This window comes from Pseudomonas sp. GNP012 (assembly GCF_054343835.1).
This window is the reverse complement of record NZ_JBTGUU010000001.1, coordinates 4,537,501-4,650,139: the sequence shown is the minus strand read 5'-3', so window position 1 is coordinate 4,650,139 and position 112,639 is coordinate 4,537,501. Positions and strand designations below refer to the sequence as shown.

105 protein-coding genes and 4 tRNA genes (1 of these 109 cut by a window edge) are annotated in these 112,639 nt (G+C 59.5%); 58 read left to right on the top strand and 51 right to left on the bottom strand.

The genetic code is table 11. The annotated features are described in order from the left end of the window. The first annotated feature begins 38 nt into the window (after window positions 1–38). The gene (locus tag ACXX83_RS21005; RefSeq protein WP_015096924.1) at window positions 39–467 is read left to right on the top strand and encodes a hypothetical protein; all 429 of its coding nucleotides are present in this window, start codon (window positions 39–41) and stop codon (window positions 465–467) included. Then, window positions 464–934: a DUF2442 domain-containing protein gene (locus ACXX83_RS21000; protein ID WP_458549487.1), complete on the top strand. Its 471-nt coding sequence runs from the start codon at window positions 464–466 to the stop codon at window positions 932–934. The genes ACXX83_RS21005 and ACXX83_RS21000 overlap by 4 nt, the downstream gene beginning before the upstream one ends. 54 nt (window positions 935–988) lie before the next feature. Here the strand turns inward: ACXX83_RS21000 and trmA are convergent, their stop codons facing one another. Continuing rightward, a complete protein-coding gene (trmA, locus tag ACXX83_RS20995; protein WP_458549486.1) occupies window positions 989–2,068 on the bottom strand; it encodes a tRNA (uridine(54)-C5)-methyltransferase TrmA in 1,080 nt (359 codons plus the stop codon). After that, complete coding sequence (locus ACXX83_RS20990) at window positions 2,065–3,360, bottom strand: NCS2 family permease (RefSeq protein ID WP_007975781.1); 1,296 nt, start codon at window positions 3,358–3,360, stop codon at window positions 2,065–2,067. Before ACXX83_RS20990 ends, trmA begins: the two co-directional genes overlap by 4 nt. A 223-nt stretch (window positions 3,361–3,583) precedes the next feature. Here ACXX83_RS20990 and ACXX83_RS20985 point away from each other — a divergent pair, with 223 nt between their 5' ends. Further along, entirely contained in the window at window positions 3,584–4,030 is a 447-nt protein-coding gene (locus ACXX83_RS20985) for a DUF4879 domain-containing protein (protein WP_458549485.1), read from the top strand. Window positions 4,031–4,098: 68 nt separating this feature from the next. After that, window positions 4,099–4,650 carry a DJ-1 family glyoxalase III gene (locus ACXX83_RS20980; protein ID WP_007975779.1) on the top strand — a complete coding sequence of 184 codons (552 nt, stop codon included), beginning with the start codon at window positions 4,099–4,101 and terminating at the stop codon, window positions 4,648–4,650. Between the two features lie 5 nt (window positions 4,651–4,655). On the opposite strand, the gene ACXX83_RS20975 is transcribed toward ACXX83_RS20980, so the two are convergent. After that, window positions 4,656–5,906, bottom strand: coding sequence for an MFS transporter (locus ACXX83_RS20975; protein WP_007975778.1), 1,251 nt, complete (start codon window positions 5,904–5,906; stop codon window positions 4,656–4,658). Window positions 5,907–6,390: 484 nt separating this feature from the next. Between ACXX83_RS20975 and ACXX83_RS20970 the strand changes: the two genes are divergently transcribed. From ACXX83_RS20970 to ACXX83_RS20960, 3 genes are all read left to right on the top strand, one after another. After that, window positions 6,391–7,827, top strand: a complete 1,437-nt coding sequence (locus ACXX83_RS20970) for a cytochrome ubiquinol oxidase subunit I (RefSeq protein ID WP_458549484.1) — start codon at window positions 6,391–6,393, stop codon at window positions 7,825–7,827. A gap of 3 nt (window positions 7,828–7,830) precedes the next feature. Further along, window positions 7,831–8,838 (top strand): cytochrome d ubiquinol oxidase subunit II, encoded by a 1,008-nt coding sequence (cydB, locus tag ACXX83_RS20965; protein ID WP_217836421.1) that lies wholly within the window; start codon window positions 7,831–7,833, stop codon window positions 8,836–8,838. An 86-nt stretch (window positions 8,839–8,924) separates the two neighbouring features. Beyond that, complete coding sequence (locus ACXX83_RS20960; protein WP_095942044.1) at window positions 8,925–9,092, top strand: DUF2474 domain-containing protein; 168 nt, start codon at window positions 8,925–8,927, stop codon at window positions 9,090–9,092. A 64-nt stretch (window positions 9,093–9,156) separates the two neighbouring features. On the opposite strand, the gene ACXX83_RS20955 is transcribed toward ACXX83_RS20960, so the two are convergent. Both ACXX83_RS20955 and ACXX83_RS20950 read right to left on the bottom strand, forming a co-directional pair. After that, a complete protein-coding gene (locus ACXX83_RS20955; RefSeq protein ID WP_458549483.1) occupies window positions 9,157–10,281 on the bottom strand; it encodes a methyltransferase in 1,125 nt (374 codons plus the stop codon). A gap of 175 nt (window positions 10,282–10,456) precedes the next feature. Then, window positions 10,457–11,170 carry a helix-turn-helix transcriptional regulator gene (locus ACXX83_RS20950; protein WP_126052827.1) on the bottom strand — a complete coding sequence of 238 codons (714 nt, stop codon included), beginning with the start codon at window positions 11,168–11,170 and terminating at the stop codon, window positions 10,457–10,459. Window positions 11,171–11,476: 306 nt separating this feature from the next. Between ACXX83_RS20950 and ACXX83_RS20945 the strand changes: the two genes are divergently transcribed. Then, window positions 11,477–12,253 carry a ferredoxin--NADP reductase gene (locus ACXX83_RS20945; protein WP_095965667.1) on the top strand — a complete coding sequence of 259 codons (777 nt, stop codon included), beginning with the start codon at window positions 11,477–11,479 and terminating at the stop codon, window positions 12,251–12,253. 41 nt (window positions 12,254–12,294) lie between these two features. Here ACXX83_RS20945 and mscL read toward each other — a convergent pair whose 3' ends face one another. Further along, window positions 12,295–12,708: a large-conductance mechanosensitive channel protein MscL gene (mscL, locus tag ACXX83_RS20940; RefSeq protein ID WP_458549482.1), complete on the bottom strand. Its 414-nt coding sequence runs from the start codon at window positions 12,706–12,708 to the stop codon at window positions 12,295–12,297. A 605-nt stretch (window positions 12,709–13,313) separates the two neighbouring features. On the opposite strand from mscL, the gene radA reads away from it, so the two are divergent. Next, window positions 13,314–14,681 carry a DNA repair protein RadA gene (gene radA, locus ACXX83_RS20935; RefSeq protein WP_007981045.1) on the top strand — a complete coding sequence of 456 codons (1,368 nt, stop codon included), beginning with the start codon at window positions 13,314–13,316 and terminating at the stop codon, window positions 14,679–14,681. A 103-nt stretch (window positions 14,682–14,784) separates the two neighbouring features. On the opposite strand, the gene ACXX83_RS20930 is transcribed toward radA, so the two are convergent. Beyond that, complete coding sequence (locus ACXX83_RS20930; protein ID WP_458549481.1) at window positions 14,785–15,153, bottom strand: PilZ domain-containing protein; 369 nt, start codon at window positions 15,151–15,153, stop codon at window positions 14,785–14,787. Window positions 15,154–15,313: 160 nt separating this feature from the next. On the opposite strand from ACXX83_RS20930, the gene ACXX83_RS20925 reads away from it, so the two are divergent. From ACXX83_RS20925 to yjiA, 3 genes are all read left to right on the top strand, one after another. After that, complete coding sequence (locus tag ACXX83_RS20925; RefSeq protein ID WP_458549480.1) at window positions 15,314–17,380, top strand: carbon starvation CstA family protein; 2,067 nt, start codon at window positions 15,314–15,316, stop codon at window positions 17,378–17,380. A gap of 15 nt (window positions 17,381–17,395) precedes the next feature. Continuing rightward, window positions 17,396–17,593 (top strand): YbdD/YjiX family protein, encoded by a 198-nt coding sequence (locus ACXX83_RS20920; protein WP_007895266.1) that lies wholly within the window; start codon window positions 17,396–17,398, stop codon window positions 17,591–17,593. A gap of 162 nt (window positions 17,594–17,755) precedes the next feature. Then, a complete protein-coding gene (gene yjiA / locus ACXX83_RS20915; protein WP_458549479.1) occupies window positions 17,756–18,727 on the top strand; it encodes a GTPase in 972 nt (323 codons plus the stop codon). A gap of 123 nt (window positions 18,728–18,850) precedes the next feature. On the opposite strand, the gene ACXX83_RS20910 is transcribed toward yjiA, so the two are convergent. The 5 genes from ACXX83_RS20910 to ACXX83_RS20890 all read right to left on the bottom strand — a co-directional run bounded on the left by ACXX83_RS20910 (window position 18,851) and on the right by ACXX83_RS20890 (window position 27,196). Further along, on the bottom strand, window positions 18,851–19,531 hold the full coding sequence (locus ACXX83_RS20910) for a GntR family transcriptional regulator (RefSeq protein WP_458549478.1): 681 nt from the start codon (window positions 19,529–19,531) through the stop codon (window positions 18,851–18,853). 25 nt (window positions 19,532–19,556) lie between these two features. After that, entirely contained in the window at window positions 19,557–20,261 is a 705-nt protein-coding gene (locus tag ACXX83_RS20905) for a FadR/GntR family transcriptional regulator (RefSeq protein WP_041475084.1), read from the bottom strand. Window positions 20,262–20,309: 48 nt separating this feature from the next. Then, window positions 20,310–21,623, bottom strand: coding sequence for a C4-dicarboxylate transporter DctA (locus ACXX83_RS20900; RefSeq protein ID WP_015096905.1), 1,314 nt, complete (start codon window positions 21,621–21,623; stop codon window positions 20,310–20,312). Between the two features lie 246 nt (window positions 21,624–21,869). Beyond that, complete coding sequence (glyA, locus tag ACXX83_RS20895) at window positions 21,870–23,123, bottom strand: serine hydroxymethyltransferase (RefSeq protein WP_007970889.1); 1,254 nt, start codon at window positions 23,121–23,123, stop codon at window positions 21,870–21,872. 224 nt (window positions 23,124–23,347) lie between these two features. Then, window positions 23,348–27,196 carry a sensor domain-containing protein gene (locus ACXX83_RS20890; protein WP_458549477.1) on the bottom strand — a complete coding sequence of 1,283 codons (3,849 nt, stop codon included), beginning with the start codon at window positions 27,194–27,196 and terminating at the stop codon, window positions 23,348–23,350. Window positions 27,197–27,752: 556 nt separating this feature from the next. On the opposite strand from ACXX83_RS20890, the gene ettA reads away from it, so the two are divergent. Beyond that, window positions 27,753–29,417, top strand: a complete 1,665-nt coding sequence (gene ettA / locus ACXX83_RS20885) for an energy-dependent translational throttle protein EttA (protein WP_007970893.1) — start codon at window positions 27,753–27,755, stop codon at window positions 29,415–29,417. 374 nt (window positions 29,418–29,791) lie between these two features. Beyond that, window positions 29,792–31,129, top strand: coding sequence for an NADP-specific glutamate dehydrogenase (gene gdhA / locus ACXX83_RS20880; protein ID WP_458549476.1), 1,338 nt, complete (start codon window positions 29,792–29,794; stop codon window positions 31,127–31,129). On the opposite strand, the gene ACXX83_RS20875 is transcribed toward gdhA, so the two are convergent. The 3 genes from ACXX83_RS20875 to ACXX83_RS20865 form a co-directional block, all read right to left on the bottom strand. After that, window positions 31,126–31,620 (bottom strand): GreA/GreB family elongation factor, encoded by a 495-nt coding sequence (locus ACXX83_RS20875; protein ID WP_007970897.1) that lies wholly within the window; start codon window positions 31,618–31,620, stop codon window positions 31,126–31,128. The genes gdhA and ACXX83_RS20875 overlap by 4 nt on opposite strands. Before the next feature lie 270 nt (window positions 31,621–31,890). Then, window positions 31,891–33,744 (bottom strand): Lnb N-terminal periplasmic domain-containing protein, encoded by a 1,854-nt coding sequence (locus ACXX83_RS20870; RefSeq protein WP_458549475.1) that lies wholly within the window; start codon window positions 33,742–33,744, stop codon window positions 31,891–31,893. 161 nt (window positions 33,745–33,905) lie between these two features. Beyond that, window positions 33,906–34,394 carry a DUF3015 domain-containing protein gene (locus tag ACXX83_RS20865; protein ID WP_217836410.1) on the bottom strand — a complete coding sequence of 163 codons (489 nt, stop codon included), beginning with the start codon at window positions 34,392–34,394 and terminating at the stop codon, window positions 33,906–33,908. Between the two features lie 280 nt (window positions 34,395–34,674). Between ACXX83_RS20865 and ACXX83_RS20860 the strand changes: the two genes are divergently transcribed. Next, window positions 34,675–37,113: a Lon protease family protein gene (locus ACXX83_RS20860; protein ID WP_008052054.1), complete on the top strand. Its 2,439-nt coding sequence runs from the start codon at window positions 34,675–34,677 to the stop codon at window positions 37,111–37,113. A 322-nt stretch (window positions 37,114–37,435) separates the two neighbouring features. Next, window positions 37,436–37,777, top strand: a complete 342-nt coding sequence (locus tag ACXX83_RS20855; RefSeq protein WP_007970902.1) for a PA4575 family protein — start codon at window positions 37,436–37,438, stop codon at window positions 37,775–37,777. 6 nt (window positions 37,778–37,783) lie between these two features. On the opposite strand, the gene ACXX83_RS20850 is transcribed toward ACXX83_RS20855, so the two are convergent. Continuing rightward, entirely contained in the window at window positions 37,784–39,613 is a 1,830-nt protein-coding gene (locus ACXX83_RS20850) for a hypothetical protein (RefSeq protein WP_458549474.1), read from the bottom strand. Window positions 39,614–39,783: 170 nt separating this feature from the next. Here ACXX83_RS20850 and ACXX83_RS20845 point away from each other — a divergent pair, with 170 nt between their 5' ends. The 3 genes from ACXX83_RS20845 (at window position 39,784) to bamJ (ending at window position 41,504) form a co-directional block, all read left to right on the top strand. After that, the gene (locus ACXX83_RS20845; protein WP_007970904.1) at window positions 39,784–40,272 is read left to right on the top strand and encodes a TIGR00645 family protein; all 489 of its coding nucleotides are present in this window, start codon (window positions 39,784–39,786) and stop codon (window positions 40,270–40,272) included. Window positions 40,273–40,475: 203 nt separating this feature from the next. Continuing rightward, window positions 40,476–40,766: a DUF6482 family protein gene (locus tag ACXX83_RS20840; protein WP_217836407.1), complete on the top strand. Its 291-nt coding sequence runs from the start codon at window positions 40,476–40,478 to the stop codon at window positions 40,764–40,766. A gap of 120 nt (window positions 40,767–40,886) precedes the next feature. Beyond that, on the top strand, window positions 40,887–41,504 hold the full coding sequence (gene bamJ, locus ACXX83_RS20835; RefSeq protein ID WP_458549473.1) for a BamJ family beta-barrel-assembly machinery protein: 618 nt from the start codon (window positions 40,887–40,889) through the stop codon (window positions 41,502–41,504). 127 nt (window positions 41,505–41,631) lie between these two features. Here the strand turns inward: bamJ and ACXX83_RS20830 are convergent, their stop codons facing one another. The 3 genes from ACXX83_RS20830 to ACXX83_RS20820 all read right to left on the bottom strand — a co-directional run bounded on the left by ACXX83_RS20830 (window position 41,632) and on the right by ACXX83_RS20820 (window position 43,607). Beyond that, window positions 41,632–41,889 carry a PA4570 family protein gene (locus ACXX83_RS20830; protein WP_217836406.1) on the bottom strand — a complete coding sequence of 86 codons (258 nt, stop codon included), beginning with the start codon at window positions 41,887–41,889 and terminating at the stop codon, window positions 41,632–41,634. Window positions 41,890–42,093: 204 nt separating this feature from the next. After that, window positions 42,094–42,435, bottom strand: coding sequence for a zinc ribbon domain-containing protein YjdM (locus ACXX83_RS20825; RefSeq protein ID WP_007970912.1), 342 nt, complete (start codon window positions 42,433–42,435; stop codon window positions 42,094–42,096). A gap of 203 nt (window positions 42,436–42,638) precedes the next feature. Continuing rightward, window positions 42,639–43,607: a polyprenyl synthetase family protein gene (locus tag ACXX83_RS20820; protein ID WP_007970914.1), complete on the bottom strand. Its 969-nt coding sequence runs from the start codon at window positions 43,605–43,607 to the stop codon at window positions 42,639–42,641. A 240-nt stretch (window positions 43,608–43,847) separates the two neighbouring features. Here ACXX83_RS20820 and rplU point away from each other — a divergent pair, with 240 nt between their 5' ends. The 5 genes from rplU to ACXX83_RS20795 all read left to right on the top strand — a co-directional run bounded on the left by rplU (window position 43,848) and on the right by ACXX83_RS20795 (window position 47,603). Then, window positions 43,848–44,162 (top strand): 50S ribosomal protein L21, encoded by a 315-nt coding sequence (gene rplU / locus ACXX83_RS20815; protein ID WP_003176051.1) that lies wholly within the window; start codon window positions 43,848–43,850, stop codon window positions 44,160–44,162. Window positions 44,163–44,197: 35 nt separating this feature from the next. Beyond that, complete coding sequence (gene rpmA, locus ACXX83_RS20810; RefSeq protein WP_003281574.1) at window positions 44,198–44,455, top strand: 50S ribosomal protein L27; 258 nt, start codon at window positions 44,198–44,200, stop codon at window positions 44,453–44,455. 195 nt (window positions 44,456–44,650) lie between these two features. Continuing rightward, window positions 44,651–45,874, top strand: coding sequence for an Obg family GTPase CgtA (gene cgtA, locus ACXX83_RS20805; protein WP_007970919.1), 1,224 nt, complete (start codon window positions 44,651–44,653; stop codon window positions 45,872–45,874). A gap of 133 nt (window positions 45,875–46,007) precedes the next feature. Beyond that, complete coding sequence (gene proB, locus ACXX83_RS20800; RefSeq protein ID WP_458550219.1) at window positions 46,008–47,126, top strand: glutamate 5-kinase; 1,119 nt, start codon at window positions 46,008–46,010, stop codon at window positions 47,124–47,126. Between the two features lie 12 nt (window positions 47,127–47,138). Further along, window positions 47,139–47,603 (top strand): CreA family protein, encoded by a 465-nt coding sequence (locus ACXX83_RS20795; RefSeq protein ID WP_008022496.1) that lies wholly within the window; start codon window positions 47,139–47,141, stop codon window positions 47,601–47,603. A gap of 181 nt (window positions 47,604–47,784) precedes the next feature. On the opposite strand, the gene rpsT is transcribed toward ACXX83_RS20795, so the two are convergent. Further along, entirely contained in the window at window positions 47,785–48,063 is a 279-nt protein-coding gene (gene rpsT / locus ACXX83_RS20790) for a 30S ribosomal protein S20 (RefSeq protein ID WP_007970922.1), read from the bottom strand. Window positions 48,064–48,315: 252 nt separating this feature from the next. Between rpsT and murJ the strand changes: the two genes are divergently transcribed. The 6 genes from murJ (at window position 48,316) to ispH (ending at window position 55,819) form a co-directional block, all read left to right on the top strand. Beyond that, window positions 48,316–49,854 (top strand): murein biosynthesis integral membrane protein MurJ, encoded by a 1,539-nt coding sequence (gene murJ / locus ACXX83_RS20785; RefSeq protein WP_217836405.1) that lies wholly within the window; start codon window positions 48,316–48,318, stop codon window positions 49,852–49,854. A gap of 129 nt (window positions 49,855–49,983) precedes the next feature. Then, window positions 49,984–50,922: a bifunctional riboflavin kinase/FAD synthetase gene (gene ribF, locus ACXX83_RS20780; protein WP_007970925.1), complete on the top strand. Its 939-nt coding sequence runs from the start codon at window positions 49,984–49,986 to the stop codon at window positions 50,920–50,922. Between the two features lie 13 nt (window positions 50,923–50,935). Next, on the top strand, window positions 50,936–53,767 hold the full coding sequence (gene ileS, locus ACXX83_RS20775; RefSeq protein WP_458549472.1) for an isoleucine--tRNA ligase: 2,832 nt from the start codon (window positions 50,936–50,938) through the stop codon (window positions 53,765–53,767). Continuing rightward, window positions 53,760–54,272 carry a signal peptidase II gene (lspA, locus tag ACXX83_RS20770; protein ID WP_015096890.1) on the top strand — a complete coding sequence of 171 codons (513 nt, stop codon included), beginning with the start codon at window positions 53,760–53,762 and terminating at the stop codon, window positions 54,270–54,272. The genes ileS and lspA overlap by 8 nt, the downstream gene beginning before the upstream one ends. A 7-nt stretch (window positions 54,273–54,279) precedes the next feature. Beyond that, complete coding sequence (gene fkpB / locus ACXX83_RS20765) at window positions 54,280–54,717, top strand: FKBP-type peptidyl-prolyl cis-trans isomerase (RefSeq protein ID WP_172435717.1); 438 nt, start codon at window positions 54,280–54,282, stop codon at window positions 54,715–54,717. Between the two features lie 154 nt (window positions 54,718–54,871). Beyond that, on the top strand, window positions 54,872–55,819 hold the full coding sequence (ispH, locus tag ACXX83_RS20760; RefSeq protein WP_217836403.1) for a 4-hydroxy-3-methylbut-2-enyl diphosphate reductase: 948 nt from the start codon (window positions 54,872–54,874) through the stop codon (window positions 55,817–55,819). On the opposite strand, the gene ACXX83_RS20755 is transcribed toward ispH, so the two are convergent. Then, complete coding sequence (locus tag ACXX83_RS20755) at window positions 55,788–56,327, bottom strand: GspH/FimT family pseudopilin (RefSeq protein WP_458549471.1); 540 nt, start codon at window positions 56,325–56,327, stop codon at window positions 55,788–55,790. The genes ispH and ACXX83_RS20755 overlap by 32 nt on opposite strands. A 124-nt stretch (window positions 56,328–56,451) precedes the next feature. Between ACXX83_RS20755 and ACXX83_RS20750 the strand changes: the two genes are divergently transcribed. The 7 genes from ACXX83_RS20750 to thiO are packed head-to-tail and all read left to right on the top strand — an operon-like array spanning window position 56,452 to window position 60,538. Further along, entirely contained in the window at window positions 56,452–56,925 is a 474-nt protein-coding gene (locus ACXX83_RS20750) for a GspH/FimT family pseudopilin (protein WP_458549470.1), read from the top strand. Next, window positions 56,922–57,371, top strand: coding sequence for a type IV pilus modification protein PilV (pilV, locus tag ACXX83_RS20745; RefSeq protein ID WP_458549469.1), 450 nt, complete (start codon window positions 56,922–56,924; stop codon window positions 57,369–57,371). The genes ACXX83_RS20750 and pilV overlap by 4 nt, the downstream gene beginning before the upstream one ends. Continuing rightward, complete coding sequence (locus ACXX83_RS20740) at window positions 57,368–58,075, top strand: PilW family protein (RefSeq protein WP_458549468.1); 708 nt, start codon at window positions 57,368–57,370, stop codon at window positions 58,073–58,075. The genes pilV and ACXX83_RS20740 overlap by 4 nt, the downstream gene beginning before the upstream one ends. Window positions 58,076–58,085: 10 nt before the next feature. Continuing rightward, entirely contained in the window at window positions 58,086–58,565 is a 480-nt protein-coding gene (locus ACXX83_RS20735; protein WP_458549467.1) for a pilus assembly PilX family protein, read from the top strand. Between the two features lie 58 nt (window positions 58,566–58,623). Then, entirely contained in the window at window positions 58,624–58,965 is a 342-nt protein-coding gene (locus tag ACXX83_RS20730; protein WP_458549466.1) for a hypothetical protein, read from the top strand. A 14-nt stretch (window positions 58,966–58,979) separates the two neighbouring features. Then, window positions 58,980–59,381, top strand: coding sequence for a type IV pilin protein (locus tag ACXX83_RS20725; RefSeq protein WP_458549465.1), 402 nt, complete (start codon window positions 58,980–58,982; stop codon window positions 59,379–59,381). Between the two features lie 56 nt (window positions 59,382–59,437). Further along, on the top strand, window positions 59,438–60,538 hold the full coding sequence (gene thiO / locus ACXX83_RS20720; RefSeq protein WP_458549464.1) for a glycine oxidase ThiO: 1,101 nt from the start codon (window positions 59,438–59,440) through the stop codon (window positions 60,536–60,538). 92 nt (window positions 60,539–60,630) lie between these two features. On the opposite strand, the gene ACXX83_RS20715 is transcribed toward thiO, so the two are convergent. From ACXX83_RS20715 to ACXX83_RS20705, 3 genes are all read right to left on the bottom strand, one after another. Next, window positions 60,631–61,968 carry a sigma-54-dependent transcriptional regulator gene (locus ACXX83_RS20715; RefSeq protein ID WP_458549463.1) on the bottom strand — a complete coding sequence of 446 codons (1,338 nt, stop codon included), beginning with the start codon at window positions 61,966–61,968 and terminating at the stop codon, window positions 60,631–60,633. 344 nt (window positions 61,969–62,312) lie between these two features. Further along, window positions 62,313–62,546, bottom strand: coding sequence for a PP0621 family protein (locus tag ACXX83_RS20710; RefSeq protein ID WP_126047608.1), 234 nt, complete (start codon window positions 62,544–62,546; stop codon window positions 62,313–62,315). A gap of 124 nt (window positions 62,547–62,670) precedes the next feature. Continuing rightward, window positions 62,671–63,693 carry an outer membrane protein assembly factor BamD gene (locus ACXX83_RS20705; RefSeq protein WP_458549462.1) on the bottom strand — a complete coding sequence of 341 codons (1,023 nt, stop codon included), beginning with the start codon at window positions 63,691–63,693 and terminating at the stop codon, window positions 62,671–62,673. Window positions 63,694–63,844: 151 nt separating this feature from the next. Here ACXX83_RS20705 and rluD point away from each other — a divergent pair, with 151 nt between their 5' ends. The 7 genes from rluD (at window position 63,845) to ACXX83_RS20670 (ending at window position 69,042) form a co-directional block, all read left to right on the top strand. Continuing rightward, window positions 63,845–64,807, top strand: a complete 963-nt coding sequence (rluD, locus tag ACXX83_RS20700; protein WP_007990414.1) for a 23S rRNA pseudouridine(1911/1915/1917) synthase RluD — start codon at window positions 63,845–63,847, stop codon at window positions 64,805–64,807. Beyond that, complete coding sequence (gene pgeF / locus ACXX83_RS20695; RefSeq protein ID WP_126047606.1) at window positions 64,804–65,529, top strand: peptidoglycan editing factor PgeF; 726 nt, start codon at window positions 64,804–64,806, stop codon at window positions 65,527–65,529. Before rluD ends, pgeF begins: the two co-directional genes overlap by 4 nt. A gap of 130 nt (window positions 65,530–65,659) precedes the next feature. Continuing rightward, window positions 65,660–68,224, top strand: a complete 2,565-nt coding sequence (clpB, locus tag ACXX83_RS20690; RefSeq protein ID WP_217836393.1) for an ATP-dependent chaperone ClpB — start codon at window positions 65,660–65,662, stop codon at window positions 68,222–68,224. A gap of 403 nt (window positions 68,225–68,627) precedes the next feature. Further along, window positions 68,628–68,703, top strand: a tRNA-Asn gene (locus tag ACXX83_RS20685). A gap of 9 nt (window positions 68,704–68,712) precedes the next feature. Then, window positions 68,713–68,789, top strand: a tRNA-Pro gene (locus ACXX83_RS20680). Between the two features lie 5 nt (window positions 68,790–68,794). Then, window positions 68,795–68,870 (top strand) — tRNA-Lys (locus ACXX83_RS20675). Window positions 68,871–68,965: 95 nt separating this feature from the next. Then, a tRNA-Pro gene (locus ACXX83_RS20670) sits at window positions 68,966–69,042 on the top strand. A gap of 173 nt (window positions 69,043–69,215) precedes the next feature. On the opposite strand, the gene ACXX83_RS20665 is transcribed toward ACXX83_RS20670, so the two are convergent. From ACXX83_RS20665 to ACXX83_RS20650, 4 genes are read right to left on the bottom strand one after another with little or no spacing between them, the layout of a single operon-like run. Further along, a complete protein-coding gene (locus ACXX83_RS20665; protein ID WP_007970529.1) occupies window positions 69,216–70,514 on the bottom strand; it encodes an NAD(P)/FAD-dependent oxidoreductase in 1,299 nt (432 codons plus the stop codon). Window positions 70,515–70,574: 60 nt separating this feature from the next. After that, the gene (locus tag ACXX83_RS20660; RefSeq protein WP_458549461.1) at window positions 70,575–70,748 is read right to left on the bottom strand and encodes a DUF3094 domain-containing protein; all 174 of its coding nucleotides are present in this window, start codon (window positions 70,746–70,748) and stop codon (window positions 70,575–70,577) included. 53 nt (window positions 70,749–70,801) lie between these two features. After that, on the bottom strand, window positions 70,802–71,329 hold the full coding sequence (locus ACXX83_RS20655; protein WP_458549460.1) for an MOSC domain-containing protein: 528 nt from the start codon (window positions 71,327–71,329) through the stop codon (window positions 70,802–70,804). Next, the gene (locus ACXX83_RS20650) at window positions 71,326–71,952 is read right to left on the bottom strand and encodes a DUF1780 domain-containing protein (RefSeq protein WP_007970534.1); all 627 of its coding nucleotides are present in this window, start codon (window positions 71,950–71,952) and stop codon (window positions 71,326–71,328) included. Before ACXX83_RS20650 ends, ACXX83_RS20655 begins: the two co-directional genes overlap by 4 nt. 129 nt (window positions 71,953–72,081) lie before the next feature. On the opposite strand from ACXX83_RS20650, the gene ACXX83_RS20645 reads away from it, so the two are divergent. Together ACXX83_RS20645 and ACXX83_RS20640 are read left to right on the top strand one after the other, a co-directional pair. After that, entirely contained in the window at window positions 72,082–72,549 is a 468-nt protein-coding gene (locus tag ACXX83_RS20645) for an FAD/FMN-containing dehydrogenase (protein ID WP_458549459.1), read from the top strand. After that, complete coding sequence (locus tag ACXX83_RS20640; RefSeq protein WP_217836390.1) at window positions 72,546–73,235, top strand: energy-coupling factor ABC transporter permease; 690 nt, start codon at window positions 72,546–72,548, stop codon at window positions 73,233–73,235. The genes ACXX83_RS20645 and ACXX83_RS20640 overlap by 4 nt, the downstream gene beginning before the upstream one ends. Window positions 73,236–73,253: 18 nt before the next feature. Here ACXX83_RS20640 and yacG read toward each other — a convergent pair whose 3' ends face one another. The 4 genes from yacG to ACXX83_RS20620 are packed head-to-tail and all read right to left on the bottom strand — an operon-like array spanning window position 73,254 to window position 76,162. Beyond that, window positions 73,254–73,454: a DNA gyrase inhibitor YacG gene (yacG, locus tag ACXX83_RS20635; protein WP_007970539.1), complete on the bottom strand. Its 201-nt coding sequence runs from the start codon at window positions 73,452–73,454 to the stop codon at window positions 73,254–73,256. Beyond that, window positions 73,451–74,074 (bottom strand): dephospho-CoA kinase, encoded by a 624-nt coding sequence (coaE, locus tag ACXX83_RS20630; protein WP_015096873.1) that lies wholly within the window; start codon window positions 74,072–74,074, stop codon window positions 73,451–73,453. The genes yacG and coaE overlap by 4 nt, the downstream gene beginning before the upstream one ends. Next, window positions 74,071–74,943 carry a prepilin peptidase gene (locus ACXX83_RS20625; protein WP_458549458.1) on the bottom strand — a complete coding sequence of 291 codons (873 nt, stop codon included), beginning with the start codon at window positions 74,941–74,943 and terminating at the stop codon, window positions 74,071–74,073. Before ACXX83_RS20625 ends, coaE begins: the two co-directional genes overlap by 4 nt. Before the next feature lies 1 nt (window position 74,944). After that, the gene (locus ACXX83_RS20620; RefSeq protein WP_217836387.1) at window positions 74,945–76,162 is read right to left on the bottom strand and encodes a type II secretion system F family protein; all 1,218 of its coding nucleotides are present in this window, start codon (window positions 76,160–76,162) and stop codon (window positions 74,945–74,947) included. 227 nt (window positions 76,163–76,389) lie between these two features. Between ACXX83_RS20620 and ACXX83_RS20615 the strand changes: the two genes are divergently transcribed. After that, a complete protein-coding gene (locus tag ACXX83_RS20615) occupies window positions 76,390–76,812 on the top strand; it encodes a pilin (protein WP_407802406.1) in 423 nt (140 codons plus the stop codon). Between the two features lie 302 nt (window positions 76,813–77,114). After that, entirely contained in the window at window positions 77,115–77,471 is a 357-nt protein-coding gene (locus ACXX83_RS20610; RefSeq protein WP_056728649.1) for a BON domain-containing protein, read from the top strand. A 215-nt stretch (window positions 77,472–77,686) separates the two neighbouring features. On the opposite strand, the gene ACXX83_RS20605 is transcribed toward ACXX83_RS20610, so the two are convergent. From ACXX83_RS20605 to dksA, 15 genes are all read right to left on the bottom strand, one after another. Then, window positions 77,687–80,644 (bottom strand): DUF748 domain-containing protein, encoded by a 2,958-nt coding sequence (locus ACXX83_RS20605; RefSeq protein ID WP_458549457.1) that lies wholly within the window; start codon window positions 80,642–80,644, stop codon window positions 77,687–77,689. A 93-nt stretch (window positions 80,645–80,737) separates the two neighbouring features. Beyond that, on the bottom strand, window positions 80,738–81,754 hold the full coding sequence (locus tag ACXX83_RS20600) for a class I SAM-dependent rRNA methyltransferase (protein ID WP_458549456.1): 1,017 nt from the start codon (window positions 81,752–81,754) through the stop codon (window positions 80,738–80,740). A 171-nt stretch (window positions 81,755–81,925) separates the two neighbouring features. Continuing rightward, window positions 81,926–82,795 carry an oxygenase MpaB family protein gene (locus ACXX83_RS20595; RefSeq protein WP_458549455.1) on the bottom strand — a complete coding sequence of 290 codons (870 nt, stop codon included), beginning with the start codon at window positions 82,793–82,795 and terminating at the stop codon, window positions 81,926–81,928. A gap of 108 nt (window positions 82,796–82,903) precedes the next feature. Beyond that, window positions 82,904–84,841 (bottom strand): acetate--CoA ligase, encoded by a 1,938-nt coding sequence (gene acs, locus ACXX83_RS20590; protein WP_458549454.1) that lies wholly within the window; start codon window positions 84,839–84,841, stop codon window positions 82,904–82,906. A 193-nt stretch (window positions 84,842–85,034) separates the two neighbouring features. After that, a complete protein-coding gene (pgi, locus tag ACXX83_RS20585) occupies window positions 85,035–86,699 on the bottom strand; it encodes a glucose-6-phosphate isomerase (RefSeq protein ID WP_015096864.1) in 1,665 nt (554 codons plus the stop codon). Window positions 86,700–86,923: 224 nt separating this feature from the next. Then, window positions 86,924–87,304: an aspartate 1-decarboxylase gene (panD, locus tag ACXX83_RS20580; RefSeq protein WP_003228271.1), complete on the bottom strand. Its 381-nt coding sequence runs from the start codon at window positions 87,302–87,304 to the stop codon at window positions 86,924–86,926. Window positions 87,305–87,488: 184 nt separating this feature from the next. Continuing rightward, window positions 87,489–88,349 (bottom strand): pantoate--beta-alanine ligase, encoded by an 861-nt coding sequence (gene panC, locus ACXX83_RS20575; RefSeq protein ID WP_458373907.1) that lies wholly within the window; start codon window positions 88,347–88,349, stop codon window positions 87,489–87,491. Beyond that, entirely contained in the window at window positions 88,346–89,146 is an 801-nt protein-coding gene (gene panB / locus ACXX83_RS20570) for a 3-methyl-2-oxobutanoate hydroxymethyltransferase (protein WP_015096862.1), read from the bottom strand. Before panB ends, panC begins: the two co-directional genes overlap by 4 nt. A gap of 387 nt (window positions 89,147–89,533) precedes the next feature. After that, entirely contained in the window at window positions 89,534–90,019 is a 486-nt protein-coding gene (folK, locus tag ACXX83_RS20565; protein WP_458549453.1) for a 2-amino-4-hydroxy-6-hydroxymethyldihydropteridine diphosphokinase, read from the bottom strand. Window positions 90,020–90,022: 3 nt separating this feature from the next. Then, window positions 90,023–91,423, bottom strand: a complete 1,401-nt coding sequence (locus ACXX83_RS20560; RefSeq protein ID WP_173862160.1) for a polynucleotide adenylyltransferase PcnB — start codon at window positions 91,421–91,423, stop codon at window positions 90,023–90,025. Window positions 91,424–92,135: 712 nt separating this feature from the next. After that, window positions 92,136–93,575 (bottom strand): sigma-54-dependent transcriptional regulator, encoded by a 1,440-nt coding sequence (locus tag ACXX83_RS20555; RefSeq protein WP_095965619.1) that lies wholly within the window; start codon window positions 93,573–93,575, stop codon window positions 92,136–92,138. Window positions 93,576–93,597: 22 nt separating this feature from the next. After that, a complete protein-coding gene (locus ACXX83_RS20550; RefSeq protein WP_217836379.1) occupies window positions 93,598–96,552 on the bottom strand; it encodes a sensor histidine kinase in 2,955 nt (984 codons plus the stop codon). Continuing rightward, complete coding sequence (locus tag ACXX83_RS20545; RefSeq protein WP_003176118.1) at window positions 96,536–96,712, bottom strand: hypothetical protein; 177 nt, start codon at window positions 96,710–96,712, stop codon at window positions 96,536–96,538. Before ACXX83_RS20545 ends, ACXX83_RS20550 begins: the two co-directional genes overlap by 17 nt. A 78-nt stretch (window positions 96,713–96,790) precedes the next feature. Further along, entirely contained in the window at window positions 96,791–97,687 is an 897-nt protein-coding gene (gluQRS, locus tag ACXX83_RS20540) for a tRNA glutamyl-Q(34) synthetase GluQRS (protein WP_458549452.1), read from the bottom strand. Between the two features lie 203 nt (window positions 97,688–97,890). Continuing rightward, entirely contained in the window at window positions 97,891–98,331 is a 441-nt protein-coding gene (dksA, locus tag ACXX83_RS20535; RefSeq protein ID WP_007995322.1) for an RNA polymerase-binding protein DksA, read from the bottom strand. Window positions 98,332–98,665: 334 nt separating this feature from the next. Between dksA and ACXX83_RS20530 the strand changes: the two genes are divergently transcribed. After that, complete coding sequence (locus tag ACXX83_RS20530; RefSeq protein ID WP_458549451.1) at window positions 98,666–99,838, top strand: pyridoxal phosphate-dependent aminotransferase; 1,173 nt, start codon at window positions 98,666–98,668, stop codon at window positions 99,836–99,838. Further along, window positions 99,838–100,551 carry a DNA/RNA nuclease SfsA gene (gene sfsA, locus ACXX83_RS20525; protein ID WP_458549450.1) on the top strand — a complete coding sequence of 238 codons (714 nt, stop codon included), beginning with the start codon at window positions 99,838–99,840 and terminating at the stop codon, window positions 100,549–100,551. Before ACXX83_RS20530 ends, sfsA begins: the two co-directional genes overlap by 1 nt. Here the strand turns inward: sfsA and ACXX83_RS20520 are convergent. From ACXX83_RS20520 to ACXX83_RS20505, 4 genes are all read right to left on the bottom strand, one after another. Then, window positions 100,548–100,865 carry a Rieske (2Fe-2S) protein gene (locus tag ACXX83_RS20520; RefSeq protein WP_015096854.1) on the bottom strand — a complete coding sequence of 106 codons (318 nt, stop codon included), beginning with the start codon at window positions 100,863–100,865 and terminating at the stop codon, window positions 100,548–100,550. The genes sfsA and ACXX83_RS20520 overlap by 4 nt on opposite strands. 455 nt (window positions 100,866–101,320) lie before the next feature. Next, a complete protein-coding gene (locus ACXX83_RS20515) occupies window positions 101,321–101,593 on the bottom strand; it encodes a TfoX/Sxy family protein (RefSeq protein ID WP_007971093.1) in 273 nt (90 codons plus the stop codon). Window positions 101,594–101,839: 246 nt separating this feature from the next. Further along, window positions 101,840–102,184, bottom strand: a complete 345-nt coding sequence (locus ACXX83_RS20510; protein WP_217836375.1) for a pentapeptide repeat-containing protein — start codon at window positions 102,182–102,184, stop codon at window positions 101,840–101,842. A 90-nt stretch (window positions 102,185–102,274) separates the two neighbouring features. Beyond that, entirely contained in the window at window positions 102,275–103,831 is a 1,557-nt protein-coding gene (locus tag ACXX83_RS20505) for a bifunctional aminoglycoside phosphotransferase/ATP-binding protein (protein ID WP_458549449.1), read from the bottom strand. Window positions 103,832–103,946: 115 nt separating this feature from the next. Between ACXX83_RS20505 and mrcB the strand changes: the two genes are divergently transcribed. The 8 genes from mrcB to msrP all read left to right on the top strand — a co-directional run. Continuing rightward, window positions 103,947–106,265: a penicillin-binding protein 1B gene (mrcB, locus tag ACXX83_RS20500; protein ID WP_458549448.1), complete on the top strand. Its 2,319-nt coding sequence runs from the start codon at window positions 103,947–103,949 to the stop codon at window positions 106,263–106,265. 16 nt (window positions 106,266–106,281) lie between these two features. After that, on the top strand, window positions 106,282–107,019 hold the full coding sequence (locus ACXX83_RS20495) for a tetratricopeptide repeat protein (protein WP_458549447.1): 738 nt from the start codon (window positions 106,282–106,284) through the stop codon (window positions 107,017–107,019). Beyond that, window positions 107,019–107,354, top strand: a complete 336-nt coding sequence (locus ACXX83_RS20490) for a YqcC family protein (RefSeq protein WP_126047562.1) — start codon at window positions 107,019–107,021, stop codon at window positions 107,352–107,354. Before ACXX83_RS20495 ends, ACXX83_RS20490 begins: the two co-directional genes overlap by 1 nt. A gap of 483 nt (window positions 107,355–107,837) precedes the next feature. Beyond that, complete coding sequence (locus ACXX83_RS20485; RefSeq protein WP_015096847.1) at window positions 107,838–109,562, top strand: acetolactate synthase 3 large subunit; 1,725 nt, start codon at window positions 107,838–107,840, stop codon at window positions 109,560–109,562. A gap of 2 nt (window positions 109,563–109,564) precedes the next feature. After that, window positions 109,565–110,056 carry an acetolactate synthase small subunit gene (gene ilvN, locus ACXX83_RS20480; RefSeq protein WP_003176102.1) on the top strand — a complete coding sequence of 164 codons (492 nt, stop codon included), beginning with the start codon at window positions 109,565–109,567 and terminating at the stop codon, window positions 110,054–110,056. Window positions 110,057–110,101: 45 nt separating this feature from the next. Then, window positions 110,102–111,118, top strand: coding sequence for a ketol-acid reductoisomerase (ilvC, locus tag ACXX83_RS20475; RefSeq protein WP_003228216.1), 1,017 nt, complete (start codon window positions 110,102–110,104; stop codon window positions 111,116–111,118). A 144-nt stretch (window positions 111,119–111,262) separates the two neighbouring features. Next, window positions 111,263–112,117 carry a CDP-diacylglycerol--serine O-phosphatidyltransferase gene (gene pssA, locus ACXX83_RS20470; protein WP_217836371.1) on the top strand — a complete coding sequence of 285 codons (855 nt, stop codon included), beginning with the start codon at window positions 111,263–111,265 and terminating at the stop codon, window positions 112,115–112,117. Window positions 112,118–112,175: 58 nt separating this feature from the next. Further along, on the top strand, window positions 112,176–112,639 hold the 5' end (the start) of the coding sequence (gene msrP / locus ACXX83_RS20465) for a protein-methionine-sulfoxide reductase catalytic subunit MsrP (protein ID WP_458549446.1). 550 nt of this gene lie beyond the right edge of the window; the window shows 464 of its 1,014 coding nt (coding positions 1–464); its start codon is at window positions 112,176–112,178; its stop codon lies beyond the right edge, outside the window.

Here is a 112,639-nt window from a genome sequence, read left to right as displayed (position 1 = left end):
CGGATCCTCGGATTCAAAAACCTAACGGATGGGTTAGCATGAAGGTATGCAGTTTCAAAGGGCTGTCGGTAGTGATCATGTTGCGAGACGAGCATTGTCCGCCTCATGCGCATGTGGAAGCGGGTACGTGGAGTGCGAGATTCAGATTCAGCTTTTGGCATAACGGTGTCGAGCTCTGGGATGTCGTTCCTCTTTCGCGTCGGCCGCCATTGGCGGTGCTTGAGGGTTTGCGCCAATCGCTCAAGCAACCTGCCCATTTGCGACGCGCCCGCGGCATCTGGTGGCGAAAACTACAAACGGCCTGTCTTGATAATCAACTATGGGACTGGCAAAGCAACGAAGTCGTTGTGGTGAAAAGGGTTGTCAGCACGACCAATATGATTGGATCGGCTTGCTACGTACCTGAATCGAACAAGACATTGCTGTCCCTGATCGGTGCACAGGAAAGTGTGGAGATCGAGTTATGAAAACGATAAAAGCCAAGGTTCTGGCCGATAATCCCGTAACGGAAAGTAGCCTGGACAAAGCCATTGAACGGGGCGAACTACGTAGAAAAAATAGCCTGCAAGCGACAGCGGTTACCTACCTGGCTCCCTGTCTGGCCCCTTGTCTGGCCCCCTGTCTGGCAGTAGTCTTCGAAGACGGCAGCGGCGTATTGTTGCCCGTGGCCAATTATCCGGAGTTCGATGGTTTTGAAGTCGAGGACTACGCCAGCCTGACTGTCGGCTATGCGGGGACTGCACTGTGCCATGAAGGCAAGGACGTGCATGTGTCTATCGCCGGGATGATTTCTGCGAGCAAGCCGTTGATGGCCATGGCGGCCTCGGTCGTCGCTTCGCGCAATGGTCGCCAGAGCAGCGCCGCAAAGTCTGAAGCCGCGCGGGCCAACGGCAGGAAAGGCGGGCGCCCGCGCAAGGTCGATGTTGTCGTGTAAGTGCCCACAAAAAAGCCGTCGTGAAGACGGCTTTTTTGTGCCTGGCAGATGCCATCAACGCCGGGTCAGCATCACCCCGGACTCCATGTGATGGGTCCACGGGAACTGGTCGAACATCGCACACCGGCTGATGCGGTGGGTGTCGTGCAGTTGGGCGATGTTGGCTGCCAGAGTCTCCGGATTGCAGGAGATGTACAGGATGTTGTCGAAGCGCCGGGTCAGCTCGCAGGTGTCCGGGTCCATGCCGGCGCGGGGCGGGTCGACGAACACGCTGCCGAACTCGTAGCTCTTGAGGTCAATGCCGTGCAGGCGGCGGAACGGACGCACTTCGTTCAGGGCTTCGGTCAGCTCTTCGGCGGACAAGCGCACCAGGGTGACGTTATCCACAGCGTTTTCGCTGAGATTGCTCAGCGCCGCGTTGACCGAGGTCTTGCTGATTTCGGTGGCGAGCACTTTGCGTACGTGGGTGGCGAGGGGCAGGGTGAAGTTGCCGTTGCCGCAATACAGCTCCAGCAAATCATCGGAGCGATCCCCGAGCGCATCGTACGCCCAGTTGAGCATCTTCTGGTTCACCGTACCGTTGGGCTGGGTGAACGCGCCTTCCGGCTGGCGGTAGCTGAAGGTGCGGCCGCCGACGTCCAGTTGCTCGACCACGTAATCGTGACCAATGACTTCGCGTTTGCCCTTGGAGCGGCCGATGATGCTGACGTTCAGATCCGTCGCCAGTTTCGAAGCCGCCGCATGCCAGTGCTCGTCCAGCGGACGGTGATAGCACAGGGTGATCATTGCGTCGCCGGCCAGCGTGGTCAGGAACTCCACCTGGAACAGCTTGTGACTCAGGGCCGCACTGGCTTGCCACGCGGCCTTGAGCTGCGGCATCAACTGGTTGATGCGCAGGCTGGCAATCGGGAACTCTTCGATCAGGATGGGCGTGCGTTTGTCTTCCTGGGAAAACATCGCGTAATGCCGCTCGCCGGCCTCACGCCACAGGCGGAACTCGGCGCGCAGGCGGAAGTTTTTCAGCGGCGAATCGAAAACGGCCGGCTCGGGTGCATCGAACGGGGCCAGCAGGTCTCGCAAACGCGTGACCTTCTCTTCGAGTTGAACGGCATAGGCCTGGGAATCAAAAGTCATGCGTTGAACCAACCCAGCTTGATCACGAACAGAATCGACAGGATCACCAGCGCCGGGTTCAGCTCACGGCCACGACCGGACATCAGCTTGATGGCGGTCCAGGAAATGAAACCGAAGGCGATGCCATTGGCGATGGAGTAAGTGAACGGCATTGCCAGCGCGGTGATCACCACAGGCGCGGCGACGGTAATGTCGTCCCAGTCTATTTCGGCCAGGCCGGATGTCATCAGCACGGCGACGAACAGCAGGGCCGGTGCAGTGGCGAAGGCTGGAACACTGGCGGCCAGTGGCGAGAAGAACAGCGCCAGCAGGAACAGGATCGCGACGACGACGGCGGTCAGGCCGGTGCGGCCACCGGCACTCACGCCAGCGGCGGATTCGATGTAGCTGGTGGTGGTCGAGGTGCCCAGCAGGGAACCGGCCATGGCTGCGGTGCTGTCGGCGATCAGCGCGCGGCCCATTTTCGGCATGTGGCCGTCCTTGCCCATCAGGCCTGCACGCTTGGCAACGCCGATCAGGGTGCCGGAGTTGTCGAACAGGTCGACGAACAGGAAGGCGAAGATCACGCTGACCAGACCGATGTCCAGTGCGCCCTTGATGTCCAGTTGCAGGAAGGTCGGGGCCAGCGACGGCGGCATCGACATCACGCCGCCGAACGGGGTGAAGCCCATCACGATCGAAACGATGGTTACCACCAGAATGCCGATCAGCACCGCACCGCGTACGGCAAGGGCCTCAAGTGCGACGATCAGGGCAAAACCGAGGGTGGCGAGGATCGGAGCCGGTTGTTTCAGGTCGCCGAGGCCGACCATGGTCGCCTGGTTGCTGACCACGATGCCGGCGTTGTGCAGGGCGATCAGCGCCAGGAACAGGCCGATACCCGCAGCAATGGCCGAACGCAGTGGCAACGGGATGCTGTTGATGATCCATTCACGGATGCGGAAGATCGACAGCAGGAAGAAACACACTGCCGAGATGAATACCGCGCCGAGCGCCACTTGCCAGGTATGGCCCATGTGCAGGACTACGGTGTAGGTAAAGAAGGCGTTCAGGCCCATGCCCGGCGCGAGGGCGATCGGGTAGTTGGCGATCAGGCCCATGGTCGTCGAGCCGATGGCAGCTGCCAGACAGGTGGCGACAAACACCGCGCCCTTGTCCATGCCGGTCTCGCCGAGGATGCTCGGGTTGACGAACAGAATGTAGGCCATGGCCAAAAAGGTCGTGACGCCCGCCAGAATCTCGGTCCGCACGTTGGTGTTGTGTGCCTTGAGTTGAAACAGCCTTTCCAGCATGTCTGCTCCCCGTGGCGCGCCGGGCGCCGTGAATGTATCGACCTCAACAGCAAAGCACAGGCAGCAGAACGCGCCTGGAAATTACTGTGGGCCGGAAAAAGCCGCGCATCATACCAGTAGCTTGGGAATATGGCTGCTTATGGCGGTGATCGTCGTCGATGTTTTGCGACAAAGCCAAGTGCGCCATACTGCGCGCTGGTTTTTCGGGGGTGGAAAGGACTGCATGAAAAGGCGTCTGGTTAGCGTGTTCGGCGTATTGGTGGCGTTGCTTCTCGGGGCGCAAACGGCCACGGCGGCATCGGCCCCGCCATTGAGTCAATTGAAAGTGCTCAAAGTCGCGTCGCCGTCCTGTGGCGTTGAAAATATCGACGAAGGGCAAACCCGGACGCGCTGCGATCACAATGGCCCGAACATCACGGTGTACGTGCTGGAAGTGGGTTACGGGCGTGAGGCCCATGTCGCCCTGGACGGTTTTGAAGTGAATGGCACCCGCACACCGGTCTGCGCGTTCAAGAACGGCAACCTGACCAGTTGCACCCCCGGGGAAAAAACCGTCGGCTATTTGTATGCACTCGATCTGGCGGGTAAGCAGGAAGGCACATTGACCTTCAGCAATACCTCGATCAATGCGCCCGGCAATACGATGTCGACGCAGCTTTACATCCAGTAGCCACATGTCTCGAACAAGGCGCGGGAAAGCTGACTACGCTTAAAAGATCATTCCGTGGACAGTACCTGATGACCTTTAGAGCCTTGATTGCCCTCGCCGAGGGTACCGATGACCTGCAGACCGTGACCCTGATCGACGTACTGCGCCGCGCCAAAATAGAAGTGGTGGTGGCCAGTATCGAAGGGCGACGCATGCTCACTTGCGCACGCGGCACTCGGCTGACGTCCGATGCCATGCTGGTGGACTTGCTGGCGCAGCCTTTCGACCTGATTGCCTTGCCGGGGGGCGCCGTGGGGGCGCAGCACCTGGCAGCCCACCAACCCCTGCAACAATTGATCAAGGACCAGGCGGCAGCAGGCCGCCTGTTCGCCGGCATCGCCGAAGCGCCCGCCGTGGCGCTGCAAGCCTTTGGCGTTTTGCGTCAACGGCGCATGACCTGCCTGCCATCGGCCAGCCATCAACTGTTGGGCTGTAACTTCGTCGATCAACCGGTAGTGGTCGATGGCAATTGCATCACCGCCCAGGGCTCGGCTGGCGCATTGGCATTTGCCCTGGCGCTGGTGGAACAACTCTGTGGAAAAGCCACGCGTGCGGCGGTGGCGGGGGAGTTGTTGGTGTAGCCCGCTTAGACTTTCGCCTCTTGCTTCTCTTCATCTTTAGCCACGTGCATGCGATCGCGGCTGGCCAGGGTCGGGAACAGTTTGACCCACACCCCGGTCACCACCAGCGTGCCGATCCCGCCCATGACCACGGCTGGCACGGTGCCGAACCAGTGGGCAGTCAGGCCCGATTCGAATTCGCCCAACTGGTTCGAGGCACCAATGAACAGACCGTTCACAGCGCTGACCCGGCCGCGCATTTCGTCCGGGGTTTCCAGTTGAACGAACGATGCGCGGATCACCATGCTGATCATGTCTGCCGCGCCCAACACCACCAACACCGCCAGGGAAAACCAGAACGAGGTCGACAGGCCGAAGGCGATGGTGGCCACGCCGAAGATGCCCACGGCGGTGAACATCACCCGCCCGACATTGCGCTCCACGGCAAAGCGCGCCAGGAACAGCGACATCAGCAGCGCACCCACTGCCGGTGCCGAGCGCAACAGGCCTAGTCCCCACGGGCCGGTCAGCAGAATGTCCTTGGCGAACACCGGCAGCAGTGCCGTGGCCCCCCCCAATAGCACCGCGAACAGATCGAGGGAGATCGCCCCGAGAATGTCCGGACGACTGCGGATGAAGCGGATGCCCGCGAGCAGTGAATCCAGCGTGGCCTTGCCCTTGTTCAGCGGCGTCTGCCGGGCCGGCAGGTTGAGCATCAGCGAACAGGCGATGACATACAGCAGCACCGTGGGGCCATACACCCAGACACTGCCGAAGGCGTAGAGCAAACCGCCGAGGGCCGGGGCGACGATGGTGGCTGATTGCTGGGCCGATTGTGCGGCGGCCACGGCCCGGGGAAACAGCGCGCTGGGTACGATGCTTGGCAGCAGGGCCTGGGTGGTCGGCATTTCAAAGGAACGCGCGGCACCGAGCAGGAAGGCCAGGATGAAGATCATTTCCCGAGTGACATGGTCGGTCGCGCTGCCAATGGCCAGCGACAGGGCGATCAATGCCTGCAAGGACTGGCAGATCGCCGCGACCTTGCGCCGGTCATAGCGGTCGGCGACGTGCCCTGTGTGCAGCATGAACAGCACGCGCGGGGCGAACTCGACCAGGCCGACCAGCCCCAGGTCGAGCACATTGCCGGTCAATTGATACAGGTTCCAGCCGATGGCCACGGTGAGCATCTGGAAGCCGCTGGCGGTAAAGATCCGGGCCAGCCAGAACGCAAGAAAAGGGCGATGGTGACGTAACAGCAAGGGCTCTTGGCTGGGCATCTGCGGGGAAATCTGGGGAGAGGGGAACAGCGAGATTATCACCAACCTGTAACAAGAAGTTGCCATGACTAAAAAATTAGTTAGCCAGACATCGATTTTCCTGTGGGAGCGGCGGTGCGACGATTCGACTTGCTCGCGAAGGGGGCATCAGCTTCAACATCAATGTTGACTGACACTCAGCCTTCGCGAGCAAGCCCGCTCCCACAGGAAATGTATTTCAACTCGTGACCAAGGCCATGAGGCAACTTGTCACGCGGCAATAGACCACGCGGTTCATCCCCGAAATTGGGACTACTCTTTCAACGTTGATTGATCCAGATCAAAACCCGCAAAAGGAATTGATCCGGCGGCCGCAAGGCCAGATTCCCTGCGTTGTGATGCGTGCAAAAAAAAGAACAAACAGAGATTCGCCACACTCCATATCCGTGGGGCCGTGGGTGCAGGCTTCCAGCCAGCAGCCGTACTACCTGACAGAGGAAGACTTATGTTCGGTTTAGAGGCACTTGATCTCGCCCGAATTCAGTTCGCGTTCACCATCTCGTTCCACATCCTGTTTCCGGCCATCACCATCGGCCTGGCGAGTTACCTGGCGGTACTCGAAGGCCTGTGGTTGAAAACCCATAACGACACCTACCGTGACCTCTACCATTTCTGGTCGAAGATCTTTGCCGTCAACTTCGGCATGGGCGTGGTTTCCGGCCTGGTCATGGCCTATCAGTTCGGTACCAACTGGAGCCGCTTCTCGGACTTCGCCGGATCGGTTACCGGGCCGTTGCTGACCTATGAAGTGCTCACGGCGTTCTTCCTCGAGGCGGGGTTCCTGGGGGTCATGCTGTTTGGCTGGAACAAGGTCGGGCGTGGCCTGCACTTCTTCGCCACCGTGATGGTGGCCATCGGTACGCTGATCTCGACCTTCTGGATTCTCGCGTCCAACAGTTGGATGCAGACCCCGCAGGGTTTCGAGATCGTCAACGGGCAGGTCATACCCACCGACTGGCTGGCAGTGATCTTCAACCCGTCGTTCCCCTATCGCCTGATGCACATGGCCACTGCGGCGTTCGTAGCCACGGCCTTCTTCGTGGGGGCCTCTGCGGCCTGGCATTTGCTGCGCGGCAAGGACAACCCGGCGATCCGTAAAATGCTCTCGATGGCCATGTGGATGGCATTGATCGTTGCGCCGATCCAGGCGGTCATCGGCGACTTCCACGGCCTCAATACACTTGAGCATCAGCCGGCGAAAATCGCCGCGATCGAGGGGCACTGGGAAAACAAGGGTAACGAGGCGACTCCGCTGATCCTGTTCGGCTGGCCGGACATGAAGGAGGAAAAAACCAGGTTCGCCGTCGAGATCCCGTACCTGGGCAGCCTGATCCTCACGCACTCCCTGGACAAACAGGTGCCGGCGCTCAAGGAGTTCCCGCCTGAAGACCGGCCAAATTCGACCATTGTGTTCTGGTCGTTCCGGATCATGGTGGGCCTGGGTTTGCTGATGATCCTCACCGGTTTGTGGAGCTTGTGGCTGCGCAAGCGTGACACCCTCTACACCTCGCGGCCGTTCCTGTACCTGGCGTTGTGGATGGGGCCGTCAGGCCTGATCGCGATCCTCGCCGGCTGGTTCACCACCGAAATCGGCCGCCAGCCGTGGGTGGTCTACGGCCTGATGCGCACGGCGGATGCATCGTCCAACCATAGCGTCATGCAGATGAGCATTACCCTGATCCTGTTCGTCGTGGTGTATTTCGCCCTGTTTGGCGCCGGACTTGGCTACATGATGCGCCTGGTGCGCAAGGGGCCGAAGATCGACGAAGGCAAGGAAACCAACGATGGAGGCCCCGGCCAGAAACGCACTCCGGCCCGTCCGCTGTCCGCAGCCGACGACGATCACACCGATGCCGGCCACAGCCTGACCAAGGAGATTTGAATCATGGGTATTGATCTTCCGCTGATCTGGGCCGTGATCATCATCTTCGGCATCATGATGTACGTGGTCATGGACGGTTTCGACCTGGGCATCGGCATTCTCTTCCCGTTCATTCCGGGCAAGACCGATCGCGATGTGATGATGAACACCGTCGCCCCGGTCTGGGACGGCAACGAGACCTGGCTGGTGTTGGGCGGCGCGGCATTGTTCGGCGCGTTTCCGCTGGCCTATTCGGTGGTGCTCTCGGCGTTGTACCTGCCGCTGATCCTGATGTTGATCGGGCTGATCTTCCGCGGTGTGGCCTTCGAGTTCCGCTTCAAGGCCAAGGACGACAAGCGCCACCTGTGGGACAAGGCGTTCATCGGTGGCTCGGTCACCGCGACGTTCTTCCAAGGCGTTGCGCTCGGTGCGTTCATCGATGGGCTGCCGGTGGTCAACCGGCAGTTCGCCGGTGGTTCACTGGACTGGCTGACACCGTTCACGATGTTCTGTGGCGCGGCACTGGTGGTGGCCTATGCGCTGCTCGGTTGCACCTGGCTGATCATGAAGACCGAAGGCAAGTTGCAGGAGCAGATGCATGACCTGGCACGGCCATTGGCCTTCGTCCTGCTGGCGGTGATCGGCATCGTCAGCATCTGGACCCCGTTGGCCCACCCGGAAATTGCCGCACGCTGGTTCACCATGCCGAATCTGTTCTGGTTCATGCCGGTGCCGATTCTGGTGCTGGTGACGATGTACGGCCTGATCCGCGCCGTGGCCCGCAACGCGCATTACACGCCATTCCTGTTGACCCTGGTGCTGATCTTCCTCGGTTACAGCGGGTTGGGCATCAGCCTGTGGCCGAACATCATCCCGCCGTCAATCTCGATCTGGGACGCCGCCGCGCCGCCGCAAAGTCAGGGTTTCATGCTGGTGGGTACGCTGTTCATCATCCCGTTCATCCTGGGCTACACCTTCTGGAGCTACTACGTGTTCCGCGGCAAGGTCACCCATGAAGACGGGTATCACTAGTGTGCTGCACAACGAACCTGTGGGAGCGAGCTTGCTCGCGATGGCGTCTTCAAAGGCGCCAACCCTCTCTACTGGAGAATTGAGTCATGTCCGGCAAACACACCCTGCACGACATCGAAGAAGCCGAAAAAAAACCGCTGTGGCAGCGGCTTGGCTGGTTGGCCCTGATCTGGGTCGGCAGCGTGGGCGCCTTGTTCATCGTCGCCAGCCTGATGCGTCTGTTCATGAACGCAGCCGGCCTGACGACGCACTGACATCTCTCCCGCAGCCTCAAGGCGCGGATTTATAACCCTCCGAGCGGAGGGTTTTTTTTGCCTGTTACTTGCGCGCCTTGAGAATCACGAATTTCGGATTGGCCGCCACTTGCTCGACGCCACGGAACAATCGCGCCAGCTTGCTGTGGTAACCCAGGTGACGATTGCCGACGATGTACAGCGCGCCGCCCACAACCAGCGCTTCGCGCGCTTGCTGGAACATCCGCCAGGCCAGGAAGTCGCCCACGACCTGTTGCTGGTGAAACGGCGGATTGCACAGCACCACGTCAAGCGATTGCGCTTCCTGGCCGGCCAGTCCATCGCCGGCACGCACGATCACTTCCCGCTCACCCAACGCTGCGCGCCAGTTTTCGGCAGCCGATTGCACGGCCATGAACGATTCGTCCACCAGCGTGTAGTGGGCCTCGGGGTTTTGCAGGGCGCTGGCGATGGCCAGGACGCCGTTGCCGCAGCCGAGATCGGCAACCCGCGCCGAGCCAAGGTTTTTCGGCAGGTGTGGCAAAAACGCCCGGGTGCCAATGTCCAGGCCTTCGCGGCAAAACACATTGGCGTGGTTGAGCAGTTCGATAGCCGGTTCGTCGAGTCTGTAGCGTGTCGGGTAAGGCGACTCAACCGAGGGTTTGTCTTGCGCCGTGGCAATCAACAACCGCGCCTTCTTCACCGCCAGCGAAGCTTGTACGGGGCCGATGTAACGCTCCAGCAAATCGCCCGCTGCCCGAGGCAGGTGCTTGATCATGGCCGCGGCGACCACTTGGGCGCCGGGTGCCAGTTGGCCTTGCAGGCGGATCAGTTGCTCTTCCAGCAATGCCAGGGTTTTCGGTACGCGGATCAGCACGCAGTTGAATGGCCCGACGGGGGGCTCGCTGGCGGGGACGCTCGGTACCGCATCAAACGCCAGGCCGTTGCGCACCAGGTTCTTTTCAAGACCCTGCAAGGCCAGGAATGAATCACCGCTACTGACTACCCGCACCTTGCCCGCCAGGCTGGCCGCCAAGGCGCCGAAACTGTCGTTGAGCACCAATACCCGGGTATCGGCCGTCGGTTGCTGTTCGGCCAGATGGTTAAGCAGGTATTCATCAGCCGCATCGAAAGCTTGCAACGGTTCGTTCTGCTGTTCAGGCTGGCGGATCAGGTCGAGGCTGGCGAAGGGTGTTTCGAGCAAAGGCATGGGGCGGGGCTCTGGGTAATCAACGGATGTCCCGCTGCCCTCAGGCGTTGGTGCGGGCGGAGCCGTCCGAGTGTACTGCGTCGTGAAGGTTTACACGCCATCACTCAGGAGGGACCGCAAATGGTACGTTTTTTTTGTCTGGATTACCCGCAGGTTTTCCCGCAGTCGGGCGTTTTCAGATGACTTTGGCCCGGACCGCGGCCATGACTGCCGCCATCTTGTTGTTGACGCCGAGCTTTTCGATAGCCCTGTGCACATGAAAGTTGACCGTGCGTTCACTCAAATTGAGGATCCTGGCAATTTCATAAGCCGTCTTGCCATCGGCCGACAGTTTCAATACTTCGATTTCCCGCCGTGACAAGGGGGGCGCTTGAGTGCGAACCGGTTTTTTCGGTTGCATCCCGATCGCCAGGGCGTGCAGGTGGCGACTGATGAACACCGAGAATCCAAGATTCTCGTACAGCTCATAGGCTGAAATCGGGCAATGGCTTCGGGCCAGGCTGAGAATGCTGCGCAGGCCGGTTTCTTCATCGTGGATTGCTTGCGACCAGCCATGCGCCAAGCCTTGCTGTTGCAGCAGTTGCCATAACCACGGGGTTGCGCAGAAGAGCTCTTTGCTCCAAAGCACGGGTAGCATGGAGTGATTGCAATAGGCCGCTACTGGGTCAATCTCGCAGGCATTGCTTTGTTCATACTGTGTGTTCCAGTTGTGTGGATAGTTGTTCAGGTTGACGGGGCAGCAATCAGTGCGACTGTTGGCTGAAATGGTTGAAAAGGCACAAAATTTATATCCAAGGTTCCTGACGAAATTCAGTGATATTCGATAGGCCGTATTAATGTCCTGTGTTTGAGAAAGCAGTTGAAGCTGTGACTCCTTCCAGATTTCCATATACGGGGTCTCCAACAGTATGTTCCCGGAGGGTGCCGGTTTTGGATCCGAGATCCGGCACGTGACGGAGTGTAGGATATTTCTGACAACTGTAGTCCAACGATTTTGCTCTTTTAACTGCTGAAAACTGTGTGCCGTGTTCTTAAGTCGTGCGTGAAATGTTAAATGCCATATGTCATTTTAAGTTGGCTGGTGTTTCTCGATTCGAATAATCAATAAGTTGCACATTCAATAACACTACAAAATGTCTGTGTTTATGCTGCCGTCTTTGCGGGACACTGAGGTATCTTTTGATTGGAGCCTTCCATGTCCGTCAGCGAAGAAAAATTTACCCGTCAGACCTTGCTCGAGGTTCATCCGTTGACCCCGAACCTGTTTACCCTGCGTGCCACGCGGGATGCGGGGTTTCGTTTTCGGGCGGGGCAGTTTGCCCGGTTGGGCGTCACCAGGGCTGATGGCAGCACGGTATGGCGCGCTTACTCCATGGTGTCCTCACCCTTTGACGAGTTCCTCGAGTTCTTTTCCATTGTCGTACCGGGCGGTGAGTTCACCAGCGAGCTCAGCCGGTTGGTTGTTGGCGACAAATTGCTGGTCGACCGCCAGGCCTTTGGCTACCTGACGCCGGACCGTTTTGTCGATGGGCGCGATCTATGGCTGTTATCCACCGGGACCGGCGTGGCGCCGTTCCTGTCGATACTGCAGGATTTCGAAGTCTGGGAGAGATTCGAGCGGATTATCCTGGTCTACAGCGTTCGTGAAGCCCGGGAACTGGCTTATCAGGAACTGATCGCGGGGCTGACGCAACGTGACTATCTGGCCGAGTACGCACACAAACTGCAATTGATCACCACGGTCACTCGTGAACAGCATCCTGGCTCATTGAACGGGCGTATCACCACACTGATTGAAAGCGGCGAATTGGAGCGCACCGCGGGTGTTGCGCTGACGCCTGAACACTCACGGGTCATGTTGTGCGGCAATCCGCAGATGATCGATGACACGCGCAAGCTGCTTAAACAGCGGGACATGCACTTGAGCCTCAGCCGGCGACCCGGTCAGGTGGCGGTGGAAAACTTCTGGTAAAAAAACGACGCCTCGAAGGCGCCGTTTTTATGCGGGTGCGGTCACGGCCGGTTGTTCTGGACCTTGAGCAAGTCGCGGATCTCGCCCAGCAACTCTTCTTCCTTGGTTGGAACCGGCGGCAGGCTAGGGGCCACGGCCTCTTCGCGCTTCAGGCGGTTAATGGCCTTGACGCCCACGAAGATCGCGAGGGCGACGATGATGAAGTCGATGATGGTCTGGATGAATTTGCCATAGGCCAGCACCACCGCCGGAGTCGCACCGTCTGCTGCCTTGAGTGTTATGGCCAGATCACTGAAGTCCACGCCACCGATCAGCATCCCGATTGGCGGCATGACCAGGTCACCGACAAACGATGTAACGATCTTGCCGAAGGCCGCGCCGATGATGATGCCGACGGCCATGTCGACCACGTTGCCTTTGACCGCGAAGGCCTTGAACTCGTTTAGCACGCCCATAGGTTATTTCCTTGTTACAGATGAGGTTGATGTGCGCAGTGTAAATCAGCCAATCGCATTCTGCTCGAGTCAACGGCGTGCCGTGCTTGCCGGCAATCGATCCGGGTGGTCATGGAGAACTCGCCGATTGATCTCATCTGTGGGCCGGTCAGCCCGTCTGCGGCAGTTCGCTTTCGGCTTTTTTTCAGCGATATGACTTCGCTGTATGAGCGAACCAGGTTGAAGGACCATCCTTGAGTTGGGATGTTGGAATTGTTCGGGTAGTTGTTAAACAAAAAAACCGCCATTGAAATTTGACTGCAGTTGCAGTGCTGTTAACTGTTTTGTTAGTTTGTGCTCGGTTTTGTTTGAGTGTTTTTAAGTTATGCATCAGGTATGAAGGTGAATAAAGCTTGTATAAGTTTTTAAGGCAGTAGTGAGGCTCGTATCAAGAGTTTTTTGAGTGTGTTGGGTGGAAACTTATACAAAATTTTTGTATAGCGGTCGTGTTTCAAAAAAACACGAATGCAATAAGGCTATTTGACATCATTCAAGAGATTATAAAATATCTGCCCGCACTCGCGTGCCTCAGCTGAGCTATCATCGCGTTTTTTCCGGGAGTTCCGATGGCCAAGGCCAAGCGCATGTACGGCTGCACCGAGTGCGGCTCAACCTTCCCAAAATGGGCCGGCCAGTGTGGTGAATGCGGGGCCTGGAACACGCTCACCGAAACCATGGTGGAAAGCGGCGGGGCAGCCGCCCCCAGCGGTCGGACCGGCTGGGCCGGGCAGCAGGCGCAGATCAAGACGCTGGCCGAAGTCAGTGTCGAAGAAGTTCCTCGCTTCTCCACCGCTTCCAGCGAACTCGACCGGGTTCTGGGTGGTGGCCTGGTGGATGGCTCTGTGGTGCTGATCGGTGGCGATCCGGGCATCGGCAAGTCGACCATTCTGTTGCAAACGTTGTGTAACCTCGCCAAGAGCATGCCGGCGCTGTACGTCACCGGTGAAGAATCCCAACAGCAAGTGGCCATGCGTGCGCGACGCCTGGGGTTGCCTCAGGATCAACTGCGGGTCATGACCGAAACCTGCATCGAAGCCATCATTGCCACGGCCCGCCAGGAAAAGCCCCGGGTGATGGTGATCGACTCGATCCAGACGATCTTTACCGAGCAACTGCAATCGGCACCGGGTGGTGTATCCCAGGTGCGTGAAAGCGCGGCGTTGCTGGTGCGTTATGCCAAGCAGAGCGGTACGGCGATTTTCCTGGTGGGGCACGTCACCAAGGAAGGCGCGCTGGCGGGCCCTCGGGTTCTGGAGCACATGGTCGACACTGTGCTGTATTTCGAAGGCGAGTCCGACGGGCGTCTGCGTCTGCTGCGCGCGGTGAAGAACCGTTTCGGTGCAGTCAATGAACTGGGCGTGTTTGGCATGACTGACAAGGGCCTGAAAGAAGTCTCCAACCCTTCGGCGATTTTTCTGACCCGGGCCCAGGAAGAGGTCCCGGGCAGTGTGGTGATGGCGACGTGGGAAGGCACGCGGCCGATGTTGGTGGAGGTACAGGCGCTGGTGGACGACAGTCATTTGGCCAACCCGCGGCGGGTCACGCTGGGGCTGGATCAAAACCGGCTGGCGATGCTGCTGGCGGTGCTGCACCGTCATGGTGGCATTCCGACCCACGACCAGGACGTGTTTCTCAACGTGGTCGGCGGGGTCAAGGTGCTCGAAACGGCGTCCGATCTGGCGTTGATGGCAGCGGTGATGTCCAGTTTGCGCAACCGGCCGTTGCCTCACGATCTGCTGGTGTTCGGCGAAGTGGGGCTGTCCGGTGAGGTGCGACCGGTGCCGAGCGGTCAGGAGCGTTTGAAGGAGGCTGCCAAGCACGGCTTCAAGCGGGCCATCGTGCCCAAGGGTAATGCACCGAAGGAGGCGCCACCGGGGTTGCAGATTATTGCCGTGACCCGTCTGGAGCAGGCGCTCGATGCACTCTTCGAGTAACGATTGTCTCCCTGTAGGAGCTGCCGCAGGCTGCGATCTTTTGATCTTGCATTTTCAAGATCAAAAGATCGCAGCCTGCGGCAGCTCCTACAGGGAGGTGCGCTCAGATTTCGATCAGTGCCCCCAACTCCCGTTCGAGTTCGACCTCGTCGGCCAGGTTGAGCTCGATCAGCCGTCGCAGCCGTTCGATGGACTCCAGACTGATGTGCAGGCAGACAAACCCGAGTTGGCCATGGTCATCGTGGGCCAGTTTCGCATCCATGGTGATGTCGACGTCTTCGCTCAGATGAATGTCGATCAGAAAATCCTGCTGCGGATTGCCCTGCCACGAATCGGGGCGCTCAATCAGCACCCCTTTGAACGACAGATCAACCAACTTCACCGGCCAGGTGAACTCACCTTGACTCAGCTCGGTTCGGGCATCGAATGCAATACGTTTGAAGCGGCGACGGTCGGCAGGGTGCTCGCTCATGGCACGATCCTCGTAGATGTACGCTGACTATAGACCGGCATTCTTCAAGGCTGCCAGCGCTGGCGGGTGTCCAGACCTATGTCGGGGTATGGCCTTTGCCGTCAGGAGCGCTAAACTCGGTGTGGCTGTCTTTCTTGTCCACTCTGGCTGGAATAATAAAATGAAAAATAATAATAGCCCGCTACGCCATCTGCCCTGGCTGGTGCTGGCAATCGTAGGTGCGTGCGCCCTGGGTGTTGTGGCATTACGCCGAGGGGAGGCAATCAATGCCTTGTGGATTGTGGTCGCTGCCGTGGCCATCTATCTGGTCGCATACCGTTACTACAGTCTGTTCATCGCCAACAATGTCATGCAGCTCGATGCGCGACGGGCCACGCCGGCTGTGCTCAATAACGATGGTCTGGACTATGTTCCGACCAACAAACACGTGCTGTTCGGTCACCACTTCGCGGCCATTGCCGGTGCCGGTCCGCTGGTCGGCCCGGTACTGGCGGCGCAGATGGGCTACCTGCCCGGCACGCTGTGGCTGATCGCCGGCGTGGTGCTGGCCGGTGCTGTGCAGGACTTCATGGTCCTGTTCATGTCCACCCGCCGCAACGGCCGCTCCCTGGGCGACATGGTCCGTGAAGAAATGGGCCGCATCCCCGGCACCATCGCGCTGTTCGGTTGCTTCCTGATCATGATCATCATCCTCGCGGTGCTGGCGCTGATCGTGGTCAAGGCCCTGGCCGAGAGCCCTTGGGGCATTTTCACGGTGATGGCGACCATCCCGATCGCGATGTTCATGGGCATCTACATGCGCTACATCCGCCCGGGCCGCATCGGTGAGATCTCGGTGATCGGCGTGCTGTTGCTGCTCGGCTCGATCTGGCTCGGCGGGCAGATTGCCGCGGATCCGGTGTGGGCCAAGGCCTTTACCTTTACCGGTATCCAGATCACCTGGATGCTGATCGGCTACGGTTTCGTTGCCGCCGTGTTGCCGGTGTGGCTGATCCTGGCGCCCCGTGACTACCTGTCGACCTTCCTGAAAATCGGTACCATCGTCGCCCTGGCCATCGGCATCCTGGTGACCATGCCCGAGCTGAAAATGCCGGCCCTGACACAGTTCATCGACGGCACCGGCCCGGTCTGGAAGGGCGGTCTGTTCCCGTTCCTGTTCATCACCATCGCCTGTGGCGCGGTGTCGGGTTTCCACGCGCTGATCTCTTCCGGTACCACGCCGAAGCTGCTGGATAACGAAACCAATGCCCGCTACATCGGTTACGGTGGCATGCTGATGGAATCGTTCGTGGCCATCATGGCGATGGTCGCCGCCTCGGTGATCGAGCCTGGCGTGTACTTCGCCATGAACAGCCCGGCGGCCGTGGTCGGCAGTGATGTTGTGGCCGTTGCCACAGCCGTCAGTAACTGGGGCTTCGCGATTACCCCGGAAGCCCTGCAAGCGGTGGCCCATGACATTGGTGAAACCACCATCCTGGCCCGTGCCGGTGGTGCGCCGACCCTGGCGGTGGGGATCGCGCAGATCCTGCACAGTGTTCTGCCGGGCGAGAACACCATGGCGTTCTGGTACCACTTCGCGATCCTGTTCGAAGCGCTGTTCATCCTGACCGCAGTCGACGCCGGTACCCGTGCCGGGCGCTTCATGCTCCAGGACCTGCTCGGCTCGTTCGTGCCGGCCTTGCGCCGCACCGAGTCCTGGACCGCCAACCTGATCGCCACCGCCGGTTGCGTGGCCATGTGGGGTTATCTGCTGTACCAGGGCGTGATCGACCCGCTGGGCGGCATCAACACCTTGTGGCCGCTGTTCGGTATCTCCAACCAGATGCTGGCCGGTATCGCGCTGATGCTCGGCACCGTGGTGCTGATCAAGATGAAACGCCAGCGCTACATTTGGGTGACCCTGGTACCAGCCATGTGGTTGCTGATTTGCACCACCACCGCCGGCTTCATCAAGCTGTTCGATGCCAACCCGGCGATCGGCTTCCTCGCCCTGGCGAAAAAATACAGCGATGCATTGGCTAACGGCCAGATCCTCGCCCCGGCCAAGGACATCACGCAGATGCAGCACGTGATTTTCAACGCCTACACCAACGCCACGCTGACCGCGCTGTTTCTGTGCGTGGTGTTCAGCATCCTGTTCTATGCGCTCAAGGTCGGTATTTCCGCCTGGGGCAGCAAAGAGCGTACGGATAAAGAAGCGCCATTCCAGGCTCTGCCGGAAGCGTGATCGAGGATTTGCATCATGTTCAATGACCTGAGTCGCCTCGGTAAATACCTCGGTCAGGCCGCGCGCCTGATGGTCGGCATGCCCGACTACGACAACTACGTCGAGCACATGCAGACCAAGCACCCGGACAAACCGGTGATGAGCTACGAGATGTTCTTTCGGGAGCGTCAGGAAGCCCGTTACGGTGGCAAGGGTGGGCCGAAGTGCTGTTGATCCGGTCGTCGGATTAACAGCAATACCTGTGGGAGCGGGCTTGCTCGCGAAAGCGGTGTGTCATTCAACATTCATGTCGACTGACACGACCCCTTCGCGAGCAAGCCCGCTCCCACATTTGTTCTGTGTTGTGTTTTCATCTTGTGAAAAAGGAGATCCAGTTTGTCCTCCCCCATCCCGGTCACGATCCTCAGCGGCTTCCTCGGCGCCGGCAAGACCACCCTGTTGCGCCACCTGCTCAAGGCCGAGCACGGCCTGAAAATCGCCGTGATCGAGAACGAATTCAGCGACGCCGGCATCGATACCCAGTTGTTGGGTGATGAACCGGTCCAAGTGATGACGCTCTCCAACGGCTGCGTCTGCTGCACCATCCATACCGACCTGACCAAAGCGCTTTATCTGCTGCTCGAACGTCTGGACCAGGGCGACATTGCCTTCGACCGGCTCGTGATCGAATGCACCGGCCTGGCCGACCCAGCACCCGTGGCGCAAACCTTCTTCATCGATGAAGAACTGCGCGAGCGCTACATCCTCGACGGCATCATCACGCTGGTCGACGCGGCACATGCCGACTTGCACCTGACCCAGACCATCGCCCAGGCCCAGATCGGTTTCGCCGACCGCTTGCTGGTGAGCAAGCGCGATCTGGTAGACGAACCGACCTTCACCGCGTTGAGCGAGCGCCTGACCCGCATCAACCGTCGTGCCCCGATCCGCGTGGTCGACCACGGCAAGATCGACCTGGCCGAATTGCTGGACGTACGCGGTTTCAATCTCAACGCCGACCTCGGTGGCGGTGTGAGTTTGCGACCGGTCAGCCAGGCACCGTCCATCGATCGTATTTCCAGTCTGGTCCTGCGCACTGAAAAGCCGCTGGATATCGACAAGCTCAGTGAGTTCATGAACGAACTGCTGGAGGCACATGGCAAGCAGTTGCTGCGCTACAAAGGTGTATTGAACATCCTCGATGAACCACGGCGCATGGTATTTCAGGGGGTACTGAAGCTTTATGGTTTCGACTGGGATACCGAGTGGGCTGAAGACGAAGTGCGCGAGAGCGTGATCGTGTTCATTGCTGACGATTTGCCGGAAGAGAAAATTCGTGAGGGTTTTGCACGGGCGGCGGCGGTCTGAGGTTTTTATGGCGTCTTTGAGGACGCCATCGCGGGCAAGCCCGGCTCCCACAGGTTTCTGGTTGAACACAATGTCTGTGCTCATCCTCGAACACTGTGGGAGCGGGCTTGCCCGCGATGCGATCTAGCCGGCAACACAATGTTCACGGGCTGTATTGAGCAGTGTCTGTTCCAGAAGATCCAGATGCCGGTTAATCAGCATGGTCGCTGTCGCAGTATTTCCACGTTCAACAGCATCAACAATCGCCAAATGATCCTGCCAGGCACAACAGCTGTGCATCTGCTCCTCACACTGCGCAATCGCCAACGAAGTCAGTGGGACAAGGCTCTCAAGAAAATGCGCTAGCGGTGCATTTCCCGCCATTTGTGCCAACTGCAAATGAAACTCTCCCGACAAACGAATCGCCCGGCCACGCTCGGCGCATTGACGCTCGTTTTCGACCAGTGTCCGCAGGCGCTTCAAGTCTTGCGGGCACGCTCGCTGACTGGCCAGCCGCAACAGCATGATCTCGGCCAGCCGCCGGGCATGCAGTGTCTGTCGGGTCTGCTCGGCATCAGGCTCGGCGACGCGGGGGCGATGGTTGGCGCGAAGGAGGATGATGTGCTGATGGGACAGTCGCATCAGCACCTCCCGCATGTCGCTGCGCCTTGCACCGAACATCTGCGCAAGGCTTTCTTCCGTAAAGCGACTGGCCGAATGGATGCGCTGCTCGAAAATGGCCTCGAGGACCCGTGAGTACAGATCATCCACTGAAGGGCGGACGGGCAGGGTGGCGAGTGTTTGTGGCGAGGCGAAGCGGTTCATGGCCGATCTCCAGTTCGAAGAGGTTTCAACTGCCGAGGTTGTCTTCCGGGATGTTCAGTTCGATACCCATGCGTTGGCCTTCGCGCAGTATGTGCCGGCGCATCTCGGCGCTGGCCTGGGCGCTGTTCTTGCTGCGGATTGCCCGCACCACGGCTTCGTTTTCTTCAAGTCGCTCGGCCAGATGCTCCGGGGAGTTGCGCAACACTTCGGCGCTTTGCTTGAGGGCATTGCTGGTTTGCTGCACCACACTCTGGAAGATCGGGTTCGACGTCAGCGTGAACAGCTCTTCGTGGAACGCAATGTAGGCGTTTACGCCGGCTTCACTGTCATTGGCCTCCAGGGCTTCGCGCATGTCCATCAAGGTCAGGCGCAGTTGCCCGACCTCCTTGCTGCTGATGGACTGCGCGACCAGGCCGACGATGAATGGCTCAAGGGTGTAGCGCAGTTGCAGCACGTCTTCCAGGCTCGCTGCGGCCACCGCGTTGTCATGGGCCTGGCTGTCGGCGAGATTGGCTTCGAGCACCACCACGCCTTTGCCCGGCATCGAGCGCACCAGTCCGAGGGTTTCCAGAACGATGACGGCTTCACGCAGGCTCGGACGGCTGATACCCAGTTGTTCGGCCAGCTCACGTTGCCCAGGCAACATTTCGCCGGAGCGCCACTGACCTCGGGCCAAAGCGGCCCGAAGTTTTTCTACCACTGAATTGACGACGGTTGATGAGGTAATCACTTGTTCGCTCCACGAGCCGTGCCTGCGGTCGGCAGGCACGGCGATCATTCAGAATTCTTTGGCTGCCGCTTGAGCAACCGGTTTTCTTGGCTGAAAGGTATAACCCGCCTGGCCGGAAAGTACCTTGTTCGCCCGCTGCACATCGATGTCCTTTTCCCATCGCGCGATGGCCACGGTCGCCACACAGTTGCCAATCAGGTTGGTCAGCGCCCGGCCGATGCCCATGAACCAGTCCACGGCCAGCACCAGTACCAGGCCCACCACCGGAATTGCCGGAACGGCTGTCAGGGTGGCCGCCAGAATCACCAGCGCCGAGCCCGGAATACCGTGGGCGCCTTTTGATGTGATCAGCGACACCAGCAGTATGGTCAGCAGGTCAGTCATGGCCAGCGGCGTGCCGGTGGCGTTGGCGATGAACACGATGGCCAGGGTCAGGTAGATCGAGAAACCGTCGAGGTTGAACGAGTACCCCGTTGGAATCACCAACCCGACCGTCGAACTGCCGATGCCCAGATGCTCAAGCTTGCGCATGATTTGTGGCAGCACCGCGTCGGACGAAGCGGTGCCCATGACGATCAGCAGTTCTTCGCGCAGGTACTTGAGCAACGGCCACATCTTCAAGCCGGAAAGGCGCATCACCAGGCCGAGAATCAGGGCCACGAAGGCAACGCAGGTCAGGTAGAAGAGGCCGACCAGACTGCCCAGGTGCTGCAGCGAGTCCAGGCCATATTTGCTGGTGGTGAAGGCGATCGCACCGAATACACCGATCGGTGCCAGTCGCACGATCATGCCCATGATGCGGAAGATCACATGGCTGAGTTCGTTGATCAGCCGCGAAATACCCGATGCCGCCTCGCCCACCAGATTCAGTGCACTGCCGAACAACACTGAAAACAGCAGGACCTGCAGGATATTGTTATCGGCAAAGGCACCGATCACCGAAGTCGGAATCAGGTTCATCAAGAACTGCGCAGTGGTGTGCATGTGCTGACTGCGCTGGGCAATATCGCCCATGTCGGCTGCGGAAAGCTGCTCCAGGTGAATGTTCGCACCGCTGCCGATGCCGGTGCTGAAGGCGAGCACCAGGCCGATCACCAGGGCGATGGTGGTCAGCACTTCGAAGTAGATCACCGATTTCAGGCCGATGCGCCCGACCTTTTTCAGGTCGCCGGCGCCGCTGATGCCGCTGACCACCACGCAGAACACGATCAAGCCGATGAGCATCTTGATCAGCTTGATGAAACCGTCGCCGAGGGGTTTGAGTTGGGCGGAGTATTCGGGAAGGGTCAGCCCGCAGACGATGCCGAGCACCAGTCCGAGAACCACTTGGAGGAAGATTGAACGCGAGCACCATCTGAGCATGGGAGGAATCCTGGTCGGTGTCCTGGCTGCCGTGTGCGGGGCACATCAGATTCAGGACTTAATTATTGTGGTCTTACCGGTATGTCCAGTGCAGGCGCAGTCTACGCTGGATTTTTTCTCGATTACAAGTGGAAAGCATAAAATTGGCATGACCGGTCTGACCAGTGGCCTAAAGGGAAATCGCGGGCGAAAAAAAACCGGCCAATCACTTGGCCGGTTTTTCATGCTGCGGATTTAACGTCGCAATTAAGCGCCGTACACCGGCAGCTTCTTGCAGATGGCCTTGACCTTCTCACGAACGGCGTCGATTACCGCTTCGTTGTTCAGGTCAGCCAGGATGTCGCAGATCCAGCCGGCCAGTTCCTTGCACTCTGCTTCCTTGAAGCCACGAGTGGTCACAGCCGGAGTGCCGAAGCGCAGGCCGGAGGTGACGAACGGGGAGCGTGGATCGTTTGGCACGGAGTTCTTGTTCACGGTGATGAACGCTTTGCCCAGAGCGGCGTCGGCGTCTTTACCGGAGATTTCCTGCTTGATCAGCGACAACAGGAACAGGTGGTTCTGGGTACCGCCGGAAACCACGTCGAAGCCACGCTCGATGAATACGCTGGCCATGGCCTGGGCGTTTTTCACCACTTGTTGCTGGTATGCCTTGAACTCAGGCTGCAGCGCTTCCTTGAAGCAGATCGCCTTGGCTGCGATCACGTGCTCCAGCGGGCCGCCCTGGGCACCCGGGAATACCGCGGAGTTCAGCTTCTTCTCGATGTCGGCGTTGGCGCGAGCCAGGATCAGGCCGCCACGTGGACCGCGCAGGGTCTTGTGGGTGGTGGTGGTCACGACGTCAGCGAATGGAACCGGGTTCGGGTAGACGCCAGCGGCGACCAGACCGGCCACGTGGGCCATGTCGACGAACAGGTAGGCACCTACCTTGTCGGCGATTGCACGGAAGCGCGGGAAGTCGAGGATCTGCGAGTAGGCAGAGAAACCGGCCACGATCATTTTCGGCTTGTGCTCAACGGCCAGGCGCTCGACTTCGTCGTAGTCGATCAGGCCATTGGCGTCGATGCCGTACTGGATGGCGTTGTACAGCTTGCCCGAGGACGAAACGCTGGCACCGTGGGTCAGGTGACCGCCGTGGGCCAGGCTCATGCCCAGGATGGTGTCGCCGGCCGACAGCAGGGCCAGGTAAACGGCGCTGTTGGCTTGCGAGCCGGCGTGCGGCTGAACGTTGGCGTAGTCGGCGCCGAACAGCTCTTTGGCGCGATCGATAGCCAATTGCTCGACGATGTCGACGTACTCGCAACCACCGTAGTAGCGCTTGCCCGGGTAGCCTTCGGCGTACTTGTTGGTCAGTACCGAGCCTTGAGCTTCCATCACGGCAGGGCTGGTGTAGTTTTCCGAAGCGATCAGCTCAATGTGCTCTTCCTGGCGCTGAGCTTCTTGCTCCATGGCGGCAAAGAGATCGGCGTCGTACTTGGCAATAGTCAAATCACGGCTGAACATGGCGGTCCTCAGGGATCGGGGGCGGAAAAGGGGGGCATTCTAACCCAATGGGTTTTAGATGGCATATGAAACGGCATCATGTCGCAGACAAGTGGGCTTCATGAGCGGATATGCGGTGCCTGGACGGGCCTCTTCGCGGGCAAGCCCGCTCCCACAGGGGAACACATTCCAAATGTGGGAGCGGGCTTGCTCGCGAAGGGGGCCGCCCGCATCACCGCAAGGCTTCAGTCAAACATGAACAGCGCATCATTGCTGAACTGCCCCTCAAACCGCCCCGCCGGCATCGGCCGGCCGAACAGATACCCCTGCACCTCGTCGCAACCGTGCTCGCGCAGGAAGTCCAGCTGTTCATGGGTCTCGACACCCTCGGCGATCACCGCCAGGTTAAGGCTGTGGGCCATGGCGATGATCGCCCGGGCGATCTGCGCATCCTGTTCGCCCGACGGCAATCCGTCGACGAAGGTGCGGTCGATTTTCAGTACGTCGATCGGGAACTGCTTGAGGTAGTTGAGCGATGAGTAACCGGTACCGAAGTCGTCGACTGCAATGCTCAGGCCGAGGTTCTTCAGGCCGTCGAGGATCTGCATCGCCTCGCTGACTTCGCGCATCAGGATACTTTCGGTGAGTTCCAGTTCCAGGCACGCCGGCGGCAGGCCGGTTTCCTTGAGGATGGTGGCGATGCGCGTACCGAGCTGGCCGTCGGAGAACTGCCGCGCCGAGATGTTCACCGACACCTTCGGCACACGTACCCTGGCCTGATGCCAGGCCTTGAGTTGACGGCAGGCTTCGCTGATCACCCAGTCGCCGACATCCACCACCAGCCCGAGCTCTTCGAGCACCGGAATGAAATCCCCCGGCGGCACCAGCCCGCGGCGGGGATGACGCCAGCGCAACAGCGCCTCGGCACCGGTCAGGCGCTTGCCGTCGCCGCTGAACTGCGGCTGGTAATACAGCACGAATTCGTTCTGTTCCAGGGCATGGCGCAAATCGCTTTCCAGTTCCAGTCGCTCGAGGGCGCTGGCGTTCATGTCCGCCTGATAGAACTGGAAGTTGTTCTTGCCACGTTCCTTGGCGTGGTACATGGCCGTGTCGGCGTTCTTCATCAACTGGCTGAGTTCGTTGCCATCCTGCGGACTCAGGGCGATGCCGATACTGGCCGTGACGAAGAACTCGCGGCCCTCGAGCACGAAGGGTTTCACCAGGCTGGCGAGAATCTGTTCGGCCACATGAATGGCCCGGTTCAGGGCGATTTCACGGTTGGCGCGCGGTTGCAGGAGCAAGGTGAACTCGTCACCGCCCATGCGCGCCACAGTGTCGTCATCGTCGACGCAACCGAGCAGGCGCGTGGCCATCTCCTTGAGCATGCGGTCGCCGGCGGCGTGGCCCAGGGAGTCGTTGATCGGTTTGAAGCGATCGAGATCGAGGAACATCAGCACCACCCACGACTTTTGCCGTTCGGCCGATTGCAGTGCCGTGTGCAGGCGATCCTGGAACAGCGTGCGGTTGGGCAGGTGGGTCAGGGCGTCGTAGTAGGCGAGGCGATGAATCCGCTGCTCGCTGGCCTTGCGCTCGCTGATGTCGCTGAAGAAACACACATAACTGGCCAGGTCGCCTTCGTCGTCTAGTACGGCGGTAATCCCGACCCAGGCCGGGTAATGCTCGCCGTTGCGGCGCTTGAGCCAGACTTCGCCTTCCCAGGTACTGTGCTGGCCCAATTGCTTGAGCACATAACGCAGATGCGCTTCTTGCTGCTCGTCGACGGTCAGCATGTTCGGCAACTGGTCGAGCACCTGTTCCACGGCATAGCCGCTGACACGGCTGAAGGCTTCGTTGGCCTGGACGATGTAGCCGGCCGGGTCGGTGATCAGGATCGCCGAGGTCGAGTGCTCGAATACCGTGGCGGCCATGCGCAAGTCTTTTTCGGCCCGGCGTTGCTGGCTGATGTCGCGGCCCACGCCAAGCACGCCTTCGAACGTCCCGTGTTCGTCCCAGACCAATACCAGACGCAGTTCGATGGGGATCTTGCGCCCGTCGGCCCGCAGGCAATCGAACAGGAACAGTTGGGTTTGTACCTGGCTGCGTAACACCGCCAGTTGGTCCGGCTGATCCAGCGCCTTGCTGACCCGGTCCATCAGGTGGTAGATGCCGGTCAGTTGTTGCGGGTTGGCGATGGTCGATTGCCAGCCGTTCTGGAAGATCCACTCGGCGTCATAGCCCAGCACGGCTTGCACCGAAGGGCTGACGTAATTGAGGTTGAGGCGGCTGTCAGTGGAGAAAATCACGTCGCTGATGCTTTCGGCGAGCATGCGGTAGCGCTGCTCGCTGTCGCGCAGGGATTCGCTGGCTTCGATCTGGTCGGTGACGTCTTTGGCCACGCCGATGATCCGCGTGACCTGGTCCTCGTTGTCCCGCGCCAGTGCCTGCTCGCGAATCTCGAAGCGTCGCCACTGGCCGTCCCGATGGCGGAAGCGCAACTGACACTGCATCAACTGGCGATAACCGGCCTGGCGCTGGACCTGGCGGGAGCGGTGGTAATAGTCGGCGTCTTCGGGGTGCAGGAGGATTTCCCAGAAGTATTCGCCCATCTGGTGCAGTTCGGTGCGGTTGTAACCCAGCGTCTGGCCCAGATGGTGGTTGCTGTAGATCATGCGCTGGCTGATTACATCCTGCACATACAGATGATCCGGTACGGTACGCACCACGTCCGACCAAAACCCTTCGCGTTCCTGCAACGACAGTTCGATGAGCTTGCGGCTGGTGATGTCGGTGATGCTCAAAATTACCGATTTATAGTCGTCCTGGGTTTGCGGCAGGCGCAGTACCAGCCACAGGTGCTGGTCGCGACCGCCGGCATCCTGCAATTTGATTTCCAGCTCAAGCTGTTGCTGCTGATTGAGCACCGCGTCGAGCACCTGGTTACCGATGGCGGTGCCGTCCAGCGGATGGCCGTCGATCAGCAGCTTCCAGGCTTTATTGGCGTTATCGACATTGAGCAACTGCAGTGCGACCTGGTTGACCTCGGTGATCCGCAGTTCCTGCACCAGTTGTCGGCGTTTTTCCGGGATCGCCAGCCACGCTTGCAGTTGTTCGCTGTCCTGCAGGTGTGCCTTGTCGAAAAAGCTCTTCAGCCCTGACATGTCGAGGACGCACAAGGCCACACCGGTGCCTTCGAAAATGTCCTGATAACGCCGACGGCCCTCATGCAATTGGCGTTGACGCCGGCGCATGTTCAGCAAAGCGATGAACGGCAGCATGGAAAACGCCAGGCCCAGCAGGCATTTGCCGATGAACGCCGGCAGCAGCGCTTCCAGTACGCGCTGACGGTCAAACAAGCCGCGCAATTGCCAATCGCTGCTGCTCAGCGGAACCGTCAGCACACTGTTGGCGACATCGTCCTCGGTCAGTGTGCCCGGATTGACCGAGGGCAGCCCTTCGTCACGGCTGATGATCTGATGATTGATGCGGTTTTCCACCAGCCACAACGGACGGCTGCCGGTCTCGCTTTGCTTGGTCAAGGACGAAAAGAAGGTCGGTGTCAGGCGCAAGGCCCAGTAGCCCCGGGAACTGCCGCTGGCCTGATGCAGCAATAAATGCACCACGGAACCATCGGTGGCATTGCTGAAGTAGTGCGCCTGGGCGTGGCTGCGGCGTACCAGTTCACCCAGGTAGTCGCTGTCATCGCTGTCGGGAGCGCTGTCACGGATGACTTTCCCTGAGGGGCTGAGCAAGGCCAGGCTGCGCAGTTCCGGCAGCGACTGTTGCAGCTTGCGTAGCAGGGCCTGCAACTCGTCGGCGTCCTGCGGTTGCTCGACGATAGGCAACAGGTTGAGGGCGATCTGCGCGTTGAGTGCCATGTTCAGGCTGACCTGAGCGGCCAGATCGGCGGTGTAGTCGATGGTGTACTGGCGCTGGTTTTTCTGGGTTTCGCGCAACTGATCGAGCAACTGCCAGAACAGCAATGCCAGCAGCAACAATGCAAGTGTCGCCAAGGTGCCCTTCAAGGTTCCGCGCAGAGGGGAGCCGGGCGCTATGGTCGGCGCACTGGAAGTCAGGGGCGGAGGGACATTGGACAAGCTGGAATCCTGCGGTTTGGCTGGACTGGCGCGACGTGCACTATAAGCCGGACGCCCGAAGGGCGGCTAGCATGCCTTGAGTTGTGGCGAAGTGCCAGCCCCAGCCCGTCGGCTGGACTGCCATCGGTCATTAAGGTAGCTTTGCCGGTTACGCGGGAGCGTTCCAGCTCCGGGGGGGCGTTCTCAATTAGTTTCCGCACCGCGCCGGGTCTGCTGTTGTGCAGGGCAAGGCGCGAGAAGCGTGGTTTGGTCATTCCAAATAAGCTTCGAGCAACGCAGCCCTGCACAACAGCAGACCCGGCCCTTCGGGTTGTGCCTTAAAGCGGGCCAGGCTGCGTTGCAGGCCTTGGAAAGGGAGCGACCATTTCCAGCGGCCTGCGCCTTGCCTGGCCCGCTTTAAGGCGACAACGCGGCGTGGAAACTAATTGAGAACGCCCCCATAATCAGGCTTTTTCAGCGCGCCTATATTGAAAGCTCTCAATCGGGTGACGCGCACAGCCTGGCCAGGCTTCGCCTGTGCCCTAATCATTCATCAGTCACTGACCCTAGGTTCTCCATGGCTCAATACGTATTCACCATGCATCGGCTGGGCAAAGTTGTTCCGCCGAAGCGGGAAATCCTGAAAAACATTTCTCTGTCGTTCTTCCCAGGCGCCAAGATCGGTGTACTCGGCCTCAACGGATCGGGTAAGTCCACGCTGCTGAAAATCATGGCTGGCGTCGACACCGAGTTCGAGGGCGAAGCCCGTCCGATGCCGGAGCTGAACATCGGCTACCTGCCGCAGGAACCACAACTGGATCCGACCAAGACCGTGCGTGAAGTGGTCGAGGAGGCGGTCAGCGTGATCAAGGACGCCCAGGCACGCCTGGACGAGGTCTACGCGGCATACGCCGATCCGGATGCCGACTTCGACAAGCTGGCCGCCGAACAGGCCAAGCTCGAAGCCATCCTGCAAGCCAGCGACGGCCACAACCTGGAGCGCCAGTTGGAAGTCGCCGCCGATGCGTTGCGCCTGCCGGCCTGGGATGCCAAGGTCGAACACCTGTCCGGTGGTGAAAAGCGTCGTGTGGCCCTGTGCCGCCTACTGCTGTCCGCACCGGACATGCTGCTGCTCGACGAACCGACCAACCACCTGGACGCCGACTCCGTTGCATGGCTCGAGCATTTCCTGCACGACTTCCCGGGTACTGTGGTTGCGATCACGCACGACCGTTACTTCCTGGACAACGTCGCTGGCTGGATTCTGGAACTCGACCGCGGCGCGGGCATTCCGTACGAGGGCAACTATTCGGGTTGGCTGGAAGCCAAGTCCGATCGTCTGGCTGCCGAATCCAAGCAGCAGTCGGCTCATGAAAAGGCCATGAAGGAAGAACTGGAATGGGTGCGCAAAGGCGCCAAGGCCCGCCAGTCGAAATCCAAGGCTCGTCTGCAACGCTTCGAAGAGATGCAATCGCAGGAATTCCAGAAGCGCAGCGAAACCAACGAGATCTACATCCCGGCCGGTCCGCGCCTGGGCGACAAGGTCATCGAATTCAAGAACGTCACCAAGGGCTACGGCGACCGCGTGCTGATCGACAACCTGTCGTTCTCCATGCCTAAAGGCGCCATCGTCGGCGTGATCGGCGGTAACGGTGCTGGTAAATCGACCCTGTTCCGCATGCTGATGGGCAAGGAAACGCCGGATTCTGGCAGCATCGAAGTCGGCGAAACCGTGCAACTGGCTTGCGTGGATCAGAGCCGCGAAGACCTGGACGGCAGCAAGACCGTGTTCCAGCAGATTTCCGACGGTTCCGACCAGATCCGTATCGGCAACTACGAGATCCCGTCGCGCACCTACGTCGGTCGCTTCAACTTCAAGGGCGGCGATCAGCAGAAGTTCGTCAAGGACCTGTCCGGTGGTGAACGTGGTCGCTTGCACCTGGCCCTGACCCTGAAAGAGGGCGGCAACGTCCTGCTGCTCGACGAACCGTCCAACGACCTCGACGTTGAAACCCTGCGTTCTCTGGAAGAGGCCCTGCTGGACTTCCCGGGCGCCGCCATTGTGATCTCCCACGACCGGTGGTTCCTTGACCGCGTCGCGACGCACATCCTGGCGTACGAAGACGACTCGCAAGCGGTGTTCTTCGAAGGCAACTACACCGAGTACGAAGCCGACCGTAAAAAGCGTCTCGGCGAAGCGGCTGCCCAGCCGCATCGTGTACGGCACAAGAAACTGGCCTGATTTCGGGTTGGTTACATAAAAAGAACGGAGCCTTCGGGCTCCGTTTTTTTTTGCGTTTTTTTCAGTGAGACCGAGTAGCGGCCTTCGCGAGCAAGCCCGCTCCCACAGGGTTTTGTGAAAGGCACAGTTCTCGATTCAACATCGAATCCCTGTGGGAGCGGGCTTGCTCGCGAAGGTGGTATTCCTGATGGTGCAGGAATTTAATGGTGAGTCCCCATTCAGGTGCAATATCAGGCCGAAAAGCGGTCTGTTTTATATCGTACGCACCATTTAATTTCATTAATGCGACATTTTGCTCTGTTCTTGTGCGCGAATCGTTTGTTAAAGTCCGGCTCAATCTCCTCCAACGACAATAAATTTGCCGAGACTTTTCCATGATCGAATCCGTCGAATCCTTCCTTGCGCGCCTGAAAAAACGCGACCCGGATCAACCCGAGTTTCACCAGGCTGTCGAAGAAGTCCTGCGTACCCTGTGGCCCTTTCTTGAAGCCAATCCGCATTACCTGACCTCCGGCATCCTGGAGCGCATCTGCGAGCCGGAGCGGGCGGTGGTGTTTCGCGTGTCATGGGTCGACGATCAGGGCAGGGTCCAGGTCAATCGCGGGTTCCGCATCCAGATGAACAGCGCGATTGGCCCGTACAAGGGGGGGCTGCGTTTTCACCCGTCGGTGAACATGGGCGTCCTGAAATTCCTCGCCTTCGAACAGACCTTCAAAAACTCCCTGACATCATTGCCCATGGGCGGCGGCAAGGGTGGTTCTGACTTCGACCCCAAAGGCAAAAGCGACGCGGAAGTCATGCGCTTCTGCCAGGCCTTCATGAGCGAGCTGTACCGCCACATTGGCTCGGACGTTGACGTGCCGGCCGGGGATATCGGTGTCGGCGCGCGGGAAATCGGTTTCCTGTTCGGTCAGTACAAGCGCCTGAGTAACCAGTTCACCAGCGTGCTGACCGGCAAAGGTCCAAGCTACGGCGGCAGCCTGATTCGTCCGGAAGCCACCGGTTTCGGTTGCGTGTACTTCGCCGAAGAAATGCTCAAGCGCCGCGGCCTGGCCGTGGAAAGTAAACGCGTAGCGATCTCTGGCTCCGGCAACGTCGCGCAATACGCGGCGCGCAAGGTCATGGACCTGGGCGGCAAAGTGATTTCGCTGTCCGACTCCGAAGGCACACTGTATTGCGAAAGCGGTTTGACCGAGGAGCAATGGCTGGCGGTGCTGGAACTGAAAAACGTACAGCGCGGGCGCATCCGTGAACTGGCTGGCCGTTTTGGCCTGGAGTTCCGTGCAGGTGAGCTTCCGTGGAGCCTGAGCTGCGATATCGCGCTGCCGTGCGCGACGCAAAACGAACTGGATGCCGAAGCCGCTCGCACCTTGCTGCGCAACGGCTGCATCTGTGTCGCTGAGGGCGCGAACATGCCGACCACCCTGGAGGCGGTGGACCTGTTCATCGAGGCCGACATTCTGTTCGCGCCGGGCAAGGCGTCCAATGCCGGTGGCGTGGCGGTGAGCGGGTTGGAGATGTCGCAGAACGCCATGCGCCTGGCATGGACCGGTGGCGAAGTGGACAGCAAGCTGCACGCGATCATGCAGTCGATTCACCACGCCTGCGTGCATTACGGCGAAGAGAATGGTCGGGTCAACTACGTCAAGGGCGCGAACATTGCCGGCTTCGTCAAAGTTGCCGATGCCATGCTGGCTCAGGGCGTGGTCTAAGTCGGCTCGATACGGATCACTTCAATCAGTTGATCCCCGGCAGGCCGCTGCCACAGCACTTCATCGTTGAGTCGTGCACCGAGCAGTGCCCGCCCCAGCGGTGAACCCCAATTGATCAGGCCGTGGGCGGCATCGGCCTGATCTTCGCCCACCAGTTGTACCCGGCGTTCGGTGGCGTGTTCATCGGCGTAAGTCACCCAACTGCCGATCTGCACTTTCTCGGTCGAGGTCGCGGCGGGTACCACCTGAGCGCTGCCCAGGCGCTGCTTGAAGTAACGCAGGTCACGTTCGAGATCGGCCAGGCGCTGCTTGTCGGCCTGCTCGCCTTTTGCCGATTGTTCGGCGTGCAGGCTTTGCAGTTCGGCGACTTTACCCTGCAACAGGCTCAGGCCTTGCGGCGTGACGTAATTGGGCTGCGCGCTGACCTGGCGTTCGACGGGCTGATCGGCTTGCGCGGCGGCGTTATCTTCATTGACGAAGGCACGGCTCATGAAATTCTCCCGATATAGAATTTGGGCCATGGTCGCAGGCATTTGGTTTCACTGGATGTCTGAAAGCGACTTACGGCGAGTGACAGGCCCGGGCGGCGAGCAGGTCGTCGAGCGTTTGTGAAAGCTGTGTATGGGTTTTGTCGAACGCCACATAACCCCTGTGGGAGCGGGCTTGCTCGCGAATGCGATCTGTCATTCAAAATTAATGCTGACTGACTCACCACATTCGCGAGCAAGCCCGCTCCCACAGGGATTTGCGGTGCGTTCGGGTCAGTAGTGATACCACTTCAGCTCAAGCATCACTTCGTTCTCGGCCGACGCCAAATGGCTGAACTCCCGCTGGGCGCTCAAGCGCAGTCCGAGATTGCGGGAGATCTCCCATTGCTGATTCAGGCTCAGGCTGCGGCGCACTTCACCATTGGTGAAAAAATCGCCCTTGGTTTCGAGGCTCAAATTGCCCAGCGGGTTTTTCCACAGCACCCCACTGTTGAAACCGGCGGCCGGCGCGATGAATTCGGCGAAGTCGTTGTTGTGCTCGATACGCACAGTGCCCAGGACAAATCCGAGCATGTCCTCGCTCAGTTGCCAGGTTCCACCACCACCGCCGTTGACATGGCTGACCAGGGTTTGGTCATCGTGCTTGCCCGGCACCCGTTCCAGGCCACCTGTGACTTGCCATGACAGCGGTTGCAGCAATTCGTTACGCGGGGTCAGGGAGCGAATGGTTGCCAGGTCCAGTTGCTGCACCTGCCAGTCGTTGCCTTCGTACTGGCGAAGCTTCAATTGCAGGATTTCGATCTGCGCGCCAAGGGGAAAGCTTTCGCTGTTGTCATTGAGGTCGTGATAAGCCATGCGCAAGCCGTATTCACCAAAGGCTTTGTCTCCACGGGTGCCGAGACCGAGCTGCCAGGTGCGCGACTCGTGACCGTCTTCAGGCAGGCCGGGTTGCGGGATATTCAGCTCCGGCGCCGGGTTCTGGTTGATCGCCCGCAGCAGTTCGAAGCTGCGCTGGGCGCGCGCCGGATCGCGTTCCTGGCCGTTGGCGCGATAGCGCTCCAGGCGATAGGCGGCATCGATGATCAGCGCCTGGCGGTCGCGGGGTTGTGCCTTGAACGCCGGGTCGTGCAGTTGTTTCTGGTCGGCGCTGACTTTCAGCACCCATTGTTGCTCTTGCGGGTTCAACGGCTCGGCGCGACTGAGCAACTCGCGCTCCCGGGACGGGCGATACTGGATCGATTCCACCAGCCCGGCCGCTTTCACGGCCTTGACGGTGTCGGTGGGGATGGCCGTGAGCGGGAATTGGTCGGTCAGGCGCAGGCCCGGACGGGCCACTTGCAGCAGTTCCAGCAAGCGGTATGAGCAGTTTTCGTCGAAGAAGAAATAGTCGAATTTGATCTGCTTCAGCTCCCAGACGTGCTCGACCATGCGCGCGGTTTCCTGTGGGGTCAGGTTAAGGCGGTACTCCCACAGGTCGCGGTTTTCCAGGCTGCGGTATTCCGAGAGCTTTTCCTGATAGGGCACCATCGCGAACAGGCCGGGATAACCGCCCATCAGGCCTTTCCAGGCATAGATGATGCTGTTGTCCGAGCCTTCGATGTAGGCGCCGAAGTTGATCGCGTAACTGAGCAGCGAAGTCTTGTCGCTCTTCACTTCGGCCTGGTCGATGCGCAGCAGGGTATGGCCGAACATCGAGGAGGGGCTGTTCAGGTAGGCCGCCGGGAAGATCATCACTGCGCTGTCGGGCGAGACGTCCTTGAACCATTGTTTGAACGCTGCGCAGTCCGGCGTTGGCAGACCGGTCAGGTCGAGTTGTTCCTTCAGCCAGCGGGTGCGCGCCGGGTAGACGCATTGCGCGTGTTGTTCACCGGCACTGGCCGGGGCGTACAAGGCTTGTAGAGTCGCCGCCAGTTCATGGTCCGGATGTTCATTGCCATCGGCGGCGAGGAAGAATTTCCGGTCGCTGACATAGCTGCGCCAGCCGCCGAGCTTGGCGGTTTCGTAATGGCCCAGGGATATCCAGAAAGGGTCGTTGGCCAGTTGCTGCAAGCGTTGTGGGTCGATGTGAGGCGCGGCGGACAGTGGGGCGCAGACACACAGCGCCAGCCAGGCAAGGCGTTTGAACATAGATGGCAACTTAATCGAAAGAAACTGAGCCCCGACCAGGGTAGTGCCAGTCAGTCAAACCCGCTCCCACAGGATTTGCGTGTTGACTTACCGACGCTCCCAAAGAGGGGCAGGTCCAAAAAACAAAACCCGCTTCCCGAAAGAAGCGGGGCGGGTCGAGCTTAAGCTTGAGTTGCGTACTTGGCCAGACGAGGGTCGGCTTTGAGCACGTTCAGGGTGTTGGTATGCACATCTTCGGCAGTCACGTCAGCCTTGCTGAAGATCTGCTGGAAGTGCTCGTGAGTGACAGCGGCGAAGTGCGCACGGTCTTCCGGCGCGACGCCCAGTACCACGGCATAGGTGGTCAGCGCTTCGCCCTGACCCTTGGCCATGTCTTCGGACAGTTCGTTCATCATGCCGTTCATGGCAAACCAGGATTTGCCGCCGTAGGTCAGCGACGCATTGGTTGCGCAACCGTTGGTGCCGGATGTCATGCCGAAGGTTGCGTTGCCGGAAGTGCCGTTGGTGGTGGATGCCAGGAAGTGAGCCGGAGTACCACGCTGGCCTTCGAACAGCATGTTGCCCCAACCGCAATCCGGGCCGCCTGGCGCCTGAGCCATGGCGTTGATGGATACAGCGGTGAAGAGAGTACCAAGAAGAATCCGTTTCATAGCTTTGTTCTCTTTATGTGCATACCAGTTTGACAAGGGGTTCTGGCCCGTCTGGTGCCAGTGGGCCGGTCATTAGTCCAGCCGCGCAGTTTGGAGTTTAGGCACGATCGCGGGGTTCCGTGATTTTTTGCAAAAACAATCGTCGCAAACAGTGATTTGGCGCGGCTCTACGTCGGGGTTTCGGCTTGTCTATGCTTTGGCCTGCGGCGCTCCTTGCCAGTCGGGTATGGGCAGCGCCAGAATGCTGCCATCTGCCCCGCCTGATTGTTAAGGAAGCCCGATGCCTGATCCTGTTGCTGCCAGCTTGCGTCTAGCGCCCGAAGCGCTGACCCGTCCGTTTTCCGCTGAACAGTTCAGCTTCTCTACCACCAATGATCTGGAGCCCTTTCGCGGTGTGCTTGGCCAGGAACGTGCGGTCGAAGCCTTGCAGTTCGGTGTGGCCATGCCACGCCCCGGTTACAACGTATTCGTCATGGGCGAACCCGGGACTGGCCGGTTCTCGTTCGTCAAACGCTACCTCAAGGCCGAAGGCAAGCGCCTGCAGACTCCGGCGGACTGGGTCTACGTCAACAATTTCGATGAGCCGCGCGAGCCGCGCGCACTGGAACTGCCGTCGGGCACCGCCGGTGCCTTCATCGGTGACATCAACGGCTTGATCGACAACCTGCTGGCGACGTTTCCGGCTGTCTTCGAGCATCCGTCCTACCAACAGAAGAAAAGTGGCATCGACCGCGCCTTCAACCAGCGCTACGACAAGGCCCTGGACGTCATCGAGCGTCTGGCGCTGGAGAAGGACGTCGCGCTCTACCGCGACGCCAGTAATATCGCCTTCACCCCGATGGGTGACGGCAAGGCGTTGGACGAAGCTGAATTCGCCCAGTTGCCGGAAGCCGAGCGCGACCGCTTTCACGAAGATATTTCGGCACTGGAAGAGCGCTTGAACGAAGAGCTCGCCAGCCTGCCGCAATGGAAGCGTGAGTCGAGCAACCAGTTGCGTCATCTGAACGAAGAGACCATCACCCTGGCCTTGCAGCCCTTGTTGTCGCCACTGTCGGAGAAGTATGCCGAGAACGCGGCGGTTTGCGGTTATCTGCAAGCGATGCAGGTGTATTTGCTCAAGACCGTGGTCGAGCAACTGGTGGACGACAGCAAGACCGACGCTGTCGCCCGCAAGTTGCTCGAAGAACAATACGCGCCGAGCCTGGTGGTCGGTCACTCGGCCAGCGGCGGTGCGCCGGTGGTGTTCGAGCCGCACCCGACCTACGAAAACCTCTTCGGTCGTATCGAATACAGCACCGACCAGGGCGCGCTGTACACCACCTACCGCCAACTGCGGCCGGGGGCCTTGCACCGGGCCAACGGTGGTTTCCTGATCCTTGAAGCGGACAAAATGCTCAGCGAGCCATTCGTGTGGGACGCGCTGAAACGCGCCCTGCAATCGCGCAAGCTGAAAATGGAATCACCGCTGGGCGAGCTGGGCCGTCTGGCCACCGTGACCCTGACACCGCAACACATTCCGCTGCAGGTCAAAGTCGTCATCATCGGTGCCCGTCAGCTGTATTACACGCTGCAAGACCTCGATCCGGATTTCCAGGAGATGTTCCGCGTCCTGGTGGATTTCGACGAAGACATCCCGATGGTCGACGAGAGCCTGGAGCAGTTCGCCCAGTTGCTGAAAACCCGTACTTCCGAAGAAGGCATGGCACCTCTGACCGCCGATGCGGTGGCGCGTCTGGCGACTTACAGCGCCCGCCTGGCCGAGCACCAGGGGCGCTTGTCGGCGCGTATCGGTGACTTGTTCCAGCTGGTCAGCGAGGCCGATTTCATCCGCCACCTGGCCGGTGATGAAATGACCGACGCCGGGCACATCGAGCGGGCACTCAAGGCCAAGGCGACGCGAACCGGGCGGGTTTCGGCGCGGATTCTCGACGACATGCTGGCCGGGATCATCCTGATCGACACTGATGGCGCAGCGGTCGGCAAGTGCAACGGCTTGACTGTGCTGGAGGTCGGCGACTCGGCTTTCGGTGTACCGGCGCGGATTTCCGCCACGGTGTACCCGGGGGGCAGCGGTATTGTCGACATCGAGCGCGAGGTCAACCTCGGCCAGCCGATCCACTCCAAGGGCGTGATGATCCTCACGGGGTATCTGGGCAGCCGCTACGCCCAGGAATTCCCGCTGGCGATTTCCGCGAGCATCGCCCTGGAGCAATCCTATGGTTATGTCGATGGCGACAGTGCGTCCCTGGGCGAGGCCTGCACCCTGATCTCGGCCTTGTCGAAAACCCCGCTCAAACAGTGCTTTGCCATCACCGGTTCGATCAACCAGTTCGGCGAAGTGCAGGCGGTCGGCGGGGTCAACGAGAAGATCGAGGGCTTCTTCCGTCTGTGCGAAGCCCGCGGGTTGACTGGCGAGCAGGGGGCAATCATTCCTCACGCCAACGTCGCCACGCTGATGCTCGACGAGAAGGTGCTGGCTGCGGTGCGTGCGGGGCAGTTCCATGTGTACGCGGTCCGTCAGGCCGACGAAGCCTTGAGTTTGCTGGTTGGCGAGCCGGCCGGCGAACCGGACGAAAATGGCGAGTTCCCTGAAGGCAGCGTGAACGCGCGGGTCGTGGAGCGCTTGCGGGTTATCGCTGAAATGATCAGCGAGGATGATCTGAAGGAAGCCGAGAAGGAGTTGGCGCAGGAGGCACTGGCGGAAACCAAGCCTGCGTGATGCGTACTTGAGCTAACTTACACCGCTCTACTGTGGGAGCGAGCCTGCTCGCGATGAGGGACTGACATTCAATCCATGTGTTGACTGACGGTCCGCCTTCGCGAGCAGGCTCGCTCCCACATTTTTATGTATGGACTGCCGCAAAGCGTCGTCGAAATGACGTCAATATTCACACTATGACCATTCGGCGCCTTTCGGTCTCGCCTCGGCCTGCAGGCCAGACTTTTCTTCTATTCTCTGCTCAGGGATATCGACAGTAATCACAGGATCGAAACAGCCTTCACATGGGGGCTGAATACCGGATCTACCGAGGGTCGCCGCCATGTCGCGCAACCTCTGCCTCACTCGTCAATGCCTGGGCCTTGTGACCCGTATCGAGTGTGCCATCCGTCCGCTGGCGGGAGACACGGGCATGTGGACTCTGTTGTTCGCCGCCGGAATGGCCGGTGAACAACCTTCGGCCATCAAGGCCCAAGGCCCGTTTCACGGTCCAATCGCCGCTGAATCAATCCTCGACACCATCGTTGAAAGCCTGACCTTGCACGGCTACGAATTGGCCGACGATCCGCAAATCTGGTGCCTGCACCTGCAAGCCCAGTTGCGGGAAATCAACGGTGGTCGCTGCCGTAACCTGGGCGGCTTCGAGTTTCACCCCGAGCACTGAGTCGCACTATTGATCAAGGCGTGTCATGTCGGCCTTGTCGAGTTTGACCTCGAAACCATATTGCACGGTGGCGAGGTCAGTGCGCTGATAGGTTTCCAGGCGCGTAGGCTGCCCGTAGAAGTAATGCACGGCAAATTGCGCCCGGCCTTGTGCGTTCGCGCCATGGCTGACCGATAGAATTTCCTTCAAGTAATTGCCACTGTCGTCCTTGGCGAAAAAGCGCCAGTCCTGGGCGGGAAATGCCTTCAGATTCACTATCAGAGCATTGTCCTTGAGCTCAAGGCCTTTGGGCAGTTGACGGGTATCGAGGGTTTTTTGCTCGATCGTGGCCAGGAACAGTGGCATCGAGCCCACTGCGTAGGCCGGCGTTTCCGGAAACAGATTCAGATCGTAGGTGATGGTGCCGCGCAGTGGATCGATCTGGTAGGCCTCCGGTGACAGCTCGATCGGTTCGTCGCGTTTGCCAAGAGTGTCTTCGGTAAAGAAGCTCACCGGGCTTTCACCGGGGTTGAGTGATGTGCCCAGCAGTTCATCGTTGAAGCTGCGCAGATGGGTGAATTCGATTCGAGCAGCGCTGGGGTCGTCGACCGACTGGCTGATGCTGACGTTCTTTTTCAGTTGATCCTCGCTCAGCGTTGCCCCTTTTAGCCAGGTTGCGGCCTGGTCGTCATAGACCACCACAGGCAGGTTCAAGGGCTGAATGCCCTTGTCCGGGGTCTCGGCATCGAAGCGCCGGACCGGCAGGTCAAGGTCCTTGCGGGTGACCGTGACGGCGGAAAAATCCAGCATGCTGACTTCGAGTGTTTCGATCGTCCCGTTGAAATATACCTTTGAATAGCGTCGGGTCTGGCGTTTCTCAAAGGAACGTTGTTCTTCGTCGAGTTGCTTTTCCAGCGTCTCGCTCCAGCTCTTTTGTTGCTGCATCTTGGCCAGTTGCTGCCGATAGAAGGCAATTTGTGTCGCGGTTTCGTTGATCGAGCCTGCGCGCGTGATGTATTGCCCGGTACTGTCCCTGGCCTGGACGATCAACGGGTTCAGTGGTGTTTCACTGACTTCAGGCGCCAGCGGCGCGCTGTCGTTGTATTCGATTTCCGCGTAGTTGTTCGTCAGTGTGAGCAAGGTGACGCTCAGGTTGTCATTGGTGCGGGTCTGGCCGATGTCCTTTTTCGTCAGGTCGAAACTGTAGAGCCTGCGGGGCGCGATGACTTCGACCTTACCCTGCAGGCTCACGGGCTGCGGCTGATTTTTTTTGTCGATGTCGAGGCCTTCGATGAAGGGGTAAGACACTGTCAGGTCATCGGGGTTGGTCAGGTTGGAACTCGATGGGCTGAGTTGAATGCCGGGGTCGGTTTCCGACCATTCCGGCTGGAAGGCAATGACCCGTTTATTGCTCAGGGTGACGGACTGCCACTCCAGGCCGTGGGGAAACAAAAACGCGGCAGGAACGCTGAACGTGAAGGGAAACACCGGTTGCAGATCGGTCAGGTAGTCGGAACTGGAATCCTTTTGCAGCACGAACAACCCGTTGATGTAGGTGTCGACCAGGGCTTGCGGGGTCGGGTAGTGCTTGAGCATGGCAAGGGCGTCTTCGCCGTATTCGGTTTCCGCCGGCTTGCTGTCGAGCTTGAGTTGCGCGCGCTCGAGCAGCAGCAGTGAGCCACCCAACTCCGCCACGGCATCCTTGAGCTTCTGATCCTGGATGGCGTCCAGCGACTTTTCGAACTGCGCGGTTTTTTCTTCGAGGCTGACCTGGCGCTTTTCATCGCTGGGTGAGCAGCCACTTAGCAGCAGTGCCAGGCAAATTCCGGCACTCGTCAAAGGCAATCGCACATCCATTTCCAGTCTTCCTGTCCAATATCACTGAGCGTTCAATGATTTGGACACTAGCAGAAAAACCTTGATACACAGGTGCAGGTGGCGGATTTTTCGACGTTTTCTGGCAGCTTCTGGATAGGGGCGGGCGACTGATATACTCGCCGCCATTTCCAGTCCACATGTGAGATTCAATGGAACGCTTTATCGAAAATGCAATGTACGCCTCGCGCTGGCTGCTGGCGCCGATCTATTTCGGTCTGTCCCTCGGGCTGTTGGCGCTGGCACTGAAATTCTTCCAGGAAGTCTTCCACGTCATCCCGAACGTGTTCTCGATGGCCGAATCGGACTTGATCCTGGTGCTGTTGTCGTTGATCGACATGGCGCTGGTGGGCGGTTTGCTGGTGATGGTGATGATTTCCGGCTACGAGAACTTCGTCTCGCAACTGGACATCGACGACAGCAAGGAAAAGCTCAACTGGCTCGGCACCATGGACTCTTCGTCGCTGAAGATGAAGGTGGCCGCGTCGATCGTGGCGATTTCGTCCATTCACCTGCTGCGCATCTTCATGGACGCCAAGAACGTCGACCCCGAACATCTGCAGTGGTACGTGATCATCCACATGACCTTCGTGGTTTCGGCATTCGCCATGGGTTACCTGGATAAAGTCACCAAGCACTGATTTCAACTTCCATTGTGGGAGCGTGGCTTGCCCGCGATGGCATCACCTCGGTCTGTCGATGAACCGCGGTGATGCCATCGCGGGCAAGCCACGCTCCCACAGGGTTGCAAAACAGACGGGCGGCGACGTCTGTGGCTTGTGCTTTGATGCGCCGGAGCCTATCCCTGTAAGTATGTTGGCTCGCCATTGCGTGAGGTGCGTTCATGAACCTGCAAGAATTGAATGCCTATGCCGTCGCCGGGAAGGTCGATGAGCTGAACCTGATCTCCATGGAGGGCGGCATCTACCTGCTTGAGGCTCGGATGCACGGCGCGGCGTATCCATTGAGCGATGCGCACGGGCACATGATGAGCCTGCGTTCGGTGGAGCATGCCCGTGATGTGCTGCGCTCCTTTCCCAAGCTGCACTTCAACCTTGTGCACACCGTCGTGCATGACGAGATGTGCGGGCTGGTTGCCGATGTGGAGGAAAACCTGAAGGTGCCGATCGCCTGACGCCCCTCATCAATGGTATGACATCTGTGCTAGTCTGCTGGCCCTTTTGGTTCCGGGCGCTCCGGGACGCGCTGTGCACGCACGGCAAGTTCCAGGCCGTCCGCACAGCGGAGCAGTGTCATGTCCGAAGTAAATCTGTCCACCGACGAAACCCGCGTCAGCTACGGTATCGGCCGTCAGCTGGGCGACCAGTTGCGTGACAACCCGCCACCGGGTGTCAGCCTGGACGCGATCCTGGCGGGTCTGACCGACGCATTCGCCGGCAAGCCAAGCCGTGTGGGTCAGGAAGAGATGTCCGCCAGCTTCAAGGTCATCCGTGAAATCATGCAGGCCGAAGCTGCAGCCAAGGCTGAAGCGGCCGCTGGCGAAGGCCTGGCGTTCCTGGTTGAAAACGCCAAGCGTGAAGGCATCACCACTCTGGCTTCCGGCCTGCAGTTCGAAGTTCTGACTGCTGGCGAAGGCGCCAAGCCATCCCGTGAAGACACCGTGCGTACTCATTACCACGGCACCCTGATCGACGGCACTGTGTTCGACAGCTCCTACGAGCGCGGCCAGCCTGCAGAATTCCCGGTTGGCGGCGTGATCGCCGGCTGGACCGAAGCCCTGCAACTGATGAACGCCGGCAGCAAATGGCGCCTGTACGTGCCGAGCGAACTGGCTTACGGCGCTCAAGGCGTTGGCGGCATCCCGCCGCACAGCGTACTGGTGTTCGACGTCGAGCTGCTTGACGTTCTGTAAGACCGATTACCTGTAGGAGCGAGCTTGCTCGCGATGGGCGTCAACGATTACGCGGGCATTCTGAATGAACGCGTGTCTTTGAGTTTTTCGCGAGCAGGCTCGCTCCTACAAGGTTTTGCAGCGATTTTCATATCTCGATCTTGTGGTGCAGTTCACTGTGCGGGCGCAACGCCCGGGCATAGCAGAACAGAAACAGATTGCGCACCAGTTCCTTGAGCACCACCGGCTCGCTTGAACTCAGGCCGCTGACGTCCAGGTCACCCTGGTCCTGCAGCTCGTTCAAGGCTTCCTCTTCCAGCACGGCACAGACTTCCCCGGTTTCCCGATGCAGGATCCTGAGGTAAGGGTGTGGGCGGTCCAGCCAGGCATCGATCAAATAAGTCATGGTTCTCATCTCCACTGAAGGTTTGATGAGAATAATTCTTATTCATCAAATAGCAAGGGCCTATTGGCGGTTTGCGCTTTTTTCCGGGTAAGGATTGCGTCAGGTCAAAAGGACTGGCGTCTGGCTATTACATGGATTGACCGGGCGAAGCGGGGGAGGGTGAGGCTCCATCCCGCGCGGGGCGTGGGATGGAAGACAGCAGGTTCAGACTTTTCTGACGAACTCGGACTTGAGTTTCATCGGGCCGATGCCGTCGATCTTGCAATCGATGTCGTGATCGCCATCGCACAGGCGGATGTTCTTGACCTTGGTGCCGACCTTGACCACCAGGGACGTGCCCTTGACCTTGAGGTCCTTGATCACGGTGATGGTATCGCCGTCCTGCAGGACATTGCCGACCGAATCCTTTTTCACTGTGTCATCGGACGCCGCTTCGGCTTCACCGCTGGCGGACCATTCGTGGGCGCACTCGGGGCAGATCAGCTGGGTGCCGTCTTCGTAGGTGTATTCGGAATTGCATTTTGGGCAGGGTGGCAGCGTGCTCACTAAGGCTCCTTGGATTCAGGATCGTTAAAAAGCGCACATTATATAGGGTTTTAGGTGGGAGAGGGCACGGCGCAGGAAAACCTGTGGGGAACATACCTGTGGGAGCGAGCTTGCTCGCGATGGCGTCCTTTCAGTCAACAACAATGTTGAATGTAAGTGCCTAATCGCGAGCAAGCTCGCTCCCACAGGGTTTTGCAGTATTGTCAGTGCGTGCGGGCTACCGCGAACTCACTCAGTTCAACCAGCGCATCGCGGTATTCGCTGGCGGGCAGCGCTTCGAGGCACTTGATCGCGCGGGCCACATAATCGCGGGCCAGTTGCGCGGTGTACTCCAGCGAACCCGAGGCTTCCACGGCTTCGCGGATGCTTTCCAGATCTTCGATTCCGCCTTTCTGGATCGCCTTGCGCACCAGGGCGGCCTGTTCCGGCGTGCCTTCGCGCATGGTGTAGATCAGCGGCAGGGTCGGCTTGCCTTCGGCCAGATCGTCACCGACGTTCTTGCCCAGGGTCTCGGCGTCGCCTTTGTAGTCAAGGAGGTCGTCGACCAGCTGGAAGGCCACTCCCAGGTGATCACCGAATGTACGCAGGGCTTCGGCCTGTTCCGGCGTGGCTTCGCACAGAGCGGCGGCACTGTGGGTCGAGGCTTCGAAGAGCATCGCGGTCTTGCCGCGGATGACTTCCATGTAGGTTTCTTCGGTGGTGCTGGCGTCACGCACCTTCGACAGCTGCAACACTTCGCCTTCGGCGATGATGCGCGTGGCTTGCGAAAGGATCTTCATCACTGGCATGGAACCCAGTTCGACCATCATTTCGAAGGAGCGCGAATACAGGAAGTCACCGACCAGCACGCTTGGCGCGTTGCCCCACATGGCGTTGGCGGTCGAGCGGCCACGGCGCATGCCGGACATGTCGACCACGTCGTCATGCAGCAGGGTGGCGGTGTGCAGGAACTCGATGGTGGCGGCCAACAGGCGCAGTTCGTCGCCTTCACGGCCCAGGGCCTTGCCACACAGCAGCACTAATAAGGGGCGCAGGCGTTTACCGCCGGCCGAGGTGATGTAATCGCCGATTTTCGATACAAGCGGCACCCGCGAAGTCAGCTGCTTCTTGATGATGCCGTCAACGGCGCTAAAATCGTCCGCCACCGCGCGGTAGAAAGCTTGGGGTTGCATCAGCGACAGTCGCTCCAGAAGGGTTGCGCGGCATGCTAGGACCCACGCCAGCAGGTGTCAAGGCGCGATGGACGGCCCCTTGCAAGGCGCTCGTGCCTTGCGTACAATCGCGCACCCTGAACTTCCTGGGCAGCACCTGCCTTACGCAATTGCAAGCGGGCCTTCCAGCCCCATGCAGCCATGCCAGCCAATACCTCTTCTTATAAAGAGCTGGGTGAGCAGGATTATCGGAGAAATACCATGTCTTATGCAGTAATCGTTACTGGCGGCAAGCAGTACAAAGTCGCCCCAGGTGAATACCTGAAGATCGAAAAACTGGAAATCGCTACCGGCGAATCCGTTACCTTTGATCGCGTTCTGTTGGTTGCCAACGGTGACGACGTGAATATCGGCGCTCCAGTTGTTGCTGGCGCTACCGTTGTGGCTGAAGTGATCTCCCAAGGTCGTCACGATAAAGTCCGCATCATCAAGTTCCGTCGCCGTAAGCACCACATGAAGCGTATGGGCCACCGCCAGTGGTACACCGAGATCAAAATCACCGGTATTCAGGCTTAATTTCAGCCTAATTCCTCACTAGGAGAATTGAACTCATGGCACACAAAAAAGCTGGTGGTAGTACCCGTAACGGTCGCGACTCAGAAGCCAAACGCCTTGGCGTGAAGATGTATGGCGGCCAGGCTATCAAAGCAGGCAACATCATCGTGCGTCAGCGCGGTACCCAATTCCACGCTGGCTACGGCGTTGGCATGGGTAAGGATCACACCCTCTTCGCTAAAGTCGAAGGCGTGATCAAGTTCGAAGTAAAAGGCGCCTTCGGTCGTCGTTACGTGAGCGTAGTCGCAGCTTAATTGCGCGATCGCTGGAAAAGCCCTGTCTCGCGACGGGGCTTTTTCGTTTGTGGGGTGAGTCTCTTGCAAAGCTGTTTGTATGGGCTGTCGGCGTACGATGTAGGTGTCGTGGTTTGGGGTCGCTGCGCTCATTTTTGCAAGAGTCTTATGTCTTGATTGTTTTTCGGCTCGTCCGTATGGCGAGAGGCGTTTGTTATGAAGTTTGTTGATGAAGTATCGATTCGAGTAAAGGCCGGTGACGGCGGCAATGGCTGCATGAGTTTCCGTCGCGAAAAGTTCATCGAAAACGGTGGTCCGAACGGTGGTGACGGTGGTGATGGCGGTTCCATCTACATGATGGCCGACGAAAACCTCAATACCCTGGTGGACTACCGCTACACCCGGCACTTCGATGCCGAGCGTGGCTCCAACGGCGGCAGCACCGACTGCACTGGCAAGAAGGGTGAGGATCTGATCCTGCGTGTGCCGGTTGGTACCACGGTGATCGACTCTGCCACTCAGGAGGTGATTGGCGACCTGACCAAGGCTGGCCAGAAGCTGCTGGTTGCACACGGCGGCTGGCACGGCCTGGGCAACACCCGTTTCAAATCCAGCACCAACCGTGCTCCACGCCAGACTACGCCAGGCAAGCCAGGTGAGCAGCGTGACCTGAAGCTGGAGATGAAAGTGCTCGCGGACGTCGGCCTGCTGGGCTTGCCGAACGCTGGTAAAAGCACCTTTATCCGTTCGGTATCGGCCGCCAAGCCGAAAGTGGCCGACTACCCGTTCACCACGCTGGTGCCGAACCTGGGTGTGGTCAGCGTCGATCGCTGGAAAAGCTTCGTGGTCGCGGACATTCCGGGTCTGATCGAAGGTGCTTCCGATGGCGCGGGCCTGGGGATTCGCTTCCTCAAGCACTTGTCGCGTACTCGCTTGCTGTTGCACCTCGTCGACATGGCGCCGCTGGATGAAACCAGTGCTCCGGACGCCGCTGAAGTCATCGTCAGCGAGCTGACCAAGTTCAGCCCGTCCCTGGCGGAGCGTGATCGCTGGTTGATCCTGAACAAGTGCGACCAGATTCTTGATGAGGAGCACGATGCTCGCGTCAAGGAGATCGTCGATCGCCTGGAGTGGACCGGTCCGGTCTACGTGATCTCGGCAATTGCCAAGCAGAACACCGAGCGCCTGTGCCATGACATCATGCGTTACCTGGAAGATCGTGCCGATCGTCTCGCTAACGATCCTGCCTACAAGGAAGAGCTGGCCGAGCTCGATCAGCGCATTGAAGATGAAGCCCGTGCCCAGTTGCAGGCGCTGGACGATCAGCGTGCGCTGCGTCGCAGCGGCGTGAAGTCGGTCCACGACATCGGTGACGATGATTGGGACGAAGAAGATGTGGATGACGAAGACGGTCCGGAAATCATTTACGTGCGTGACTGATTCGTTGCGATAAACTTAAGCGCCGCTCAATCGAGCGGCGTTTTAGTATCTGTAAATCGTTGGTCGCGAATAGCCACGAATAACGTCACGGGCAGTGCCAGGTCGCGCTGTCCTCAAGCTAAGGTTGAAGATGATGCGGAGCAAGGTGACAGGTGCGCAGCGTTGGGTCGTGAAGATCGGCAGCGCTTTGCTGACGGCGGACGGCAAGGGCCTGGATCGCGCGGCAATGGGTGTCTGGGTTGAGCAGATGGTGGCCTTGCATGAGGCGGGTGTCGAGCTGGTGCTGGTGTCCTCCGGGGCGGTGGCGGCCGGTATGAGCCGTTTGGGCTGGACTTCGCGACCCAGTGCGATGCACGAGCTTCAGGCCGCTGCTGCAATCGGCCAAATGGGGCTGGTGCAGGCCTGGGAGTCGAGCTTTGCCGAGCATGGTCGGCATACTGCGCAGATTCTCCTGACCCACGACGACCTGTCCGACCGCAAGCGCTACCTGAACGCCCGCAGTACCTTGCGCGCATTGGTCGAGCTCAAGGTCATTCCGGTCATCAACGAGAATGACACCGTGGTCACCGACGAAATCCGTTTCGGCGATAACGACACCCTGGCGGCGCTGGTGGCGAACCTGGTCGAGGCGGACTTGCTGGTGATTCTGACGGATCGCGATGGCATGTTCGACGCTGATCCGCGCAACAATCCGGATGCCCAACTGATTTACGAAGCGCGTGCCGATGATCCGACGCTCGATGCGGTGGCGGGTGGTACGGGTGGGGCGCTGGGGCGTGGCGGTATGCAGACCAAGCTGCGTGCGGCGCGTCTGGCGGCCCGTTCCGGCGCTCACACCATTATCGTCGGTGGGCGGCTTGAGCGTGTGCTGGATCGCCTCAAGGCGGGCGAGCGCATCGGCACCTTGCTCTCGCCGGAGCGTGGCATGCTGGCGGCACGCAAGCAGTGGTTGGCCGGTCATCTGCAAACCCGTGGCACCCTGGTGCTGGATGCCGGTGCAGTGACCGCGTTGTCCCAGGGCAACAAGAGCTTGCTGCCGGTTGGGGTCAAATTGGTGCAGGGCAGCTTCCGTCGCGGCGAGATGGTCGTCTGCGTGGCGCCGGACGGTCGTGAGATTGCCCGCGGCCTGGCCAACTACAGTGCGCTGGAAGCGCAAAAAATCATCGGTCAGTCGTCCGAGGCGATTGTCGGTCTGCTGGGTTACATGGCGGAACCGGAACTGGTTCACCGCGATAACCTGATCCTGGTCTGAAGGAATACCTGAATGCGCGTGGCAAAAGGATTGTTGGGATTGCTGTTGGCGATGCCGCTGCTGGCTTCGGCCGAGGAAATCGGTCAGGTGTCGACGGTGTTCAAGTTCGTCGGGCCAAATGACCGAATCGTGGTCGAGGCTTTTGATGATCCCAAGGTCGATGGTGTGACCTGCTACCTGTCGCGCGCCAAGACGGGCGGGGTCAAGGGTGGTCTTGGGCTGGCCGAAGATCGTGCCGAGGCGTCCATCGCCTGCCGGCAGGTCGGGCCGATCAGCTTCAAGGGTGAGCTCAAGGATGGTGACGAGGTATTCAAGGAGCGCACGTCCCTGGTGTTCAAGACCATGCAGGTGGTGCGCTTCCTCGACAAGAAGCGCAATACGCTGGTGTACCTGGTGTACAGCGATCGCTTGATCGAGGGCAGTCCGCAGAATGCGGTGACGGCGATTCCGATTCTGCCGTGGGCGCACGCCCAATAAGCTAGTGCAGATCCAGATGTGGGAGCGGGCTTGCTCGCGAAAGCGTTGAATCAGTCAATATTGATGTCGACTGACACGCCGCCTTCGCGAGCAGGCCCGCTCCCACAGTTTTTTGTGTGTTCATTAAATCGCAGGCAATAAAAAACCGACCCTGAGGTCGGTTTTTTAATGAGCGTGTCGCTTAGGCAGCAGCGGCAACGTTCAGGGCCTTGACGTGGCCATTCAGGCGGCTCTTATGACGAGCGGCCTTGTTCTTGTGGATGATGCCTTTATCGGCCATACGGTCGATAACTGGCACAGCCAGAACGTAAGCGGCTTGAGCTTTGGCAGCGTCTTTTGCGTCGATGGCCTTAACTACATTCTTGATGTAGGTACGAACCATGGAACGCAGGCTGGCGTTGTGGCTGCGACGCTTCTCAGCCTGTTTTGCACGTTTTTTGGCGGAAGGTGAGTTGGCCACCGTCGAGCTCCTCGAAAGACTTTTTAGGAAATAGCAAACAAAATAGGCCGCGAATCATGCCGATGAGTTGAAGTCTTGTCAAGGGCGCTTGAAACGTTCCGCTAAGTGGTAGGCGTGGTGCGACGGGATATTTCTTTCCGGCGTGTGACCTGTAAACTCGCGAGCTTTGGCTCTGTGCTGTTGCGGCGCGGAGTATCGCACAAGTAGGCGCTTAGTTCGCCTGCTGTTTATCGACAGGCACAAACTCTTTCCATGAATCTGCTCAAATCGTTGGCCGCCGTCAGCTCTATCACGATGCTTTCCCGGATTCTGGGATTTGTCCGAGACACCCTCATCGCGCGCACATTTGGCGCAGGAATGGCGACCGACGCCTTCTTTATCGCCTTCAAATTGCCCAATCTGCTGCGGCGGATCTTTGCCGAAGGGGCGTTTTCCCAGGCGTTCGTGCCGATTCTTGCCGAATATAAAAGCCAGCAGGGCGAAGAGGCGACGCGTACCTTCATTGCCTACGTCTCAGGCCTGCTGACGCTGGTACTGGCGCTGGTCACGGCGTTGGGCATGATCGCCGCGCCGTGGGTCATCTGGGTCACCGCGCCGGGTTTCACCGACACGCCGGAAAAATTCGAACTGACCTCCAGCCTGTTGCGGGTGACCTTTCCCTACATCCTGCTGATTTCCCTGTCGTCGTTGGCCGGCGCGATCCTCAATACCTGGAACCGCTTTTCGGTGCCCGCCTTCGTGCCGACCCTGCTGAACGTCAGCATGATCATCTTTTCGGTGTTTTTGACGCCGTACTTCGATCCGCCCGTCATGGCGCTTGGCTGGGCGGTACTGGTCGGCGGCCTGGCGCAGCTGCTCTATCAGCTGCCGCACCTGAAAAAGATCGGCATGCTCGTACTGCCGCGTCTGAACCTGCGTGACAGCGGTGTGTGGCGCGTCATGAAGCAAATGTTGCCGGCCATTCTCGGTGTCTCGGTGAGCCAGATTTCGCTGATCATCAACACTATCTTCGCGTCTTTCCTGGTTGCCGGTTCCGTGTCGTGGATGTATTACGCCGACCGTTTGATGGAGTTGCCGTCCGGCGTGTTGGGCGTGGCGCTGGGGACAATCCTGCTGCCGACCCTGGCCAAGACTTATGCCAGCAAGGATCGCCACGAATACTCGCGCATCCTCGATTGGGGCCTGCGTCTATGCTTTGTGCTGGTATTGCCTTGCGCCCTGGCGCTGGGGATTCTGGCCGAGCCGCTGACGGTTTCTCTGTTCCAGTATGGTCAGTTCGATGCTCATGATGCGGCCATGACTCAGCGTGCGTTGATCGCCTATTCCGTGGGGTTGCTCGGGATTATCGTGATTAAAGTGCTGGCGCCGGGCTTTTATGCGCAACAAAACATCCGCACGCCGGTTAAAATCGCAATTTTCACTCTGGTCGTCACTCAGCTGTTTAACCTGTTGCTGATCGGTCCTTTGGCTCACGCGGGCCTGGCGCTCGCCATCAGTGCTGGCGCCTGCCTCAATGCGGGGTTGCTCTTCTATCAGCTGCGTAAACAGCAGATGTACCAGCCGCAACCAGGCTGGACAAAGTTCGGCTTCAAGCTGGTGATTGCGGTGGCGGTGATGTCTGGCGTGTTGCTGGCAGGGATGCATTTCATGCCGGCCTGGGGTGAAGGGCAGATGCTCGAGCGTTTCCTGCGTCTGGGTGCCTTGGTTGTTGCCGGTGTGGTGGCTTATTTCGGCATGTTAGTGTTGATGGGTTTCCGTTTGCGCGACTTCAATCGCAAGACGCTTGGCTGAGGTTTTGGCCTCGATAAACACGGGCGGGCCGGCGGTTTTGTCGGCTTGATCACTTTGGGTTACGGTGTTGCCTGTCGTCGGCCGCCGGGTGTGGTTATAATCGACCACTTTATGAGCAAGAAGCGCGTTATGCAGCTGGTTCGAGGCCTCCACAATCTGCGCCCCCAGCATCGGGGCTGTGTCGCCACTATTGGCAACTTTGACGGTGTACACCGTGGCCACCAGGCTATCCTGGCGCGGCTGCGTGAGCGTGCGCTCGAGTTGGGCGTGCCCAGTTGCGTGGTGATTTTCGAGCCGCAACCGCGCGAGTTCTTCGCTCCGGAGACCGCACCGGCCCGTCTGGCCCGTCTGCGGGACAAGCTGCAATTGTTGGCCGCCGAAGGCGTCGACCGCGTTCTGTGCCTGGCTTTCAACCAGCGCCTGAGCAAACTCAGCGCCAGCGAGTTCGTCGATACCATTCTGGTCGATGGCCTTGGTGTCCAGCACCTGGAGGTCGGTGATGACTTCCGTTTCGGTTGTGACCGCGCGGGAGATTTCGATTTCCTGCTACAGGCCGGCATCCTTCAGGGATTTACCGTCGAAGCGGCGCAAACCGTCGAACTGGATGGCATCCGGGTCAGCAGCACGCAGGTTCGCAATGCCCTGGCCGCCGCGGATTTCGCCCTGGCTGAACGCCTGCTCGGGCGGCCGTACCGGATCGCCGGTCGCGTATTGCATGGCCAGAAGCTCGCTCGGCAGTTGGGTACGCCCACGGCCAACATACAACTCAAGCGCCGTCGCGTACCGTTCACCGGGGTTTACCTGGTGGACGTCGAGATCGACGGCAAGACCTGGCCCGGCGTCGCCAATATCGGCGTGCGGCCCACGGTTCAAGGTGATGGCAAAGCCCACCTGGAAGTGCATCTTTTAGATTTTGCCGGCGATCTGTATGACCGGCGTTTAACGGTGGTTTTCCACCACAAGCTGCGTGAAGAGCAGCGTTTCGCCTCTCTGGAGGCACTGAAAACGGCGATCAGCGCGGATGTCGCCGCCGCCCGTGCACTAGCCGCACCTAGCGCCCATCGCTAATGAAGAGCCTTAAATGACCGACTATAAAGCCACGCTAAACCTTCCGGACACCGCCTTCCCAATGAAGGCCGGCCTGCCACAGCGCGAACCGCAGATCCTGCAGCGCTGGGACAGTATTGGCCTGTACGGAAAGTTGCGCGAGATTGGCAAGGATCGTCCGAAGTTCGTATTGCACGACGGCCCTCCGTACGCCAACGGCACGATTCACATCGGTCATGCGCTGAACAAGATCCTCAAGGACATGATCATCCGCTCGAAGACCCTGTCGGGCTTCGACGCGCCTTATGTCCCGGGCTGGGACTGCCACGGCCTGCCGATCGAGCACAAGGTCGAGGTGACCCACGGCAAGAACCTGGGCGCGGACAAGACCCGCGAACTGTGCCGCGCCTATGCCACCGAGCAGATCGAAGGGCAGAAATCCGAGTTCATCCGTCTGGGCGTGCTGGGCGACTTCGCCAACCCGTACAAGACCATGGACTTCAAGAACGAGGCCGGGGAAATCCGTGCCCTGGCTGAAATCGTCAAGGGCGGTTTCGTGTTCAAGGGCTTGAAACCCGTGAACTGGTGCTTCGACTGCGGTTCGGCCCTGGCTGAAGCGGAAGTCGAGTACGAGAACAAAAAGTCCTCGACCATCGACGTGGCCTTCCCGATTGTCGACGAAGCCAAGCTGGCCGCCGCCTTCGGTCTGCCTGCCCTGGGCAAGCCGGCCTCGATCGTGATCTGGACCACCACCCCGTGGACCATCCCGGCCAACCAGGCGTTGAACGTCCACCCGGAATTCAACTACGCCCTGGTCGATGTCGGCGACAAGCTGCTGGTGCTGGCTGAAGAGCTGGTCGAGTCGTGCCTGGCGCGCTACTCGCTGGAAGGTTCGGTGATCGCTACCGCCGCTGGTTCGGCGCTGGAACTGATCAACTTCCGTCACCCGTTCTACGACCGCCTGTCGCCGGTATACCTGGCTGACTACGTCGAGCTGGGCGCAGGCACTGGCGTGGTCCACTCCGCACCGGCCTATGGCGTGGACGACTTCGTGACCTGCAAGAAGTACGGCATGGTCAACGACGATATTCTCAACCCGGTACAAAGCAACGGCGTGTACGTGCCTTCGCTGGAGTTCTTCGGCGGCCAGTTCATCTGGAAGGCCAACCCGGCCATCGTCGACAAATTGACCGAAGTCGGTGCGCTGCTGCACACCACCGTCATCGAACACAGCTACATGCACTGCTGGCGCCACAAGACTCCGCTGATCTACCGCGCTACCGCGCAGTGGTTCATCGGCATGGACAAGCAGCCGACCACCGGCGACACCCTGCGCCAGCGCTCGCTCAAGGCCATTGAAGACACCCAGTTCGTCCCGGCCTGGGGCCAGGCGCGCCTGCACTCGATGATCGCCAACCGTCCGGACTGGTGCATCTCCCGTCAGCGTAACTGGGGCGTGCCAATCCCGTTCTTCCTGAACAAGGAAAGCGGCGAACTGCACCCACGCACCGTCGAGCTGATGGAAGAAGTTGCCAAGCGCGTCGAAGTCGAAGGCATCGAAGCCTGGTTCAAGCTGGACGCCGCCGACCTGCTGGGCGCCGAAGCGCCGCAGTACGACAAGATCAGCGACACCCTGGACGTCTGGTTCGATTCGGGCACCACGCACTGGCACGTCCTGCGCGGTTCGCACCCGATGGGCCACGAAACCGGCCCGCGTGCCGACCTGTACCTGGAAGGCTCGGACCAACACCGCGGCTGGTTCCACTCGTCGCTGCTGACCGGTTGCGCCATCGACAACCACGCGCCGTACCGCGAGCTGCTGACCCACGGCTTCACCGTCGACGAGTCCGGCCGCAAGATGTCCAAGTCCCTGGGCAACGTGATCGCGCCGCAGAAAGTCAACGACACCCTGGGCGCCGACATCATGCGCCTGTGGGTTGCCTCGACCGATTACTCGGGTGAAATGGCCGTTTCCGAGCAGATCCTGCAACGCAGTGCGGACGCCTACCGGCGTATCCGTAACACCGCGCGCTTCCTGCTGTCGAACCTGACCGGTTTCAACCCGGCCACCGACCTGCTGCCGGCCGAAGAAATGCTGGCGCTGGACCGTTGGGCCGTGGATCGCACCCTGCTGCTGCAGCGTGAGCTGCAAGAGCACTACAGCGAATACCGCTTCTGGAACGTGTACTCGAAGATCCACAACTTCTGCGTGCAGGAGTTGGGTGGCTTCTATCTCGACATCATCAAGGATCGCCAGTACACCACCGGCGCCGACAGCAAGGCTCGTCGTTCGTGCCAGACCGCGCTGTTCCACATCTCCGAAGCGCTGGTGCGCTGGATCGCGCCGATCCTGGCGTTCACCGCCGACGAACTGTGGCAGTACCTGCCGGGCGAGCGTAACGAGTCCGTCATGCTCAACACCTGGTACGAAGGCCTGAGCGAACTGCCGGAAGGCTTCGAGCTGGGTCGTGCCTACTGGGACCGCATCATGGAAGTGAAGGTCGCGGTCAACAAAGAGATGGAAATCCAGCGTGCAGCCAAGGCTGTCGGTGGCAACCTGCAAGCCGAGGTGACGCTGTTCGCCGAAGACGCGCTGACTGTCGACCTGGCCAAGCTGAGCAACGAACTGCGTTTCGTGCTGATCACCTCGACTGCCAGCGTTGCACCGTTTGTGAAGGCCCCAGAAGACGCGGTCGTTACCGAAGTCAGCGGCCTGAAGCTGAAAATCGTCAAGTCGGCCCACGCCAAATGTGCCCGTTGCTGGCACTGCCGCGAAGACGTCGGCGTGAATCCGGAGCATCCGGAAATCTGCGGTCGTTGCGTGGATAACATCAGCGGCGCTGGCGAGGTCCGTCACTATGCCTAATGCCGTTGGCCGTTTCGGACGGCTGAGCTGGCTCTGGTTGAGTTTGCTGGTACTGGTCATCGACCAGGCCAGCAAGTTCTACTTCGAAGGCAAGCTCCAGATGTACCAGCAGATCGTGATCATCCCCGATTACTTCAGCTGGACCCTGGCCTACAACACTGGCGCGGCGTTCAGCTTCCTGGCTGACAGCTCCGGCTGGCAGCGCTGGCTGTTCGCCTTGATCGCGGTGGTGGTCAGTGCGGTGCTGGTGGTGTGGCTCAAGCGTCTGGGGCGCAACGAGACCTGGCTGGCGGTCGCGCTGGCGCTGGTGCTCGGCGGCGCGCTGGGCAATCTGTATGACCGCGTTGCCCTGGGCCATGTGATCGATTTCATTCTGGTGCACTGGCAGAACCGCTGGTATTTCCCGGCGTTCAACTTTGCCGACAGTGCAATCACGGTGGGTGCTGTCATGCTGGCACTGGATATGTTCAAAAGTAAAAAGACCGGAGAAACCGTTCATGACTGAACAGGTATTGGCTGAGCAACGCATCGGCCAGAACACGGAAGTCACCTTGCATTTCGCATTGCGCCTGGAGAATGGCGACACGGTGGACAGCACCTTCGACAAAGCCCCTGCGACCTTCAAGGTCGGTGACGGCAACCTGTTGCCAGGTTTCGAAGCAGCCCTGTTCGGTTTCAAGGCCGGTGACAAGCGTACACTGAGCATCGAACCGGAAAACGCCTTCGGTCAGCCGAACCCGCAAAACGTGCAGATCATTCCGCGCTCGCAGTTTGCAGACATGGAGCTGTCTCCGGGTTTGCTGGTGATCTTCAACGATGCGGCCAATACTGAACTGCCGGGCGTGGTGAAAGAGTTCGACGACGCGCAAGTGACCATCGACTTCAACCACCCGCTGGCGGGCAAGACGCTGACCTTTGACGTGGAAATCATTTCCGTCAAAGCGTTGTAAGAAACAAAGCAGACCACTGTGGGAGCGGGCTTGCCCGCGATAGCGGTACATCAGCCGACATCAAAGTTGGCTGTAAGGCCCTCATCGCGGGCAAGCCCGCTCCCACAGGGATTGCAGTGATCCAATATTTCGCGCGTAAGACACGAGGCACAGCATGCAAATCAAACTCGCCAACCCCCGTGGCTTCTGCGCCGGTGTGGACCGGGCGATCGAAATCGTCAACCGCGCCCTGGAAGTCTTCGGGCCGCCGATCTATGTGCGCCACGAAGTGGTCCACAACAAATTTGTCGTCGAAGACCTGCGCTCCCGTGGCGCGATCTTTGTCGAAGAATTGGATCAGGTGCCGGACGACGTCATTGTGATCTTCAGTGCGCACGGCGTTTCCCAGGCCGTGCGCAGCGAAGCGGCTGGCCGCGGGCTGAAAGTGTTCGATGCCACGTGCCCGCTGGTGACCAAAGTCCACATCGAAGTGGCGCGCTACAGCCGTGACGGCCGAGAGTGCATTCTCATCGGCCACGCAGGTCACCCGGAAGTCGAAGGCACCATGGGCCAGTACGATGCCAGCAACGGTGGCGCGATCTACCTGGTCGAAGACGAGAAAGATGTCGCGGCGTTGCAGGTGAACAACCCTGAAAGGCTCGCCTTCGTGACCCAGACCACCTTGTCGATGGACGATACCAGTCGTGTTATCGACGCTCTGCGTTCGCGTTTCCCTGCCATCGGTGGACCGCGCAAGGACGACATTTGCTACGCCACGCAGAACCGTCAGGACGCGGTCAAGCAACTGGCCGACGAGTGTGATGTGGTGCTGGTGGTCGGCAGCCCGAACAGTTCCAACTCCAATCGCTTGCGCGAGCTGGCAGAGCGCATGTCCACTCCGGCCTACCTGATCGACGGTGCCGAAGACCTGCAAAAGAGCTGGTTCGACGGCGTCGAGCGTATCGGCATCACCGCTGGCGCATCCGCCCCGGAAGTCCTGGTGCGCGGCGTGATCCAGCAGTTGCAGGCCTGGGGTGCCACCGGTGCCGATGAGCTGGCCGGTCGCGAGGAAAACATCACGTTCTCGATGCCTAAAGAACTGCGCGTTCGCTCGCTGCTCTGAATTCAGTCCTTTTTTCGCATAACGCCTGCTCAACCTTGTTGTTGCGCAGGCTGACGCGACCGGTCCGTGCCAACACCACTTGATGTTGGCTTACCGGTTCGCGAACGGCGCAAATGTGTAACGTCCCTCCAAACAGTGCTTCGCCCTGACCTTTGAATCGTATTGAGCTTTCGACCTGACCGTTCCCCGCAATCGACACGCGTGCGCTGCTCTGGCGTTCGGCCAGCAGTGGATTGTCGCTGTCCATCTCCCCCTTGCCGCTGATATCCAGGATCATTCGCCAGCCTTGGCTCCAGTCGCCATTGATGCCGTGAATCACCACGGCCTGGTTGCGGACGATGGCTTCGCTCCGGGCGGTGCGAATACCACTGAAAAGAGCCTGCGCCGCTTGCTGTCTTTGGTTCGACTCGATCAGCGTTGCGAACGCTGGAGTGACCAGAAGCAGAACAATTCCTGTAATTGCCAGTCCCATGAGCAGTTCGATCAGGCTGAAGCCGTGTTGTCGCATGATATTTCCCTCCGTGGCGTGCTGTGGCTCGCGCAATCCGTGCGCGAGAAATGGCAACGCACAGCATCGTTCGAACGTTGTGCTGCGCAACAGCAGGTATAGCCGAAGGAAACAGAAGGGCCCGATGGAGCATCGTACAAAAGGTTTCACGCTGATCGAGTTGCTGGTCGCGCTAGCGATTCTTCTGATCCTGCTGACTATGGCCGTCCCGGCGTTTACCCGCTCGACGCAGACAACCAGGGCTGATACCGAAATCGCGGACCTGAAACGAGCGTTGAATGTTGCCCGGCTCGAAGCCATCGATCGGGGCAATACCACACGGGTGCGACCGACAGCCGGCGGGGATGCCTGGAGTGGGGAGCTGGCGATTTACGACGGTACTGGCGCTTTGGCCAATGTATTGCGGGTTGTTCCGGCGATGAGCAACGGCGCAACTCTGGCGCTAACCTCTGGCGTCACTGCCATCGATTTCAACAGTCTGGGCGGATTGTCATCGCCGTCCTCGGAGGTGGTGATCAGCTATGGGCGGGGAGCACAAAGCCGGACGCTGACAGTGTGTTTGAACGGCCGAATTCTATTGGGTGGACGTTGCGGATGAGGGCAGGGATGCAAGGCTCGCAGGGGGGCATGACGCTGGTCGAAGTCCTGGTGGCGTTAGTCATTCTGGGAGTGGGGTTGCTGGGCGCAGCGGCGTTTCAGCTCAATGCGCTGAAGTACACGGACAGCGCACGCATGACCAGTCAGGCCAGTTTTATCGCCTACGACATGCTGGACCGCATTCGCGCCAATGCCGCTGCGGACTACACCATTGCGCCTCCGGCTTCGGGCAATCCGGACGTTGCCCGGGATCAGGACCTGTTTGACTTCAACGCCAACATTGTCAGCTCGCTCGGTGCATCCGCGACGGGCAGTGTCACTGTCAATCAGCAGGTGTACACCATCACGATTACCTGGGACGACTCACGGGCTGCCAATGCTGCCGACTCGCGGCGCAGCTTTGTCCTGAGCAGCCGGACGGCCATTGATCCGGTGATGATCCCGTGAGTCGGCGTAGCAGAGGCTTTGGCCTGGTCGAGTTGCTGATCGCCCTGGCATTGAGCCTGATCGTGGTGCTGGGCGTGGTGCAGGTTTTCATCGCGGCCAAGAACACCTATCTCAGTCAGAATGCGGCCGCGAACATGCAGGAGGATGCACGTTTCGTGTTGAGCAAAATGATTAAGGAAATCCGCATGGTCGGGATGTTCGGTTGTCTGGAAACGATCACTGATTCAAGTGAGAAAGGTGATTTCCATGCCAGTCGCACAACGCCGATCCGTTGGGACAATGGCAGTCGCAGTTTGACGCTGGTTATGGCGGATGTCGGGGGTAATGGCGACAAACCGGACTGGACCGTGCTTTCCGATTGTAGAACCCATTCGACGGCCTACAGTGAAGGCCGGACGCCAGCGGCAGGGCAGCAGGCATTTCCGATCCGGCGGCTGACTTACAGGTTCAGCAACAACCAATTGCTCATGAAGGGCGGGGCCGCAGCAGACCAGGTACTGGTGGACAATGTCGGCGCTTTCGACGTGAGCTTCGGCTTGGCCAGCACGGCCACTGATCTGGCTGCATCCCGCTACAGCAGCAACCCGCCGGACCCCGCGCTGATTCGTAGCGTACGCCTGAGCCTGACCCTCACCGATCCGAGTCGCCGGGTGAGCGATCAAACCTTCAACGTGGTTGCCGCTCTGCGCAACCGCTTGCCATGAGGGAATGCCATTGAATCGTTATCCCATGACGTATTACACCCAGCGCGGCATGGCGCTGCTGGTCAGTCTGGTGTTCTTGCTCTTGCTGACGCTGATTGGTCTTTCCTCGATGCAGAGTGCGACCCTGCAGGAAAAAATGGCCGGTAGCGTCGCCTTGCACAACCAGTCGTTCCAGAGCGCCGAGGCAGCATTGCGGGTGGGCGAGAGTGGAGTGCAACGGGACAGTTATGCGCTACCTGTTTGCAGCGGCATCGTTCAATGTGCACCACCGTCCGAGTCCTCGACCATTACCGCAGCCGGCTTCAACGCCACTTCCGGAGTGACCTGGATTGCATCGGGCAAGGGTTTTTATGGTGTGCAAAACATCGGTGTCAGCAAGAAGGCGGTGAATGTGCCAATCAATACCCCGGCGACCTTGTATCGGGTAACGGCAGTCGGCATCGCGGGTCATTCGCGCAGTGTGGTGGAGAGTATCTATGCGAAGTACTGAGCGACCTGTCAGGTTATGGTCACACCTGCTCGGCGTCGTTGTCGCGCTTGACCTGTCGATGTCGGCGCATGCAGCCACGCCAGCGGATTCGCCAGCGCTGAACCGGCCAACCTGTCTGGCGAATGGCAACTGGTACGGTTTCTATCATGGCAATCAGGGCTTGAAAGCCGTCTGCCTGAAGCTGCCCGAAGCGATCAGCGTTAAGATGCTCGACAGCAACGCCGATGGAGTGGTCGACAACATCGACACGCTGTCCGAGGGTGTGATCTTCGTCGGAGAGCATTCGACTCAGGATACCGGCGACAATGGCGGGGTCGCAAACGATTCCACTGGCGACGATACCCCGGGGATGGAAAAATCCGGCGGCAGCCGTCGCATCATGTGGCGACAAATACAGTAAGTGAGAGTTGAGGCATGCGTAGTTCCAACCGCGGTTTTACCCTGATCGAAATCATGATCGTGATTGCGATCATCGGGATTGTCATGACCATTGCCGCCCCGAGTTTCACCGAGTACCTGAACAAGGGCCGTCGCGCGGAAGTGGCTGGTCTGCTTTCGGAGCAGGCGCAGCTGCTGGAGCGCTTCTACTCGCAGAAAAATGTCTACACCGATGCGACGGGCCTCAGCGCCGGCAATGACTACTACAGCATCACTCCAACCCTGACCGACCAGACCTTTCTGCTGACGGCGGTACGCAAGGCTGACTCAAGCATGGCCGCTGACAAATGCGGTGATCTGACCATCACCAATACCGGTGTACTGGGTATGGTCAATGCGAAGTCCGGCCTGACCAGCAAAGATTGCTGGGGGCGCTGAGTTTCTTTTTCGGGTGCCTTTTGCACCCTCTGTCTATTTAACGATTGGATCAGAACATGACCAGGCAACAGCAAGTGGTGATTGTCGGCGGTGGGGTGATTGGCTTGCTGACGGCCTTCAATCTCGCCTCCGAAGTGCAAAGCGTTGTGCTGCTGGATCGCTCGAACGTCGGTCAGGAGTCGTCCTGGGCTGGTGGCGGCATCGTTTCGCCGCTTTACCCGTGGCGCTACAGCCCGGCGGTCACCGCGCTGGCTCACTGGTCCCAGGACTTTTATCCACAACTGGGCGAGCGCTTGTTCGCCGCCACCGGTGTTGATCCTGAAGTGCATACCACCGGTCTGTATTGGCTGGATCTGGATGACGAGGCCCAAGCGCTGGCATGGGCCGCCCGTGAACATCGTCCGTTGAGTGCCGTGGATATCTCGGCGGCACACGAGGCGGTGCCAGTGCTGGGCAACGGGTTTTCCCGGGCGATCTACATGGCCGACGTCGCCAACGTGCGTAACCCGCGTCTGGTGAAGTCGCTAAAGGCCGCGTTGCTGGCGCTGCCGAACGTGACGATCCATGAACAGTGCGAAGTCAGCGGGTTTATTCGTGATGGCAACAAAGTGGTCGGCGTGCAGACCGCCACAGGTGCTGTTCTCGGCGATCAAGTCGTCCTGACGGCGGGGGCCTGGAGCGGTGAGTTGCTCAAGCGTCTTGATCTGACGCTGCCGGTCGAGCCGGTGAAAGGGCAGATGATTCTCTACAAGTGCGCGGCGGACTTCCTGCCAAGCATGGTCCTGGCCAAGGGCCGTTATGCGATTCCCCGGCGCGACGGACACATACTGATCGGCAGTACGCTGGAGCATGAAGGTTTTGACAAGACACCGACCGGGTCGGCACTGGAAAGCCTGAAGGCGTCGGCGGTGGAATTGATCCCGGCACTGGCCGATGCCGAAGTGGTGGGGCACTGGGCCGGATTGCGCCCGGGATCACCCGAGGGCATTCCCTATATCGGCCCGGTGCCGGGGTTTGACGGGCTCTGGCTCAACTGTGGGCATTACCGTAACGGACTGGTGTTGGCGCCGGCGTCATGTCAGTTGTTTGCCGATGTGATGCTGGGCCGTACGCCGATTATCGATCCGACGCCTTATGCGCCTGCTGGAAGACTGTGAACAAAACACAAAAGATCGCAGCCTTCGGCAGCTCCTACATGGGGAACGCACCTCCTGTAGGAGCTGCCGCAGGCTGCGATCTTTTTAAAGCCTCAATCCAGTCCCAATTTCTTGAGCCTGTAACGCATCGACCTGAATGACAGATTCAACCGCTGAGCCGCCGCCGTGCGGTTCCAGCGGGTTTCCTCCAGGGCCTGGAGCAGCAGTTGGCGCTCGACGTTTTCCAGATAGGTGTCCAGATTGTCTATCCGGGACAGGTCCGGCATTCCACTTTCAGCTGCGCAATTGCCTTCAGCCAGGCGCAGGTCATTGGCTTCGATCTGATTGTCCTCGCACAAGGTGTGAGCCCGCTCGAGCATATTTTCCAGTTCCCGCACATTGCCCGGGAAGCGATAGCTTTTCAGCGCATCGAGGGCTTGGGGGTGGAGTCTGGCTGCCGGTTGACCCGTATCGGCGGCTAGGCGCTTGAGTATGTGGCTGGTCAGCATCTCGATGTCATCGCGACGCTCGCGCAAGGGCGGCACCCGCAGTTCAATCACATTCAAACGGTAGTAAAGGTCATGCCGAAATCGCCCGGCGGCGACTTCGGCGCCAAGGTCCTTGTGTGTAGCGCAGAGAATGCGCACATCCACCGCCACTTCCTGCTGCCCGCCGACGCTGCGTACGGCTTTCTCCTGAATGGCGCGTAGCAGTTTGACTTGCATTGCCAGCGGCAGGTCAGCCACTTCGTCGAGGAGCAGGGTGCCGCCGCGAGCTGTCTGGAACAGACCGGGTTTATCTTCGATGGCGCCGCTGAAGCTGCCTTTGCGATGGCCGAAAAACTCGCTCTCCAGCAGTTCCGAGGGAATCGCCGCGCAGTTGATCGCAATGAACGGCTGCTTGGCGCGGGGGCTTTGATCATGGATCAGGCGCGCGACCAATTCCTTGCCACTGCCGGACTCTCCGCTGATGTATACCGTCGCGTGACTGTGGGCCAGTTTGGTGATGTGTTTGCGCAGGTTGCGCATGGGCAATGAGTCGCCCAGCAAACGGCGATCGATGTCGACCCCGCTGGCAGGAAGCAGCAGCGCGCTGGTGACCAGTTCGCGCAGGCGCGTAAGGTCCACCGGTTTCGTCAGGAAGTCGAATGCTCCGGCCTTGAGCACATTGATTGCGGTTTCGAGACTGGCATAGGCGGTGATCATCGCCACCTGGACCTGAGGGTGACGTTGCTGGATGTGCTGCACCAATTCCAGGCCGGTGCCATCCGGCAATTGCATGTCGGTCAGGCAGAGGTCGAATGTTTCGCTTTTCAGTAGCGATTGCGCTTCGCCGACATTGCGGGCGTTGAACGTCTCCAGTTTCATCCTTCCCAGGGTGATTTCCAGGAGTTCGCGTATGTCTGGTTCGTCATCGACGATCAAGACTTTTTGTCGTGGTCTCGTGTTCAAACTGGGTTCCGTCCGTGAGCAAAGGTCATGCAACAGCAGCCGCTTTCCTGGCGTGCCTTGAAGTCTAGGCGGGACAGAATGCTTTCGCCCGGGTAGCCGGACAGATAAAGCCCCGGGCCCTTGATAGACGGGGCGGGGGCTTCGTGATGGAGTATTTCCAGCGATTTCAGGTCAAGCCATGGCGGCGACATTTGCGCGCGGCGCTGCAGGTACAGGACGTTTTCGATTACCCGGTTCATTCGCAGAGAGAGGTCTTGAATAATCTGTGTCAGACGTCACTCGATGCCTTTCAGTTCCTTGGGTGCCTGCGATAGTCCTCGATCGGCCGCCAATTCGGGAGAGTGTCAGCGGTCGCTGGAGTCCTTGTCCTGCTCTAGATGAGCCTGGCTGCAATACCACCGCTGGTCGAGGCTCAGCGCGCGGTCACGGGGCAGGTGAACACCGCAATGGGCGCAGCGGACCATGGGCGCCGCTTCCCGTTCGGCAGGGGAGCTGGGGGTGGAAGCCTGACCCTTGAACTTGCGCCAGAACCATACGGCAGCGGCAATCAGGGCAATCCAGAACAATATACGAAGCATGGTGAGCTGCTTTTCGACTGATGATCCGGCAGTTTAGCCAAGGACCTGACAGGCGCACAGTGTAATAAAGCACTGAAATAAAAAAGGGAGACCCGAGAGTCTCCCTTTTGCACAGCGCGAGGTGTCAGTCGAACACGCCCAGGGTCATGTAGCTGAACCACGAGCGGCCGCTGTTGTTGCCTTCCGCTTCGTGATTTTCTTCTTCGATCACGTCGCCATTGTCGTCTTTAGGCTTGAGTTCGGATGGAATCGCATCCTTGGCGTCCTGGAACTGCTTCTGTACATCCTGGTTGGCGCGGGTTTCGCCCGGTGGCAGCGGCGGACGGGATTCGATCAGGCCCAGGGTCGCCTTGCTCAGCCACGAACGGTTGTCGGCTTCGGCCACGGTCGGCACGAACTGGCCGTCTACCAGCGTCGGGTGGTTCGGGTAGTTGAGCTTCAGGGTTTCCAGGCTGGTGGCAGCCAGTTCGTCCAGGTGCAGGCGCTGATAGGCCTCGGTCATCACCGCCAGGCCGTCGCCGACCGAAGGGGTTTCCTGGAAGTTTTCCACCACGTAACGACCGCGGTTGGCCGCCGCGACATAGGCCTGACGGGTCAGGTAGTAGTCGGCAACGTGAATTTCGTAGGCCGCCAGCAGGTTGCGCAGATAGATCATGCGCTGCTTGGCATCCGGTGCGTAACGGCTGTTCGGGAAGCGGCTGGTCAGCTGGGCGAACTCGTTATAGGAGTCGCGGGCGGCGCCCGGGTCACGCTTGGTCATGTCCAGCGGCAGGAAACGCGCCAGCAGGCCGACGTCCTGGTCGAAAGAAGTCAGACCCTTGAGGTAGTAGGCATAATCGACGTTCGGATGCTGTGGGTGCAGACGAATGAAGCGCTCAGCCGCGGACTTGGCCGCTTCTGGCTCGGTGTTCTTGTAGTTGGCGTAGATGAGCTCGAGTTGCGCCTGGTCGGCATAGCGACCGAACGGATAACGCGACTCCAGAGCCTTCAGCTTGGCGATGGCGGAGGTGTAGCTACTGTTGTCCAGGTCATTTTGAGCCTGTTGGTACAGCTCGACTTCACTGAGGTTTTCGTCTACGACTTCCTTCGATGAGCAAGCAGCGGTCAATGCGAGGATGGCGATCAGCAGCAGGTGTTTCACTTGCATGGCGGCTTGCGTCCCTATGACGGCCGCTGTCTTGGGCGTGGCCGTCCTGTTATGATGAGCGCCCCGTTGAAAAGCCTCGGGGCAAAAGACGCCGTATTTAACCACAAGCGCGCAGCCGAAACCAAAGGCTGTGCCGACGCCTAGTCTGAGCATGTCCGATAAAATTGAACTTCGCGCAGAGGTGCCGTCCGAATTGGGCGGCCAACGCCTCGATCAAGTCGCCGCACAATTATTCGCTGAGCACTCGCGCTCGCGCCTTTCCGCCTGGATCAAAGACGGCCGCCTGACTGTGGATGGGGCGGTTATCCGCCCGCGAGACATCGTCCATGGTGGCGCCATCCTTGAGTTGACTGCCGAGCAGGAAGCTCAGGGCGAATGGGTCGCTCAAGACATAGCCCTGGACATCGTCTACGAAGACGACGACATCCTGGTGATCAACAAGCCTGCGGGCCTGGTGGTGCACCCGGCTGCCGGTCATGCCGACGGCACCTTGCTCAACGCCTTGCTGCACCACGTGCCGGACATCATCAATGTGCCCCGCGCCGGTATCGTGCATCGCCTGGACAAGGACACCACCGGTCTGATGGTGGTGGCCAAGACCATTCAGGCGCAGACGCAGCTGGTGACACAGTTGCAGAGCCGCAGCGTCAGCCGTATCTACGAGTGCATCGTGATCGGTGTGGTGACAGCCGGTGGCAAGATCAATGCGCCGATCGGTCGTCACGGCCAGCAACGCCAGCGCATGGCCGTGATGGAAGGTGGCAAGCAAGCCGTCAGCCATTACCGCGTGCTTGAGCGCTTCCGCTCCCACACTCACGTGCGGGTGAAGCTGGAAACCGGTCGTACGCACCAGATTCGCGTGCACATGGCGCACATCAACTACCCGTTGGTCGGAGATCCCGCCTACGGCGGTCGTTTCCGAATTCCGCCGGCCGCCAACCCGACCATGGTCGAGTCGCTGAAGAACTTCCCGCGTCAGGCGCTGCATGCGCGTTTCCTGGAACTGGATCATCCGACCACCGGTAAGCGCATGAGCTGGGAATCGCCGTTGCCGGAAGACTTCGTCTGGCTGTTGACCCTGCTCAAGCAAGACCGCGAGGCGTTCATCGGATGAGTGACTGGCTGATTCCTGACTGGCCCGCGCCGGCCGGGGTCAAAGCCTGTGTGACCACCCGTGCGGGCGGCGTCAGTGTGGCGCCGTTCGACAGCCTCAACCTCGGCGATCACGTCGACGACAGCCCCGAAGCGGTTGCCGAGAATCGCCGTCGTTTGACCGATCATTTCTCCATTCAACCGGCCTGGCTGCAGCAGGTCCACGGCATTGTCGTGGCTCATGCCGATCCGGGGCGGGTGGATACAGCTGATGCCAGCTGGACATCAACGCCGGGTGTCGCCTGCGCAGCGATGACTGCGGACTGCCTGCCTGCGCTGTTTTGCGACCGTGCCGGGACGCGTGTCGCGGCAGCCCATGCCGGTTGGCGCGGGTTGGCGGCAGGCGTGCTGGAAGCGACGCTCGATACGCTGGACGTTGCGCCCGAAGACGTATTGGTCTGGCTCGGCCCGGCCATCGGCCCGCAAGCCTTTGAAGTCGGCCCGGAAGTGCGCGAGACCTTTGTGCAGCAATTGCCGCAAGCGGCTGAGGCTTTTGTGCCGAGCCAAAACCCCGGCAAGTTCATGGCCGACATCTATAGGCTGGCGCGCTTGCGTCTGGCCGCTCGCGGTGTCACCGCCGTTTATGGTGGCGGGTTCTGCACCGTAACCGATCCGCGTTTCTTTTCTTACCGCCGTGCGCCTCGCACTGGTCGGTTTGCCTCCTTGGTTTGGCTCGAACGCTAGACTTGTCTGATCTGCATCAACGTCACGACGCTTGAAACTCCCAGAATCGACCGCATCTATTGTGATATCTGGCAGGTTTCTTCATTCAGGATGTTTTATAGGTCCGGCCTGCTCAAAAGGAAGGTGACCCATGCGTATAGACCGTTTAACCAGCAAATTGCAGTTAGCGTTGTCCGATGCCCAATCCCTGGCTGTCGGCCACGATCATCCGGCCATTGAACCGGCGCACTTGATGCAGGCCTTGCTCGAGCAGCAGGGCGGCTCGATCAAGCCCCTGTTGATGCAGGTGGGCTTCGACGTCAATAGCCTGCGTAAAGAGCTGACCAAAGAGCTCGACCAGCTACCTAAAATCCAGAACCCGACCGGCGATGTGAATATGTCGCAGGATCTGGCGCGCCTGCTCAACCAGGCCGATCGTCTGGCGCAGCAAAAAGGCGACCAGTTCATCTCCAGCGAGCTTGTGCTGCTTGCCGCCATGGACGAGAACAGCAAGCTCGGCAAGCTGTTGCTCGGTCAGGGCGTGAGCAAGAAAGCCTTGGAAAACGCGATCAACAACCTGCGTGGTGGTGAGGCCGTCAACGATCCGAACCACGAGGAAGCACGCCAGGCCCTGGACAAGTACACCGTCGACCTGACCAAGCGCGCCGAAGACGGCAAGCTCGATCCGGTGATCGGCCGTGACGATGAAATTCGCCGGACCATCCAGGTGCTGCAACGTCGTACCAAGAACAACCCGGTGCTGATTGGTGAGCCTGGTGTGGGTAAAACCGCCATCGCCGAAGGCTTGGCCCAACGCATCATCAATGGCGAAGTGCCGGATGGCCTCAAGGGCAAGCGTCTGTTGTCCCTGGACATGGGGGCGCTGATTGCCGGTGCCAAGTATCGCGGTGAGTTCGAAGAGCGCCTGAAATCCCTGCTCAATGAACTGTCGAAGCAGGAAGGGCAGATCATCCTGTTCATCGACGAACTGCACACCATGGTCGGTGCCGGTAAAGGCGAAGGTTCGATGGATGCGGGCAACATGCTCAAGCCGGCCCTGGCCCGCGGTGAGTTGCACTGCGTGGGCGCCACCACGCTGAACGAATACCGCCAATACATAGAGAAGGACGCCGCTCTCGAGCGACGTTTCCAGAAGGTGCTGGTGGACGAGCCGAGCGAAGAAGACACCATCGCCATCCTGCGTGGCCTCAAAGAGCGATATGAGGTTCACCACAAGGTGGCCATCACTGACGGCGCGATCATTGCGGCGGCCAAGCTCAGTCATCGCTACATCACTGACCGGCAGTTGCCGGACAAGGCCATCGACCTGATCGACGAAGCCGCCAGCCGCATCCGCATGGAGATCGACTCCAAGCCCGAAGTGCTGGACCGTCTGGAGCGTCGCCTGATTCAGCTGAAGGTGGAATCCCAGGCGCTGAAGAAAGAAAGCGACGACGCGGCGAAGAAGCGTCTGGAAAAATTGCAGGAAGAAATCGCTCGTCATGAGCGTGAGTACTCGGATCTCGAAGAAATCTGGAACTCGGAAAAAGCCGAAGTCCAGGGTTCTGCGCAGATCCAGCAGAAAATCGAACAGTCCCGTCAGGAGCTGGAGGCAGCCCGCCGCAAAGGCGACCTGAACCGCATGGCCGAGTTGCAGTACGGGGTGATCCCGGATCTGGAGCGCAGCCTGCAAATGGTCGATCAGCATGGCAAAGCCGAAAACCAGTTGCTGCGCAGCAAGGTGACTGAAGAAGAGATCGCCGAAGTCGTGTCGAAGTGGACCGGTATTCCTGTGTCGAAAATGCTCGAAGGCGAGCGCGACAAGCTGATGAAGATGGAAAGCCTGTTGCACCAGCGCGTGATCGGCCAGGATGAAGCGGTGGTGGCCGTTTCCAACGCGGTGCGGCGTTCGCGTGCCGGGTTGTCCGACCCGAATCGCCCGAGCGGCTCGTTCATGTTCCTCGGCCCGACCGGTGTCGGTAAAACCGAGCTGTGCAAGGCGCTGGCCGAATTCCTCTTTGATACCGAAGAGGCGATGGTGCGGATCGACATGTCCGAGTTCATGGAGAAACATTCCGTGGCTCGCCTGATCGGTGCGCCACCGGGCTACGTGGGGTATGAAGAGGGCGGTTACCTGACCGAGGCCGTACGTCGCAAGCCGTATTCGGTGATCCTCATGGACGAAGTCGAGAAGGCGCACCCGGATGTGTTCAACATCTTGCTGCAGGTGCTCGAAGACGGCCGTTTGACCGACAGCCATGGCCGCACGGTGGATTTCAAGAACACCGTTATTGTCATGACCTCCAACCTGGGGTCGGTACAGATCCAGGAACTGGTCGGTGATCGTGAAGCGCAGCGCGCGGCGGTGATGGATGCGATTTCCACCCACTTCCGGCCGGAGTTCATCAACCGGGTCGACGAAGTGGTGATCTTCGAGCCGTTGGCGCGGGATCAGATCGCCGGCATTACCGAGATCCAGTTGGGTCGTCTGCGTAGCCGCCTGACCGAGCGCGAGCTGAAGCTTGAGCTCAGTCCCGAGGCCATGGACAAGCTGATCGCGGTCGGTTACGACCCGGTGTACGGCGCACGGCCGCTCAAGCGCGCTATCCAGCGCTGGATCGAGAACCCGCTGGCGCAGCTGATTCTGTCCGGACGGTTCATGCCGGGCGATACCGCTCACGGTGTGGTGGAAAACGACGAAATCGTCTTCGTCTGATCCTCTGTGGGAGCGAGCTTGCTCGCGATGGTCGTTAACGATAACGCGTACTTCCTGGATGAACGCGGTGTCATTGAGTCCATCGTCGGAACGCCGCCCGGAGCAAGCTCGCTCCTACAAGAACAGCATTGTTCGCATAACGAGGCCTTTTTTTCGTTAGGCTGTTGAACTCAAAGGAAAAGGCTTGTAAAGTGCGCCCCGCAGTCAGTCACCCGCCAGGGTTTCCGCTCCCCAAGCAGGAATCCAAAATAAGTTGCAAATCATTAACTTGAAAGCAATTTAGGGGGTTGACAGAGGTGCTGAAGATTGTAGAATAGCGCGCCTCAGACACACGAACGCAGCGATGCGAACGGGTCGAAGAGAACGCAGTAAAGCTTCAAAGTTGTAAATTGAAATATGTAGTTCCGTGATAGCTCAGTCGGTAGAGCAAATGACTGTTAATCATTGGGTCCCAGGTTCGAGTCCTGGTCACGGAGCCAATTTCAAACCGGGGTATAGCGCAGTCCGGTAGCGCGCCTGCTTTGGGAGCAGGATGTCAGGAGTTCGAATCCCCTTACCCCGACCATATTTGGGTCGTTAGCTCAGTTGGTAGAGCAGTTGGCTTTTAACCAATTGGTCGTAGGTTCGAATCCCACACGACCCACCATTTTTGAAACCAGTTAGCGCTGGAATCGAATCTTAAGATCAGACGCCAAAAGCTCTGTTCGCAGAAGGCGCCTTTCAAAGGTGCCTTTTTTTTACCGGGGTATAGCGCAGTCCGGTAGCGCGCCTGCTTTGGGAGCAGGATGTCAGGAGTTCGAATCCCCTTACCCCGACCATATTAAAAATCCTCGTATCGAAAGATACGGGGATTTTTTTTGTCTGCGAGAAACCCGTAACACCGCAAAACCAATGTGGGAGCGGGCTTGCTCGCGAAGGCAGTGTGTCAGTCGACATAAGAGTTGAATGACACGGCCTCTTCGCGAGCAAGCCCGCTCCCACAGGGGGTGTTTTAGTGCAGCTTCAGGCGTGGCTCAGTGCCGCGACCGATCTTGCTGCCCAACATCAGCATCGCCGTGCGGAACGGCCCGTACAGCGCCATCTGGTGCATGCGGTACAGCGACACGTAGAACATCCGCGCCAGCCAGCCTTCGAGCATCACGCTGCCGGTGAGGTTGCCCATCAGGTTACCCACGGCCGAAAAACGCGACAGTGAGATCAGCGAGCCGTAGTCGGTGTACTTGTACTCCGGCAGGGGCTTGCCTTCGATGCGCAGCTTCAGCGATTTGGCCAGCAACGAAGCCTGTTGGTGAGCGGCCTGGGCGCGTGGTGGCACATTGCGGTCGCTGCCTGGTTGCGGGCAGGCGGCGCAGTCGCCGAAGGCGAAGATGTTCTCGTCGCGGGTGGTTTGCAGGGTCGGCAGCACCTGCAGTTGATTGATGCGGTTGGTTTCCAGGCCATCGATGTCCTTGAGGAAACCCGGCGCGCGAATCCCCGCGGCCCAGACTTTCAGGCTGGCCTTGATTTCGTTGCCGTCGGCGGTGATCAGGCTGTCGGCCGTCACTTCGCTGACTGCGGCATTGGTCATGACGTTGACCCCGAGTTTCTCCAGGGTTTTATGCACAGGCCCGCCAATCCGCTCCGGCAGCGCCGGCAGCACCCGTGGACCGGCTTCGATCAGGGTGATGTGCATGTTTTCCGGTTTGATCCGGTCCAGGCCATAGGCCGCCAGTTCGTGGGCGGCGTTGTGCAGCTCGGCGGCCAGCTCGACCCCGGTGGCACCGGCGCCGACGATGGCCACGCTGATTTGTTCGACTGCGTCGGTCTGGCCGGCGTGTGCGCGCAAATAGTGATTGAGCAGTTGCTGGTGGAAACGCTCGGCCTGCTTGCGGGTGTCGAGGAACAGGCAGTGTTGCGCCGCGCCCTGGGTGCCGAAATCGTTGGTGGTGCTGCCGACGGAGATCACCAGCGAGTCGTAAGGCACTTCGCGGGCCGGCACCAGTTCCAGACCGGCCTCGTCGTAGGTGGCGGCCAGCTGGATTTTTTTGTTCGCGCGATCAAGCCCGCTCATGCGCCCGAGCTGGAACTCGAAGTGGTTCCATTTGGCCTGGGCTACATAGTTGAGTTCGTCTTCGGAAGAGTTCAGGGACCCGGCTGCCACTTCGTGCAACAAGGGTTTCCAGATGTGGGTCAGGTTCGCGTCGACCAGCATCACGCTGGCCGTACCGCGCTTGCCCAGAGTCTTACCCAGACGGGTAGCCAACTCCAGACCGCCGGCGCCGCCGCCGACAATGACAATACGATGGGACATGGGGATAACTCGCAAGGCTAAAAGAAATCGGTACGGATACCCAAGCGAGCGCAAGGCAGCTCATAGCGTCAGGTAACTGATAAGTCGGCTCAATAGGCCAAGACCAATGGTCACTGCCAATACCAGTACAAGGAGCATCCAAGGCCGGAAAGGCCGGCGCTCGACTTGGTGCTGGCACAACTGCAGGTACTCTTCGACATGCTTTTGGTCGTCGGGGTTCAGGCGGCTGGTCATATCGGGCCTCGTCAAAGGTAGACGTTGCTGAATGTGTAGAAGCTACAGTGTTTTTACCCAGGGTTGAACGCAGCATAGCCGCTGTCTGGAACGGGTTCGACGCTGACGATATCGTCCAGGCGAATGATTCCACTTTGTAACACCCGGGCAGTGATTCCGCCATGTCCGCGCACGGCCTGAAAGGTGCCGATGCCCAGGTTGCTTTCAAGGCGCGCGCAGGGTTGGCACCAGCCAGTGGTTTCGAACGTTGCCTGGCCAATCCGGAAGCGGCGGCCCTTGAGGCTGAACAGGTTGATGCCACTGATAACGAGATTGCGCCGCAGATCTTCAGGCCGGACCGGATGATCCTGTGCACGCCCCATCAGCGAACTGATCACCGCCAGGTGCTCCCACTGAATCAGCGTGACCTGCCGCGCATTGCGCACGCCGGGGCGGGCGTGGTCGCCGGTCAGGCCGGCCTCCAGGCGCGCTTCCACGGCATCGAGTTCAAGCATTGCCGAACGTGATTGCGGGCGCACGCCGATCCAGCGTACACGACCTTGTTGTGGTACCTCGGAGATCAGCTCCTGCAGTGGACTCACAGGCTGATCCCGACGTCAAAGACAATGCTGCGCCCCAGGTTGCTGCGCAAGAAGTCCGGTGCATCCGGGTGGGCGAACAGCACGCGGGCAAATGTCGGCCCGACCAGGGACAGCGAACGCCAGCCCTGGCGCAGGTACTCGGTCGGCGGCGGGAAGTGGCTGTTGAGGTCCAGCACTTCGCGTTTGAGGCTGGCGAAGGCAATGATGTCCAGTTCACCCAGATCCATGCCGCGCTCTTTGTAGTTGTGGGCTTTTTTGCGCAAGGTCGGCGCCAATCGCAACAAGAACTCGTTGGCGGGGATGCGTCGAGGCTTGGCCTCGCGGCGTACCAGTTGACTCAGGGAAAACGCGCTGCGTCTGCGCTGCAGTTCGTCGCGCCATTCATCGTTGAGGCGCCTGCCTTCGTCGAGCACGAAGAACACCTCGAAACTGGCATCGCGAAACAACACGTCCGGCGGCTCCCCGGCGGGGGCGAATTCATCGGCGCGATAGGGAATGTTCAAACCTTGCAACAGGCGCTGGCACACCCAACGCTCCCGCTCCCATTTGCGGGCATTGGACAGAAACGCGTTGGCTTGCTCGGCCGCGATGGTCAGCAGGCGTAAATAATCTGAGTCATCCATAGGCCCAAGCTTAGCGTTCAATTGCGACAAGCAGAAAGCGTTAAGCATCAATCAGCATCGCTGGGCACACGGAACGGGCGGTGTAGACTGATGGCCATTACGCGCCTGTGATTGAACAAGGGGGTCAAGGTGAAATATTGGTCGCTATTAATACTCAGTGTGCTGCCGCTGTGGGCTAATGCGCTGGAGGTGGGCGAGCGGCTGGCGCCATGGACATTGCTTGACCAGTTCGATCAGGCCTTCACCCTCGACAGTCGCACTCAGACGCTGCTGGTGGCGCGCAGCATGGAGGCGGCGAAACTGGTCGATGCGGCGTTGCAAGGTCAGCCCGAAGGCTATCTGGAGGCCCGGCACGCGGTCTTTCTCGCGGACATCCAGCGAATGCCACGCTTGATCGCGAAAATGTTCGCAGTGCCGGCCATGCGTGATTACTCCTACCGGGTAATGCTGGATCGTGACGGTCGTGTCGCACCGCGCTACCCCGGCGCTGTGGATAAAGTGCTGTGGTTGCAGCTCAAGGATGGTCGATTGATGGCTCAGCACGAATACGCCACGGCTGCACAATTGCGTGAAGCGCTGGAGACGTCTGGTCCATGATCGGCGCTGAGCTGCTGTCACCGCAGAGCCTGACAGCCGGCTGGATGATCTATGTGCCGGTGCTGCTTTGGGCGATGTGGCGCGCTCCCTGGGTTGAACTGTTCACCGACAGCCGTCGCCAGCATTTATTGTTCGGCACGGTGTTCGCGTTGTTCATGCTGTGGCTGGTGCGGCGGGATTTCGATACCGGGGTGTCTTACCATTTCATTGGTATGACGGCGGTCACACTGCTTCTGGACTGGCCGCTGGCGATCGTCGGCGGGCTGGTCGCGCAGTTGGGGCTGGTGCTGCTCGGCCGACAGGACCTGGCGGCGGTCGGGGTCAATGGTGCGCTGTTGATTGCGCTGCCGGTGCTGGTCACCGAGTGCTGCGCGATCCTGGTGGAGCGGGCGCAGCCACGAAATCCCTTCGTGTATATCTTCGTCTCCGGATTCTTTGCCGCCGCGCTGTCGGCATTGCTGTGTCTGCTGCTGGCGCTTTGGTTGTTATGGTTCGACGAGCGTTTTGCCATGCCGTACTGGCTGGAAGATTTTGTCGGATATCTATGGCTGATCATTTTTCCCGAAGCGTTTATCAACGGCATGATCGTCAGTGCGCTGGTCGTGTTTTGTCCGGAGTGGCTTGAGACGTTCAACCGCACCCGCTACCTCTCGGCCCCCTGGAAGGACGACGATCCCAAGCCCTGAAATCGTCGACCCGGTGGATCAGTGGCGCGGGTCGAAGTCACCGCTGAACATCTCGTCCTCGGCATCGGGGGCCACTGGAATCTTGTGTTCTTCGGACGCCCAGGCGCCCAGGTCGATCAGTTTGCAGCGATCGGAGCAGAATGGCCGGAATTTGCTTTCGGCGGTCCATTCCACGGGGGCGCCACAGGTTGGGCATTCGACGGTTGTTGGTTGGCTCATGACTGGCCTCCACGCAAAGTAAGATAAAAGTGATGCAGGCGTTCGACCTCGCTGTGCAGCCAGGCCAGGTCGCGGTCATTGACCACGACGTCGTCGGCATGACTTACGCGATCCTGACGGCTGGATTGGGCCTTGAGAATCGCCTGGACCTGCTGCTCGCTGGTCTGGTCACGTTGCAGGGTGCGTTCAATCTGCAATTGTTCCGGGGCATCGATCACCAGTACCCGTTGGGTCATGGCGTACTGGCCGGACTCGATCAGCAGCGGCGATACCAGAATCGCATAAGGCGATTTTGCCAGCGCCAGGTGATGAGCGATTTCCTCGCCGATCAGTGGATGCAGGAGGCCCTCCAGCCAGCGGCGCTCTTCAGGCACTTCGAAGATCAATTTGCGTAGCGCAGCGCGGTCCAGTTGTCCGTCGGCCTGCAACACACCGGGGCCGAAGTGTTCGGCGATTTGTGCCAGTGCCGGGCGGCCGGGTTCAACGACCCAGCGAGCGGCATGATCGGCGTCGACCACATGCACGCCCAGATCGATGAAGTGTTGGGCGGCCGCACTTTTACCGCTGCCGATGCCGCCGGTCAGGCCGAGAATCCAGGGTTTTTCCACAGGGGTATTCATTTCAAACCGACAAACTGCCAATAGAGGTCGGTTATTTGACCACCCCAGAGCAAGGCAATCCAGCCGGCAATGGCCAGATAAGGGCCGAAAGGGATCGGTGTCGAGGTTTTTGCATTGCGCAAGCGCAGGGTGAGCAGCCCGATGATCGCTCCCACCAGCGAGGACAGGAGGATGGTCAGCGGCAAAATCTGCCAGCCACCCCAAGCGCCCAGCATCGCCAGCAGCTTGAAATCACCGTGACCCATGCCGTCCTTGCCGGTGATCAGCTTGAACAGCCAGTACACCGACCACAGCACGCTGTAACCGGCTATCGCCCCCCACAGCGCCTCGTGCAACGACACGAACAGGCCGAAACTGTTGACGACCAACCCCAGCCACATTAGTGGCAGCACCAGCACATCCGGCAATATCTGATGTTCGGCGTCGATCAGGCTCATCGCCAGCAATCCCCAGCTCATGACCAGCATCAGGCAGGCCGGCCAACCGAAGCCGAAGTGCCAGGCAACAAACGCTGACAACAGGCCGCAGGCCAATTCGGTCAACGGATAGCGCGGGCTGATCGCCGCCGCACAGGCTGAACAACGGCCGCGCAAAAACACATAACTGAGCAGCGGGATGTTTTCCCAGACGCGGATTCGGTGTTCGCAGTGCGTGCATTGGGAGTGGGGCAGCAACAGGTTGTAGGTCGGCAACGGCGTTTCGCCAGGCAGCCCGAGAATGTCATGGGCCTGCTCACGCCAGTCGCGTTCGAGCATTTTCGGCAGGCGCCAGATCACGACATTGAGGAAACTGCCGACCAGCAGGCCGGTGATGCCTGCGAGAAGGACAAAGGCCAGCGGAGAGTGAATCAGGATTTCATTCAAGGGCATGTCAGATCGCTGAGCCAAGTTGGAAGATGGGCAGGTACATGGCAACTACCAGTCCACCGACGATAACACCCAGCACCACCATGATGAACGGCTCCATCAGGCTGGTGAGGTTATCGACCATGTTATCGACGCTGTCTTCGTAGAACCCCGCAACTTTGTCGAGCATGGCGTCCAGGGTGCCTGACTCTTCGCCGATGGCCGTCATCTGTATCGCCATGTTCGGAAAGACGCCGCAGGTACGCATGGCGAAATTCAATTGCATGCCGGTCGAAACGTCTTGCCGGATTCGCAGTACAGCGCGCTTGAACACGCTATTGCCGGTCGCGCCGGCCACTGATTGCAGGGCCTCCATCAGCGGCACGCCGGCAGCGAAAGTGGTCGACAGTGTGCGGGCGAACCGGGCCACGGCGGACTTGTGCATCAGAGTGCCCACCAGCGGCAGCTTCAGCAGCCAGGTGTCCATCCGGTCACGCAAGGCTGGGGACTTTCCGAGGATGTGGCGCACGCCGAAGGCCATCGTGAGCAGCGCGCCCAGGACCACCCACCACCAGGCCTGCATGAATTGCGACAGTCCAATGACCATCACGGTAAAGGCCGGCAGTTCGGCGCCGAAGCCTTTGAAGACCGACTCGAACTGCGGCACGACATTGACCAGCAGAATCCCGGTGACAATCGCCGCGACGAATACCACCACCAGCGGGTAGGTCATGGCTTTCCTGATCCTGGCCTTGAGGGATTCGCTTTTTTCCTTGTAGGTCGCGACCCGCTCCAGAAGGGTGTCGAGGGCACCGGCCTGTTCGCCGGCATCCACCAGGTTGCAATACAGTTCATCGAAATACCGGGGCTTCTTGCGCAGGGCGGCGGCAAAGCTGCTGCCTGCCGCAACTTCCTGTTTCAGTTCGTCCACCAGCGTGCGCATGGCCGGATTGTCGAAGCCCTCGCCGATGATGTCGAAGGACTGCAACAAAGGCACGCCGGCCTTCATCATCGTCGCCATTTGACGGGTGAACAGGGCGATGTCCTGGGCCTTGATACGCTTGCCCATGCTGAAAACCGATTGGTTTTTTTTGCGAACCTTGCCCGGACTGATGCCTTGCTTGCGCAGTTTCGCCTTGATCAGCGCCGGGTTTTGAGCGCTGAGTTCGCCGGTCACTTTTGTGCCTTTGCGGTCGATGCCTTCCCATGCATACACGCTGATTTTCGCTGCCTTGACCGCCATGTTCAGTCCTGGGGATTCCGATTGAATTGCTCTTATAGCCTAGTCAAAGGATGAGGCCAAACCCGCAAGGGGGAGGTGACAAAAAACGTCAGATAGTGCGGGTCCTGGTAGGAGGAAAAGGCCTGACGGCTACCAGATCCCTTGCCAACAGGGGCTTCTGGCCTTGGCACAAGCTGTGCTGCCATGGGGCAGGTCATGAGCCTCCGACTCATGCATGGAGCTTGTAAATGAACAATCAGAAAGGTTTTACCCTGATCGAGTTGCTTGTCGTGGTGGCGATCATCGGGATCCTGGCAACACTGGGCCTGCCGATGTATTCCAAGTACCAGGCCCGGGCCAAGGTCACGGCGGCGCTGGCCGAGCTGACTGCGATGAAAGTGCCGTTCGAGGATGTGATCAATCAGGGGGAAACTCCGACAATTGCCAACGTGGCGCCCGCCGGTGTGGCATCGACCACCCATTGCGCCCTGTCTGTGACGGCTACAACGCCGGAGGGAGCGGGATCAATCGTTTGTACGTTGCACAATGCCCCGGGGGTGGTCCAAGGAAAAACCGTCACCCTGACACGGGACGAAACCAAAGGCTGGTCGTGTAAGAGCAGTGTTTCCCCGGATTACTTGCCTAAAGGGTGTTCCGGTTCTGCGGCATGAGTTGCTGAATCAATTCCCCGCTTTTTTGCGGGGTTTTTGCTGTTTGTCGACCCGTCCTCAGAAGCTAAAAAGAAAGCTCAGAAATTTCAGCATCTTAGGAACTTTCCACAAACCCGCAACTTGCATGCAGTGTTTCTGAATCTCGTGCATTTTGCATGATTCCGAAAATTGGCTGATTTTATAATTCATTGATTTATAAGGTTTTATTCTCGGTTTCAAAGTTGGCACAGCGTTCGCAATACCCTTGGTAACCCTGCCGACAAGACACCCGGCAGACTTTCCGAAAAACAGGAGTTACTCGTATGAAGAAGTTCGCTATCACTGCCGCTGCTGCTACCGCGCTGACCCTGACCATGGCCAACGCCGCGTTTGCTCAAACCACCCAGGCAACCCAGTCGCCAATGGTGCTGGCTGCCGGTGAGATGACCGAAGCGAAAGAAGCTACTTCCGATACCTGGATCACCACCAAAGTCAAAGCTGACCTGATGACTGAAAAAGGCATTCCAGGTAGTGACATCAAGGTTGAAACCAACAAAGGTGTGGTATCGCTGTCGTCGACTACCGCCGTGACCGATTCGCAAAAAGAAATGGCTGTGGCCATCACCAAGAAAATCAAAGGCGTCAAGGCGGTCTCCGCTGACGGCCTGAAAGCCGAGTAAGGCAAGACTTCTCGCCTGGACCGGGAGAAGGCGCGACAGACGAGCCGAGTCATACGTCTGTTGCAACCTGAGTGTTCATGCGAAGGGCCAAACGGATATTGGCCACCACAGGCCCCGCGCAATTTTGCCGGGGCCTGTTTTATTTGGGGAGAAATACAAAAAACTGTGCGGGCTATATGAAGTTTTGGTGATGCCCCATCAGCTCTGACCGGGCATCACTCGGCATCCAGATGCATCGGTGTCACCACGCGGCCGTCACTTTCCGCTTCGCCCAGACTGGCGTCGATGAAGTACACCCGCTCATCCTCCAGTTTGGCCTTGTCGACCAGGTAATCCTTGATGCTGCTGGCGCGCTCCTGGCCCAGTTGACGCAACAGTACGTCACTGGAGCTCCAGAACTTGATCACCTCGGCGCGCATTTTCGCGGTGCGCTCTTCCTTGCCCAGGTCCTTCCATTCGGCAGGGGGCTGGGTTTTAAGTCGGGTGCGGTAGATGCCTTCGAGCAACGGGCCTTTTTCCCCGTCCGGCACTTCGAGCAACGAAGCCTGGGCCGGGACCTTGTCGCCGCGACGCTGGAGCATTTTGTAGTAGTTGTACTGGTACTCACGCTCCAGGCGTTGTTCGGCGATCAGCGGGCCATCGCTGCTCTGGGCGGCGGTGCCTTCGATTTCCAGGCGCAGGGCCGGGCGTTCCTTGAGCGCACTGGAGAGTTTGTCCAGGGCGGCTTCGGCGTCCTTGCCCAATTCGCTGGACCCCGCTGCGAATGAAACGCTGCCCAGGTCTTCCGAACCGCCACCGTTGACCAGCCCGCCAATGAGTTTGAACGGTGCCGCCGCGGCTTTGACGATCAGGTTGCGCAGGGTCTGCCAGATAATCGGCATGACGCTGAACTGAGGGTTGTTCAGATCGCCGGTGACCGGCAGCTCGATGGAGATCTTGCCGTCGACGTCCTTGAGCAAGGCAATGGCCAGTTTCAGCGGCAGGCTCACGGCATCCGGGCTGTCGACTTTTTCACCCAGTTGAAGTTGCTCGACCACCACTTTGTTGTCGGCTTTGAGCTGCCCCTTGGTGATCTGGTAATGCAGGTCGAGATTGAGCCGGCCCTTGCGGATACGGTAGCCGGCGAACTTGCCGGAGTAGGGGGTCAGCGTGGTCAGTTCCACGCGTTTGAAGCTGGTGGCGATGTCGAGGCTCTCCATCGGGTCGAACGGGTTGACCGAGCCCTTGATGGTCACCGGCGCGTAGCGATCGACCTTGCCCTTGACGTCGACATTGGCCGGTTTCCGCTGGCGGCTGTCGATGGTGCCGATCTGCCCGTTGAGTTGCTGGACGGCGGTGGCGAAGTTCGGGGTCAGGCTGAAGTCGGCGAAGTTGGCCGAACCGTCATTGATGAAAATACCGCCGATGTGGATGCCAAGAGGTTTTTCGTTGCTTGTCGGTTTGCTCGTTGCCGGTTTTGCCCCGGAGTCCGCCGGTTGCGGAATCAGCAGGTCGTCGATGTTAGTGGTGCGATCATCGTTGATCATGAAACGCGCATAGGGCTGGAGCAGGTTGACCTTGTCGATCGACAGGCTGTCCCCATGCTGATAGTTCAGGCCTTCGACCACGACCTGTTGCCACTTGAGGAAGTCGCGGGTTTTCAGGGTGTCCAGTGTATGCAACTGATCGACCTGGGCGCGACCGGTGACGTTGAAGGCCAGGGGCTCGGTGCTTTTCAGGTTGACCGCCAGATCGCTGCCGAGCATGCCGCTGCGCAGTTCCAGGCGAATGAAGGGCGTGATGTAGGACTGGGCAACCCGCAGGTCGATGTCTCTGGTCTGGACCTTCAGCCTGGCGCTGACCGGGGCCAGATTGACCTCGCCGTCGGCCATGATCTTGCCTTGCTTGCCCACACCGGTATCAAGCTTGAGGGTAAAGGGCGAGCCGTTGAGGCTGTCGAAGTTTTGCAGGTCGAGGTTCAGCGGAGCCAGGTCCAGGGCGACGGCAGGCTGCGCCTTGCGGTCAGCCAGATGCACCTTGTAGTCGCGCAGTTGCACATCCTTGAGCAGCACCTGCCAGGGTTTGTCGGGTGCGCCCGGTTCTGGTTTCGGTGAGTCTGCCGCCGCCGGAGTGCTGGCCGGTTCGGCATCCGCCTTGGCTTTGGCGGTGGATTTTGACGGTTGGCTGGCGAACAGTTTCTGCCAGTCCAGTTGGCCGTCCGGTTCCAGTGCGGCCCAGGTTTCCAGTTTGTGGCTGCGGATCTTGCCGACCACCACCTGCTGTTTGGCCAGGTCCACCGTGGTTTCGCTGACGTCCAGACGCTCAAGCTTTACCAGCGGCCGGCCATCCGGCGCCTTGATCGCGAAGGGGGCGACAGTGACCGCTACATTGCTCAACAGCAGCTCGGTTTCCTTGGACAGGTTGAGTTTGTAGTCGGTGCTGATGCTCATGATGCCGTTCTCGAGGTCCAGTGGCACGGCATCGCGCACATAGGGCCAAAAGGCTTTCATCTTGCCATCGGTGATTTTCAGCTTACCTTCGGAGGCGATCGGGATCAGGCTGAAGTTGCCCGTCCAGTCGATCTGTCCGCCATTGGGGCCGACGGCCACCAGGGTCATGTCGGCGCTGTCATCGGGCAGAGTACTGAGGTTCTTCAGCTCGAAATCGAGGGTGTCGTAGAGAAACTCGATAGGCTCGCTGGGCCGGGCGTCTACAAAGTGCAGGGCACCGCCGGCCAGCTTGATCCGCTCGATGCGCAGCGGAAACGGTTTGGCATCCGGGTCGGTTGGTGTGGGTTCGCTTGCTGGCAGTTTGAACAGCCCGAGCAGATTGAGTTTGCCGTCCTTGCCGAACAGGATTTCGGTCTTGGGCTTGTCCAGTTCGACATCGGACAGGTGCACCGCCTTGGTCCACAGGCTGTCGAGTTGCAGATTGGCGTACAGGCGTTCGAAAGCGACCTGCTCCTTGCCGGGCTCGCCGATGTTCAAGCCCCAGAGGGTCAGTTCAAGGCTGAACGGATTGAACTCGATCCGCTGGATCGTGGCGGGGGTGGTGGCGTAATTGGCCAGTTGCTGGTTGGCAATGCGCAACGCCACACCCGGTAAAATCAGAAAACCCAGCAAGCTGTAGAGGGCCAGAGCAGTCAACAAGGCGCCGATGGCGCGAATCAATCCTTTGTACATGTGCGGCTTCATCTGTCTGAATCGGAGTGCCTTGGAGTATGGCACGCGTTTCCGGTTCCGAAGTGATTGACTTGTCGAGGAAGTTTCAGATTTCTCCCACAGTTGTCAGAGCTGCAGAATCAGGGTTTTCAGTGGTGGTTGCTGATCCATCGACGGGAAATCGGCGCCTGGTTTCATCACGCTCCACTCACGCACCGGCCGCCCGGCCTTCTCCGCACAACGCAACACCTGCTCGCGCCAGTCGTCCATGCTGACTTTCGCCAGGTTGTTGCAGCAGATCAGCACGCCGTTGTCGGCGGTGGTCAACAAGGCCGGCTTGAGCAGGCTCTGATAGTCGCGCAGCAGGTCGACGGTGCCGAATGCGCTCTTGGCCCAGGCCGGTGGGTCCAGCAGCACCAGATCGTACTGGCGCTGTTCCAGGCGCTGATAGCTCGGCAGTTTTTGCCCGCGGCGCTGGCTGATCGGCAGACCGGCCAGTTGGCGAATGGCCGGGAAGTAGTCGGACTGGATAAATTCCATGGGCGGCAACTGCGGGTTGAGTAAACCGTTCTCGCGACCGACCGCCAGATTGCCTTCGGCGAAGTCCAGGTTGCATACCTCGCGCGCACCGCCGGCGGCGGCACTGAGGCCGACGCCACAGGTGTAGGCGAACAGGTTCAGTACGCTTTTGTTCTTGCTGTGATCCTTGACCCAGCCGCGGGTGTTGCGCAGGTCGAGGAACAGCAGCGGGTCTTGTCCGGCATGGCGGCCACGCACCCGATAGTTCAGGCCCCATTCGTGGCCGACCAGGTCCTGCAGGGCGGCTTCGTCGGCGCGGTAGACGATGTCTTCGCGATCGATGCGCGAGTTGCCGCGGGAGCGGTCGTTGTAGACCAGCAGGGTTTCAAAGCCCAGGTATTGGTTGACCGTGTCGTGCAGTTGCAGCAGCGCCTCGCGTTCCAGCGGCTGGTGGAAGCTCTGCACCAGCAGTTGCGGGCCGTAGCGGTCGATGGTCAGGCCCCCTGCACCTTCCTGGCTGCCGTGGAACAGGCGATAGCAGTCGGTACCCTGCTGGTGCAGTTCGGCGAGCAGGTCCTGGCGTTGATCGAGGGCGGCGCACAGCGCCTGATTCAAGGAAGACATGCTGGGCGCCTTGCAGGAGAGAATTGGGCGCGGGAGTTTAACAGTTTTGGCGCGGGACCGAGGCGCTGCCTTCGCGAGCAAGCCCGCTCCCACAGGTAGATCACACCTGTTGTGCATGTCATAAAACCTGTGGGAGCGGGCTTGCTCGCGAAACTTTTGATTTTATTCTTTCTAAGTAATCCCCATCCGTCGCTTCGCCCGATGCACCGATCCATTACGCACCGCCCAGCGCAGCATTGGTGCGCTGCGATTGACGCTGGCGCGGATCAGTTTGCGTTGCAGCGGGTTCTGGCTGACGCCGAGCATGTCACTGGCCCAATCCGGCAGCAGATCGATCCCCGCCTGCATCATCAGCCCGCCGAACGGCTTGGCCAAACGACTTGGAGAGGGCGCGTTCAACAACAGGCGCAGCACCTCGCGGCTGCGCTCGTCGCACAGCAGTTGCGGGCGCATGCGCTCAAGGTAGTCGGCAATGGCCTGTCGCGAACGGGGCACATTCCGGGCACCGAGACGCTCGGCGACCAAGGCGATCTCTGCGTAATAGCGATCCTGATCGGCTGGGGACAGATGCGGGTTGCGATAGCGTAAATGCGCGGTGAGGAAGTTGCTGACCTCGGCGACGTGCACCCAGGTCAGCAGATCGGGATCGCTGGCGGCATAGGGGCGTCCATCCGGCGCCGTGCCGGTCACCTGCAAGTGAATGGTGCGAACCTTCTCGATCAACCAGTCGGCGTCCTGCCGCGAACCGAAGGTGGTACCGGAGATGAACTGCCCGGTGCGGCGCAAGCGACCGAGCATGTCCTCACGAAAATTCGAATGGTCCCACACCCCGGCCAATGCCAGCGGGTGCAGGGCCTGCAGCATCAGGGCGCTGATGCCACCGATCAGCATGCTGCTGAAATCGCCATGGACTTGCCAGCTCACCGAGTCCGGTCCGAACAGCCCGGGGTCGCCCTTGGGGTTTTCCAGGTCGAGCTTGCCCAGGGACAAACCGGTCAGGCTCATGATCTGGGTTTCGATGCGGGTGCGGATGAATTCCATGGTGTCCCGGTAATTTCCTGTAGGAGTTGCCGCAGGCTGCGATCTTTTGACTTTGCCCTGCAGGGTCAAAAGATCGCAGCTTGCGGCAGCTCCTACAAAGAGCGAGCATTATTGATTCAGGCGTTTGTCGATCAGCCCTTGCACCACGCTCGGGTCGGCCAGGGTCGAAGTATCGCCCAGGCTATCGAGTTCGTTGCAGGCGATCTTGCGCAGAATGCGCCGCATGATCTTGCCTGAGCGGGTTTTCGGCAAGGCTGGCGCCCATTGGATCAAGTCCGGTTTGGCAAAATTGCCGATTTCCTTGCCGACCAGGGCCAGCAATTCCTGCTTCAGTTCATCGCTGGTCTCAACGCCGTTCATGGGCGTGACGAAGACATAGATGCCCTGGCCCTTGATGTCGTGGGGGTAACCGACCGCAGCGGCCTCGGCGATGCTTTCGTGCAGCACCAGGGCGCTTTCCACTTCGGCGGTGCCGATACGGTGGCCGGACACATTGATCACATCGTCGATGCGCCCGGTGATCCAGTAGTCGCCATCTTCATCGCGCCGCGCGCCATCGCCGGTGAAGTAGTAACCGGGATACGGCTTGAAATAGGTGTCGACCATGCGCTGCGGGTCGCCATAGACGCTACGGATCTGCGCCGGCCAGCTGGATTTTATGGCCAGTACGCCGCTGCCGGCGCCTTTGATTTCCTTGCCTTGCTCGTCGAGCAGCACCGGCTGCACACCGAACATCGGTTGTGTGGCGCAACCGGGCTTGATTCGTTGGGCGCTGACCAAAGGGCTGAGCATGATGCCGCCGGTTTCGGTCTGCCACCAGGTATCGACGATCGGGCAACGCTCTTCGCCCACCTCATGGAAGTACCACTCCCACGCTTCCGGATTGATCGGTTCGCCGACCGTACCCAGTAGCCTGACGCTGGCGCGGGAGGTTTCCTTCAACGCGGCGGGCCCTTCGCGCATCAACGAGCGCAGGGCCGTCGGGGCGGTGTAGAAAATGTTCACCTTGTGCTTGTCGATCACCTGCCAGAAGCGCGAGGTCGTCGGGTAGCTCGGCACGCCCTCGAAGATCAGCGTGGTCGCGCCGTTGGCCAGCGGACCGTAGACGATGTAGCTGTGGCCAGTGACCCAACCGACGTCGGCGGTGCACCAGAAGACCTCGCCATCGCGGTAATCCAGCACGTACTTGAAGGTCATCGTCGCTTGCAGCAGGTAGCCGCCGGTGGTGTGCAGCACGCCTTTGGGTTTACCGGTACTGCCGGAGGTGTAGAGGATGAACAGCGGGTCTTCGGCGTCCATCGGCTCCGGCGGGCAATCGGCGCTGGCTTCGCGCAGGGCCTGCTGGTACTTGATGTCCCGTCCTTCGACCCAATTCACCTGTACGTTTCTGCGCTCGACCACCAGCACGGTGCTCACGTTCGGGCAGCTTTGCAGCGCTTTGTCGACGTTCTGCTTGAGTGGCACGGGCCGGCCGCCGCGCACGCCTTCGTCGGCGGTGATCACGGTGCGGCAGTCAGCGTCGAGAATGCGGTCGCGCAACGAGTCCGGGGAGAAACCGCCGAACACCACCGAGTGCACTGCGCCGATGCGGGTGCAGGCAAGCATGGCGTAGGCCGCCTCGGGAATCATCGGCATGTAGATGCATACGCGGTCGCCTTTTTTCACGCCACGGCTTTTCAGCACGTTGGCCAGGCGGCAGACGTTTTCATGCAGTTGGTTGTAGGTGATCGATGTCGAGTCGGCAGGGTCGTCGCCTTCCCAGATGATGGCGACCTGATCGCCGCGTTTTTCCAGGTGCCGGTCGATGCAGTTGTAGCTGACATTCAATTGCGCACCGGCAAACCAGCTGGCCTCGCCGGTCTTCAGGTTGTAGCGCTGGACGGTTTCCCAGGGCGCGCTCCAGTCGAGAAAACGCGTGGCCTGTTCGGCCCAGAAGGTGCTGGGGTGTTCAATGGATTCGCGGTACAGGCGCTTATAGTCGTCTTGACTCAATTGTGCAGCCCGGCGGACGGCATCGGCTTTGGGGAACTTGCTGATATCGAACATGACGGTTCCTTATTCTTGTTTTGCGACAAGGATAAAGATGCGCCGAGTGGTCAATGGGTTCAAGCCGTACACAAAACAACTGTGGGAGCGAGCCTGCTCGCGAAAGCGTTGGGTCAGTCAACATCAAAGTCGACTGACAAACCGCATTCGCGAGCAGGCTCGCTCCCACAAGGTACAACAGGGCGGTGTCAGATTATCCGCGGTGACGACCGCGGAAGTAGTTGATCAGCCCTTGAGTCGAGGCGTCCTCGGCCGGGGTTTCTTCGCTGCCGACCAGGCGGTTGTAGACACCTTTGCCCAGCTCTTTGCCCAGCTCCACGCCCCACTGGTCGAAGGCATTGATGCCCCAGATCACGCTTTGCACGAAAACTTTGTGTTCGTACATCGCCACCAATGCGCCGAGGCGACGCGGGCTGATGCGCTCGACCACCAGGGTGTTGCTCGGGCGATTGCCCGGGATCACCTTGTGCGGCGCGAGTTTGTGTACGTCGGCTTCGCTCATGCCTTTGTCGCGCAGCTCGGTTTCGGCCTCGGCCAGGGTCTTGCCGAGCATCAGCGCCTGGCTTTGCGACAGGCAGTTGGCGTACAACCACTGGTGGTGGTCGGACACCGGGTTGAAGCTGACGATCGGCACGATGAAGTCTGCCGGAATCAGTTGGGTGCCCTGGTGCAGCAGCTGGTGGTAGGCGTGCTGACCGTTGCAGCCGACGCCGCCCCAGATCACCGGCCCGGTGTCGGTGGACACGGGCTTGCCGTCCTGGCGCACGCTTTTGCCGTTGGATTCCATGTCCAGCTGTTGCAGGTGCTTGGTGATGTTACGCAGGTAGTGATCGTATGGCAGGATCGCGTGGCTTTGCGCGCCCCAGAAGTTGCCGTACCACACGCCGAGCAAGGCCAGCAGCACCGGCATGTTCTGTTCGAACGGTGCACTCTGGAAGTGCTGGTCCATGGTGTAGGCACCGGACAGCAGTTCCTTGAAGTTGGACATGCCGATGGCCAGGGCAATAGGCAAGCCGATGGCCGACCACAGCGAGTAGCGGCCACCGACCCAGTCCCACATCGGGAAGATGTTTTCTTCGCGGATACCGAAGGCTACGGCGGCGGCGTTGTTGCTCGATACCGCGATGAAATGGCGATACAGCTCGGCTTCCGAACCACCCTGGGCCAGATACCAGGCACGGGCGGCCTGGGCGTTTTTCAGGGTTTCGAGGGTGTTGAAGGATTTCGACGAAACGATGAACAGCGTGGTTTCGGCACGCAGCTTCATGGTCAGCTCGTGGAACTCGCTGCCATCGATGTTCGCCAGGTAATGGCAACGCACGCCTTTCTGGGCGTAGGACAGCAAGGCTTCGGAAACCAGTTCCGGGCCGAGGAAGGAGCCACCGATGCCGATGTTCACTACGTCGGTGATCGGCTTCTCGGTGTAACCGCGCCACAGACCATCGTGGATACGGCCGACGAGGTCGGTGATCTGGTTCAGCACCTTGTGCACTTCCGGCATCACGTTGACGCCGTTGACCGACAGCTTGTCGCCAACCGGGCGGCGCAGGGCTGTATGCAGGGCCGGACGGCCTTCGGAGGAGTTGACGATTTCGCCGTCGAACAGCGATTTGATCGCGCCCTTCAGGTCGACTTCGTTGGCCAGGCCTACCAGCAGATTACGGGTCTCGGCGTTGATCAGGTTTTTCGAGTAGTCGAGAAACAGGCCGCAACTGCTGAGGGTGAATTGAGTAAAACGCTGCGGATCGGCATTGAAGGCTTCGCGCATGCTGAAATCCTGCATGGCTTGGCGGTGGTCATTCAACGCTTGCCAGGCGGGCAGAGCGGTAACGTCGTGAGGAGTGCGGTAATACGCCATCGCTGCGGGTTTCCTTATTACTTGAACGGCCTTTTGAACACTAAAAATCCCGGAGCGCTGTGGGTGGGCGTTCCGGTCAACTGCGTCGACACGATTTCATGGCGCAGGGCGAATACAGTAAACCCCGCGCAATGATCTGTCTTGACTTTGTCTGACCTGTTTCCGGTACTTTTTTAACATCGAAGTTAGGAATGGTCCGACAAACGGAAGAGACAGGGCTCGGATCAGGCGACCTGGACCGGAATGGCATTGCTGGTGTGGCTCAGTTCATTGCCCGGTGCCATGTAGAGCATGCGCGGCTTGAAGTTGAGCAGTTCGGCTTCGCTGTAATGAGCGTAAGCGCAGATGATCACGCGATCACCGACCTTGGCCTTGTGTGCCGCGGCGCCGTTGACCGAGATCATGCGCGAACCTTCTTCGCCACGGATGGCGTAAGTAGTGAAGCGCTCGCCGTTGTCGACGTTGTAGATCTGGATCTGTTCGTACTCGCGGATGCCGGACAGGTCCAGCCATTCACCGTCGATGGCGCAGGAGCCTTCGTAATCGAGTACAGCGTGGGTGACTTCGGCGCGATGCAGCTTGGCTTTGAGCATGATGGCGTGCATGAATGTTTCCCAGGTCGGCGGGCAAGTGGCCCGAAGGGTTTGTGGGCGTCAGTAAGGTCTGTATGTGCGCAGCAGAACCCCTGTGGGAGCGAGCTTGCTCGCGATAGCGGTGGATCAGGCAAAACTGTTGTGACTGAACATCCGCCTTCGCGAGCAAGCCCGCTCCCACAGGGTTTTTTGTTGTTTAAATTGGCGCGTCGAGGTTCAGGTGCAGGTTGTCGATCAACCGTGTCGTACCGAGGAACGCCGCCACCAGAATCACCAGGTCACGATCCTGCGCCGTTGCCGGGCGCAGGGTCAGGGCATGGCGGATTTCCAGATAGTCAGGACGCAGGCCAGCCGTTTCGAGCTGTTTGATCTGCGTGTCGATCAGCGCCGGGTAATCGCGTTCGCCCTGCTTGATCGCCTCGCTGATCGCATTCAGCGTGCGGTAGACCACCGGTGCCACTGCGCGTTGCTCTTCGTTGAGGAAACCGTTGCGCGACGACAGCGCCAGACCATCGGCCGCCCGTACGGTCGGCTCGCCGATGATCTGGATCGGCATGTTCAGGTCATGTACCAGCGCGCGAATCACCGCCAGTTGCTGGAAGTCCTTCTCGCCAAAGATTGCCAGGTCCGGCTGGACCATGTTGAACAGCTTGCTGACCACCGTCGCCACGCCTTCGAAGTGCCCTGGCCGGCTTGCGCCACACAGGCCTTCGGACAATTGCGGGACACTGACGCGGGTCTGGCCGGTCATTCCGTCGGGATACATCTCCTCGACGGTTGGCGCGAATAGCAGATGGCAACCGGCCTGGAGCAGTTTTTCCTGGTCGGCGGCGAGGGTGCGCGGGTACTTGTCGAGGTCTTCGCCAGCACCGAATTGCAGCGGGTTGACGAAGACGCTCGCCACCACGAAGTCCGCCCGTTGGGAGGCCTTGGTCACCAGCGCAACGTGGCCGCTGTGCAGGTTGCCCATGGTCGGCACAAAGGCAATGCGTTTGCCTTCGCTACGGGCACGGGCTACAGCGGCCCGCAGTTCACGTACGGTTTTTACGGTGTTCATGCAGAGAATCCGTGTTCGATTCCAGGGAAAGTCGCCGCCTTGACTTCAGTCACGTAGGCATTCAATGCAGCTTCAATGCTGGTCTGGCCAGTCATGAAGTTCTTCACGAATTTTGGCATGCGGCCGGTTATGGACAGCCCCAGCATGTCGTGCAGAACCAGCACCTGGCCATCGGTGCGATTGCCGGCGCCAATCCCGATCACCGGAATCTTCACCGCCTGGGTGATTTCTTCTGCCAGCTCGCTCGGGACGCATTCGAGCAGCAGCATGGCCGCGCCAGCCTGTTCCAGGGCGATCGCGTCGGCACGCATCTGCCGCGCCTGGTTTTCATTGCGACCCTGGACCTTGTAGCCGCCAAGGATGTTCACCGACTGCGGCGTCAGGCCCATGTGCGCGCACACAGGGATGCCGCGCTCGGCCAGCAGGCGGATCGAATCGGCCAGCCACAACGCTCCTTCGACCTTGACCATGTGCGCGCCGGCCTGCATCAACAGGGCGCTGTTGGTCATGGCTTGTTCGGTGGTGGCATAGGCCATGAATGGCAGGTCGGCGAGGATCAGGGCATCGCTGTTACCGCGTTTGACGGCAGCCACGTGGTAAGCCATTTCTGCGGTGGTGACAGGCAAGGTGCTGTCGTGGCCCTGCAAAACCATGCCGAGGGAGTCGCCCACCAGCAGCACTTCGACGCCGGCCTGGTTGCAGGCGTGGGCGAAGGTTGCGTCGTAGCAGGTCAGCATGGTGATTTTTTCACCTTTTTGCTTCAGACCTTGCAGGGTGGTCAGGGTGATGGCTGGCATGAAAAGTTCCTCATTCAGGCGCTGTGGAAACTACTGCGAGTAACGCGCGTGATTCTTCGTTGAATACAGGCGCACGCTCTTTCGTCGTGCTTTTAAGGCCTGGATTGCGCCCTTGAACGCCGTGTAGGCGGCAGCGGGACGCCTATAGTCGTGAGGAGAACGAGGGAAGTCAATTGCGTGTGTTACCGCATTGTTACGGGTGGGGTGTTACCGGAGTAACTGATGCGATTCAGCAGGTTTGTTCGATTCGGCGGTCAGCCGCACTTTTGTGTTCGCCACAAACCAATGTGGGAGCGAGCCTGCTCGCGATGGCGGTGTGTCAGTCCATATCTATGTTGAATGTACTACCGCTATCGCGAGCAGGCTCGCTCCCACAGGGGATTTGGGTCAGTTCGGGGGCAGGCGTTCCAGGCCGACGAACGGGCATGCCTTGAGCAGTTCGGCCAGGGTTCGGCCATCGGCGAGTTGCAAATCCGCAGGTGCCAGCTCCGCCAGCGGGTAAAGCACGAAGGCCCGTTCCTGCATGTGGTAGTGGGGAACCTTGAGGCGCGGTTCGTCGATCAGGCGATCACCGAACAGCAAGATGTCGAGGTCCAGCGTACGCGGTCCCCAGCGTTCAAGGCGCTCGCGACCCTGGCCGTTTTCGATGGCCTGCAAGGCATCCAGCAATTCCAGTGGCGCCAGCGTGCTGTCGAGCGCGGCTACCGCATTGGTGTAGCGCGGTTGTCCGGGAAGCAGTGAGTCACTTTGATAAAACGCAGAAACCCCGACCAGCTCCGATTGCGGCAACTGCGCCAGCGCCTCGACGGCGCTGCGCAATTGTTCGGCAGGGTCAGCCAGATTGCTGCCCATGCCGATGTAGATGCGTTCCATGGATTACTCGCCCGTGGTGCTCGAAGCACCGGCGGCGCGCTTGCGCTTGGAACCAGCGCTGCGGCGACGCTTGCGCGGGGCGCCGGTGCCTTCTTCCTTGCCGCTGAGGTCGCGGATCATGTCGCGACGCTCGCTTTCATTGGCGTCCTGATAGTCGGTCCACCATTCGCCGAGGCCGTCAGTCTGCTCGCCTGCACTCTCGCGCAACAGCAGGAAGTCATAGCCAGCGCGGAAGCGCGGATTGTCCAGCAACAGATCGGCACGCTTGCCGCTGCGGCGCGGCAGGCGTTCCTGCATGTCCCAGATCTCGCGGATCGGCATGGTGAAGCGTTTCGGAATCGCGATTCGCTGGCACTGTTCGGCAATCAGCTCATGCGCCGCTTCCTGCATCGCCGGAATCGGCGGCATTCCACGCTCCTGCAGGCGCAGGACGCGCGCCGGCAGGGCAGGCCAGAGCAGGGCTGCAAACAGGAACGCCGGGGTGACCGGTTTGTTCTGCTTGATCCGCAGGTCGGTATTGATCAGGGCTTCGCTGATCAGGGTATGGGTGTAGGTCGGGTTGTATTCCAGTGCTTCGGCGCTGGCCGGGAACAGTGGATCGAACAATTGCAAGTCGACCAGCATTTCAAACGTATCGGCGGCGTGTCCGGAAAGGAACAGCTTGAGCACTTCTTCGAACAGGCGAGCCGATGGGATCTCGCGCAGCATCGGCGCCAGGTCGCGAATGGGCAGGGCACTGTGTTTTTCGATACCGAAGTTCAGCTTGGCGGCGAAACGCACGGCCCGCAGCATGCGTACCGGGTCTTCCTGGTAGCGTTGCTTCGGATCGCCGATCAGGCGGATCAGGTGATTGCGGATGTCGTGTACGCCGTTGGCGTAGTCGAGGATGCGTTCGCTGACCGGATCGTAATACAGGGCATTGATGGTGAAGTCGCGACGTTGCGCGTCTTCTTCCAGGGTGCCATAGACGTTATCGCGCAGGATGCGCCCGCTTTCGTTTCGCGAAGACTGGTTGCTGTCTTCCTCGTCTTCGTTTTGCGGGTGATTGGCGCGGAAGGTCGCGACTTCGATGATTTCGCGACCGAAGTGGATGTGCACCAATTTGAACCGACGCCCGATGATTCGCGCGTTACGGAATTCGGCCCGTACCTGCTCAGGTGTGGCGCTGGTGGCAACGTCGAAATCTTTCGGTGTAATGCCCAGCAACATGTCGCGCACGCAACCGCCCACCAGGTAGGCCTGGTAACCGGCGCTCTGCAGGCGTTCAACGATATTCACCGCGTAGCGGCTGAATTGCGCCTTTTGCAGCGAGTGTTGGCCGCTGTTGAGCACTTCAGGCGTGCTGCGAATGTGTTGCGTAGGACGCTTGGGAGAACGGAATGACTGGAACAGCTTCTTCAGCATGGGATGCACTGTTTGAAGGAATATTCGGCCATAACAGAAGAATGACCGCATGATGGGCGGGGATTCTAGCATTTAGTCGGGGGATGGTGTAGGACACAGCAGATATGAGCTGTAGGTCCGTAGGAGGTGGGGGGGCTGAATCGCAGAAACTACAAGGGGAGCCGAAGCTCCCCAAGAAGTAGTTGCATGCTCTATTTTTATTTTTGGTTTCGGGCTTTTTGTTTTTGTTAAGTGCCCTTGCCATGAAGCTTTCCTTCATGACCCTCCCAATCGGGAGCCAAGAGCAAACGGATTGCTTTGGTCGCTGAATTGCAGTGATCTTTCGATCCAACCAGTACAGGCTCTGTCTTAGGACAGTTTTTGTTGTTCTCGGCCTGGTCGTGGGGCTAGCCCCAAATACAACGCCTCTCCAAAAGAATCAGTTAGCTGCGCCTCTCGCCGTCTTGTTTTTATTGTGCGTGAGTCGATTCGTCTTATTTTTATTGTCTTGTGCATTGCTTGTTATTGTTCTTGTACCAAACATATAGCAGGGTGCGTGCCAACTTTTGCGAAGCCCAATAAAACAAGGGGTTAAGCCAGCTGTCGGGCATTTCGACGGCGAAAAAAAGCCGGGGCTTCGTTACCGTAAGCCCCGGCTTCTGTTACGTGAAAAAACTGAGGTAACAGTTTTTTCACAAAGTCACGTGTTACCCGCACATGAGACAGGTGGGGTTCAGCTTTCGCTGGCCACCCCGGTCTTGCGTCGCGGGATGCCCAGGCGCTGACGGCGTTCCCACAGGCATTTGCGGCTGACCCCGAGTTTGCGGGCCAGTTCGGTTTCAGTCATGTGGTCCTGATGCTCGAGGACGAAATGCTGGAAGTAGTCTTCCAGAGAGAGGTCTTCGGTCGGCTCGTGATTGTTGTTGCTGGCATTGCCGTTGCCCTGTTGTGGGGGCAGGCCAATGAATTCGTCATCTTCCAGGTCGCTCAGTTCGATGTCGATGCCCAGCAACTCGGCGGAGATTTCCGGGCTTTCGCACAGGATAACGGCGCGCTCGACGGCGTTTTCCAGTTCGCGAACGTTGCCCGGCCAGGAGTAATGACGAATGGCTTGCTCGGCATCCGCGGCGAACTTCAGGTCGGTGCGGTTAATTCGCGCACTTTGCCGTGCCAGGAAGGCGTTGGCGATTTCGTTGACGTCCGCACCCCGTTCGCGCAGTGCTGGCAGCTTCAGCGCAATTACGTGGAGGCGGTAATACAAGTCTTCGCGGAACTGGCCGATCTTCGCCAGGCTCTTGAGGTCACGGTGAGTCGCGGCGATCAGGCGCACATCGACTTTTTGCGACTGCACCGAACCTACGCGGCGAATTTCGCCTTCCTGCAATACGCGCAGCAGGCGAGCCTGGGCTTCCAGAGGCAGTTCGCCAATTTCGTCGAGGAACAAGGTGCCGCCGTCCGCCGCTTCCACCAGTCCGGCGCGCCCTGCGCTGGCGCCGGTAAATGCGCCTTTTTCGTGGCCGAACAGTTCGGACTCGATCAGGCTTTCCGGAATGGCTGCGCAGTTCACCGAAATCATCGGTGCCTTGGCGCGTCTGGACAGGTTGTGCAGGGCACGGGCCACCAGTTCTTTACCGGTGCCCGATTCGCCCTGGATCAGCACGTTGGAATCGGTCGGCGCGACTTTGCGGATCTTGCCATACAGGTCCTGCATCGGCGGGCATGAGCCGATAATGCCGATCTCGCCGTTGCTGTTGTCGGCACCGGATTTCGCTGCACCGTTGGCGGCTTTGCCGGCAACCGCTTCACCACCGGCCTGTGCCGTTTGTCGGTCACGCAGGATTCGTGCGGCGGCTTGCAGCATTTCGTCGTGGTCGAATGGCTTGGCAATGTAATCCACCGCACCCATTTTCATCGAATCGACTGCCGAGCGCAGGCTCGCGTAGCTGGTCATGATCAGCACCGGCGTACCTTGGGCGAGCTTGATCAACTCTGTGCCAGGCGCGCCCGGCAGGCGCAGGTCACTGACGATCAGATCGAACGAGGGAATGGTGAAGCGTTCTTGTGCTTCCTGCACTGAACCGGCTTCGCTGACCTGGTACTGGTTACGTTCCAGCAGGCGGCGCAAGGCGGAGCGGATAATGGTTTCGTCTTCGACGATCAAAATGTGCGGCATTGATTCGATACTCTCGACGGTCTCAGTTCACAGCGGACGTCGCTTCGACATGACGCGGCAAGGTAACCCTGATTCGGGTGCCGCGTTGGCTTTGAACATCAGCCGGGCTGTCGATGGTGATTTGTCCATAATGCTCTTCAACGATGGAATAGACCAGTGCAAGGCCCAGACCGGTGCCTTCGCCTGGGTCCTTGGTGGTGAAGAAAGGTTCGAACAATCGGTCCATGATGCTCGACGGAATACCGCTGCCTTCGTCCTCCACGATCAGATCGACCGTGTGTTCGCCGGCTTCGCTCTTGACCCGCACCGCACTGCCGGGAGGCGAAGCGTCACGGGCGTTTGAGAGCAGGTTGATCAACACCTGGGCCAGCCGTTGCGGGTCGCCTTCGACCCAGTGCTCGGGGTCGCACAGGTTGTAGAACTGCACTTCGAAATTGCGTCGGTTCAGCGCCAGCAGGCCGATGGCATCCTGAGCCACTTCGGCCAGGCAGACGGGCTCGTCGCTGTGCTGATGGCTGCCGGCATGGGCAAAGCTCATCAGCGACTGGACAATGCGCGACACGCGCTTGGTCTGCTCGAGAATCTGGCCGCTGATCTCCTTCAGCTCGCCGTCTTCCTCGCGTTCTTCGCGCAGGTTCTGCGCCAGGCACGCGATACCGGTGATCGGGTTGCCGATTTCATGGGCCACGCCGGCCGCCAGGCGACCGATGCTCGCCAGGCGCTCGGAGTGCACCAGCTTGTCCTCGAGCATCTGGGTTTCGGTCAGGTCTTCCACCAGCAATACCAGGCCACTGTTACCCGGCGCCAGGGGTTCGTCGATCGCCGCTTTGTGCAGGTTCAGCCAGCGTGTCTGGCCGTCGAGGGCCAGGTGCTGCTTGTGCAAGTGCTCGTCCGGCAGATTGATGAAGCCTTGCAGCAGTTCTTTCCACGGATCGGCAATGGTGCTCAGGCGCGAACCGACCACGCGCTGCGCGGCGATGCCGGTCAGCTCCTCCATGGCCTTGTTCCACATGAGGATTTCCTGATCTTTCGCCAGCGAACACACGCCCATCGGCAATTCCTGCAGGGTCTGGCGGTGATAGCGGCGCAGGGCATCGAGTTCGGCGGCCAGACCGGTCAGGCGCGAGTGGTAGTCCTCGAGTCGGCTTTCGATGAAGTGAATGTCTTCGGTTACGTAGTTTTCGCCGCCAGCCTTGTAGGGCAGGAACGTCTCGACCATGTCCTGGGCCACGCTCGGCCCCATCAGGCCGGAGAGGTTGGCTTCGATGCGGTCACGCAAGCGCCGCAGGGCATAGGGTCGGCGTTCGTCGAATGGCAGATAAAGGTCGCGCAGCGCCTGTTCCACTTCTTTCTGCGCCGCTTTTGCACCCAGCGGTTTTGCAAGCTGCGTGGCGAATTCCTGGGGCGAGGCGGCGTGCAGTTCGCGGCGTTGCGGGCGGCGCACGTTATCCACGGCGCAGGCTTCGGCGGCGCTGGCCTCTTCGGTGCTGGCGTTGGTGAACAGCGAGATCAGGGTGAACATCAGTACGTTGGCCGCCAACGAGGCAATCGCCGCCATGTGCCAGCTGGTGTCGTCCAGCACGTAGATCATGTTCAGCAGCGGAATGTAGAAGCCCTGCAGGTTACCGACCAGCGGTAACAACATAGTCACCAGCCACACCAGTATCCCCGCCAGCAAGCCGGCGATGAAGCCGCGACGGTTGGCGGTCGGCCAGTACAGGACCGAGAGCACGCCCGGCAGGAACTGCAGCGTGGCGACGAAAGCGACGATGCCGAGGTTGGCCAGGTCCTGTTCGGCACCGAGCATCAGGTAGAAGCCGTAGCCAGCCATGATGATCGCGACAATCAGCGCCCGGCGGGTCCACTTCAGCCAGCGGTAGATATTGCCTTCGGCCGGTGGTTGATAAAGCGGCAGTACCAGGTGGTTCAAGGCCATCCCAGACAGCGCCAGTGTGGTGACGATGATCAGGCCGCTGGCAGCAGACAGCCCGCCGATATAGGCCAGCAACGCCAGCGCCTTGCTGTTGGCGGCGATGCCAATGCCCAGGGTGAAGTATTCCGGATTGGTGGTGGCGCCCAGTTTCAGGCCGGCCCATAGAATCAGCGGCACCGCCAGGCTCATCAGCAGCAGGAACAGCGGCAGGCCCCAGCTCGCACTGACCAGCGAGCGCGGGTTGAGGTTTTCGGTAAAGGTCATGTGATACATGTGCGGCATCACGATCGCTGAGGCGAAGAACACCAGCAACAGGGTGCGCCACGGGCCTTCCTGCAAAGGCGTGTGCAAGGCCGCGAGCGCGGTCTGGTTTTGCAGCAACCACAGTTCAAGGTGTTGCGGGCCGTCGAACACGCCGTAAAGCGCATACAACCCGACACCGCCGAGGGCGATCAGCTTGATCACCGATTCGAAGGCAATCGCGAACACCAGGCCTTCATGCTTTTCCCGGGTGGCGATGTGGCGGGAGCCGAAGAAAATCGTGAACAGCGTGATCAGTGCGCAGAAACTCAGGGCCACGCGATTTTGTACAGGCTCGCGGGTGAGGATGCCGATGGAGTCGGCGACCGCCTGAATCTGCAGGGCCAGCAATGGCAATACGCCGACCAGCATGAAGATCGTCGTCAGCGCTCCGGCCCAGGTGCTGCGGAAGCGGAAGGCGAACAAGTCCGCCAGGGACGACAGTTGATAAGTGCGGGTGATCTTCAGGATCGGATAAAGCAACACCGGCGCCAGCAGAAAGGCCCCGGAAACGCCCAGGTAGCTGGATAGAAAGCCGTAGCCGTACTGATAGGCCAGGCCCACGGTGCCGTAAAACGCCCAGGCACTGGCATAGACGCCCAGTGACAGGGTGTAGGTCAGCGGGTGGCGAATGATCGCCCGGGGAATCATGCCCCGTTCACTGATCCAGGCCACACCGAACAGCACCGCCAGGTACGCGGCGCTGATCAGGATCATCTGGGTCAGGCTAAAGCTCATCGGCATCTTTTTGGCTCTGCAGGATGAAGGTCACGACGATCAGAATCAGCCAGAGCAGATAAGGGCGATACCAGGCGCCAGTGGCGTCGATCCACCAATCCATGATGGCCGGGGAAAACAGGTAAATGCCCACTACCAAAAGCAGGACCAAGCGATAGATGTACATCCCGGCCTCTCTTTTTTTATGTGCGTGCCCGAAAACGTGCGGCGATGGTAACGGATGGGCGCGGCACTGCAAGTGTGATCACAACAGCTGTGCCTCGGGCAGGCTCAGTGTGCGCGGGATCAGCGAGGCATCCCAGTGGGCAATGCCCCAGTTCAGCACTTCCCGTGGCGTGGCATCAATCAGTTCGGTTCCCGGGTTCTGTCCCAGCGCGCGCAGCGCCCGCAACAACAGTGGCGTTGCCTGATCCTCGGTCAACGGCGGTGAACGGTAGGATTTACCGAGTTTATTGCCATCGGGCTGAGTAATCAGCGGGATATGCAGATAACGTGGTTGCGGCAGGCCGAGCAGTTCTTGCAGGTACAGCTGGCGGGGCGTGGAGTCCAGCAGGTCGGCACCCCGAACGATATCGGTGATGCCCTGCCAGGCATCGTCCAGGACCACGGCAAGTTGATAGGCGTAGAGCCCGTCGCGACGGCGGATCACGAAATCGCCGACTTCCCGGCCCAGGTGCTGGCGGTACTCGCCCTGCACCCGGTCGAGGAAGTGGTATTCCAGCTCCGGTACGCGCAGGCGGATGGCGGCATCATCGGCGCCATGGCCGGCATTGCGGCACAGTCCGGGGTAAATCCCGTGATACGGTTCCAGCTGTTTGCGCGAGCAGGTGCAGGCGTAGGCCAGGCCGTGATTGAACAGGCGATTGAGCACCTCGGCGTAGGCGTCGTGCCGCTCGCTTTGGCGAGCCAGGTTGCCATCCCACTCGAAGCCATAGCTTTCCAGGGCCTTGAGAATGGCCGCCTGGGCGCCGGGTTCCTCGCGGGGCGGATCAAGGTCTTCCATGCGCATCAGCCAGCGTCCGCCCACCGAGCGCGCGTCAAGGTAGGAGGCCAATGCGGCGACCAACGAGCCGAAGTGCAGATGGCCACTGGGCGTGGGGGCAAAGCGCCCGATGTAGGTGGATGAGGCGATGGCAGTCATAAGGGCAGTGTTACTTTTTCCAGGCTTGCGCTAACCACCTTGTGGGAGCGGGCTTGCTCGCGAAGAGGCCATCAGCCTCAACATCAATATAGGTTGACGCACCGCTTTCGCGAGCAAGCCCGCTCCCACAGGTTTGCTGCTGAGGCAAATTTTAGAAACAAAAACGGAGCGTTCGCACGCTCCGTTCTTCGTTCAAGTCGCAATTACTTGCCGACTTGCTTTTCCTTGATTTCCGCCAAAGTCTTGCAGTCGATGCACAGGTCGGCGGTAGGACGCGCTTCGAGGCGCTTGACGCCGATCTCGATGCCGCAGGATTCACACCAGCCGTACTCTTCGTCTTCGATCAGCTGAAGTGTCTTGTCGATCTTCTTGATCAACTTGCGTTCACGATCGCGGGCACGCAGTTCGAGGGCGAATTCCTCTTCCTGGCTGGCACGGTCTGCCGGATCAGGAAAGTTGGCCGCTTCGTCCTTCATGTGGTCCACGGTCTTGTCGACACCTTCCATCAGCTCTTTTTTCCACTGATTCAGGACCTTGGTGAAGTGCTTGCGCATGGGCTCGCCCATGTACTCTTCGCCAGCTTTCTGAACATAGGGCTCGAAGCCGCTGATTGTCTGGTTTTGCTGCTTTGCTTGGGTGGACATGAAATAGACCGCCTCTACTCTTGTAATCCATCTGCGCAGGATTGCTCCATCACCGACACCTGCCGGCCCTGCGGCTGCAAGCGGGCGAACTTACCAGATCAACTCGGGCCGCGCTACTCCCGGATGTCGAGCTTGCGGCTCATGGTGCTTGCCAATGATGACAAACCGTTGTCTGGCGGCTCCGGAACCCTGCTCAACTATTGATTTTAGTCAAACCTTGCGCACACGCTTGAATCGTTTGTAGTCAGGGTTATAAGCCCTCTGACCGCTTTAGGTTCTCGCTCGTTCCTGCGCTTGGGTAGAATCGGTTTTTTTCCCCGTTGAAGGAAGGCCAATGGCTCAGTCCTACAGTGCCCGCAGTCGCGCGATCGAACCCTTTCATGTCATGGCGTTGTTGGCGCGGGCCAATGAGTTGCAGGCCGCCGGCCACGATGTGATTCACCTGGAAATCGGCGAGCCGGACTTCACCACCGCCGAACCGATCATCCAGGCCGGCCAGGCAGCGCTGACAGCGGGGAAGACCCGTTACACCGCCGCGCGCGGCATTCCGGAACTGCGTGAGGCCATTTCGGGCTTTTATCAGCAGCGTTATGGCTTGAACATCGACCCACGACGCATCCTCATCACACCCGGCGGGTCCGGCGCGTTGCTGCTGGCCAGTGCTTTGCTGGTAGACCCCGGCAAGCACTGGCTGCTGGCGGACCCGGGCTACCCCTGTAACCGGCACTTCCTGCGACTGGTCGAAGGCGCGGCGCAATTGGTGCCGGTCGGTCCGGAGGTGCGTTATCAATTGACGCCTGGCCTGATCGAACGTCATTGGGATCACGACAGCGTGGGCGCATTGGTGGCGTCGCCAGCCAATCCGACCGGCACGATCCTGACCCGCGACGAGCTGGCGAAGCTGTCTGTCGCGATCAAGGAGCGCCACGGTCATCTGGTGGTCGACGAGATTTATCACGGCCTGACCTACGGCACCGATGCGGCCAGCGTGCTGGAAGTCGACGACAGTGCCTTCGTGCTGAACAGTTTTTCGAAGTACTTCGGGATGACCGGTTGGCGACTGGGATGGCTGGTGGCCCCGGACGCTGCCGTCGGTGAGCTGGAAAAACTCGCCCAGAATCTCTACATCAGCGCTCCAAGCATGGCGCAGCACGCCGCGCTCGCCTGCTTCGAGCCGGCGACCATAAGCATTCTCGAGGAGCGTCGCGCCGAATTTGGCCGGCGTCGGGATTACCTGCTGCCGGCCTTGCGTGAATTGGGCTTCGGCATTGCCGTGGAGCCGGAAGGGGCATTCTACTTGTACGCCGATATCAGCAAGTTTGGCGGCGATGCCTTCGCGTTCTGTAAATATTTTCTCGAAACCGAGCATGTGGCCTTCACTCCGGGGCTGGATTTCGGGCGTTATCAGGCCGGGCATCATGTACGGTTCGCCTACACGCAAAATCTCGAGCGTTTGCAGGAAGCGGTCGAGCGCATTGCCCGTGGGTTGCGGAGCTGGCAAGGCTGATGCGATTTAATCCCCCCCTCGAAGAAGGTCGCCTGATTCGACGCTACAAGCGTTTTCTCGCCGATATCGAAACCGTTGACGGCGAGTTGCTGACCATTCACTGCCCGAATACAGGCTCGATGCTCAATTGTCAGGTCGAAGGCGGGCAGGTCTGGTTCAGCCGCTCCAACGACCCGAAACGCAAGTTGCCCGGCACCTGGGAGATTGGCGAAACCCCGCAAGGTCGGTTGTTTTGCGTGAACACCGCCCGTGCCAATGGTTTGGTCGAAGAGGCGCTGCGAGCGGGCGTCATCACCGAATTGAACGGCTTTACCGGGCTCAAGCGCGAAGTGGCTTATGGTCAGGAAAACAGTCGTATTGATTTCCGGCTCGATTTCCCCGAAGGGCCTGCCTACGTCGAGGTCAAAAGCGTGACCCTGGGTTTCGATGGTACGGCGGTGGCGGCGTTTCCGGATGCAGTCACCCAGCGTGGTGCCAAGCATCTGCGAGAGCTGGCCCACTTGGCCAGGGACGGTATTCGCGCGGTGCAGTTGTACTGTGTTTGCCTGACCGGCATCGAGGCCGTACGCCCGGCGCAGGAAATCGATGCGGCTTATGCGCAGGCCTTGCGTGAGGCTATTGAATGTGGCGTCGAGGTGTTGGCTTACGGTGTGCGGTTGAGCCACGAAGAGATGCTGGTCGACCGGCGTCTGGATGTGTTGCCGGGCGGCTAAAGGCTGATCCAGATCCCTTGTTCGTCCTCGCGACAGGCCACTCTGGTCAAGGCTTGCCCCGCGCAAGGGCCGGCGACGCATTCACCGTCTTCGATCAGGAACAGTGCGCCATGGGTGGCGCACTGGATCAGGCTGTTGCTCGGGTCGAGAAATTGGTCGGGATGCCACTCCAAAGCGACGCCCCGGTGCGGGCAGCGGTTGATGTAGACATGGACCTGACCGCTGCGGCGCACCGCAAAAAGCTTTTGGCCGTCAATGTCGAAACCGCGACTGCTGTCATTCACCAGTTCGGCACCTGCGCAAAGCAACTTCATCTCTATCCTCTGTCCCGCAACTCGTGACCGGATATGTCCGGGCTTGACGGTTAAATGCGATCAAATGGCCGTCTTGTCCGCCGGGGACAAGTGCCTGTCGTCGAGGATACTTGGCCTGGTCATTCGATGCCCAGGAAACTGTCATGCGTCTGACCACCCGCGTTGTGGTGATCGGTATCGCCGGCCCCGTCAGTACTTTTCCACAGGCAAAAAAAGACCCGGCAAGAGCCGGGTCAAATAACCGTGATTAGCCTGATGAGGAGATAATCTGAGAGTCCGAACCAAGGGCTTTTCAGAAAATCGACCAGTCTCGCGACCAGTTGTGATAATAATATCGATTCTCATTACCAAGTCAACCGCTGTTTTTCGATTTCTTGGTGATTCGCCGAATTTACTTCTGTAGTCCCCGCAATCATTGGGTTTCAGGATGCAAAGCTTCGGGAATACTTGTCTGATCAGTTCTTGTGACGTGAAGAAATGGCTTCCAGTTGTTTGTTCAACGCTTCCTTGCGCTCGGCAGGGATGTCATTCCAGTGGACGTCCATCAAGGCGCCTTCAATGGCGTACAACAACACCTTGGACGCCCGAAAACCGCGCGTACGCACGGCCCGATAAGCATCCACCGCCCCGAGGCGACGCAAGTCCGATGCGCTATGGATGCCCACGGCATGCAGCCATTGCGCTGACGTCTTGCCAAGATTCTTCAGGTGTTGCAGTTCATCATTCATCAAGCCTCCTTGCGATGGCCGAATGGAGAGCGTGGGCAATCTTCTGAGGAGTGTAGCCATCAGCAGGAAAAGCGTGATTGTTTGCTCGTTTTCGACGCAAACGCTTCTAAGAGATGGGCATTGGCAGGGCGTGAAAAGTCTGCGAACGAGGGAGGAAGAGGCGGGGAACAGTCGGGAATTGCGGGTGAACATCCCTGTAGTCCAGTGCAGGGGGAGGGCACTGGACGTGTCAGTCGGCAACGATGATCAGCGCGTACGGTAGCGCAACCGTGTGCCGAAGTTCATCGACATGAGGATTTCGTCGGCACTCAGTTCCACTGGAAAGTAGGTGCCGGAGATTTGTGCGTGGGCCAGGCTCGCGCCTTCCAGGTTCGCTTTGCGAAAATCGATGCCGCGCAAGTCGGCGGAACGGAAGTAGGCGTCGCTGAAATCCACACCGTCGGCATTCAGTTCGCGCAGGTCCAGCCCCCGGAAATCGCCACCCGCCATGTCGATGGGGCCATCCTTGGGGCGCTCACTGTTGAAGCCTCTGATGTCGTCTTTGTGCAGCAGGGCATAAAGCGGCGTGTCGAGAAGTTTTGGCTGGCTCATGTCGCATCACCTGATGGTTTTATGACGCCAGTATAGTGCCACTGTTTAACAGCCGTGAGGCCTGCGAGGGCCTCACGACTGAAATAGTTTTTACAGGCCCGGCAGGCGCTGGCGAATCTGTTCCACAACGGTATCGAGAGTCCCGCTTTCATTGGTCTGGACGCGCTTGCTGCAGAGGATTTCTGCGGGGGTCAGCGCCTCGCGGCTGGCTTGTTGGGCTTCGATTACGGCCAGCGTGGCGTCGGACGGGTCCTTTTTGTCGGCCTGGCGTGCGGCCAGCCAGCTTTCGATCACGGCCTGTGGTGCATTGCAGTCGAGGATCAGGAAGGGTGCACCCGTGGCCTCGGCCACCTTCGCCGCACTGTCACGCTGCTCACGCTTGAGGTAAGTGGCGTCGACCACCACCGGGAAGCCCGCATGCAGAATGACGTCGGCGATGTCGTGCAGGCGGGCATAGGTCGCCGCACTGGCGTCGGCGCTATAGATGCCGGCCTGTACATCATTCTCGACGGTCTGCTCGCCGAACAGGCGCTTGCGCTCGACATCGGAGCGCAGGCGAATCGCGCCCAGGGCTTCGACCAGGCGCATGGCGACATGGCTCTTACCGACTGCGGAAACGCCGCTGGTAATGGCCATGAAGCGCGACGGAATGGTGCTGTAGCTTTCCGCCAGGTTGGCGTAGTTGCGGTACTGGCGCAGGGTCGTGGCACGCTGCACCGCAGTGGCGTCGGCCGGCATGCTGAACAGGGCGACCTTGGCGCGAACCAGTGCGCGGTAGGCTTTATAGAAGTTCAGCAGCTCGAGGCCGTGATAGTCGCCGGTCAGCTCCAGGTACTGGCTGACGAAACGGCGCGCCAGGCACTTCAGGCCGCGATCTTCCAGGTCCATCGCCAGGAAGCCGGTGTCGGCATAAACGTCGGTAAAACGGAACGGCTCGTTGAATTCGATGCAGTCGAAGATCACGACCTTGCCGTCGATCACGGTTGCGTTACCCAAGTGGATATCACCGTGGCATTCGCGAATGAAGCCTTCGGCCTTGCGCTGGGTGAGCAGTGGTTTGAGGCGTTCGAAGCTGCTTTCGGCCCAGGCTTGCAGGGCGTCGAGTTGCAACAGGTCGGCTTTATCGCTAAGGAACGGGCGAATCTGCTCGAAGTTCTGGCGTACTGGCGCCATGACGCTGTCCGGGGTGCCGGCTTCGTGCCCGGCCGGCACTTTGGGGGCGCTGAGGTGGAAGCGGGCGATTTGCTCGGCCATCTCGTCGATGTGCGCAGTGGTCAATTCGCCATTGGCTTGCAGGGTACTCAGTAGTCCGCTTTGCGGGAACTGGCGCATCTTCAGCAGATATTCGATGGCTGGCCCTTCGCCGCCCAATTGCGGAGCCTCGGCGCTGCCGGTGACGGGCAACACTTCCAGGTACAAATCGTTGGTCAGGCGCTGGTTCAGGCGCAGTTCTTCAGTGCAAAAATGCTCGCGAGCCTCAAGGCCGGTAAAGTCGAGAAAACCGAAGTTGACCGGTTTCTTCACTTTATAAGCGAAGGGGCCGGTGAGAATGACCCAGGAGATATGGGTTTCGATGACCTGGAATCCTTCTACCGGGTGCGGGTAGAGGGCAGGGTTTTGCAGGGCAGCGATCAAGGTCTGGCTCACAGGCGATCCTTCAGAGTCTGGAAAATCAAGGCCGTCATTATGGCTGCAAGTCCGCTTGACGCAAACCTCGGAGCGCTCCTGTTGAGTATCAATAAAGTGCGTATAATCCGCCGCCATGACTCGTACTCGAACTCCCCGCACCCCAAAAAAACCACCCTCCAGGGGCCTGCGCCCGTGGCTGGGCTGGGCCATTAAACTCAGTCTGGTCGGCCTGGTAATGCTGGCCGGATTCGCCGTTTACCTTGATGCAATTGTCCAGGAGAAGTTCTCCGGCAAGCGCTGGACGATTCCGGCCAAGGTTTACGCACGTCCCCTCGAGCTGTTCGTCGGACAAAAGCTGAGCAGGGATGATTTCCTGACCGAGCTCGATGCCCTGGGCTATCGCCGTGAAAGCGTGGCCAACGGTCCGGGCGCGGCGTCGGTCAGCGGCAATACCGTTGACCTGAACACCCGTGGCTTCCAGTTCTATGAAGGCATGGAGCAGGCGCAACCGGTGCGGGTGCGTTTCTCCGGCGATTACGTGGCCGAGTTGGCGGGGCCCAAAGGCTCGAAGCTGTCGGTGGTACGCCTGGAACCGCTGCTGATCGGTGGCCTGTACCCGAAAAACCTCGAAGACCGGATTCTGATCAAGATCGATCAGGTGCCGCCGTATCTGCTGGAAACGCTGGTGGCTGTCGAGGACCGCGATTTTTATCATCACTTTGGTGTTTCACCGAAGTCGATCGCCCGAGCGATCTGGGTCAACGGTTCATCCGGCCGCATGCGTCAGGGTGGCAGTACCCTGACTCAGCAGTTGGTCAAGAACTTCTACCTGACCAACGAGCGCAGCCTGAGCCGCAAACTCACCGAAGCGATGATGGCGCTGTTGCTTGAACTGCATTATGACAAACGCGAAATCCTTGAGGCTTACCTCAACGAAGTGTTTATCGGGCAGGACGGTCAGCGCGCGGTGCACGGTTTCGGTCTGGCCAGCCAGTTCTTCTTCAGCCAGCCGCTGGCCGAGCTCAAGCTGCATCAAGTCGCACTGCTGGTGGGGATGGTCAAAGGGCCGTCTTCCTACAACCCGCGTCGTTATCCGGAACGTGCCCTTGAGCGGCGCAACCTGGTACTCGATGTGTTGCAGGAGCAGGGCGTCGCGACTGCCGAGCAGGTTGAGGCGGCGAAGAAAATGCCGCTGGGCGTGACCAAACGCGGCAGTCTGGCGGACAGCTCGTTCCCCGGATTCCTCGATCTGGTCAAGCGTCAGTTGCGCGAAGACTATCGCGACGAAGACTTGACCGAGGAAGGCCTGCGCATCTTCACCAGTTTCGACCCGATCCTGCAGATGAAGGCTGAAGCCTCGGTCAACGACACCTTCAAGCGCCTGGCCGGGCGCAAGGGGTCTGATGATGTTGAAGCGGCGATGGTCGTGACCAACCCGGAGACTGGCGAAGTACAGGCCATGATCGGCAGTCGCCAGGCCAGTTTTGCCGGGTTCAACCGGGCGCTGGATGCTGTGCGGCCGATCGGCTCGTTGATCAAACCGGCGGTATACCTGACCGCGCTGGAGAAGCCGAGCCAGTACACGTTGACCAGTTGGCTGTCGGACGAGTCCTTCTCGGTCAAGGGCGCCGACGGCCAGGTCTGGAAGCCGCAGAACTATGATCGTCGTTCTCACGGTACCGTCTTCCTCTATCAGGGTTTGGCGCATTCCTACAACCTGTCGACCGCGCGCCTAGGCTTGGCGGTCGGTGTGCCGAACGTCCTGAAGACGGTGGAACGCCTGGGGGTGTCTCGTGAATTCCCGGCCTTCCCCTCGATGTTGCTCGGCGCTGGCGGGATGACGCCCATCGAAGTGGCGACCATGTACCAGACCCTCGCCAACGGTGGGTTCAATACGCCGATGCGCGGGATTCGCAGCGTGCTGACTGCAGAAGGCGAGCCGCTCAAGCGTTATCCGTTCCAGATTCAGCAGCGTTTCGATCCGGCCTCCATTTACCTGATCCAGAGCGCCATGCAGCGCGTGATGCGAGAAGGTACCGGCAGCTCGGTTTATAACGTGTTGCCAAGAACACTGACTCTCGCGGGTAAAACCGGCACCAGTAACGACTCGCGAGACAGTTGGTTTGCCGGTTTCAGCCAGGACTTGCTGGCGGTGGTCTGGCTGGGGCGCGATGACAACGGCAAGACGCCATTCACTGGCGCCACCGGGGCCTTGCAGGTCTGGACCAGCTTCATGCGCAAGGCCGACCCGTTGCCGCTGGACATGCCGCAGCCGGATAATATCGTTCAGGCCTGGGTGGATTCGCGAACCGGACAAGGTTCTGACGCCGGTTGCCCCGGTGCCGTGCAGATGCCGTATATTCGCGGCAGCGAACCGCCTCCCGGCGCCGCTTGCGGTGGTGAAAACCCTGCGGAGTCGGTGATGGACTGGGTCAAGGGCTGGATGAATTAAGCAAAGAGGATTTCAAGTGAACAAGTGGTTGATTCCAGCGGTTGCCGCCGTAGCTTTGCTCAGCGGTTGTTCTACCGTCCAACGCGGTTCGATTCCGGTTGTAGATTCCGGCACCGCGGTGTCCAACAGTGAGCGGATCTCGGCCAATGGCGGCTTCCGCCAGACGACCGTCAAGCGCCCTGTACAAGGTCAGTCGCAGACCCAGGCGATTCCGCAAGGTGACAGCGGCGTCGTGGTGATGGTGCCAGGCGCTGCGACGACTTCAACGCCAATCAGCACCACGCCTATTACCCCGGGGCCGATCACGCCGGGGCCGATTGACACGTCGCCGGTACAGCCGGCGCCGATCAACCAGGGCAGCTACAGCATGCCGTCGTCGCCAAGCGGGATTCCGTCGGCCAGTTCGGGCGGGCTCTCTGCCGACGAGCAACTGGACGGCCCGGTACTGGCTTTGCTGACCACCGCTCAGCAGCAACAGGCGAGCGGTGATCTCAACGGTGCCTCTTCCAGCCTTGAACGCGCTCAGCGCGTTGCTCCGCGTGAACCGCAGGTGCTGTACCGTCTGGCGCAGGTGCGGATGGCGCAAGGCGATGCAGCCCAGGCCGAGCAGTTCGCTCGCCGTGGGCTGACCTTGGCCAATGGGCGTCCGGCCCTTCAGGCCAACTTGTGGGATCTGATTGCCCAGGCGCGTGAAAAGCAGGGTGACTCCCAGGGCGCCGCACTGGCGCGCCAGAAGGCCAAGGTAACGCTGTGATGGATGCGCGCTTTCTGAAAATCGCCGATCAACTGCTGTTGATCGAGCGCGAGTTGCGGGTGCAAGGCTGGTGGGATGAAGTCTCGCCATCGGCCGAAGCGCTTTCCAGTGTCGAGCCGTTTTCGGTCGATACACTGGATTTCGAGCAATGGCTGCAATGGATCTTCCTGCCGCGCATGAAAATGATCCTCGAGCAGGATCTGCCGCTACCCAATGCTTCGGGCATTCAGGAAATGGCTGAGATGGTCTTTGCCGGACGCAATGTCCAGGGCAAGGATCGGCAGTTGCAGGTATTGCTCAAAGAGTTTGATCAGTTGATCACCGCCTCTCGCTGAGCCAGAAGCTGCCAGTGTCCGCTGGCAGTTGTCCACAATCTCTCTCTATTTTGTCGGCTACTGCAGGGTAAGTGCATGCGCGTGCCAATTTTTTGCCAAAAGTTGCGCAATCGAAGCTAACACGGGGCGGATTTACGGGTTTTTTCTTGCGTTCTCATGTGCTTAGTAGAATAAAGCTCATAGACGACTTGACTTGCGAAGGGCGAAACAGAAGAATCCAAAGTCCGCTGTACAGGGACTGCCAGAAGCAGACCCTCTCAGCAGATCATGAGGCGCATATCCGCGTCGACCTGTTACACCCGCAACGCGTTACCTCGCGCTGGGTGGGAAAGCCCCGCAACACTTGGGACGATCCCAATACTTGCTCAGTCAGTGCTGACGTAGTCGGCGACCACCGTCGCTCATGCTCTGCCGAGAAGTAAACCTATTAAGACCCGTCCCATTTTTCGTGGGCGGTATTCTGGCGTTTTAGAGGTGAGCAACGTGGAGCTTTTATCTGGCGGTGAGATGCTCGTCCGCTTTTTGCGCGACGAAGGCGTCAAATATATCTACGGGTACCCGGGTGGTGCTCTTCTTCATGTCTACGATGCCCTGTTCAAAGAACCGGAAGTGACCCACATCCTGGTTCGTCACGAGCAAGCGGCTACCCATATGGCTGACGGCTACGCCCGTGCCACCGGTAAAGCCGGTGTGGTACTGGTGACTTCCGGGCCGGGCGCGACAAACGCCATCACCGGTATTGCCACGGCCTACATGGACTCCATTCCGATGGTGGTCATTTCCGGCCAGGTACCGAGCACCATGGTTGGCACCGACGCATTCCAGGAAACCGACATGATCGGTATCTCCCGGCCGATCGTGAAACACAGCTTCATGATCAAGCACGCGTCGGAAATCCCGGAAGTCATGAAGAAAGCCTTCTACCTGGCGCAATCCGGTCGCCCTGGTCCGGTCGTTGTCGATATTCCGAAAGACATGACCAACCCGGCCGAGAAGTTCGAATACGTCTTCCCGAAAAAAGCCAAGCTGCGTTCCTACAGCCCGGCTGTTCGCGGTCACTCCGGTCAAATCCGCAAGGCGGCAGAAATGCTCCTGGCGGCCAAGCGTCCTGTGTTGTACTCGGGCGGCGGCGTGATCCTCGGCGGTGGTTCCGCACCACTGACCGAACTGGCGAAGATGCTCAACCTGCCAGTGACCAATACTCTGATGGGCCTCGGTGGCTACCCGGGCACCGACCGTCAGTTCATCGGCATGCTCGGCATGCACGGCAGCTACACCGCCAACCTGGCGATGCACCATGCTGACGTGATCCTCGCTGTCGGCGCGCGTTTCGACGACCGTGTCATCAACGGCGCGTCGAAGTTCTGCCCGAACGCCAAGATCATTCACATCGACATCGACCCGGCTTCGATCTCCAAGACCATCAAGGCCGACGTGCCTATCGTGGGTCCGGTCGAGAGTGTCCTGACCGAAATGGTCGCGATCCTCAAGGAAATCGGCGAGACCCCGAACAAGGAGTCCGTTGCCAGCTGGTGGAAGCAAGTCGATGAGTGGCGCGGTGATCGCGGCCTGTTCCCTTATGACAAGGGCGACGGCAGCGTCATCAAGCCGCAGGCCGTGATCGAAACCCTGTGCGAAGTGACCAAGGGCGATGCCTTTGTAGCCTCTGACGTGGGTCAGCACCAGATGTTCGCAGCGCAGTACTACACGTTCAACAAGCCGAACCGCTGGATCAACTCCGGTGGCCTGGGCACCATGGGCTTCGGTTTCCCGGCGGCCATGGGCATCAAGTTGAGCTTCCCGGATGACGACGTCGTTTGCGTCACCGGCGAGGGCAGCATCCAGATGAATATTCAGGAGTTGTCGACCTGCCTGCAATACGGATTGCCGGTCAAGATCGTCATCCTGAACAACGGTGTACTGGGCATGGTTCGCCAGTGGCAGGACATGAGCTACGGCAGCCGCCACTCTCATTCCTATATGGAATCGTTGCCTGACTTCGTCAAACTGGCAGAGGCCTACGGTCACGTTGGCGTGCGTATCACCGATTCGAAGGACTTGAAGTCGAAGATGGAAGAGGCGTTCGCCATGAAAGATCGCCTGGTGGTGATCGACATTTCGGTCGACACCAGCGAGCACGTCTATCCGATGCAGATCAAAGACGGCTCCATGCGCGATATGTGGCTGAGCAAGACGGAGCGTACTTAATCATGCGGCACATTATTTCCTTGCTTCTGGAAAACGAACCCGGCGCTCTGTCTCGCGTGGTTGGCCTGTTCTCGCAGCGCAACTACAACATCGAAAGCCTGACCGTGGCCCCAACCGAAGACCCGACCCTGTCGCGTCTGACGCTGACCACTGTCGGTCACGATGAAGTCATCGAGCAGATCACCAAGAACCTGAACAAGCTGATCGAAGTGGTAAAACTGGTCGACCTGTCGGAAAGTGCTCACATCGAGCGCGAACTGATGTTGGTCAAGGTCAAGGCCACCGGCGCCCAGCGCGCCGAGATCAAGCGCACTACCGATATTTACCGTGGGCAGATCGTAGATGTCAGCGCCAGCGTGTATACCGTTCAACTGACCGGTACCAGCGACAAGCTCGACAGCTTCATTCAGTCCATCGGCACCGCCTCGATTCTGGAAACCGTCCGTAGCGGCGTGACCGGCATTGCCCGCGGCGACAAAGTACTCAGCATCTAAACCAAATTAGCGAACGGCCTGAACGGCCTGATATAGGGGAAATTCATGAAAGTTTTCTACGATAAAGACTGCGACCTGTCGATCATCCAGGGCAAGAAAGTTGCCATCATCGGTTACGGTTCCCAAGGCCACGCCCAGGCGTGCAACCTGAAAGACTCCGGCGTTGACGTGACTGTTGGCCTGCGTAAAGGTTCGGCTACCGTTGCCAAGGCAGAAGCCCACGGCCTGAAAGTGACCGACGTTGCTTCCGCTGTTGCGGCTGCCGACCTGGTCATGATCCTGACCCCGGACGAGTTCCAGTCCTCCCTGTACAAGAACGAAATCGAGCCGAACATCAAGAAAGGCGCCACCCTGGCCTTCTCCCACGGCTTCGCGATCCACTACAACCAGGTTGTGCCGCGCGCTGACCTCGACGTGATCATGATCGCGCCGAAGGCTCCAGGCCACACCGTACGTTCCGAATTCGTGAAGGGCGGCGGTATCCCTGACCTGATCGCTATCTACCAGGACGCCTCGGGCAACGCCAAGAACGTTGCGCTGTCCTACGCTGCCGGCGTTGGCGGCGGCCGTACCGGCATCATCGAAACCACTTTCAAGGACGAGACCGAAACCGACCTGTTCGGCGAGCAAGCCGTTCTGTGTGGCGGTACCGTTGAACTGGTAAAAGCCGGTTTCGAAACCCTGGTTGAAGCTGGTTACGCGCCAGAAATGGCCTACTTCGAGTGCCTGCACGAACTGAAGCTGATCGTTGACCTCATGTACGAAGGCGGTATCGCCAACATGAACTACTCGATCTCCAACAACGCCGAATACGGCGAGTACGTGACTGGTCCGGAAGTCATCAACGCCGAATCCCGTCAGGCCATGCGCAACGCCCTGAAACGTATTCAGGACGGCGAATACGCCAAGATGTTCATCAGCGAAGGCGCTACCGGCTATCCTTCGATGACCGCCAAGCGTCGTAACAATGCCGCTCACGGTATCGAAATCATCGGCGAGCAACTGCGCTCCATGATGCCGTGGATCGGTGCCAACAAGATCGTCGACAAAGCTAAAAACTAAGTCACGCCCTTGTACGAAAAACGCGGCTTAGGCCGCGTTTTTTCGTTTGGGAGACCGGTTCTGGTATAAAGCTGCATCGTTTGCGGCCGAACCGTCGTCCCAGACACCTGTCAAAACTTTCCACCCCGTTGCAAGGTAATGTCCATGAGCGAACGCCCCGAAGAGCCAAACCAGGCTTCTGACGCCGAAAGCCTGCTGCCCATCGATGAACATGTCGAGGAGGGCCATGACGCTGAAGGTCGTAAAGTCCGGCATCGTGGTATCTATCTTCTGCCGAACCTGTTTACCACTGCGAACCTGTTCGCAGGGTTTTACTCCATCATCAACTCGATGAGCGCCCAGGCGGCCCTGAGTGCGGGTGACGCGGTCAATGCGAGCAAGTATTTCGCGTTTGCGGCCATCGCCATCTTCGTTGCGATGGTGCTCGATGGCCTTGATGGCCGCGTGGCCCGTATGACCAATACCCAGAGCGCCTTTGGTGCCGAGTACGACTCGCTGTCGGACATGGTTGCCTTTGGTGTCGCGCCGGCATTGCTGGCCTTCGGTTGGGCTCTGGGTGACATGGGCAAGGTTGGCTGGATGGTCGCCTTCGTTTATGTCGCGGGTGCGGCGCTGCGTCTCGCACGCTTCAACACTCAGGTCGGTACGGCGGACAAGCGCTACTTTATCGGCCTGGCCAGCCCGGCGGCGGCGGGTGTTGTTGCAGGCATCGTCTGGGCGTTCAGCGATTACGGTATCCAGGGGTCGAAGATGTCCTTCCTGGTTGCGCTGATGGTGGCTGCGGCCGGCATGCTGATGGTCAGCAACATCAAGTACAACAGCTTCAAGGAGCTGGATCTGAAAGGGCGCGTGCCGTTCGTGGCGATTCTCGCTGTGGTGCTGGTGTTTGCAGTGGTGTTCAGTGATCCGCCGCGCATCCTGCTGCTGGTATTTCTCGCCTATGCAGCCTCCGGCCCGGTTCAATACCTGTTACGTCTTCGCCGTAACAAGAACGCGTAATTTCCCTCATACTCCGCAGTCTATAGGTGCGTCTGTCCTCCAGAGCTGCGGAGTCACCATGCTGATCAAAGTCACCAGAACGTCCGACTGTCATGAGTCGGACGTCACGCCTGAATCCCTCTATCTTTCTCGACGCAAAGTGCTCGGCGCCACGGTTGCCGGTTTCGCCCTGGGTAGCCTGCCGCAATGGGCCAGCGCTGGCGATGCTGCGCGTTACCCGGATGTTGAATCCGGCAAGGCGCCTTCCTGGTTCAGCGAAAAACTTCCAGCTACCCAGTGGGGGGCGGTCAACGTCAAGGATGAGGCGATCACGCCGTTCAAGGATGCGACCCACTACAACAACTTCTACGAGTTCGGCACCGATAAGGGTGATCCGGCCGCCAATGCCGGCACGCTGAAGACTGAGCCGTGGTCGGTGGTCGTGGACGGGGAGGTGGGCAAGCCAGGGCGTTATGCGCTGGAGGACTTCATGAAGCCGTACCAGCTTGAGGAGCGAATCTACCGACTGCGTTGCGTGGAAGC

What these genes read in the sequence shown, in the direction of transcription:
- ACXX83_RS21005 (WP_015096924.1), top strand. Translation starts at nt 39, where the DNA reads ATGAAGGTATGCAGTTTCAAAGGGCTGTCGGTAGTGATCATGTTGCGA.
- ACXX83_RS21000 (WP_458549487.1), top strand. Translation starts at nt 464, where the DNA reads ATGAAAACGATAAAAGCCAAGGTTCTGGCCGATAATCCCGTAACGGAA.
- trmA (WP_458549486.1), bottom strand. Translation starts at nt 2,068, where the DNA reads ATGACTTTTGATTCCCAGGCCTATGCCGTTCAACTCGAAGAGAAGGTC.
- ACXX83_RS20990 (WP_007975781.1), bottom strand. Translation starts at nt 3,360, where the DNA reads ATGCTGGAAAGGCTGTTTCAACTCAAGGCACACAACACCAACGTGCGG.
- ACXX83_RS20985 (WP_458549485.1), top strand. Translation starts at nt 3,584, where the DNA reads ATGAAAAGGCGTCTGGTTAGCGTGTTCGGCGTATTGGTGGCGTTGCTT.
- ACXX83_RS20980 (WP_007975779.1), top strand. Translation starts at nt 4,099, where the DNA reads ATGACCTTTAGAGCCTTGATTGCCCTCGCCGAGGGTACCGATGACCTG.
- ACXX83_RS20975 (WP_007975778.1), bottom strand. Translation starts at nt 5,906, where the DNA reads ATGCCCAGCCAAGAGCCCTTGCTGTTACGTCACCATCGCCCTTTTCTT.
- ACXX83_RS20970 (WP_458549484.1), top strand. Translation starts at nt 6,391, where the DNA reads ATGTTCGGTTTAGAGGCACTTGATCTCGCCCGAATTCAGTTCGCGTTC.
- cydB (WP_217836421.1), top strand. Translation starts at nt 7,831, where the DNA reads ATGGGTATTGATCTTCCGCTGATCTGGGCCGTGATCATCATCTTCGGC.
- ACXX83_RS20960 (WP_095942044.1), top strand. Translation starts at nt 8,925, where the DNA reads ATGTCCGGCAAACACACCCTGCACGACATCGAAGAAGCCGAAAAAAAA.
- ACXX83_RS20955 (WP_458549483.1), bottom strand. Translation starts at nt 10,281, where the DNA reads ATGCCTTTGCTCGAAACACCCTTCGCCAGCCTCGACCTGATCCGCCAG.
- ACXX83_RS20950 (WP_126052827.1), bottom strand. Translation starts at nt 11,170, where the DNA reads ATGGAAATCTGGAAGGAGTCACAGCTTCAACTGCTTTCTCAAACACAG.
- ACXX83_RS20945 (WP_095965667.1), top strand. Translation starts at nt 11,477, where the DNA reads ATGTCCGTCAGCGAAGAAAAATTTACCCGTCAGACCTTGCTCGAGGTT.
- mscL (WP_458549482.1), bottom strand. Translation starts at nt 12,708, where the DNA reads ATGGGCGTGCTAAACGAGTTCAAGGCCTTCGCGGTCAAAGGCAACGTG.
- radA (WP_007981045.1), top strand. Translation starts at nt 13,314, where the DNA reads ATGGCCAAGGCCAAGCGCATGTACGGCTGCACCGAGTGCGGCTCAACC.
- ACXX83_RS20930 (WP_458549481.1), bottom strand. Translation starts at nt 15,153, where the DNA reads ATGAGCGAGCACCCTGCCGACCGTCGCCGCTTCAAACGTATTGCATTC.
- ACXX83_RS20925 (WP_458549480.1), top strand. Translation starts at nt 15,314, where the DNA reads ATGAAAAATAATAATAGCCCGCTACGCCATCTGCCCTGGCTGGTGCTG.
- ACXX83_RS20920 (WP_007895266.1), top strand. Translation starts at nt 17,396, where the DNA reads ATGTTCAATGACCTGAGTCGCCTCGGTAAATACCTCGGTCAGGCCGCG.
- ACXX83_RS20910 (WP_458549478.1), bottom strand. Translation starts at nt 19,531, where the DNA reads ATGAACCGCTTCGCCTCGCCACAAACACTCGCCACCCTGCCCGTCCGC.
- ACXX83_RS20900 (WP_015096905.1), bottom strand. Translation starts at nt 21,623, where the DNA reads ATGCTCAGATGGTGCTCGCGTTCAATCTTCCTCCAAGTGGTTCTCGGA.
- glyA (WP_007970889.1), bottom strand. Translation starts at nt 23,123, where the DNA reads ATGTTCAGCCGTGATTTGACTATTGCCAAGTACGACGCCGATCTCTTT.
- ettA (WP_007970893.1), top strand. Translation starts at nt 27,753, where the DNA reads ATGGCTCAATACGTATTCACCATGCATCGGCTGGGCAAAGTTGTTCCG.
- gdhA (WP_458549476.1), top strand. Translation starts at nt 29,792, where the DNA reads ATGATCGAATCCGTCGAATCCTTCCTTGCGCGCCTGAAAAAACGCGAC.
- ACXX83_RS20875 (WP_007970897.1), bottom strand. Translation starts at nt 31,620, where the DNA reads ATGAGCCGTGCCTTCGTCAATGAAGATAACGCCGCCGCGCAAGCCGAT.
- ACXX83_RS20870 (WP_458549475.1), bottom strand. Translation starts at nt 33,744, where the DNA reads ATGTTCAAACGCCTTGCCTGGCTGGCGCTGTGTGTCTGCGCCCCACTG.
- ACXX83_RS20865 (WP_217836410.1), bottom strand. Translation starts at nt 34,394, where the DNA reads ATGAAACGGATTCTTCTTGGTACTCTCTTCACCGCTGTATCCATCAAC.
- ACXX83_RS20860 (WP_008052054.1), top strand. Translation starts at nt 34,675, where the DNA reads ATGCCTGATCCTGTTGCTGCCAGCTTGCGTCTAGCGCCCGAAGCGCTG.
- ACXX83_RS20855 (WP_007970902.1), top strand. Translation starts at nt 37,436, where the DNA reads ATGTCGCGCAACCTCTGCCTCACTCGTCAATGCCTGGGCCTTGTGACC.
- ACXX83_RS20850 (WP_458549474.1), bottom strand. Translation starts at nt 39,613, where the DNA reads ATGGATGTGCGATTGCCTTTGACGAGTGCCGGAATTTGCCTGGCACTG.
- ACXX83_RS20845 (WP_007970904.1), top strand. Translation starts at nt 39,784, where the DNA reads ATGGAACGCTTTATCGAAAATGCAATGTACGCCTCGCGCTGGCTGCTG.
- ACXX83_RS20840 (WP_217836407.1), top strand. Translation starts at nt 40,476, where the DNA reads ATGAACCTGCAAGAATTGAATGCCTATGCCGTCGCCGGGAAGGTCGAT.
- bamJ (WP_458549473.1), top strand. Translation starts at nt 40,887, where the DNA reads ATGTCCGAAGTAAATCTGTCCACCGACGAAACCCGCGTCAGCTACGGT.
- ACXX83_RS20830 (WP_217836406.1), bottom strand. Translation starts at nt 41,889, where the DNA reads ATGACTTATTTGATCGATGCCTGGCTGGACCGCCCACACCCTTACCTC.
- ACXX83_RS20820 (WP_007970914.1), bottom strand. Translation starts at nt 43,607, where the DNA reads ATGCAACCCCAAGCTTTCTACCGCGCGGTGGCGGACGATTTTAGCGCC.
- rplU (WP_003176051.1), top strand. Translation starts at nt 43,848, where the DNA reads ATGTCTTATGCAGTAATCGTTACTGGCGGCAAGCAGTACAAAGTCGCC.
- rpmA (WP_003281574.1), top strand. Translation starts at nt 44,198, where the DNA reads ATGGCACACAAAAAAGCTGGTGGTAGTACCCGTAACGGTCGCGACTCA.
- cgtA (WP_007970919.1), top strand. Translation starts at nt 44,651, where the DNA reads ATGAAGTTTGTTGATGAAGTATCGATTCGAGTAAAGGCCGGTGACGGC.
- proB (WP_458550219.1), top strand. Translation starts at nt 46,008, where the DNA reads ATGCGGAGCAAGGTGACAGGTGCGCAGCGTTGGGTCGTGAAGATCGGC.
- ACXX83_RS20795 (WP_008022496.1), top strand. Translation starts at nt 47,139, where the DNA reads ATGCGCGTGGCAAAAGGATTGTTGGGATTGCTGTTGGCGATGCCGCTG.
- murJ (WP_217836405.1), top strand. Translation starts at nt 48,316, where the DNA reads ATGAATCTGCTCAAATCGTTGGCCGCCGTCAGCTCTATCACGATGCTT.
- ribF (WP_007970925.1), top strand. Translation starts at nt 49,984, where the DNA reads ATGCAGCTGGTTCGAGGCCTCCACAATCTGCGCCCCCAGCATCGGGGC.
- ileS (WP_458549472.1), top strand. Translation starts at nt 50,936, where the DNA reads ATGACCGACTATAAAGCCACGCTAAACCTTCCGGACACCGCCTTCCCA.
- lspA (WP_015096890.1), top strand. Translation starts at nt 53,760, where the DNA reads ATGCCTAATGCCGTTGGCCGTTTCGGACGGCTGAGCTGGCTCTGGTTG.
- ispH (WP_217836403.1), top strand. Translation starts at nt 54,872, where the DNA reads ATGCAAATCAAACTCGCCAACCCCCGTGGCTTCTGCGCCGGTGTGGAC.
- ACXX83_RS20755 (WP_458549471.1), bottom strand. Translation starts at nt 56,327, where the DNA reads ATGCGACAACACGGCTTCAGCCTGATCGAACTGCTCATGGGACTGGCA.
- ACXX83_RS20750 (WP_458549470.1), top strand. Translation starts at nt 56,452, where the DNA reads ATGGAGCATCGTACAAAAGGTTTCACGCTGATCGAGTTGCTGGTCGCG.
- pilV (WP_458549469.1), top strand. Translation starts at nt 56,922, where the DNA reads ATGAGGGCAGGGATGCAAGGCTCGCAGGGGGGCATGACGCTGGTCGAA.
- ACXX83_RS20730 (WP_458549466.1), top strand. Translation starts at nt 58,624, where the DNA reads ATGTCGGCGCATGCAGCCACGCCAGCGGATTCGCCAGCGCTGAACCGG.
- ACXX83_RS20725 (WP_458549465.1), top strand. Translation starts at nt 58,980, where the DNA reads ATGCGTAGTTCCAACCGCGGTTTTACCCTGATCGAAATCATGATCGTG.
- thiO (WP_458549464.1), top strand. Translation starts at nt 59,438, where the DNA reads ATGACCAGGCAACAGCAAGTGGTGATTGTCGGCGGTGGGGTGATTGGC.
- ACXX83_RS20710 (WP_126047608.1), bottom strand. Translation starts at nt 62,546, where the DNA reads ATGCTTCGTATATTGTTCTGGATTGCCCTGATTGCCGCTGCCGTATGG.
- ACXX83_RS20705 (WP_458549462.1), bottom strand. Translation starts at nt 63,693, where the DNA reads ATGCAAGTGAAACACCTGCTGCTGATCGCCATCCTCGCATTGACCGCT.
- rluD (WP_007990414.1), top strand. Translation starts at nt 63,845, where the DNA reads ATGTCCGATAAAATTGAACTTCGCGCAGAGGTGCCGTCCGAATTGGGC.
- pgeF (WP_126047606.1), top strand. Translation starts at nt 64,804, where the DNA reads ATGAGTGACTGGCTGATTCCTGACTGGCCCGCGCCGGCCGGGGTCAAA.
- clpB (WP_217836393.1), top strand. Translation starts at nt 65,660, where the DNA reads ATGCGTATAGACCGTTTAACCAGCAAATTGCAGTTAGCGTTGTCCGAT.
- ACXX83_RS20665 (WP_007970529.1), bottom strand. Translation starts at nt 70,514, where the DNA reads ATGTCCCATCGTATTGTCATTGTCGGCGGCGGCGCCGGCGGTCTGGAG.
- ACXX83_RS20660 (WP_458549461.1), bottom strand. Translation starts at nt 70,748, where the DNA reads ATGACCAGCCGCCTGAACCCCGACGACCAAAAGCATGTCGAAGAGTAC.
- ACXX83_RS20650 (WP_007970534.1), bottom strand. Translation starts at nt 71,952, where the DNA reads ATGGATGACTCAGATTATTTACGCCTGCTGACCATCGCGGCCGAGCAA.
- ACXX83_RS20640 (WP_217836390.1), top strand. Translation starts at nt 72,546, where the DNA reads ATGATCGGCGCTGAGCTGCTGTCACCGCAGAGCCTGACAGCCGGCTGG.
- yacG (WP_007970539.1), bottom strand. Translation starts at nt 73,454, where the DNA reads ATGAGCCAACCAACAACCGTCGAATGCCCAACCTGTGGCGCCCCCGTG.
- coaE (WP_015096873.1), bottom strand. Translation starts at nt 74,074, where the DNA reads ATGAATACCCCTGTGGAAAAACCCTGGATTCTCGGCCTGACCGGCGGC.
- ACXX83_RS20625 (WP_458549458.1), bottom strand. Translation starts at nt 74,943, where the DNA reads ATGCCCTTGAATGAAATCCTGATTCACTCTCCGCTGGCCTTTGTCCTT.
- ACXX83_RS20620 (WP_217836387.1), bottom strand. Translation starts at nt 76,162, where the DNA reads ATGGCGGTCAAGGCAGCGAAAATCAGCGTGTATGCATGGGAAGGCATC.
- ACXX83_RS20615 (WP_407802406.1), top strand. Translation starts at nt 76,390, where the DNA reads ATGAACAATCAGAAAGGTTTTACCCTGATCGAGTTGCTTGTCGTGGTG.
- ACXX83_RS20610 (WP_056728649.1), top strand. Translation starts at nt 77,115, where the DNA reads ATGAAGAAGTTCGCTATCACTGCCGCTGCTGCTACCGCGCTGACCCTG.
- ACXX83_RS20605 (WP_458549457.1), bottom strand. Translation starts at nt 80,644, where the DNA reads ATGAAGCCGCACATGTACAAAGGATTGATTCGCGCCATCGGCGCCTTG.
- ACXX83_RS20600 (WP_458549456.1), bottom strand. Translation starts at nt 81,754, where the DNA reads ATGTCTTCCTTGAATCAGGCGCTGTGCGCCGCCCTCGATCAACGCCAG.
- ACXX83_RS20595 (WP_458549455.1), bottom strand. Translation starts at nt 82,795, where the DNA reads ATGGAATTCATCCGCACCCGCATCGAAACCCAGATCATGAGCCTGACC.
- acs (WP_458549454.1), bottom strand. Translation starts at nt 84,841, where the DNA reads ATGTTCGATATCAGCAAGTTCCCCAAAGCCGATGCCGTCCGCCGGGCT.
- pgi (WP_015096864.1), bottom strand. Translation starts at nt 86,699, where the DNA reads ATGGCGTATTACCGCACTCCTCACGACGTTACCGCTCTGCCCGCCTGG.
- panD (WP_003228271.1), bottom strand. Translation starts at nt 87,304, where the DNA reads ATGCACGCCATCATGCTCAAAGCCAAGCTGCATCGCGCCGAAGTCACC.
- panC (WP_458373907.1), bottom strand. Translation starts at nt 88,349, where the DNA reads ATGAACACCGTAAAAACCGTACGTGAACTGCGGGCCGCTGTAGCCCGT.
- panB (WP_015096862.1), bottom strand. Translation starts at nt 89,146, where the DNA reads ATGCCAGCCATCACCCTGACCACCCTGCAAGGTCTGAAGCAAAAAGGT.
- folK (WP_458549453.1), bottom strand. Translation starts at nt 90,019, where the DNA reads ATGGAACGCATCTACATCGGCATGGGCAGCAATCTGGCTGACCCTGCC.
- ACXX83_RS20560 (WP_173862160.1), bottom strand. Translation starts at nt 91,423, where the DNA reads ATGCTGAAGAAGCTGTTCCAGTCATTCCGTTCTCCCAAGCGTCCTACG.
- ACXX83_RS20555 (WP_095965619.1), bottom strand. Translation starts at nt 93,575, where the DNA reads ATGCCGCACATTTTGATCGTCGAAGACGAAACCATTATCCGCTCCGCC.
- ACXX83_RS20550 (WP_217836379.1), bottom strand. Translation starts at nt 96,552, where the DNA reads ATGCCGATGAGCTTTAGCCTGACCCAGATGATCCTGATCAGCGCCGCG.
- ACXX83_RS20545 (WP_003176118.1), bottom strand. Translation starts at nt 96,712, where the DNA reads ATGTACATCTATCGCTTGGTCCTGCTTTTGGTAGTGGGCATTTACCTG.
- gluQRS (WP_458549452.1), bottom strand. Translation starts at nt 97,687, where the DNA reads ATGACTGCCATCGCCTCATCCACCTACATCGGGCGCTTTGCCCCCACG.
- dksA (WP_007995322.1), bottom strand. Translation starts at nt 98,331, where the DNA reads ATGTCCACCCAAGCAAAGCAGCAAAACCAGACAATCAGCGGCTTCGAG.
- ACXX83_RS20530 (WP_458549451.1), top strand. Translation starts at nt 98,666, where the DNA reads ATGGCTCAGTCCTACAGTGCCCGCAGTCGCGCGATCGAACCCTTTCAT.
- sfsA (WP_458549450.1), top strand. Translation starts at nt 99,838, where the DNA reads ATGCGATTTAATCCCCCCCTCGAAGAAGGTCGCCTGATTCGACGCTAC.
- ACXX83_RS20520 (WP_015096854.1), bottom strand. Translation starts at nt 100,865, where the DNA reads ATGAAGTTGCTTTGCGCAGGTGCCGAACTGGTGAATGACAGCAGTCGC.
- ACXX83_RS20515 (WP_007971093.1), bottom strand. Translation starts at nt 101,593, where the DNA reads ATGAATGATGAACTGCAACACCTGAAGAATCTTGGCAAGACGTCAGCG.
- ACXX83_RS20510 (WP_217836375.1), bottom strand. Translation starts at nt 102,184, where the DNA reads ATGAGCCAGCCAAAACTTCTCGACACGCCGCTTTATGCCCTGCTGCAC.
- mrcB (WP_458549448.1), top strand. Translation starts at nt 103,947, where the DNA reads ATGACTCGTACTCGAACTCCCCGCACCCCAAAAAAACCACCCTCCAGG.
- ACXX83_RS20490 (WP_126047562.1), top strand. Translation starts at nt 107,019, where the DNA reads ATGGATGCGCGCTTTCTGAAAATCGCCGATCAACTGCTGTTGATCGAG.
- ilvN (WP_003176102.1), top strand. Translation starts at nt 109,565, where the DNA reads ATGCGGCACATTATTTCCTTGCTTCTGGAAAACGAACCCGGCGCTCTG.
- ilvC (WP_003228216.1), top strand. Translation starts at nt 110,102, where the DNA reads ATGAAAGTTTTCTACGATAAAGACTGCGACCTGTCGATCATCCAGGGC.
- pssA (WP_217836371.1), top strand. Translation starts at nt 111,263, where the DNA reads ATGAGCGAACGCCCCGAAGAGCCAAACCAGGCTTCTGACGCCGAAAGC.